This window comes from Hoeflea sp. CAU 1731, from assembly GCF_039888615.1.
In the GTDB taxonomy this organism is placed as follows: domain Bacteria; phylum Pseudomonadota; class Alphaproteobacteria; order Rhizobiales; family Rhizobiaceae; genus Flavimaribacter.
Genome location: NZ_JBDQQS010000003.1, coordinates 228,294 through 343,392 on the forward strand (window position 1 = coordinate 228,294; position 115,099 = coordinate 343,392).

The 115,099-nt window shown below is 59.4% G+C and carries 107 protein-coding genes and 1 other RNA gene (2 of these 108 only partly in view); 49 read left to right on the forward strand and 59 right to left on the reverse strand.

What is annotated here, in order from left to right; translation table 11 throughout:
* Positions 1-204, forward strand: the 3' portion of a protein-coding gene (gene sciP, locus AAFN47_RS07470; protein ID WP_220229729.1) for a CtrA inhibitor SciP. The gene continues 72 nt to the left of window position 1, outside the view; only the last 204 of its 276 coding nucleotides appear in the window; its start codon lies beyond the left edge, outside the window; its stop codon occupies positions 202-204.
* Here the strand turns inward: sciP and AAFN47_RS07475 are convergent.
* Positions 198-701 carry a paraquat-inducible protein A gene (locus tag AAFN47_RS07475; protein ID WP_499808698.1) on the reverse strand — a complete coding sequence of 168 codons (504 nt, stop codon included), beginning with the start codon at positions 699-701 and terminating at the stop codon, positions 198-200. The genes sciP and AAFN47_RS07475 overlap by 7 nt on opposite strands.
* 118 nt (positions 702-819) lie before the next feature.
* The gene (locus AAFN47_RS07480) at positions 820-1,173 is read right to left on the reverse strand and encodes a flagellar export protein FliJ (protein WP_499808578.1); all 354 of its coding nucleotides are present in this window, start codon (positions 1,171-1,173) and stop codon (positions 820-822) included.
* Between the two features lie 422 nt (positions 1,174-1,595).
* Here AAFN47_RS07480 and ctrA point away from each other — a divergent pair, with 422 nt between their 5' ends.
* Positions 1,596-2,297, forward strand: coding sequence for a response regulator transcription factor CtrA (ctrA, locus tag AAFN47_RS07485; protein WP_499808579.1), 702 nt, complete (start codon positions 1,596-1,598; stop codon positions 2,295-2,297).
* A 91-nt stretch (positions 2,298-2,388) separates the two neighbouring features.
* Here the strand turns inward: ctrA and chpT are convergent, their stop codons facing one another.
* Positions 2,389-3,024, reverse strand: coding sequence for a histidine phosphotransferase ChpT (gene chpT, locus AAFN47_RS07490; protein ID WP_499808580.1), 636 nt, complete (start codon positions 3,022-3,024; stop codon positions 2,389-2,391).
* A 165-nt stretch (positions 3,025-3,189) separates the two neighbouring features.
* On the opposite strand from chpT, the gene AAFN47_RS07495 reads away from it, so the two are divergent.
* Both AAFN47_RS07495 and AAFN47_RS07500 read left to right on the forward strand, forming a co-directional pair.
* Positions 3,190-3,789 carry a DUF1134 domain-containing protein gene (locus AAFN47_RS07495; protein WP_499808581.1) on the forward strand — a complete coding sequence of 200 codons (600 nt, stop codon included), beginning with the start codon at positions 3,190-3,192 and terminating at the stop codon, positions 3,787-3,789.
* 136 nt (positions 3,790-3,925) lie between these two features.
* A complete protein-coding gene (locus AAFN47_RS07500) occupies positions 3,926-5,473 on the forward strand; it encodes a coiled-coil domain-containing protein (RefSeq protein WP_499808582.1) in 1,548 nt (515 codons plus the stop codon).
* Positions 5,474-5,506: 33 nt separating this feature from the next.
* On the opposite strand, the gene AAFN47_RS07505 is transcribed toward AAFN47_RS07500, so the two are convergent.
* Together AAFN47_RS07505 and AAFN47_RS07510 are read right to left on the reverse strand one after the other, a co-directional pair.
* The gene (locus tag AAFN47_RS07505; RefSeq protein WP_499808583.1) at positions 5,507-6,334 is read right to left on the reverse strand and encodes a TrmH family RNA methyltransferase; all 828 of its coding nucleotides are present in this window, start codon (positions 6,332-6,334) and stop codon (positions 5,507-5,509) included.
* A complete protein-coding gene (locus tag AAFN47_RS07510; RefSeq protein ID WP_499808584.1) occupies positions 6,331-6,711 on the reverse strand; it encodes a hypothetical protein in 381 nt (126 codons plus the stop codon). The genes AAFN47_RS07505 and AAFN47_RS07510 overlap by 4 nt, the downstream gene beginning before the upstream one ends.
* Positions 6,712-6,740: 29 nt before the next feature.
* Between AAFN47_RS07510 and AAFN47_RS07515 the strand changes: the two genes are divergently transcribed.
* Together AAFN47_RS07515 and rpoH are read left to right on the forward strand one after the other, a co-directional pair.
* A complete protein-coding gene (locus AAFN47_RS07515) occupies positions 6,741-7,781 on the forward strand; it encodes an RluA family pseudouridine synthase (protein WP_499808585.1) in 1,041 nt (346 codons plus the stop codon).
* 160 nt (positions 7,782-7,941) lie between these two features.
* Positions 7,942-8,847, forward strand: a complete 906-nt coding sequence (gene rpoH, locus AAFN47_RS07520) for an RNA polymerase sigma factor RpoH (protein WP_220229738.1) — start codon at positions 7,942-7,944, stop codon at positions 8,845-8,847.
* A gap of 103 nt (positions 8,848-8,950) precedes the next feature.
* Here rpoH and AAFN47_RS07525 read toward each other — a convergent pair whose 3' ends face one another.
* The 4 genes from AAFN47_RS07525 to AAFN47_RS07540 all read right to left on the reverse strand — a co-directional run bounded on the left by AAFN47_RS07525 (position 8,951) and on the right by AAFN47_RS07540 (position 15,804).
* Positions 8,951-10,618, reverse strand: a complete 1,668-nt coding sequence (locus AAFN47_RS07525) for a hypothetical protein (RefSeq protein ID WP_499808586.1) — start codon at positions 10,616-10,618, stop codon at positions 8,951-8,953.
* Between the two features lie 49 nt (positions 10,619-10,667).
* Positions 10,668-11,966: an adenylosuccinate synthase gene (locus AAFN47_RS07530; protein ID WP_499808587.1), complete on the reverse strand. Its 1,299-nt coding sequence runs from the start codon at positions 11,964-11,966 to the stop codon at positions 10,668-10,670.
* A 174-nt stretch (positions 11,967-12,140) separates the two neighbouring features.
* Entirely contained in the window at positions 12,141-12,464 is a 324-nt protein-coding gene (locus AAFN47_RS07535) for a hypothetical protein (protein WP_499808588.1), read from the reverse strand.
* 337 nt (positions 12,465-12,801) lie between these two features.
* Positions 12,802-15,804 (reverse strand): CARDB domain-containing protein, encoded by a 3,003-nt coding sequence (locus AAFN47_RS07540; RefSeq protein WP_499808589.1) that lies wholly within the window; start codon positions 15,802-15,804, stop codon positions 12,802-12,804.
* A 371-nt stretch (positions 15,805-16,175) separates the two neighbouring features.
* Between AAFN47_RS07540 and AAFN47_RS07545 the strand changes: the two genes are divergently transcribed.
* Positions 16,176-17,072, forward strand: a complete 897-nt coding sequence (locus AAFN47_RS07545; protein ID WP_499808590.1) for a DMT family transporter — start codon at positions 16,176-16,178, stop codon at positions 17,070-17,072.
* Between the two features lie 17 nt (positions 17,073-17,089).
* Here AAFN47_RS07545 and serA read toward each other — a convergent pair whose 3' ends face one another.
* A complete protein-coding gene (gene serA / locus AAFN47_RS07550) occupies positions 17,090-18,685 on the reverse strand; it encodes a phosphoglycerate dehydrogenase (RefSeq protein ID WP_499808591.1) in 1,596 nt (531 codons plus the stop codon).
* A gap of 72 nt (positions 18,686-18,757) precedes the next feature.
* Positions 18,758-19,933: a phosphoserine transaminase gene (locus tag AAFN47_RS07555; RefSeq protein WP_499808592.1), complete on the reverse strand. Its 1,176-nt coding sequence runs from the start codon at positions 19,931-19,933 to the stop codon at positions 18,758-18,760.
* 249 nt (positions 19,934-20,182) lie between these two features.
* Between AAFN47_RS07555 and AAFN47_RS07560 the strand changes: the two genes are divergently transcribed.
* Both AAFN47_RS07560 and AAFN47_RS07565 read left to right on the forward strand, forming a co-directional pair.
* Positions 20,183-21,336, forward strand: a protein-coding gene (locus AAFN47_RS07560) for an IS3 family transposase (protein ID WP_499808593.1) whose coding sequence is annotated in 2 segments (ribosomal slippage) — positions 20,183-20,474 and positions 20,474-21,336 — 1,155 coding nt in all. Because the reading frame shifts where the segments join, the coding sequence is not laid out codon by codon here.
* Positions 21,337-21,435: 99 nt separating this feature from the next.
* Positions 21,436-21,699 carry a hypothetical protein gene (locus tag AAFN47_RS07565; protein WP_499808594.1) on the forward strand — a complete coding sequence of 88 codons (264 nt, stop codon included), beginning with the start codon at positions 21,436-21,438 and terminating at the stop codon, positions 21,697-21,699.
* A gap of 136 nt (positions 21,700-21,835) precedes the next feature.
* Here AAFN47_RS07565 and AAFN47_RS07570 read toward each other — a convergent pair whose 3' ends face one another.
* The 7 genes from AAFN47_RS07570 to AAFN47_RS07600 form a co-directional block, all read right to left on the reverse strand.
* Complete coding sequence (locus AAFN47_RS07570; RefSeq protein WP_499808595.1) at positions 21,836-23,062, reverse strand: HlyD family secretion protein; 1,227 nt, start codon at positions 23,060-23,062, stop codon at positions 21,836-21,838.
* 3 nt (positions 23,063-23,065) lie between these two features.
* A complete protein-coding gene (locus AAFN47_RS07575) occupies positions 23,066-23,497 on the reverse strand; it encodes a hypothetical protein (RefSeq protein WP_499808699.1) in 432 nt (143 codons plus the stop codon).
* 563 nt (positions 23,498-24,060) lie between these two features.
* Positions 24,061-25,011: a 3-hydroxyacyl-CoA dehydrogenase family protein gene (locus AAFN47_RS07580; protein ID WP_499808596.1), complete on the reverse strand. Its 951-nt coding sequence runs from the start codon at positions 25,009-25,011 to the stop codon at positions 24,061-24,063.
* A 50-nt stretch (positions 25,012-25,061) separates the two neighbouring features.
* Positions 25,062-26,963 (reverse strand): TRAP transporter permease, encoded by a 1,902-nt coding sequence (locus tag AAFN47_RS07585; protein WP_499808597.1) that lies wholly within the window; start codon positions 26,961-26,963, stop codon positions 25,062-25,064.
* Positions 26,964-27,075: 112 nt separating this feature from the next.
* Positions 27,076-28,101: a TAXI family TRAP transporter solute-binding subunit gene (locus AAFN47_RS07590; RefSeq protein WP_499808598.1), complete on the reverse strand. Its 1,026-nt coding sequence runs from the start codon at positions 28,099-28,101 to the stop codon at positions 27,076-27,078.
* Between the two features lie 82 nt (positions 28,102-28,183).
* Positions 28,184-28,600 carry a Zn-ribbon domain-containing OB-fold protein gene (locus AAFN47_RS07595; RefSeq protein WP_499808599.1) on the reverse strand — a complete coding sequence of 139 codons (417 nt, stop codon included), beginning with the start codon at positions 28,598-28,600 and terminating at the stop codon, positions 28,184-28,186.
* Positions 28,601-28,603: 3 nt separating this feature from the next.
* Positions 28,604-29,812: a thiolase family protein gene (locus AAFN47_RS07600; protein ID WP_499808600.1), complete on the reverse strand. Its 1,209-nt coding sequence runs from the start codon at positions 29,810-29,812 to the stop codon at positions 28,604-28,606.
* A 153-nt stretch (positions 29,813-29,965) separates the two neighbouring features.
* Between AAFN47_RS07600 and AAFN47_RS07605 the strand changes: the two genes are divergently transcribed.
* The 5 genes from AAFN47_RS07605 to AAFN47_RS07625 all read left to right on the forward strand — a co-directional run bounded on the left by AAFN47_RS07605 (position 29,966) and on the right by AAFN47_RS07625 (position 35,893).
* Complete coding sequence (locus AAFN47_RS07605; RefSeq protein ID WP_499808601.1) at positions 29,966-30,871, forward strand: LysR family transcriptional regulator; 906 nt, start codon at positions 29,966-29,968, stop codon at positions 30,869-30,871.
* Between the two features lie 114 nt (positions 30,872-30,985).
* Positions 30,986-31,777 carry an enoyl-CoA hydratase/isomerase family protein gene (locus AAFN47_RS07610; protein WP_499808602.1) on the forward strand — a complete coding sequence of 264 codons (792 nt, stop codon included), beginning with the start codon at positions 30,986-30,988 and terminating at the stop codon, positions 31,775-31,777.
* Between the two features lie 21 nt (positions 31,778-31,798).
* Positions 31,799-33,016 carry an acyl-CoA dehydrogenase gene (locus AAFN47_RS07615; protein WP_499808603.1) on the forward strand — a complete coding sequence of 406 codons (1,218 nt, stop codon included), beginning with the start codon at positions 31,799-31,801 and terminating at the stop codon, positions 33,014-33,016.
* 11 nt (positions 33,017-33,027) lie between these two features.
* The gene (locus AAFN47_RS07620; protein WP_499808604.1) at positions 33,028-35,175 is read left to right on the forward strand and encodes an acetate--CoA ligase family protein; all 2,148 of its coding nucleotides are present in this window, start codon (positions 33,028-33,030) and stop codon (positions 35,173-35,175) included.
* Positions 35,162-35,893 (forward strand): sulfite exporter TauE/SafE family protein, encoded by a 732-nt coding sequence (locus AAFN47_RS07625; RefSeq protein ID WP_499808605.1) that lies wholly within the window; start codon positions 35,162-35,164, stop codon positions 35,891-35,893. Before AAFN47_RS07620 ends, AAFN47_RS07625 begins: the two co-directional genes overlap by 14 nt.
* An 11-nt stretch (positions 35,894-35,904) precedes the next feature.
* Here AAFN47_RS07625 and AAFN47_RS07630 read toward each other — a convergent pair whose 3' ends face one another.
* A complete protein-coding gene (locus tag AAFN47_RS07630; RefSeq protein ID WP_499808606.1) occupies positions 35,905-37,305 on the reverse strand; it encodes a sulfatase family protein in 1,401 nt (466 codons plus the stop codon).
* Between the two features lie 166 nt (positions 37,306-37,471).
* Between AAFN47_RS07630 and AAFN47_RS07635 the strand changes: the two genes are divergently transcribed.
* Entirely contained in the window at positions 37,472-39,220 is a 1,749-nt protein-coding gene (locus AAFN47_RS07635) for a capsular polysaccharide synthesis protein (protein WP_499808607.1), read from the forward strand.
* A gap of 62 nt (positions 39,221-39,282) precedes the next feature.
* Entirely contained in the window at positions 39,283-41,304 is a 2,022-nt protein-coding gene (locus AAFN47_RS07640; protein ID WP_499808608.1) for a sulfotransferase family 2 domain-containing protein, read from the forward strand.
* Here the strand turns inward: AAFN47_RS07640 and AAFN47_RS07645 are convergent.
* The 13 genes from AAFN47_RS07645 to ybgC all read right to left on the reverse strand — a co-directional run bounded on the left by AAFN47_RS07645 (position 41,297) and on the right by ybgC (position 55,791).
* A complete protein-coding gene (locus tag AAFN47_RS07645) occupies positions 41,297-42,553 on the reverse strand; it encodes a M24 family metallopeptidase (RefSeq protein ID WP_499808609.1) in 1,257 nt (418 codons plus the stop codon). The genes AAFN47_RS07640 and AAFN47_RS07645 overlap by 8 nt on opposite strands.
* A gap of 191 nt (positions 42,554-42,744) precedes the next feature.
* Complete coding sequence (locus AAFN47_RS07650) at positions 42,745-43,599, reverse strand: outer membrane protein (protein WP_499808610.1); 855 nt, start codon at positions 43,597-43,599, stop codon at positions 42,745-42,747.
* Between the two features lie 197 nt (positions 43,600-43,796).
* Positions 43,797-44,654: an outer membrane protein gene (locus tag AAFN47_RS07655; RefSeq protein WP_499808611.1), complete on the reverse strand. Its 858-nt coding sequence runs from the start codon at positions 44,652-44,654 to the stop codon at positions 43,797-43,799.
* A gap of 270 nt (positions 44,655-44,924) precedes the next feature.
* Positions 44,925-46,277 carry a phosphoglucosamine mutase gene (glmM, locus tag AAFN47_RS07660; protein ID WP_499808612.1) on the reverse strand — a complete coding sequence of 451 codons (1,353 nt, stop codon included), beginning with the start codon at positions 46,275-46,277 and terminating at the stop codon, positions 44,925-44,927.
* A gap of 153 nt (positions 46,278-46,430) precedes the next feature.
* Positions 46,431-48,386 (reverse strand): ATP-dependent zinc metalloprotease FtsH, encoded by a 1,956-nt coding sequence (gene ftsH, locus AAFN47_RS07665; RefSeq protein ID WP_499808613.1) that lies wholly within the window; start codon positions 48,384-48,386, stop codon positions 46,431-46,433.
* Between the two features lie 150 nt (positions 48,387-48,536).
* Positions 48,537-49,856 (reverse strand): tRNA lysidine(34) synthetase TilS, encoded by a 1,320-nt coding sequence (gene tilS / locus AAFN47_RS07670; RefSeq protein WP_499808614.1) that lies wholly within the window; start codon positions 49,854-49,856, stop codon positions 48,537-48,539.
* A complete protein-coding gene (gene ybgF / locus AAFN47_RS07675; RefSeq protein ID WP_499808615.1) occupies positions 49,856-50,761 on the reverse strand; it encodes a tol-pal system protein YbgF in 906 nt (301 codons plus the stop codon). Before ybgF ends, tilS begins: the two co-directional genes overlap by 1 nt.
* A gap of 148 nt (positions 50,762-50,909) precedes the next feature.
* Positions 50,910-51,413, reverse strand: coding sequence for a peptidoglycan-associated lipoprotein Pal (gene pal / locus AAFN47_RS07680; RefSeq protein WP_499808616.1), 504 nt, complete (start codon positions 51,411-51,413; stop codon positions 50,910-50,912).
* A gap of 85 nt (positions 51,414-51,498) precedes the next feature.
* On the reverse strand, positions 51,499-52,758 hold the full coding sequence (gene tolB / locus AAFN47_RS07685) for a Tol-Pal system beta propeller repeat protein TolB (protein ID WP_499808700.1): 1,260 nt from the start codon (positions 52,756-52,758) through the stop codon (positions 51,499-51,501).
* Positions 52,759-52,853: 95 nt separating this feature from the next.
* On the reverse strand, positions 52,854-53,849 hold the full coding sequence (gene tolA, locus AAFN47_RS07690; protein WP_499808617.1) for a cell envelope integrity protein TolA: 996 nt from the start codon (positions 53,847-53,849) through the stop codon (positions 52,854-52,856).
* A 9-nt stretch (positions 53,850-53,858) separates the two neighbouring features.
* Positions 53,859-54,296: a protein TolR gene (tolR, locus tag AAFN47_RS07695; protein WP_499808701.1), complete on the reverse strand. Its 438-nt coding sequence runs from the start codon at positions 54,294-54,296 to the stop codon at positions 53,859-53,861.
* Positions 54,297-54,328: 32 nt separating this feature from the next.
* The gene (gene tolQ / locus AAFN47_RS07700; protein ID WP_499808618.1) at positions 54,329-55,045 is read right to left on the reverse strand and encodes a protein TolQ; all 717 of its coding nucleotides are present in this window, start codon (positions 55,043-55,045) and stop codon (positions 54,329-54,331) included.
* A gap of 266 nt (positions 55,046-55,311) precedes the next feature.
* Complete coding sequence (gene ybgC / locus AAFN47_RS07705) at positions 55,312-55,791, reverse strand: tol-pal system-associated acyl-CoA thioesterase (RefSeq protein ID WP_499808619.1); 480 nt, start codon at positions 55,789-55,791, stop codon at positions 55,312-55,314.
* Between the two features lie 236 nt (positions 55,792-56,027).
* On the opposite strand from ybgC, the gene AAFN47_RS07710 reads away from it, so the two are divergent.
* The 3 genes from AAFN47_RS07710 to AAFN47_RS07720 are packed head-to-tail and all read left to right on the forward strand — an operon-like array spanning position 56,028 to position 58,997.
* Entirely contained in the window at positions 56,028-57,248 is a 1,221-nt protein-coding gene (locus AAFN47_RS07710; protein ID WP_499808620.1) for an NAD-dependent epimerase/dehydratase family protein, read from the forward strand.
* 7 nt (positions 57,249-57,255) lie between these two features.
* Positions 57,256-58,107: a glycosyltransferase gene (locus AAFN47_RS07715; RefSeq protein WP_499808621.1), complete on the forward strand. Its 852-nt coding sequence runs from the start codon at positions 57,256-57,258 to the stop codon at positions 58,105-58,107.
* Positions 58,107-58,997, forward strand: coding sequence for an NAD-dependent epimerase/dehydratase family protein (locus tag AAFN47_RS07720; protein WP_499808622.1), 891 nt, complete (start codon positions 58,107-58,109; stop codon positions 58,995-58,997). The genes AAFN47_RS07715 and AAFN47_RS07720 overlap by 1 nt, the downstream gene beginning before the upstream one ends.
* 12 nt (positions 58,998-59,009) lie before the next feature.
* On the opposite strand, the gene ruvB is transcribed toward AAFN47_RS07720, so the two are convergent.
* From ruvB to AAFN47_RS07740, 4 genes are all read right to left on the reverse strand, one after another.
* The gene (gene ruvB, locus AAFN47_RS07725; RefSeq protein ID WP_499808623.1) at positions 59,010-60,056 is read right to left on the reverse strand and encodes a Holliday junction branch migration DNA helicase RuvB; all 1,047 of its coding nucleotides are present in this window, start codon (positions 60,054-60,056) and stop codon (positions 59,010-59,012) included.
* Positions 60,057-60,076: 20 nt separating this feature from the next.
* Positions 60,077-60,694: a Holliday junction branch migration protein RuvA gene (ruvA, locus tag AAFN47_RS07730; RefSeq protein ID WP_499808624.1), complete on the reverse strand. Its 618-nt coding sequence runs from the start codon at positions 60,692-60,694 to the stop codon at positions 60,077-60,079.
* A 13-nt stretch (positions 60,695-60,707) separates the two neighbouring features.
* Positions 60,708-61,226, reverse strand: coding sequence for a crossover junction endodeoxyribonuclease RuvC (ruvC, locus tag AAFN47_RS07735; RefSeq protein WP_499808625.1), 519 nt, complete (start codon positions 61,224-61,226; stop codon positions 60,708-60,710).
* Positions 61,227-61,367: 141 nt separating this feature from the next.
* Positions 61,368-62,117: a YebC/PmpR family DNA-binding transcriptional regulator gene (locus AAFN47_RS07740; RefSeq protein WP_499808626.1), complete on the reverse strand. Its 750-nt coding sequence runs from the start codon at positions 62,115-62,117 to the stop codon at positions 61,368-61,370.
* 209 nt (positions 62,118-62,326) lie between these two features.
* On the opposite strand from AAFN47_RS07740, the gene AAFN47_RS07745 reads away from it, so the two are divergent.
* The gene (locus AAFN47_RS07745) at positions 62,327-63,178 is read left to right on the forward strand and encodes an MBL fold metallo-hydrolase (RefSeq protein ID WP_499808627.1); all 852 of its coding nucleotides are present in this window, start codon (positions 62,327-62,329) and stop codon (positions 63,176-63,178) included.
* 13 nt (positions 63,179-63,191) lie between these two features.
* Here AAFN47_RS07745 and AAFN47_RS07750 read toward each other — a convergent pair whose 3' ends face one another.
* The 5 genes from AAFN47_RS07750 to AAFN47_RS07770 form a co-directional block, all read right to left on the reverse strand.
* Complete coding sequence (locus AAFN47_RS07750) at positions 63,192-64,013, reverse strand: TIGR00282 family metallophosphoesterase (protein WP_499808628.1); 822 nt, start codon at positions 64,011-64,013, stop codon at positions 63,192-63,194.
* Between the two features lie 15 nt (positions 64,014-64,028).
* Entirely contained in the window at positions 64,029-64,613 is a 585-nt protein-coding gene (locus AAFN47_RS07755; protein ID WP_499808629.1) for a 5-formyltetrahydrofolate cyclo-ligase, read from the reverse strand.
* A 36-nt stretch (positions 64,614-64,649) separates the two neighbouring features.
* A non-coding RNA gene (gene ssrS, locus AAFN47_RS07760) (6S RNA) lies at positions 64,650-64,808 on the reverse strand.
* A gap of 67 nt (positions 64,809-64,875) precedes the next feature.
* Positions 64,876-65,235 carry a cell division protein ZapA gene (locus AAFN47_RS07765; RefSeq protein WP_499808630.1) on the reverse strand — a complete coding sequence of 120 codons (360 nt, stop codon included), beginning with the start codon at positions 65,233-65,235 and terminating at the stop codon, positions 64,876-64,878.
* 5 nt (positions 65,236-65,240) lie between these two features.
* Positions 65,241-65,513 carry a DUF4164 domain-containing protein gene (locus AAFN47_RS07770; RefSeq protein WP_499808631.1) on the reverse strand — a complete coding sequence of 91 codons (273 nt, stop codon included), beginning with the start codon at positions 65,511-65,513 and terminating at the stop codon, positions 65,241-65,243.
* 405 nt (positions 65,514-65,918) lie between these two features.
* On the opposite strand from AAFN47_RS07770, the gene tkt reads away from it, so the two are divergent.
* The 5 genes from tkt (at position 65,919) to AAFN47_RS07795 (ending at position 72,274) form a co-directional block, all read left to right on the forward strand.
* A complete protein-coding gene (gene tkt / locus AAFN47_RS07775; RefSeq protein WP_499808632.1) occupies positions 65,919-67,922 on the forward strand; it encodes a transketolase in 2,004 nt (667 codons plus the stop codon).
* A 56-nt stretch (positions 67,923-67,978) separates the two neighbouring features.
* Positions 67,979-68,980: a type I glyceraldehyde-3-phosphate dehydrogenase gene (gene gap, locus AAFN47_RS07780; RefSeq protein ID WP_499808633.1), complete on the forward strand. Its 1,002-nt coding sequence runs from the start codon at positions 67,979-67,981 to the stop codon at positions 68,978-68,980.
* A 22-nt stretch (positions 68,981-69,002) separates the two neighbouring features.
* Complete coding sequence (locus AAFN47_RS07785; protein ID WP_499808634.1) at positions 69,003-70,199, forward strand: phosphoglycerate kinase; 1,197 nt, start codon at positions 69,003-69,005, stop codon at positions 70,197-70,199.
* Positions 70,200-70,390: 191 nt separating this feature from the next.
* Complete coding sequence (locus AAFN47_RS07790) at positions 70,391-71,416, forward strand: class I fructose-bisphosphate aldolase (protein ID WP_499808635.1); 1,026 nt, start codon at positions 70,391-70,393, stop codon at positions 71,414-71,416.
* A 102-nt stretch (positions 71,417-71,518) separates the two neighbouring features.
* Positions 71,519-72,274: an SGNH/GDSL hydrolase family protein gene (locus AAFN47_RS07795; protein WP_499808636.1), complete on the forward strand. Its 756-nt coding sequence runs from the start codon at positions 71,519-71,521 to the stop codon at positions 72,272-72,274.
* Here AAFN47_RS07795 and AAFN47_RS07800 read toward each other — a convergent pair.
* Together AAFN47_RS07800 and AAFN47_RS07805 are read right to left on the reverse strand one after the other, a co-directional pair.
* Positions 72,262-72,420, reverse strand: coding sequence for a hypothetical protein (locus AAFN47_RS07800; RefSeq protein ID WP_220229817.1), 159 nt, complete (start codon positions 72,418-72,420; stop codon positions 72,262-72,264). The two genes, AAFN47_RS07795 and AAFN47_RS07800, sit on opposite strands and share 13 nt — an antisense overlap.
* A 6-nt stretch (positions 72,421-72,426) precedes the next feature.
* Positions 72,427-73,410: an NAD(P)H-quinone oxidoreductase gene (locus AAFN47_RS07805; protein WP_499808637.1), complete on the reverse strand. Its 984-nt coding sequence runs from the start codon at positions 73,408-73,410 to the stop codon at positions 72,427-72,429.
* Positions 73,411-73,525: 115 nt separating this feature from the next.
* Here AAFN47_RS07805 and AAFN47_RS07810 point away from each other — a divergent pair, with 115 nt between their 5' ends.
* The gene (locus AAFN47_RS07810) at positions 73,526-73,714 is read left to right on the forward strand and encodes a DUF1192 domain-containing protein (RefSeq protein ID WP_499808638.1); all 189 of its coding nucleotides are present in this window, start codon (positions 73,526-73,528) and stop codon (positions 73,712-73,714) included.
* Between the two features lie 391 nt (positions 73,715-74,105).
* Complete coding sequence (gene rcdA, locus AAFN47_RS07815; protein WP_499808639.1) at positions 74,106-74,630, forward strand: protease adaptor protein RcdA; 525 nt, start codon at positions 74,106-74,108, stop codon at positions 74,628-74,630.
* 73 nt (positions 74,631-74,703) lie between these two features.
* Here rcdA and rpmE read toward each other — a convergent pair whose 3' ends face one another.
* The gene (rpmE, locus tag AAFN47_RS07820; RefSeq protein ID WP_220229821.1) at positions 74,704-74,925 is read right to left on the reverse strand and encodes a 50S ribosomal protein L31; all 222 of its coding nucleotides are present in this window, start codon (positions 74,923-74,925) and stop codon (positions 74,704-74,706) included.
* A gap of 211 nt (positions 74,926-75,136) precedes the next feature.
* On the opposite strand from rpmE, the gene AAFN47_RS07825 reads away from it, so the two are divergent.
* Positions 75,137-76,942 carry an ABC transporter transmembrane domain-containing protein gene (locus AAFN47_RS07825; protein ID WP_499808702.1) on the forward strand — a complete coding sequence of 602 codons (1,806 nt, stop codon included), beginning with the start codon at positions 75,137-75,139 and terminating at the stop codon, positions 76,940-76,942.
* A gap of 352 nt (positions 76,943-77,294) precedes the next feature.
* Here the strand turns inward: AAFN47_RS07825 and AAFN47_RS07830 are convergent, their stop codons facing one another.
* From AAFN47_RS07830 to AAFN47_RS07860, 7 genes are all read right to left on the reverse strand, one after another.
* Complete coding sequence (locus AAFN47_RS07830) at positions 77,295-78,941, reverse strand: FAD-binding dehydrogenase (RefSeq protein WP_499808640.1); 1,647 nt, start codon at positions 78,939-78,941, stop codon at positions 77,295-77,297.
* A gap of 49 nt (positions 78,942-78,990) precedes the next feature.
* A complete protein-coding gene (locus AAFN47_RS07835; protein WP_499808641.1) occupies positions 78,991-80,022 on the reverse strand; it encodes a peptidoglycan -binding protein in 1,032 nt (343 codons plus the stop codon).
* A gap of 3 nt (positions 80,023-80,025) precedes the next feature.
* Positions 80,026-81,072, reverse strand: a complete 1,047-nt coding sequence (locus AAFN47_RS07840; protein ID WP_499808642.1) for a flagellar motor protein MotA — start codon at positions 81,070-81,072, stop codon at positions 80,026-80,028.
* A gap of 228 nt (positions 81,073-81,300) precedes the next feature.
* Positions 81,301-82,095 (reverse strand): inositol monophosphatase family protein, encoded by a 795-nt coding sequence (locus tag AAFN47_RS07845; RefSeq protein ID WP_499808643.1) that lies wholly within the window; start codon positions 82,093-82,095, stop codon positions 81,301-81,303.
* 194 nt (positions 82,096-82,289) lie between these two features.
* A complete protein-coding gene (efp, locus tag AAFN47_RS07850) occupies positions 82,290-82,853 on the reverse strand; it encodes an elongation factor P (protein ID WP_499808644.1) in 564 nt (187 codons plus the stop codon).
* Positions 82,854-82,939: 86 nt separating this feature from the next.
* Positions 82,940-83,950: a tetratricopeptide repeat protein gene (locus AAFN47_RS07855; RefSeq protein ID WP_499808645.1), complete on the reverse strand. Its 1,011-nt coding sequence runs from the start codon at positions 83,948-83,950 to the stop codon at positions 82,940-82,942.
* A 22-nt stretch (positions 83,951-83,972) separates the two neighbouring features.
* Complete coding sequence (locus tag AAFN47_RS07860) at positions 83,973-84,617, reverse strand: thiamine phosphate synthase (RefSeq protein ID WP_499808646.1); 645 nt, start codon at positions 84,615-84,617, stop codon at positions 83,973-83,975.
* A 210-nt stretch (positions 84,618-84,827) separates the two neighbouring features.
* Between AAFN47_RS07860 and AAFN47_RS07865 the strand changes: the two genes are divergently transcribed.
* Both AAFN47_RS07865 and AAFN47_RS07870 read left to right on the forward strand, forming a co-directional pair.
* A complete protein-coding gene (locus AAFN47_RS07865; RefSeq protein WP_499808647.1) occupies positions 84,828-85,601 on the forward strand; it encodes a sulfite exporter TauE/SafE family protein in 774 nt (257 codons plus the stop codon).
* Between the two features lie 28 nt (positions 85,602-85,629).
* Positions 85,630-87,273 carry an acyl-CoA synthetase gene (locus AAFN47_RS07870; RefSeq protein WP_499808648.1) on the forward strand — a complete coding sequence of 548 codons (1,644 nt, stop codon included), beginning with the start codon at positions 85,630-85,632 and terminating at the stop codon, positions 87,271-87,273.
* Between the two features lie 75 nt (positions 87,274-87,348).
* On the opposite strand, the gene AAFN47_RS07875 is transcribed toward AAFN47_RS07870, so the two are convergent.
* Positions 87,349-87,525 (reverse strand): YdcH family protein, encoded by a 177-nt coding sequence (locus tag AAFN47_RS07875; RefSeq protein WP_220229832.1) that lies wholly within the window; start codon positions 87,523-87,525, stop codon positions 87,349-87,351.
* Between the two features lie 257 nt (positions 87,526-87,782).
* Between AAFN47_RS07875 and AAFN47_RS07880 the strand changes: the two genes are divergently transcribed.
* The 3 genes from AAFN47_RS07880 to AAFN47_RS07890 are packed head-to-tail and all read left to right on the forward strand — an operon-like array spanning position 87,783 to position 89,610.
* On the forward strand, positions 87,783-87,986 hold the full coding sequence (locus tag AAFN47_RS07880) for a YdcH family protein (RefSeq protein WP_499808649.1): 204 nt from the start codon (positions 87,783-87,785) through the stop codon (positions 87,984-87,986).
* A gap of 42 nt (positions 87,987-88,028) precedes the next feature.
* A complete protein-coding gene (gene purE, locus AAFN47_RS07885) occupies positions 88,029-88,526 on the forward strand; it encodes a 5-(carboxyamino)imidazole ribonucleotide mutase (protein ID WP_499808650.1) in 498 nt (165 codons plus the stop codon).
* Positions 88,527-88,530: 4 nt separating this feature from the next.
* Complete coding sequence (locus AAFN47_RS07890) at positions 88,531-89,610, forward strand: 5-(carboxyamino)imidazole ribonucleotide synthase (protein WP_499808651.1); 1,080 nt, start codon at positions 88,531-88,533, stop codon at positions 89,608-89,610.
* 6 nt (positions 89,611-89,616) lie between these two features.
* Here the strand turns inward: AAFN47_RS07890 and AAFN47_RS07895 are convergent, their stop codons facing one another.
* Together AAFN47_RS07895 and AAFN47_RS07900 are read right to left on the reverse strand one after the other, a co-directional pair.
* Positions 89,617-90,378, reverse strand: a complete 762-nt coding sequence (locus AAFN47_RS07895; protein ID WP_499808652.1) for an SDR family oxidoreductase — start codon at positions 90,376-90,378, stop codon at positions 89,617-89,619.
* A gap of 82 nt (positions 90,379-90,460) precedes the next feature.
* A complete protein-coding gene (locus AAFN47_RS07900; protein WP_499808653.1) occupies positions 90,461-91,627 on the reverse strand; it encodes a cytochrome P450 in 1,167 nt (388 codons plus the stop codon).
* Between the two features lie 219 nt (positions 91,628-91,846).
* Between AAFN47_RS07900 and ykgO the strand changes: the two genes are divergently transcribed.
* The 3 genes from ykgO (at position 91,847) to AAFN47_RS07915 (ending at position 93,803) form a co-directional block, all read left to right on the forward strand.
* On the forward strand, positions 91,847-91,972 hold the full coding sequence (gene ykgO, locus AAFN47_RS07905; RefSeq protein ID WP_499808654.1) for a type B 50S ribosomal protein L36: 126 nt from the start codon (positions 91,847-91,849) through the stop codon (positions 91,970-91,972).
* Positions 91,973-92,044: 72 nt separating this feature from the next.
* Positions 92,045-92,701, forward strand: coding sequence for a hypothetical protein (locus tag AAFN47_RS07910; protein ID WP_499808655.1), 657 nt, complete (start codon positions 92,045-92,047; stop codon positions 92,699-92,701).
* Between the two features lie 34 nt (positions 92,702-92,735).
* Positions 92,736-93,803, forward strand: a complete 1,068-nt coding sequence (locus tag AAFN47_RS07915; protein WP_499808656.1) for an alpha/beta fold hydrolase — start codon at positions 92,736-92,738, stop codon at positions 93,801-93,803.
* On the opposite strand, the gene pyk is transcribed toward AAFN47_RS07915, so the two are convergent.
* Both pyk and AAFN47_RS07925 read right to left on the reverse strand, forming a co-directional pair.
* Entirely contained in the window at positions 93,770-95,209 is a 1,440-nt protein-coding gene (gene pyk, locus AAFN47_RS07920) for a pyruvate kinase (protein WP_499808657.1), read from the reverse strand. The two genes, AAFN47_RS07915 and pyk, sit on opposite strands and share 34 nt — an antisense overlap.
* Entirely contained in the window at positions 95,209-95,667 is a 459-nt protein-coding gene (locus AAFN47_RS07925) for a DUF1036 domain-containing protein (protein WP_499808658.1), read from the reverse strand. The genes pyk and AAFN47_RS07925 overlap by 1 nt, the downstream gene beginning before the upstream one ends.
* Before the next feature lie 175 nt (positions 95,668-95,842).
* Between AAFN47_RS07925 and AAFN47_RS07930 the strand changes: the two genes are divergently transcribed.
* Entirely contained in the window at positions 95,843-96,145 is a 303-nt protein-coding gene (locus AAFN47_RS07930; RefSeq protein ID WP_499808659.1) for a DUF1244 domain-containing protein, read from the forward strand.
* Positions 96,146-96,251: 106 nt separating this feature from the next.
* Entirely contained in the window at positions 96,252-96,515 is a 264-nt protein-coding gene (locus tag AAFN47_RS07935) for a DUF2312 domain-containing protein (RefSeq protein WP_499808660.1), read from the forward strand.
* 30 nt (positions 96,516-96,545) lie between these two features.
* On the opposite strand, the gene AAFN47_RS07940 is transcribed toward AAFN47_RS07935, so the two are convergent.
* Entirely contained in the window at positions 96,546-98,228 is a 1,683-nt protein-coding gene (locus tag AAFN47_RS07940; protein ID WP_499808661.1) for a peptidoglycan L,D-endopeptidase MepK, read from the reverse strand.
* A gap of 476 nt (positions 98,229-98,704) precedes the next feature.
* On the opposite strand from AAFN47_RS07940, the gene AAFN47_RS07945 reads away from it, so the two are divergent.
* From AAFN47_RS07945 to AAFN47_RS07985, 9 genes are all read left to right on the forward strand, one after another.
* Entirely contained in the window at positions 98,705-100,537 is a 1,833-nt protein-coding gene (locus AAFN47_RS07945; protein ID WP_499808662.1) for a M3 family oligoendopeptidase, read from the forward strand.
* 88 nt (positions 100,538-100,625) lie between these two features.
* The gene (locus AAFN47_RS07950; RefSeq protein WP_499808663.1) at positions 100,626-102,071 is read left to right on the forward strand and encodes a homospermidine synthase; all 1,446 of its coding nucleotides are present in this window, start codon (positions 100,626-100,628) and stop codon (positions 102,069-102,071) included.
* A 101-nt stretch (positions 102,072-102,172) separates the two neighbouring features.
* Complete coding sequence (omp10, locus tag AAFN47_RS07955) at positions 102,173-102,535, forward strand: outer membrane lipoprotein Omp10 (RefSeq protein WP_499808664.1); 363 nt, start codon at positions 102,173-102,175, stop codon at positions 102,533-102,535.
* 87 nt (positions 102,536-102,622) lie between these two features.
* The gene (locus AAFN47_RS07960; RefSeq protein ID WP_499808665.1) at positions 102,623-103,876 is read left to right on the forward strand and encodes a phenylacetate--CoA ligase family protein; all 1,254 of its coding nucleotides are present in this window, start codon (positions 102,623-102,625) and stop codon (positions 103,874-103,876) included.
* 176 nt (positions 103,877-104,052) lie between these two features.
* Positions 104,053-105,987, forward strand: a complete 1,935-nt coding sequence (locus AAFN47_RS07965) for a 5'-nucleotidase C-terminal domain-containing protein (RefSeq protein WP_499808666.1) — start codon at positions 104,053-104,055, stop codon at positions 105,985-105,987.
* Between the two features lie 154 nt (positions 105,988-106,141).
* Positions 106,142-107,227: a ferrochelatase gene (gene hemH, locus AAFN47_RS07970; RefSeq protein ID WP_499808667.1), complete on the forward strand. Its 1,086-nt coding sequence runs from the start codon at positions 106,142-106,144 to the stop codon at positions 107,225-107,227.
* A gap of 159 nt (positions 107,228-107,386) precedes the next feature.
* Complete coding sequence (locus AAFN47_RS07975; RefSeq protein ID WP_499808703.1) at positions 107,387-108,364, forward strand: SPFH domain-containing protein; 978 nt, start codon at positions 107,387-107,389, stop codon at positions 108,362-108,364.
* A gap of 2 nt (positions 108,365-108,366) precedes the next feature.
* Positions 108,367-108,846, forward strand: a complete 480-nt coding sequence (locus AAFN47_RS07980; RefSeq protein WP_499808668.1) for an NfeD family protein — start codon at positions 108,367-108,369, stop codon at positions 108,844-108,846.
* A gap of 78 nt (positions 108,847-108,924) precedes the next feature.
* Positions 108,925-110,433 (forward strand): outer membrane beta-barrel protein, encoded by a 1,509-nt coding sequence (locus AAFN47_RS07985; RefSeq protein WP_499808669.1) that lies wholly within the window; start codon positions 108,925-108,927, stop codon positions 110,431-110,433.
* 10 nt (positions 110,434-110,443) lie between these two features.
* Here the strand turns inward: AAFN47_RS07985 and galU are convergent, their stop codons facing one another.
* A complete protein-coding gene (gene galU / locus AAFN47_RS07990) occupies positions 110,444-111,331 on the reverse strand; it encodes a UTP--glucose-1-phosphate uridylyltransferase GalU (protein ID WP_499808670.1) in 888 nt (295 codons plus the stop codon).
* 214 nt (positions 111,332-111,545) lie between these two features.
* Here galU and AAFN47_RS07995 point away from each other — a divergent pair, with 214 nt between their 5' ends.
* Entirely contained in the window at positions 111,546-112,763 is a 1,218-nt protein-coding gene (locus AAFN47_RS07995; protein ID WP_499808704.1) for a lytic murein transglycosylase, read from the forward strand.
* Between the two features lie 51 nt (positions 112,764-112,814).
* Entirely contained in the window at positions 112,815-114,008 is a 1,194-nt protein-coding gene (locus tag AAFN47_RS08000) for an SGNH/GDSL hydrolase family protein (RefSeq protein WP_499808671.1), read from the forward strand.
* A 3-nt stretch (positions 114,009-114,011) separates the two neighbouring features.
* On the opposite strand, the gene AAFN47_RS08005 is transcribed toward AAFN47_RS08000, so the two are convergent.
* Positions 114,012-115,099 carry the 3' portion of a glutamate synthase subunit beta gene (locus tag AAFN47_RS08005; RefSeq protein ID WP_499808672.1) on the reverse strand. The gene runs 367 nt beyond the window's last position, so only the last 1,088 of its 1,455 coding nucleotides appear in the window; its start codon lies beyond the right edge, outside the window; the stop codon is at positions 114,012-114,014.

Here is a 115,099-nt window from a genome sequence, read left to right on the forward strand (position 1 = left end):
CTTCCACCGCCCTCGACCCGTCGATGGGTCATTCGCCGCAAGGCGGAAGTGGTGGCCGCAGTTCGCGGCGGCCTGCTCAGTCTCGAGGAAGCCTGCGAACGCTATACGCTAACAGTTGAAGAATTTTTGTCCTGGCAGGCGTCGATCGACGCGCATGGCCTGGCCGGACTGCGCACCACGCGCATTCAGCAATACCGTCACTGACGATTTAGAGGCCGCCCGGCCTCCTGCGGGGATGCGCGATCGGCTTGCGACGCCCGCAGCAGGGCGTGGCACATCGTAACCGTCAGCGTCGACGCGGCGTAAAACCACAATCCGGGTTGGGTCAGAGCGCTCGCAACGCCGCTTGATTTCGCGGCGACGATCACCAGCGCCACCAGCAGAACGTCCATCATCGACCATTTCGACATCAGGGGCACCAGGCTGTAGAGAAGGCCTCGCCTGCCCGAGCCCGCGCCGCCCAGGGCCTCCGCCGCCACGGCCATCAGCTTGATCACCGGAAAAACGATCGAAAACGCCGCGACGAGGCCGGCCAGCAGAACATCTCCGCCGCTCCACAGCGAAGCGACGATCGCGACCAGCGACGGCGTTTCGGTAAAGAAGTAGAGTTTTTCGAACCGGACGAGCGGCAGGGTCAATCCGAGAGCCAGAAAAAACGGCCCCGCGATCAACAATATGGAAACGGGAATTCTGTAACGCACGCCTGTTGCCGCCTTCGGGATTGCCCGTTGCGGCACGAGCGCCGCGGCTGCAAACAAGCATGGATCGGGCTGGAAGACCAGCCCGCTTTGCTTTGCCTAGGCTGTTGGCCGGGTTTGGCTACACCGCCTTGTTGCGACCGGCGCCGACGCGCTGGTCAAGCGCAGCGGCTTTCTCGAATTCGGCCTCGGCTTCTTCCACCGCCAGTTCCGCGGCGTCCTGCTGGACCTGCAATTCGCGAATGGACCCTTTGAGATTGTCTGCGCGCTGACGGGCGGCTTTCGCGAAGGTCGGGTAGGCGAAATGAGAGGGATCCGAGATACCCGCTTTCTTCTCTTCCGCTGCAATCTGATATTCCAGCTCGGCGGCCATTTTATCGAACTCCGACATCATGAGCTGGATCTGACCGAGTTGCCGACGCTTGTCATTAACCTGAAACTCCTTCAGGCGAAGAAGGCTCTCACTCGATTTCATACGCAATACTCCCCTGCACGCGAGACCCAGGAACTCTACCCCGAAAAACGCACTAAAAAATTAACGGATCACCCCCGAAACTGGCGTCACGTCCGTTCACAAGGCCAATTTGGTAACCTTTCGTTTACGGACATCGTTAATCATAGGTCACATCGCTTAAGGCGGGGTAAATGCTGTACGTGATTCTTTCCGTGCAAATTACGAATCCGCCGAATCAGTTAGAAGTGATTCTTAATGTATCACTTCAGAGTCAGTGATTTGTGTTTTCGTTAGGAATCAACATCTTAGGACGCAATGTTGACAAATCAATCTGCGGTTGCCATACAAAATTAGACTTTGTTAACCATTTGGTGACATGGTGATGGGGCCGGTTCTTCGGCTTTCGGGGACGCGGTTGTCGGCGGCGGTACAAGGGGAAAACGATGCGGGTACTACTCATTGAAGACGATAGCGCTACCGCTCAGAGTATCGAACTGATGCTCAAATCGGAAAGCTTCAACGTCTACACCACCGATCTCGGTGAAGAAGGCGTCGATCTCGGCAAACTGTATGATTACGACATCATCATGCTGGATCTGAACCTGCCGGACATGTCAGGTTATGAAGTATTGCGCACGTTACGCTTGTCGAAGGTCAAAACCCCGATCCTGATTCTGTCCGGCATGGCCGGCATCGAGGACAAGGTGCGCGGGCTGGGCTTCGGCGCCGACGACTACATGACGAAACCCTTTCACAAGGACGAACTGGTCGCCCGCATTCACGCCATCGTTCGTCGCTCCAAGGGACACGCCCAGTCAGTCATCACCACTGGCGACCTGCTGGTCAACCTGGACGCCAAGACGGTTGAGGTCAGCGGGCAGCGCGTGCACCTCACCGGCAAGGAATATCAGATGCTGGAGCTGCTTTCCCTGAGAAAGGGCACGACGTTGACCAAGGAAATGTTCCTTAACCACCTCTATGGCGGCATGGATGAGCCTGAACTCAAGATCATTGACGTGTTCATCTGTAAACTGCGCAAGAAGCTCGCCACTGCGGCGGAAGGGCGCAATTACATCGAGACCGTTTGGGGACGCGGTTACGTGCTTCGCGAACCGGACGAAGACGAGATTCTCGAAAGCGCCTGACCATCCGTTAATCGGCTCATAAAAACAGCAACGCCTCCGCATAGCGGAGGCGTTTTGCATTCGGGCCTGAAGCTAACAAGCCTCTGATTTTTCAGGTAACTTTGAAGACAATCTCTTCGGGTCCGGCTACGGTTTCGATATGCATGCCACATTCCTCGGCAAGCAATACCGTGTAATAGAGCTGGATGCTGTGGGCGTCGACCGCCTCTTCGTTGCGGCCGTTGCACAACTCGATGAATTTCGCCGACAGTCGCACCATCTTGCCACGCGCCGTCAGTGAAAAGCGCGGTTCCGTCTCGAGGTCCTCGAGCACGATATCGATCGTGCCGCCGCGCGGAATGGCGCCGTAGGCGACCAGAAAGAGATTGAGCAGCAGCTTGACCTTGTTCTTGGGAACGATCGCGCGCGCGCCCGTCCACGTCACCTCGGTTTTCGAATCGGCGCGCGCGAAATCGACGGCGGCCTTTTCAGCCTCTCCCGTGTCAATCGACGCGCCGACGGACCCGGAAGCGCCGAAGGCGAGCCTGGCGAATTTCAACCGGACCGACGCGTTGTGAGCGCTGGACCGGATCAGATCCATCGCATCATCATCGGCGCCGCCTTCGTCGAGCAATTCCAGCCCGTTGCTAATCGCCCCGACCGGCGAGATGATATCGTGACACACGCGACTGCACAGCAACGCGGCCAGATCTGGACCAGACAAATTAAGACTTGGATTTATCGACATACTTCGCCCCTAAGAATTGCTGACGCCTCTGCCGACATGCAGATATTGCAGCTCCGTTGCGGGTCGCCATAATGACAACACATTTGGTAAACGGATAATTAATATCAATGCGCCATTATCTCCGCGATTCGCAAGGTGTCGAGAAGGTTTCGTCGGAGATTCACAATGAGAATGACCCTTCAACTGTTTTCGAAGGCGGTAATTCAGGTAATTGGCGCTGTTTTTCTTCTCCTGGCTGCATCATGGCCAGCTTCCGCGCAGCAATATCAGCAACAGACTTCCCCCGGCTACACGGTCGAGGAAGTGCAGCGGGCCGGAGAGCAGTTCTTCGGCAGTGCGACGGACGGCCTTGCCCGTGTCGTCGAGCGCGCATTTGAGCGGTATGGCCTGCCAAACGGATATATTCTCGGTCAGGAAGGCTCCGGCGCATTTTTTGGCGGCCTGACCTATGGAGAGGGCCAGCTCTACACGAAGAACGCCGGCGAACACACGATGTTCTGGCAGGGTCCTTCCGTCGGGTTTGATTGGGGCGGACAGGGCAGCCAGGTCATGATGCTGGTCTACGATCTCAATTCGGTCAACGACATCTATGGTCGGTTCGCCGGAGCAAGCGGCCAGGCCTACGCTGTGGCCGGCGCTGGAATGACCGTCCTCCAGGGCGGCAGGGTCATCGTCGTGCCCATCAGGACGGGGCTTGGCGTGCGCGTCGGTCTCAACCTGGGATATCTGAAGATGACCGGCGAACCGACTTGGAACCCCTTCTGAGCAAGGATTTGCCGGCGATTTCGCCGCTTGACGATCGTCGCCCGCACTTGCGTGCAAACCCACGACAGGCTACGAATTCGCCGCGCCGGCGTCTGATGGCCGGCCATGGCGCGGCCATGCTTCCTGGACGAACGGCGTGATTGAATTTCTGCTCATATTCGGATTCGGTTTTCTGGTCGCGGTCCTGCTGACCATTCTGGTCGCGCCCGCCATATACGGACGCATCGTGAAACTCACCGAAGACCGCATGAAGGCCACTGTGCCGCTGAATATCGCGGAGGTCAGAGGCAAGGCGGACCTTGCCCGCGCCGCCTATGCAAGCGAGAACGCCAAGCTTGCGAGCGATCTTGACAGGCAAGTCGAGATCTCGACCCGGGCCCGCATCAAGGCGGACCGGCTTCAGGCAGACCTGGCGCAACTGGCTGGCGGAAAGCAGGAAGCCGAGCAGAACATTCAGACATTGTCCAATGAGGCGGATCGGTTGCGCCTGGAAATCCACGCCAAACAGGAAGCGATCAACACGCTCGGGCGGGACCTTCAGGAACTCGACCGGATCCGCAGAACCGGCGAACGCGAAATAGCGCAGATGCGCAACGACCTGATCGCCGCCTCGACAGAGATCGAAAACCTGCGGATCGATCTTGCCACTTCGGCCACCGAAACCGTTAATCTCAACGCCGAGATCGCGACGGAACGGGACCGCCGGCATCGAACGGAAAAAGAACTCGATTCTCTGAATGACATGCTGAAGGAAATCGAGGCAAAACTCGGCAAGGAGCAGGACGAACACAACGAAGCCCGCATCAATCTGAGCGCGGCCCTGTCTTCTCTCTACAATAGCGAGGAAGAGGTAAGGCAGGCGGAAAAGGAATCGGCGAAAAAATCCGAAGACCTTGGCGAAGCGCGCCGGCAGCATGAATCAAACCTCCAGCAATTGCTGGAATACGAAGCTGAAGTCGGGCGATTGACGGAACGCTACGAAGGCTCGCAATCAACGCTGCAGGCGACGAAGGCCAGCCTCCAGGAATTGCGCGAGACGGTGAGCCAGCTTCAAGAAGAGCGCGATGCGCAGCAAAGGGAGCTGGAAGCCGGCCACAGGATGATCGCCACGCTTGAAGAGGCGCTGGCCGCCGAGGAAGCGCGCTCCGGCAAACTCGCACGGCGCGTTACGCAAATGGCTGATGAAGTCGAGACGAGCAACACGACAACGTCCGACGCGCCCGCTGCGAACGCCTTGACTGCGGACGCCGCCGCTTCGAATTTGTCAACCGAGCCAGAGCAGTCTGCAGACGAAGGGCGAAACGCCGCCTTCGGCGTCATCGGGCGAGCACAGAACTTCCTGACGAAGGCCGTAAAACCGGGAGCGATGGACAACCCGATGGTCGCCAACAGCAATGCAAGATCGGAAGCCGCCGAATATGCCGAACTCCAGCAGCAACAGGCGGCGCTGGCGGACAAACTGAAATCAGCCGACGCAGGCGCGGATGAAGACGCGTTGCGGGAAGAAATGGCGGGAATCGCAGCGCGGGTGGTCGCCCTTGCGGGACGTCGCGAGGAAGAAGGCTCCGCCATCCTGGCGTTGCTTGCCGACGAGATGAAGAAAGGGCCGGAAGCCGCCGATGGCCCGAAACGCACGAGCCTTGCCGATCGCGCGCGCGCCGAACTCAAAAATCAACAGGTCTGAACTGTCTGCCAACGGCTGATTCCAAGGGCCACATCAGCCGACGCGATCGCCATGCCCCGACAGACAGAACATTGCAATCGCCGCCGCCGTCGCGACGTTGAGGCTGTCGAACTCTGAAGACTGCGGAATTCTGACCGATCCTATGCTCTCCATCAGGGATTTCGGAAGCCCCTCGCCTTCCGTGCCGACCAGCAACGCCTTGCGACCCTTCGGTTCAATATCCATTATCGAGACCTTGCCGCCAGGCGAGAGCGCGAGAATGTCGAACCCTGATTTGTCCAACACATCAATAATTTCCCCAATATCGCCGCCTCGGACATAGGGCACAGTCAACGCGGCCCCGACCGAAACCCGGATCGATTTGCGATACAGTGGATCGCAGCACTGCCCGTCGAGGCAAACCAAATCGGCCGAGAAGGCGGCCGCATTGCGAAATAGGCTCCCGAGATTGTCGTGGTTGGAAATGGCGTTGCAGGCGAGCACAAGAGCGTCTTCAGGCAGGTTCGCGACAGCTTTTCGAAAGTCCGGCGCCGCATGCGCGCGGCCAACTGCAAGCACGCCTCGGTGCATGGGAAAGCCGGCGATGCTGTCCATCACGTCGGCATTGCACACCATCACCGGAATTTCAGCGGCGAATTCTGAAAGCACGTCCGCCATGCCGGCGACCCGGTTTTCAAGCAGCAGAATTTTCTGCGCGGTGAAATGACTGGACCGGGCGAGCATGCGCAAGACTACCCGGCCCTCGGCAATGAACAGTCCCTGCCGGCCGACAAGGTCGCGTTCCCTTATGTCTCGAAATTCGGCGACGCGATCATCTCCGGCGTCGGTGATCGGGATCAACGGCTGCCGGATCGTAATCATTTCAGGTCGATGACCGCGACGATCCGCGCATGACCGATATCGTAGAGCAGTACCTGGCTCGCTCCGTCCGCCGACTGGCCGTAAAAAAGCAACAAACCGCCATTCATGCTCACCTGGGTCACGTCGAAACCGTCCGGCAGATCCGCTTCCACTTCCAGACGACCTTCCGCAGGAAATTGCAGATCGCTGGCGGCGGTCACCATCACGTCCCGGTCGTTCGACATTATCTTGTAGACAACACCGGCCAGAACCGCCATCAACCCGATAAACATGATGCCAATGGAAATACCGAGCAGCCGGACCATTTTCCGGCGCACCTTCTCCATCTCGGGATCAAGTGGTTTTTCGTCCTGTTCGTCCGGATGGGTTTCCGACATAATGGCCTCGTTTGTATGCGGCAGCGTGAATGAAAGAACCCTTTACCCAAGCCGGCGCCCGGATGAAAGTGCTGACAGCGGATGAAAACGCCGCCGGACGCATCGACGCGTGGATTGCGGCGAGCGTTGACGGCGATTTGTCGCGCAGCCGAATCAAGGCGCTGATCCTGGAAGGCGCAGTCACCATCGGCGGCGCGGCGGTGACAGAGGCGAAGCATCGCATAAAGCCTGGCGACATCGTCGAGATAAACCTGCCGGAACCGGAAGACGCCAACCCGGCGCCGCAAGACATTCCCATCGATGTCCTTCATGAGGACGACGATATTATTGTCGTTTCAAAGCCCGCCGGTCTTGTCGTTCATCCCGGCGCCGGAAACGCGTCGGGAACGCTCGTCAATGCGCTCATTCATCATTGCGGCCGGTCTCTGTCGGGTATCGGAGGCGTACGCCGTCCAGGCATCGTGCACCGTCTCGACAAGAATACGAGCGGCGTCATGGTTGTGGCCAAGAACGATGCGGCGCATCGTCACCTGTCGGAGCAATTCGCCGATCACGGTCGCAGCGGCGCGCTCCAACGCGCCTACCTGGCTTATGTCTGGGGAACGCCTGCGCCTTGGAAAGGCGTTGTCGATGCGCCGCTCGGACGCGCTGCAAGCGACCGGACCAAACGCGAGGTCAAACGCACGTTGTCGGCCGACAGCCGTCACGCAGTCACGCATTACAGCGTTGTCGAACGTTTCGGCGACAATTCGGACGCGATCGCCTCCCTTGTCGAGTGCCGGCTTGAAACCGGGCGAACCCACCAGATCCGTGTCCACATGGCCCATATCGGCCATCCGGTGATCGGCGACAGCGAGTACGGATCGGCCTATCTCACGAAAGCCAACCTGCTGCCTGCGGAAACGGCAGCCATTGTGCGCGGGCTCGGCCGCCAAGCTCTCCACGCCTATCTCCTGGAATTCGAGCACCCGAAAACAGGCAAGCTGATGCATTTCAAGGCGCCGCTGCCGCCTGACCTGCAGAAACTCGGTGATTCTTTGCAGGCTGCGGGCCGTATTGACGCCTCATAATTGATTCAAACTAAACCGGCAGACAGTTCCGCCTTTTTACAAAAGCTTGATATCAACCCGGCGAATAACTATCTGCTTATTTTCGGACAACCGGCATTTTTGCGGTTGAACCGGCTCGCCGATTGTCGGGAGCCAGATAAAATCAAGAGAGGGGTGCTTGATGGCCCAGAATACCTTGCCTTCCATTTCATCCGCCGAAGGCGGACTTAACAGATACCTGGAAGAAATTCGACGTTTCCCGATGCTCGAGCCGCAAGAGGAGTACATGCTTGCAAAACGGTATCACGAGCACGAGGACACCGACGCCGCACACAAGCTGGTGACCAGCCATTTGCGCCTCGTCGCCAAGATCGCCATGGGGTACCGCGGATACGGTCTGCCGATCGGCGAAGTCATTTCCGAAGGAAATGTAGGCCTGATGCAGGCGGTGAAGAAATTCGATCCCGAGCGCGGATTTCGCCTGGCGACCTACGCCATGTGGTGGATCAAGGCCTCGATCCAGGAATATATTCTGCGATCCTGGTCGCTTGTCAAAATGGGCACGACCGCCAATCAAAAACGCCTCTTCTTCAATCTGCGCAAGCTGAAGGGAAAAATTCAGGCGCTTGACGAAGGCGACTTGAAACCTGAACAGGTGGCCCAGATCGCCAACACGCTGAATGTCTCCGAGGACGAAGTCGTCTCCATGAATCGTCGTCTGTCCGGCGACGCCTCGCTCAACGCTCCGATCAAGGCGTCGGAAGGCGAATCAGGCCAGTGGCAGGACTGGCTGGTCGATGAAAGCGATGATCAGGAAGCAATGCTGATCCGGCAGGACGAACTGGAAGATCGGCGCGGTATGCTGGCGTCGGCGATGGACGTGCTCAACGAGCGCGAACAGCGCATCTTCAAGGCCAGGCGCCTGTCGGAGACGCCGATGACGCTTGAGGAACTGTCATCCGAATTCGGCATCAGCCGCGAGCGCGTGCGCCAGATCGAGGTCAGGGCTTTCGAGAAAGTTCAGAGCGCCGTCAAGAAGGCCGCCCTGGATCGCGCCAAAAGCCTGCAAACAGTCGATAACGGGTAACGCCAACAGCGCTTGACTGACGAGAACGACGCGGCTTACGCCGTGTCGTGCTGCATTTGTATGAAGAGAGAGCGCTGGAGCCGGCGCTTCTGAATTCACTCCGCTACTGCGAGGCGCCCGCTGAAGCCCGGGCTTTCCAGGCGCGGACGACCTGATCGAAGACCTGGGCGCCGGTCGCCCCTTTTTCGAGGGCCATGACGGCGCGTTGACCGTTTCCATAGGCGATCGGTATGTCGATCCAGTTGCGCTCCTCAAGCAGCCTCACATTCAACTCGGCCGCCTCAACATAGTCGTTCAGCGCTATCATGAAGAAGCTGTCCGTAATCTTGGCCGGCACCGAGATCAGTGTGTCGCCTCTGTCCTGTTCGTTCTGTTTCATAGCGGGACTCTGCACCTGTGCGATGCCGCTGCCGTTGAAACTTTCGGTAAGGGCAAACACGATTTCGATCAGGTGACTTGCCGGCAGTGACTGGTCAGCATTGCGCTTGATCGTGATGAGCGCGTTGAGCCCCTTCGACGGAACGCTGACCTCGGCCTGGATGGCCGGCTCCGGCGGCAAGGCGTCGCCTGGTGACTCGCGCACCACGGACCAGACGACGGTTCCTTCCTCGCCGGTCGTTCCCTGTTGACCCGGAATTTCCTCGTAGAGGAACATCTTCTGGCTTACGCCAGGAGCATCCGCGCCAGATTGCGTCGACGCGGCGGGCTGCTGGTTTGCCGACGCAGCAGACGCCGCCTGGTAGTCCGTCAGCGCGGCCATCGACTTGCCTTCTTCGGTCAAATTGGCGGAGGCTGTGCGCGCCGGGCCTTCATCGACCTCGCGACCATCCGGCAAAAGCCGCTGTGTGTACTTGTCGGAATCGGCGGCGTTGTCGATCTCGGCTCTGCGGGTTTCCGGCGGAACATCCTCAGCCCTGCGTTCAACCGCCTGTTCTGGTTGGTTTTCCTGGTCGCCGTCATCGACGACGCCGTCTCCGCCGAGAGCCATGATGGTCTGGCCGATGTCAAAGATTGGGGCCCGATAGATATAGGCAGCCACGCCGATCGCAATCAGGATGATCAGTATCAGGACTGCCGATATCCAGGAACCGCCGCGGCTCGACCCGGTCTTGCGCGATTTCCCCGCAGAGCGCTGATCTTCGTCGTTCCAGACCGGTTCATCCTCAGCCCAATCGTCGAAGCCGTCGCTCCGGGCGCCGCGGTGCGGCGGGGGCGGCATGGGCTCATCCATACGGTCGTCATAGTCGTCATCTGCGTAGCCGCCCGTTTCGTAGCCGTCCTCATAATCATCTTCATAGTCGTCGGCATAGGACTCTTCCTGCCCGTAGTCCGGCTCTTCATAGACCGGCTGACGTCTCTGCTGGCGGGGCTGCTGAGGCGGCAGAGGCGGTGGGGCTCTTCTCTGCTGCGGAGGCGGCGGGGCCGGTTGCTGCGGCGGGGCAGGTTGCTGCGGCGGCGGGGCGGATTGACGCTCCACGTCGTAGTCTTCCAGACCCTCCATGTCTTCCGCTCGGGCGCCCACGATATCGGCGAGCAATTCGTCCTCGAGACTCGGCGCCTCCAGGTTGTGCTGATCCTCGATATCCCTGATCGCGTCTTCCAGTTTCGCCAGTTGTTTCTGCTTCACGGCGTCGGAAAGCGGAGGATTGATATTGTCGAGCTGTCGCGAAATGGCTGCCCGGGCACGGTCATAGACTTTCGCGCGCAAATCCGGCGTGTTGTCGTTCAGCCCGTCAACGGCTTTTTCTATTACTGAGTGAAAATCCACCATACGAATGTGCTCTTTTGATACGCGACGCTAATGCCAATCGGGATTCAGCTTAATCTTCAAAAGGATCAGTAACAAGGATAGTATCCTCCCGTTCCGGACTTGTTGACAATAGCGCAACTGGCGCCCCGATCAATTCTTCAATATGGCGAACGTATTTTACCGCCTGCGCCGGAAGATCATTCCAGCTTCTCGCTCCGACCGTGGATTCCTTCCACCCTTCGAGCGTTTCATAAACGGGCACGACGCGCTCCTGCTGGCTTTGGCTGGCCGGCAGAAATTCCATGTCCTGATCGTCGAGCCGGTAGCCAACACATATTTTCAATTCGTCCATCCCGTCGAGTACGTCAAGCTTCGTGAGCGCGATGCCTGTGATGCCGTTATTCGCGACGGCCTGACGCACGAGCACTGCGTCAAACCAGCCGCAACGCCGCTTGCGGCCCGTCACCGTCCCGAATTCGTGGCCGCGTTCGCCAAGAAACTGACCGACCTCGTTATCCTGCTCGGTCGGGAACGGCCCTTCGCCCACCCTTGTTGTATAGGCCTTGGTGATGCCCAGAATATAACCGAGCGAGCCCGGTCCCATTCCTGATCCTGCGGCCGCCTGGCCAGCGACCGTATTGGATGACGTGACGAAGGGATAGGTGCCGTGGTCGATATCGAGCAGCGTGCCTTGCGCGCCCTCGAAGAGAATCCGTTTTCCTGCGCGACGCCGCTCGTCCAGCAGCCGCCAAACGGTCTCGCGAAAAGGCAGGACGCGATCAGCGACCGACTGCAGTTCCTCCATGATTGCGGAATGCTGGATTTCCGGCTTGTCCAGACCCCTGCGCAGGGCGTTGTGGTGCGTCAGGATGCGGTCTACTTTGGAAGGAAGCGTCTCCATATTGGCGAGGTCCATGACGCGAACCGCCCTGCGACCGACCTTGTCCTCGTAAGCAGGCCCGATGCCGCGACGGGTCGTGCCGATCTTCGATCCGGAATTGCTGGCCGCATCCTCGCGCAGCGCGTCAAGTTCGCGGTGCAATGACAGAATCAGCGTCGCATTGTCGGCGATTCGCAGATTGTCCGGGGTAATCGTCACGCCCTGGGTCGCCAGCCGATCGATTTCAGCGACGAGCGCATGCGGATCGATGACGACGCCGTTTCCGATGACCGACAATTTGCCTTCCCGCACCACGCCTGAAGGAAGCAGGGAGAGCTTATAGCTTGTTCCGTCGATGACCAGCGTATGGCCGGCGTTGTGCCCCCCCTGGAACCGCACGATGACATCAGCGCGCTCCGAAAGCCAATCGACGATTTTTCCCTTACCCTCGTCTCCCCACTGCGAGCCGATCACGACGACGTTGGTCATACAGTCCCCTTAACTACGATACATCCAAATACAGTCCGACGCGGACCAAACCCGCGTTTCTATAACGCAATGTATGTACAAACGAAATGATTTGACGGAATTGCGCAGTCTAATATGCGTCCCGTAGGCAATATTTGCTGGAGCGGATGCTTCCGATGCTCAAATTCAAAGCGCTCAGCGCGCCGCGGAGGTCGCTTGCGTGCGTTGGCCCTGAGCCGTCGATTGCAGGCTGCGCAAAAAGCGGCGAATATCGGAAGGCGTGGCGCCACGTTCGAATGCGTCGAGCGAGGTCTGCGTCCACCCGCTCGCGGGGCGCAATTCGGCGGACAATCTCCTATGTTCCTGTCGCTCTTGGGGTTGCAAAGGCAGTTTCGCGGCCTCGTTCATGAGAAGCGCCAGATCGTGGACGAGCCGCATGCCTCTGAAGGCCTCCATCATCGGTTTGAGCAGCGACCGGTCGTCCTTCCAGGAACGGCCCTGGAATATGTCCTGCGTCACCCTCTGGCCCGCCCCGAGACAAGAATAATGCATACATCCGCGAAATCCGCGCTGCTCGCGTTGATCATGGATTGTGCATCCGTGGGAGGGGTCGAGATGTTCGCAAGGAACGCCGGAAGGTTTGTCGATGGCGAACATGTCCGATTTGTCGAAGGCAAGGGAAACGCAGCACAGGGCCGCGCACCGCGAACAGTCATCACGTAGATCCGGCTCAACCGATCTGGCGTTTATTTCCGTCAACAAAAGATATCGACCCGGCGCTTTGATCGGCGTGTTCTACCAAACGCCCGGTCAGCCGACAATGGCAAACGAACGACCGCCGTCTGCCTCACCCTTGTCATCCAGGCAGGGGCAGGCATTGCCCTTCAAGAACGTTGTTGCTTTCGTTGGTCTCATCGATCGATTTCGGATCGTCCGCCATAACATTGAATGTACAGGCCGCGGGACAGTGCTCCGGAATCGGAAACCCGATCTCCGTCGTTTCACCGCTCGCAAGCGCGGGGGTATCAACATCCGGGACGGCAAGCGCGCCGAATTGGGCGGAGGTGATCGAGGCGGGCGCCGCCCCTGGTCCGAGATTCCGCACAAAGACCCTTATCTCCTTCGGCCTGTTGCCCTCACCCGGCCCCGGCGGAACACAGGCGTATTTGAGCGGCGTAAGATCCGGCTTCTCACGCGACGGCGGCTCCTTTTCAACAGGTTTGCGAATGCGCTCCCGAATCTGCTCGACATGCATGCTGGTCTGCGCCGTCGTGACCGAATACAGTCCAGACACGTCGAGCGATCTTGGCGCCTGCACCACCACGAATCCTTCGGTGAACGGGACGGGATTTCCGGCAATGTCCGACGCTTTACTCAAAATCTCGGTACAATCCGTTTTCAAGGCCTCGTCATATGCGAGTTCGTCAATGGCCAGCGGAAAGACGTTGCCCGGCTTCTGCGCCGCCGGCGGATAGGTCAAGGCCACTTTCTTGAACAGATGCGCCTGTTCGTCGTTCGGATTATGGATATTGACCGTGGTCGCATAAATACCGCGCGTCAGAGGCGCGGGCTGCAGGCTCGTCTGTTCGCCGCAGGCGAACTTCGCCGCATATTCGTATTTGACGCACAAGGCCCGCGCGTCGACGACCGTCTCGTTATTGTCCTCGTCCAGCTCCTTGCCGGTGATGCTTTCAACGACAGCCCTGTTGTTTACGGTCAGGAACTGTGCGCCATCGCAATCCAGATCTGCTCTCAGGCGCAGGCCGAGTTTGAAACTCACGCTTTTTCCAGCCTCCAGCATGACAGGATCGCAGGAAACGTCCTGATTTCCAGACAGCCCACATCCACCCGGAACGTCGATTAGCACCGCCTCTTCGGGAAAGCTGTCCGTCAGAACGAATTCGGCTCGGTTCGGGCCATTATTGGTGACGGTGATGTCGTAGTCGAGGCTCTGGCCGGCGACCACGAAGTCCGAAACCACCTGCTTTTCGACCTGAAAATCGGTCGCGAGCGTTTGCTCGTATATTTCGAGTATCTCGTCGCCATCGTCCACCTCGATTGCCTGCGCCAGATTGCTGACAGGACCGGTTTCCGAATCGTCGAAGTCCAGTTGGCTCAGCACGATCGCATCCCAGTCGTTGAAGCCGGAAAGTTCCTCCAAATCACCGTCGTTGTTGATATCGGAATCGACCCCGGACTCACCCGTATTGCCGTCCCCGTCCCAGTCAATGGCCAGATCGATACGCGAATCGACCCATTGTCCGGCGGTCTGGTCGAAATAGGTTATGTGATTTGCCTGGTCGCTCGGATCGGTTCGTTTGCCTTCATCCAGATCGTCTTCATCGAGAATACCGTCGGGCTGCGGGATCGGAGCCGAAACGCGACCGCCCGGTACGCGTGGCGGCGAATAGTCCAGGATACGGCAATCTTTCACGCCGTCGCCGTCGAGATCGCTTGCCGTTAGCGGATTCTCCTGCTTGATCCCGAAAGTGTAGGCATAGTTCATGATGCTGACGAAATTCGGCTTCCTGTTCGGTTCGCCCGGAGCGCCCCCATGACGCAAGCCAAGCGCGTGGCCGAGTTCGTGCATGAGCGTCGCCGATCCCGTCCCTGAGGGAAGCAAGCCGTTTTGCGGGGCCTGGCAGCCGACGGTCTCCGGCGCCAAAAGAATCAGGACATCATTGCCGCCGAGTTCCGCTTCTCCGAGAAGCGATCCCTTGCGCGGCGCGCTCATCACGTAACGAAAGATCTGACGGCGTTCTTCATCGAAATTGTCATTGCGGGTTTCATAGAACTCCACTTCGCCATCGCCATCCTGATCCGTGCCGAGATCCGTAATGTTCGCGACAGGGACCTGATTGCCTCTCCCGAGATTACCGCCCCCGGCAGCCAGATCGGAAAAGGCGATGTCTCCGACCAGACAATCCGTATCGCCCGCGTCGGCAAAGCCGTCGGACCCGTTGTCTAATCCATCGTTGCAGCTACCGTTGGAAAAGCCATCCTCCGCCGCGGAAGGATCGATCAGATTGCCCGCGTCGACATGGACCTCTATCCCGTCAGCATTGTCTGGATTGACGATGCCGCCCGCATCCTTGGGCGCGAGCGCAAAAGCATTCTTGAGCGCCTGAATCATGCCACGGGTTGGTTCGGCGCCCGGCATCCAGTCAATTTCCAGAAACAGATCCTTGTGGTTGGGATTGGCGCCCATCGCCACGAGGTCGACGTCGACGCCGTTGGAAGGATCGCAGTCGGCGTCTACCCCTTGTGTCTCCCAGAGGTCGTAGAGACCATCGCCATCGGAATCGTCAAGATCCGTGGAAAGCACCACGCCCGCCAGTTCGACCCTGCGGCTTCCAGTGCGGAAATCGGAATCGCCCTGCAGGCCGTTCGCGACCGCCCGCGCCCGTATGAACGCCGCATATTCGACCCCGGCGGTCAGGTTTACATCCATTTCAGTGGGAGCGAAGGGGATGGCGTTTACTGGCTGGATGGTCGAGGTGAAGGGCGCGCCGTTTTCGCTGTGATCCACTGCGACGACGCTCGCCAGTTCGACATCGTTCGTCAGGTCGCGAAGCTTGGCTTCCACCCGGATCGATCCGGCATTGATATTGCCAAATCCATGAAGTTCGCCAACCGCCAGAATACCGTTGAATGACGCATGAACGGGTCCGCTGATCGTAGGCGTAAAACGAAATCCAAGCTCCGCTGCCGAACTGTTCTCTGAGCCGGCGGCGCCGCCTTCCGCGCTCAACCGCGCTGTGTTCGCCGCCGCTTCGACGGAGGCGTTCTGCCCCCCGCTGCTGGTAAAATCGATTGTTGTGAGCGTGAGTTCTTCGCCGCAAAAAGACTCTGCACGCACTCCTCCGGCCAGACCGAGCCCTATAAGTAATGACGTAATAAGTGGCGCAGAAACCGAAACAAAACCGTTGAAATTCATATCTAAATCCCTCAAATTTCGCTTATCCACCTTTCAATGCATATTCCCCGCATTCAAAATGAGTTTATTAATTGACAACAATGAGTCCTATTCTGATCTCTATATAAAAATACTTTCAAATAATGTTAAAGTAGGGAAATTATCTCGTGATATACTATTTGTAATATTTATAATATGTATTCAGATGAGAACCGCGGCGATCTGAGGTTCGCGGTGAACTCCATTTACACACCCGCCAAAATCCCCTACCCCGGCATTCCGCCGAAGAACCGGTCCAACACGAGAGTTCGCCAATGCGCCTGCGCGCCTATGTCCTGCTGGTAGCAACCACCATGATGTGGGCGGGCAATACGATTGTGGGAAAATTGGCGGTCGGTCATATCAGCCCCGCCGTATTGACGCATCTGCGATGGACCATCGCCATCGTCATCCTGTTTCCAATCGCCTGGCCTCATCTGAAGAAAGAGTGGCCGATCATTCGCAACCGCCTGCCCTATCTGTTCGCTCTGGGAACGCTGGGCTTCACGATCTTCAACAACCTGTTTTATATCGCGTTCAAATATACGAGCGCGCTCAACGTGGCGATCGAGCAGGCTTCGATGCCGGTGTTCATATTCATTCTGAGTTTTCTGATTTTCGGCAGCCGCCCGACGCGTTTCCAGGTCATAGGGTTCGCGATCACGATCACGGGCGTCGCCACCGTTGCAAGCCATGGACAGCTCTCACGCCTGGCGGACCTCGACGTCGGCCTTGGCGACGGGCTGATACTGCTCGCCGTTGTCAGCTACGGCGCGTTCACTCTCGCATTGCGCTGGAAACCCAACCTGCACTGGGCGAGCCTGATGCTGACACTGTCCGTGTCTGCGTTCATCGGGTGCATTCCGGTAACACTGTGGGAATATTCAGCCGGCGAAGCAATGCTCCCGGACAAGCAAGGTCTAGTGGTTCTGATTTACGCCGCCCTGTTTCCGTCGATTCTCGCCCAGATATTCTATATCCGTGGAAACGAGCTGATCGGCGCCGGTCGCGCCGGCGCCTTCATCAATCTGGTGCCGCTGTTCGCGACCGGACTGGCGGTCGCCATCCTGGGCGAGCAACTCATGCTCTATCACATCGCCGGCATTGTTCTGGTGCTCGGCGGGATAACGCTCGCCGAGCAAGGTCATGATACGGCCCAGAAATCCGGCTGAACCACCTTTAGACCCGTCTACGCGACGTCGAAGATGAGCGGCTTGGCCGACAGGATTTCCTTGTGAGCGCACACCGAGTCGAGCACTTTCTCGCTCACAGGGTCATCCACGTAGAGCAGCGCGATTGCATCGCCGCCCGGCCGGTTCCGTCCAAGAGAGAAGTTCGCGATATTCACGCCGGCGTTGGCGAATTCCGTGCCCAGAATGCCGATAATGCCCGGGGCGTCAGCATTGGTCGTATAGACCATATTGGCGCCGACCTCGGCGTCCAGATTGATGCCCTTGATCTGGATGAATCGCGGCTTGCCGTCGGAGAAGCAGGTGCCTGCGACCGACCGCGTGTTCGCAGCCGTCTTGACCGTCAGCTTGATATAGCCGTCAAACACGCCGGACTTGTCGCGCCGCGCTTCCGAGAGAATGATTCCGCGCTCCTTCACCATGATCGGCGCAGAGACCATGTTGACGTCTGCGACCTGCGGGCGGATCAGTCCCGCCAGAACAGCGCTGGTGAGCGCCTTCGTGTTCATATTGGCCGTGCTGCCGTCATAGAGGATTTCGACCTCCTTGATGGCGCTCTCGGTCACCTGACCGACAAAGGCGCCGAGCACTTCCGCGAGCTTGACGAAAGGCTTCAGCCTTGGCGCCTCTTCCGCGGAAATCGACGGCATGTTGATCGCGTTTGCAACGGCGCCTTTCAGCAGGTAGTCGGACATCTGCTCGGCGACCTGCAGGGCGACATTCTCCTGCGCCTCGTTGGTCGAGGCGCCCAGATGCGGCGTGCACACCACATTGGGCAAGCCGAACAGCAGGCTCTCGACAGCGGGCTCAACCTCGAAGACGTCGAAACCGGCGCCCGCCACCTTACCGGAGCGAATGGCGGCGGCCAGATCGGCTTCAACAACGAGACCGCCGCGCGCGCAGTTGATGATGCGGACGCCGTCTTTCATCGAGGCGATGGCTTCGGCGTCAATGATCGATCTGGTCTTGTCGGTCAGCGGAACGTGCAGCGTGATGAAATCGGCGCGCTTGAAGAGCTCCTCGAGTTCGACCTTTTCAACGCCGAGCTCTTCCGCCCGCTCCGCGGAGAGGAACGGATCGAAGGCGACCACGTGCATTTTCAGGCCGATGGCGCGGCTGGCGACGACCGAACCGATGTTTCCGCAGCCGATGAGCCCGAGCGTCTTACCGGTGATTTCGACGCCCATGAATTTCGACTTTTCCCATTTGCCGGCCTGGGTGGAGGCGTCAGCGGCGGGAATTTGCCGGGCGACGGCGAACAGCAGGGCGATGGCGTGCTCGGCGGTGGTGATCGAGTTGCCGAACGGCGTGTTCATGACAATGACGCCACGACGCGAGGCCGCCGGAATATCGACATTGTCCACCCCGATGCCGGCGCGCCCCACAACCTTCAGCTTGTCCGCCGCCTCGATCAGCTTCTGAGTGACCTTGGTGGCGGAGCGGATGGCGAGACCATCATACTGGCCGATGATTTCCTGAAGCTTTTCCTTGTCCTTGCCGACGTCCGGCAGAAAATCGACTTCTACGCCCCGATCCCTGAAGATCTGGACGGCGGTTTCGGACAGTTTGTCCGATACGAGAACGCGTGGCGCCATGAAGGCCTCCTTTGAAACGCAATTTCGAATGAGGAATGGAGAGGGGTCGCGTGCAAGCGACCCCTGATTTCGTCAGGCGGCCGCCTTCAGCGAACCGAGCTGTTGATGAAAGGCCCAGTCAAGCCAGGGCATCAGCGCTTCCAGATCGGATGTTTCGACCGTCGCGCCGGCCCAGATGCGCAGGCCAGCCGGAGCATCGCGATAGGCGCCGATGTCCCTGGCGACGCCTTCCTTGTCGAGATGCGCGACAATGCCCTTGGCGAATGTCGCCTGCTCGTCTGCAGGAAGGGACGCCACAGCCGGATGCACGATCTTGAGACACACGGATGTGTTGGAGCGGGTCGCCGGATCGGTCGCCAGATTGGCGATCCAGCCGGTCTTTTCCACGAAGTTGTCGATGGCGGCGAAATTGGCGTCGGCGCGCGCCAGCAAGGCCGAAAGACCACCGATCCGCTTCGCCCAATTCAGCGCGTCAAGATAGTCCTCGACGCACAGCATCGACGGCGTGTTGATGGTCGCGCCCTCGAAAATGTCGGCGATCAGCTTACCGCCCTTCGTCAGGCGGAAGATCTTCGGAAGCGGCCAGGCCGGCGTATAGCTTTCAAGCCGCTCAACGGCGCGCGGACTGAGGATCAGCATGCCGTGTCCGCCTTCGCTGCCCAGCGCCTTTTGCCAGGAGAAGGTGACGACATCGAGTTTTTCGAACGGCAACGCCTGCGCGAATGCGGCGGAGGTCGCGTCGCAGATCGTCAGACCTTCGCGATTGTCCGGAATGAAATCGCCATTCGGCGCGCGAACGCCGGACGTCGTTCCGTTCCAGGTGAAGACGACGTCGCGATCAAATTCGATTTTCGAAAGATCGGGCAATTCGCCGTAATCGGCTTCCAGCTTTTTCACGTCGTCGAGTTTGAGCTGTTTGACGACGTCGGTGACCCAACCGGAACCGAAGGATTCCCAGGCGACCATGTGAACGCCGCGGGCGCCGAGCAGCGACCAAAGCGCCATTTCGACGGCGCCGGTGTCGGAGGCCGGCACGATGCCGACGAGATAATCGTCGGGAACGCCGAGCACCTCGCGGGTAAGGTCGATCGCCTGTTTGAGCTTAGCTTTACCAGCCTTGCCGCGATGCGAAACGCCGAGAGCGGCGTCGCTCAGGGCTTCCGGGGACCAGCCCGGTCGCTTGGCGCAGGGGCCGGATGAAAAACGGGGATTAACCGGACGCACGTCCGGCTTGGAGATACCTGTCATGTCTCTATCCTTCCAGATAGTCAGCCTCTCGTTGGGGAGAGGTGTCCCGTCTGGCGAGATAGCGAAAGTCCCGAAAAAGCGCAAGAAAAATAATTCAGTACGTGCAGCTTCGTGCAGCGACTTGCAGACCGAAGCGGGAACTGTGTCAGTAAACTGGCACAAATCTGACTGAGCTACTCCCCGGAAATCGGACACTGACGTAGGCTACGATTTGTTGTCTGCTGGTCTTCGACGAGAAGGAGATCAGAGATGTCGAAACGCAAGCAGCATTCGCCGGAGTTCAAGGCGAAGGTCGCCCTGGAAGCTGTAAAGGGCGAGGAGACGGTATCGGAACTGGCCAGTCGGTTCGGAGTTCACCCGACGATGATCCATCAGTGGAAGCGAGCGCTGCTGGAAGGCGCCTCGGGTGTGTTCGAGCGTGGTGGCCGGCGGAGGCCGGAGATCGACGAAGATCAGGTCAAGGAACTCCACGCCAAGATCGGGGAATTGGCCATCGCCAACGATTTTTTGTCACGAAAGCTCAAGCCTTGGGGCGTGAAGTGAGACGCGGCATGATTGAACCGGGCCATCCCGGATTGTCGGTCGGCAAGCAGTGCACGCTGCTGTCGATCTCCCGGTCGTCGTTCTACTACACGCCCAAGGGCGAGACCGAGATGAATCTCATCCTGATGCGCCGGATCGACGAGCAGTTCCTGGAGACACCGTTCTTCGGCGTCCGCCAGATGACGTGGCATCTGAAGAACGAGGGCCATCGGGTGAACGAGAAACGCATTCGCCGGCTGATGCGGCTTACGGGGCTGATGCCGATCTACCAGAAGCCCAACACACCAAGACCGGCGAAGGGGCACAAGATCTGGCCGTATCTACTGAAGGGGCTGCGCGTAGACCGACCGAACCAGGTCTGGGCTGCGGACATCACATACCTGCCGATGCGTCGCGGGTTCCTCTATTTGGTCGCGATCATCGACTGGTTCACCCGCAAGGTTCTGGCCTGGCGCATCTCCAACACGCTGGAAGCCGACTTCTGCGTCGAAGCGTTAAACGAGGCGGTCCACAAGTTCGGCAGCCCGGAGATCATGAACACCGATCAAGGCAGCCAGTTCACGTCGTTTGCATGGACGGACCGGCTGCGGCAAATGGGAGTGCGCATCTCCATGGACGGCAAGGGGCGGTTCCTCGACAACATCTTCGTCGAGCGGCTGTGGCGCACGCTCAAATACGAGTGCGTCTACCTGCACGCCTGGGAGACAGGATCACAGGCCCGGGCCGGTATCCGCAAGTGGATGGACTTCAATAATCGGAGACGCCCACACACCGCCCTTGGCGGCAAGCCGCCTGCCGTGGTCTACTGGCAGGCAATCCGCAAAAACCAACCCGATCAGCAGATGCAGAGAGTAGCTTAATTTACGCTGAAAACTGTCCAACGATCGGGGAGTAGCTCACTTCCGAAACAGCTTAGCGGATTTAGATTTCGATTTCTATTTGAGAGCTTGGGTATTCTGATGACAAATGAGGAAGCTGTAAAGTTTCACTTGGGTCAGATTTTCAAGAAATTTCCGAACGATTCTGCTGTCGCGGCGAGTCTGTACTATTCCCGCGAGTCCTTCCGCAGCCTCTGCGAAGACTACAGCCTGGCGCTGATAACCCTCTCCAGCATGGAGAAGTCTTCGGCCAAGTCCGCACGAATTTCTGAATATCAATCGATCATTTCGGATCTGGAAGCGGAGATCAGGATCTACCTGGCCAGATGCTCCGACGGCGGCTGATTTCCGCCGGCCGAATTGCTGGTTTTCTGAACTGGGGCTCGTTAGCCGCGTGCGGCAATACCCCGCAGGAATCTTGCATCCGCCTCATTGAATGCAATGAAGGCCGACGATCAGGCGCTACGATCGCAGCGCTCGGTCAGTGGCCACTGAACACGAGCAGCTTGAAGGGCAGCAGCAAGGCCTGGATACGCAGGATGACGGCGTGAATGAGCCCGACGGCGTCCACCATATGCAGACCAAGCCATGTGAAAAAGCCGAGATCCTCATTCTGCAGCCTGTCGTGATTGTTCGTGTAGGCGTTCACGATGCAGGAACTGCCGGGTGGTATACTGTCGAGACTGCCTTCATAGACTGGCTCGAGAAAAGCCAGAAGCGAACCGGGCTCGCGCAATTGCTGCGTATCGATCAGCACGTCGCTCGGACGCACCTGACCGGCGGCGATATAGTCCTGGATGTCGGCGACCTTCAAAGGAATGATCGAGAGCGGTCTTGAGACGCATACCGCCTCGGCGATCATTCCCAGCTTGATTTCCTGCGCGGAAATCTGTCCGAAACCGGCCTGAATCATGCCACGGCCAGCTTCGATCGGAATGATGATGCCCGCAGGCCTCAAAATCGGACTGACGAAGTCGCCCGGCCGCAGGATGAACTGCTCGACCGTCCCGTCTATTCCCGCCCGGACAACCGTTTTGGATAGGGCGACTTCAGCTTCTTCCAATCTCGCTTCGGCGCTGGCCTTTTGGGCGGGAAGCTGGGTTGAGATCTTCGTCTCCAACGATTTCAGGTTCGCCTGCGCCGCATCTACTCCGGCTTGGCGCGCGTCAACCGCATTCTGCAGCCTTTCAACCTCGCGCTGGGAGACAACGTCTTTTTTGACCAGTTCAGCCCTGACATTGTACTCATCGAGAGCCTGCTGATACGCGCTTTGGGCTTCCGCAACCTTGGCCTTGCTGGCTTCCAGGTCGACAATGGCGACATCGGTTGCGGCGTCGATCTCGGTGATGCTCTTCCTGGCGGTTTCGACAGCTGCGCGTTGCTCCGAATCATCAAGTCTGAAAATTTCTTGTCCCGCCTTGAGAACCTCACCGTTCTTGACGAACACTTCCGAAACGCGACCGCCGCCTTCAGGAAGGATTGTCACCGTCCGATACATCGACGCGGCAAATTTGGTCGATGGGTGATAGTAGAACACGACAGTCACAAGACTGATCGTGAGCAGGAGGCAACTGACAATGCCCCAGCGCAACTCGTACCACATCGTATAGATGGTTATTTCTTGTCCGATCCGTTTTCCCTGCCCATAGCGACGGTACAGATAGTCCGGCAGAATGGTGATCATCGAGCAAATCAGTAACTCAAGCATCGATCATGCATCCTTTTCTGCTTCGCGATTTGTTGGCTCGGCCAGATCCCTGCTGTCGCCGGCCCCGGCTTCCAGAGCGGCGTCGCTATCGGGCCAGCCTCGGCCAGAGAGTTTGCGCAGCGAATCGGAGATCGAGTTCAGTGGCGTCGTGAAGTCTGGAACAGTGACCATCGCAAGCAGCAGACCCGCAATCCAGAAAAGATGGTTGTGCGTAAACAGCGAGATGAGCGCAAGAACAGCAACGATCTCCAGCTGAAGCTTGTTGGTTTTGTGCGACATCCGTTCTGGCAGCGCGTGCAACTGGAAATACAGGTTGCCGACCATCAGCACGATGGCGACCAGAAAAATCGCCGTGATCACCAACAGAACATCGGTGTGACCTGGTTGTGTAATGAATATCGGGAAGTGTTCCGCTGCGTGATCTGTATCTTCCATTTGCCTCATTAATCCCAAGTCGGTTCCAAGGGCGCCGATCCCGTTGGTTCCATGCACAAATAGAACTGGCGCTCAGGGATCGTGGTTTACAGAATAACTCATCCGCCATCAAACCAAATTACCACAACAGCCGGCCAGAGTTCTGAGTGGTTCCTGTAGTTAAACGCCAATATTTGAATTCGAATTATGGCCTCCAGTCTGTTTTCGAAAACTGCGAGATGTACTGCCTGCGCATTTCATTTTCGTACGATTCCCTTGTCAACCGGGACATTGACAACAATTCAGGCCAATCTCCCCACCTGGTGTGTACAATGAAAACAAATCATGCGGGCGCGCTGTCTTTCGAAACTACCATGTATTCTGAGGGCAATACTTCCCCGAGGAAATGTCGACTGTAGATAACCGTAACATACATATCCCTGCTGGGGTTTTCCTTTTCCGGACGGCTATCCTGTCTCTAACATTTGACACAGCCCGAAAAATCAAAACATGCAAGCAATTGGAAAGAAAGGAAATTAATGTGACGATTTGACGTCCACGGTCGAGGCAGTTGCTAGAACATCTTAATGCGAAGCCGCCTGATCGATACGGTTGAGCAGGTCCAGGCTCTGTATCAGAGCCGCACGAAATTCGTTGCGGACGCGCTCGGCCTCTTCCGGCGTCCACTGCCAGAAACCGTGGAGCGCCTTCAGGCCGGTGTGACCCTGTTTTACCTTTGCCTCCAAGCTTGGACCAGGCTCGATGTTGTTCGCCAGAACAGGGTAGATGCTTCTTGCAGCAGCCATCTGCGTGTCGAGGCCGGACAATTCCTTCTGCATCAACGGCCCCGCGGCGAGAAAGCGCATGCCGAAGCTATACCGAACCGCCGCGTCGACATCTTCCGGAGAGGCCAGACCTTCGTCGATGACGGCAAAGACCTCGCGCATCATGGCGTGCTGGATTCGATTGGCCAGAAATCCCGGCGTATCGCGGCGCACGAGCACCGGCGCCCGACCGGCGGCGCACAGCATCGACATGGCGCGGTCCGCCACGGCCGGATCGGTGTTCAGACCACAGACGACCTCTACCAATGGTACAAGATGTGCAGGCAGAAAGAAGTGCATGCCGATTGCGTTATGATCCAGCGACAGTCCCTCGACGATGGCGCTGATTGGAATCGCTGATGCGTTCGACGCGACAATCGTTTCACTTGCCACGCGTCCCGCAATCTCCGAGAAAATGGCGCGCTTCGTCGCCAGATCTTCCGGAATCGCCTCCACGACAAGGTCGGCGTTCCTCCAGTCCGGCCGATGCATATCGGAACGGATCGTTACTCGCGAAGCTTCGAATGGACGTCCGGTCTCGGCGACGCTGACTGCAATTCCTTCCCAAGCCGCCTCAGACTTTGACGAATCGCGCAGCACAATCTCCACTCTCGAACCGCTGGCCAGGAACATGGCTGCAATATCGCGTCCCATTGCGCCTGCGCCGACAACGATGACGTGCCTCGCAATCGCCGGATTGTTGTCAGCCATGGGCGGAGCCTTTCATCAACATGCGCTAATCTGGTCGCCGAGCGAGGTTGCTATCCGTTCTGCAATTGCGGGTTCAGGGAATCGCCGTTCGCCTTTGTTGTGCGAATCTGCATGTAGAGCGTTGCGGCAAAGGCTGCGATTCCGAGCGCGAGCATGGGATATTCGATGGGCAGTTCATCGACATGCCTAAATGCGGAATATCCCAGAAGACACACAGCGGCGAGCGTGGCCAGCAATCTTTCCTTTGCCGTGAAAACCGTCAAGCCGCATCCATAAATCGCTGCGGTGAGCGCCGTCATGCCGAGCGGCACTGCAATTATCGTCCCGATCCCCCAGACCCAGTTCACCGGATTGAAGGTGAGAAGCGGATTGAAAATGATCAGAAACGGTATGATGAAGCCGGATATGGCAAGCTTGGCGGCGGAAAGCGAGGTTTTGAAATAAGGCGCACCGGCCAGGCCGGCTCCCGCAAGCGCGGCAAGCGCCACCGGCGGCGTCAGCGAGGAAATGACCGCGAAGTAGAATGAAAAGAAGTGGGCGGCGATCGGGTCTACCCCCATCTTGATGACCGACGGAATCACCACGATCGCAACCAGCGTGTAGGCGGCGCTTGTCGGCACCCCGCAGCCCAGGATGATCGAGACAACCATCGTCAGCAACAGACCGATCAGCAGATTTCCGGCGCTGAGCAACTCGACGAGACTTGCGATCTTGTTGCCGAGCCCGGTGGTAATGAGTGTCTGTGCTATGAGCCCCACGAGCGCCAGAGAGATACCGATCTGGGCGCCTACCAACGCGCCGCCGGCGATGCTCCTCGCCAGGTGACCGATTTTCGGGCGGGTTTGCGGATCGACATAGGACAGCGCCACGGCGAGGATGATCGCCCAGAACGCAGCGTTGGCCGGACTGTATTGCATGATCAGCATGGTGATCAGCACCGCCAGCGGCAGTGCAAAAAGCGGCAGGCGACGTAACAGGACCGGAAAGTTGATCCGTTCGAGCGGTGGGCGGATATCGAAGCGCACGGCCAGAAACTGCACGCCCAGCATCACGCCCCAGAAGTACAGGATGGCGGGCAGAATGCCTGCTAGCATCACCGTGTCGTAGGACACGCCGAGGAACGACGCCATCAGAAAAGCCGCTGCGCCCATTACCGGCGGCATGAGCTGGCCGCCCGTGGAAGCGGTCGCTTCAATCGCGCCGGCATGTTCCGGCTTGTATCCGACCTGCTTCATGTAGGGAATTGTGAAGGCGCCGGTGACCGCAACATTCGCAACGGCCGCGCCGGAAATCATCCCGATGAACCCGCTGGAAACTACGGCTGTCTGACCCGGTCCGCCGCGGAAAGCCTTGCCGGCAATCTTGCCGGCCTCAAGAAAGAAATCATTGACCCTGATGATGCCGAGCAGCGCACCGAACACGACGAACAGGAATACCTGGTTGGCTGAAATACCGAGAAAGGTTCCGAATATCCCTGACAGTCCGATGCTGAGATAGGACACCACATAGTCGAAATTGAACGGCCGGTGGTGAAGGTGGCCGGTAAGATAATGACCCCACAGAAAATAGCCGACGAATATCGCCGCAACGATCGGCAGGGTCCAGCCCCATGCGGCGCGCGTCGCGATCACGACGAGCCCGATTAGGACGACGCCCACAACGACGTCGATCGGATCCGGGTAACCGAAGACCTCTTCCAGATGAATGATGTTAAAAAGCACATATCCGGTCGCGGCCACGCCAAGCACGGCGAACACCAGATTGTATATGATGCCGAAAACGCCCGCAGCCTGGCGCGCCTGGTTCAGAAACAGCAATGCGAAGATGAAGCCGAGATGCACAGCCTGATGCTCGTAGGAGCCGAGAAACAGGTATTGGGTCGAAACCATCTGGTAGCCGAACATCAAAAGTCCGATCAAAACGATGGCGCCGTCCAGCAATCTGGTCTGCATGGCGTCGATGCTCCGGTAGCGCGGGCGGACCGCAAAGAGACGTCTTTTCCTGCCAAAAAGGGGAGACATCACAATGATTTGCAGATGTCCCCCCTGAAACCGCTGTTTCCGATCAATCGATCAGACCGGCCTCGCGATAGGCCTTCAAGGCTCCGGGATGAATGTCCTCGATATCCCAGCCATAGATCATGCCTTCGGGCGACATCAGCTTTCCGGTGGCCTGATAGTCGCCGAATTGCTCGATGTTCTCGAGGATCAACTTGGTGACCTTGTAGGCGACCTCATCCGAAAACTCCGGCGCGACCATCCAAGCGACGCTGTCGGCAAACCCGTCCATGGGCTTGGAGATGCTCGGGTCGATACCGGCCGGAATCGTGACATTGGCCATGCTGATTCCGGCTTCGCGAGCTTTCGTAACGTTATCTGCGCCCCATGCGAGATGGTTCGGCTTGCGGCCCGACGCCAGAAATTCGATTGTTTGCGGGCTCAGCATCATCCGGTCGCTGACCGGATCAATATAGCCGCCGACAATCGCGGCGTCGGCCGTTCCGTCGAGAAGCGCCGCAACTGATTCCTTGGTTCCGACATACTGGATGTCAACGTCGCCATCCTTGAAACCGTGACCGTTTTGGAGAATAGCCACAGGCTGTATCGCCCAGTTGATCTGCGCGCGACGCCCGACAGCCACTTTCTTGCCCTTCAGGTCGTCAAGCGTCTTGATGTCCTCGTCGAGACTCGCAAGCCAGCTTGAGTTCAGATTGTAGTTCGCGATGAGTTTGAGGCCCTCATACTGCTTGTCAAACGGTTCCGCGCCGGCCTTCGCCAGACCCTGAACGCCGCCGCCGGAACCAACGATCATGTTCGTCTTCAGGTCGGGTTCCTTGTCGAGTTTCTTGATGTTGAAAACGAAGCCCGGGCTTTCCGTGTGGGTGATGCGCACACCCGTGTCGTTCTTCTTCGAGATTTCCTCAAGGGCCGATCCCATGACATAGGAACCGGTGCCGAACGGCGCGCTGATCAGGCTGATTTCAATGGTTTCGTCCTGCGCCTTTGAGACGCCAGTCCCCAACGACAGGGCTGTCAACGCGATAACGCCGGCGGCGAGCCCGCGCTTGGTCGATTTTGCTGCAATCTTCATAATCGTTATCCTCCCAGAATTCGAACTATTTCAACTGCCCGGATGGCACAATGCCTGCGGCGTCCGGACTGGCGCCGAACACTTACACAGGCCTGAATTTCGGAATTCCGGCTTCCTTGCCTATCAGTTCGAAATAGGCCTTTACCCTCATTCCGACATGGATGTCCTGTTCGGCGACGTCCGTCAGCTGCGCATACATCCGCGCGCCGCCGTCGATATCGATGAGGCACATGATAACCGGCAATTCCTCTTGCCAGCCCTGGTAGTTCATCGCAACCGAATGCGAAATCGTATAGGAATAGACCGCGCCTTCCTGCTTCATCTCGGTCCAGACCAGGTCGCGGTCGCCGCATTCGATGCACCACGGCTTCGGATGAAAATTCACCGTTCCGCAGCTTGAACACTTCTGCATGACCAACCGCCCTTCCCTCGCTGCGCTCCAGAACGGGCGCGTCAGTTCGGGAATTTCGGGCAGCGGCTTGCTTGGCAATGCGTTCATGGTTCAGGCCTCCGATCCGAGAATGATTGAGATGCAGCTGCGGCCCGGACGTCCGTACGGGATGCCGCCGAAGCCGCACACCGCCCCGATGGAGGCATCCTTGACCTGCCGGTCTCCGGCCTCTCCACGCAGTTGCGCCACACCCTCGACGAGGGGCATGAACCCGCCATTCGCGCCACCGGGCTGACCGCCTGAAAGCTGCCCGCCGTCAGTCGACAACGGAAAATCTCCGTCGAAACGCAGATCGCGCTCCTCGATGAACTTTCCGCCTTCTCCCTTCTTGCAGAAACCCCAGTCCTCGATCGTCATCATCGAGATGAACGGGTAGTCGTCATAGGGCTGGAGAAAGTCGATGTCGTCGTGTTCGACGCCCGCCATTTCCATGGCGCGCGGCGCGGATTGGGAAAATCCGGTGACCGTCACATCGGGAAAGACACGCGATCCGCAATAGAAGTTGTTCGTCTCTCCGCATCCAAGCATGTAGACGGGCCTGTCGGTGATGGTTTTCGCCGACTCGGCGGATGTTACGATATAGGCCAGTCCGCCGTTCACGATCGGAACGCAATCGAAAAGCCGGATCGGGTCCGACAGCATCCGCGAATCGAGATAGTCGTCCAGCGTAAAGGGCTTGCGATAGATGGCGCCCGGGTGGAGGGAAGCGTGATACCGGTTCGTAACCGCCACCTTGCCCAGCTGCTCGGGCGATACGTCGTGCTCATGCATGTACCTCCGCAGCACCAGCGCGAACTGGGCTGTCGCGCCCATGACGCCGAATGGCCCCTGGAAGTCCCAGTAGACGCCGCGCGTTCTCTCAGGCGAGAGCGGCAGGCCCGGTGCGATGGAAGGCAGGCTCAACGGCGTGTCCGCGCCAACGATCAGCGCCCGGTCGATTATTCCGGCCTCGATCAGCGCCGCTGCGCGAATAAGCATCGATGTCGCGGAACAGCCGCCCTGGTCGCCGCGTATCAGCGCGTTGGGACTGATGCCCAGATTTTCCGCGGTGGCCGCCGACCAGTTCACCGTGTGCGCCACTTCGGCATGAGAAACGCCAAGCCCCTGGCCGTCGAAATCGGACTTCGACATGCCCGCGCTCTCGAGCGCAATCTCCGCCGCCCAGGCGATGTACTCATCCACCGTCAGCACAGGCTCGCCGGGCTTCAGCCGGCTGTAAGGCGTCCTGCCATAGCCGACAATGGCGACATTTCCTCGCATCGAGTCTCCTCCCTCGAAGGGCGCCGCATTAGACGCCCGGTATCGTGTCGATGTGAGAATGTGCGGGGTTACTGTATTTGTCTACTTTCTATAGGGAATAGACTTTATTGACGATCTGAATATTATTTTCGCTTGGTGACGAGGGAGGAATCAATGAATCTCAGGTCAATCGATCTGAACCTGCTTCTGGTGTTCGATGCGGTGTATTCGGAGCGAAGTATCTCCAGGGCGGCGCTACGCCTCAATCTTTCCCAGCCCGCCGTCTCGAACGCGCTGGCGCGATTGCGTCACGCCATAGACGATCCGCTTTTCAAGCGCGAAGGAAGCGGCATGGCGCCGACCGCGCGCGCCAAGGCGCTGCGAGATCCTATCCGCAAGTCCCTGGAATTGCTGGAGCGTGGCCTGCGCAGCGACGAGGAATTCGACTATTCGAAATCGAACCGCGAATTCGTCATCGCCGTGGAAGACTACGGCGAAACCATCCTGATACCGCGTTTCATCGACTGGCTGACGGAGGCGGCGCCCGGCATCCACATCCAGATCCGGCCCGAGCCAAGCGCATCGCTGACCCGCGAACTCCGCGAAGGAACAGTTGATCTTGCGCTCGACTACTTCGCCCTGCAAGGCGAGGGCTTCGTCAGCAAATGCGTATTGACGGAAGATCTTGTCACACTCGCGCGCATTGATCATCCGCTGCTCGGCGAACAGCTCTCTCTGGACACCTATCTCAACCTGCAGCACGTCGTCATAACGCCGCGCCGTAAATCCCGGCCGATGATCGATCTCGCTCTGGACAAGCGTGGCCTGAAGAGAAAGATCGCCCTGACAGTGCCGCACTTCCTGTCGATGCCCGCAGTCGTGCAGCGCTCCAACCTGCTGGCGACTTTGCCGCGCAGAATGGCGTTCACCTATTCGGACCATTTTCGCCTGAAATCCTATACCGTGCCCATTCGAACGCCTGAATTTCCGGTCTTTTTGATTTGGCATGAGGCCCTGGACGAGGATCCAAGCCACCGGTGGCTGCGCAATCACCTCGTTGCTCTTTGCGCCAACCTCTGAATGGTTGAGGCCCCTTATATTCAGATCCTGAATATTCATTCTCATCAAAATAAATTGGACTGAATACGGCAGTTCTTTTTAGGAAGTTGGTCCCTAATCAGGAAATCAATACGCATGTCCAACTATCAGACGATCACGTTTCGCCAGGAAGGCGCCAAAGCCTGTCTGACCTTCAATCGGCCAGAGGTGCTGAACGCGCTGAACAATCAGTTGGTCGCGGAATCGCTGGACGCCGTTCGCAATCTTTCCTCCGAAACCAGGGTCCTGATCCTGCGAGGCGCAGGCAAAGCTTTCGCGGCCGGGGCCGATCTCGAAGAGATGCAGCGGCGAACGCCGTGGAACGAAATCGATTTCGGCGCGCGGCGAGAATTGGCGCGCAGGCTCGAGACCATGCCTTTTCCAACGATCGCGGCGATCAACGGCTACGCGCTCGGGGGCGGTCTGGAACTGGCGCTCGCATGCCATATGCGGATCGCCAGCGCGACGGCGAAAGTGGGACTGCCGGAAACAAGGATAGGCATTCTGCCCGCCAACGGCGGCACCGCCCGCCTGACACGCCTTGTCGGCCGAGGCCGCGCCATGCGCATGATCCTGCTCGCCGAGCACATCGACGCAACCGAGGCGGAACGCCTGGGAATCGTAGACTGGGTGGTCGAGCCGAAAGATTTCGATTCAGAAGTCGAGGCAGTCGCCGACAAGCTCTCGAAGCTGGCGAGCGTGTCGGCGCGCGCAATCATTGACACAGTCTCGCGCAGCGCCGACATGACGATCGACCACGCGATAGACTACGAACATAGATGGTTCCAGATCTGCCTCGGCTCGGCCGACAAGCAGGAAGGCGTAAAGGCATTCCTTGAAAAGCGGACGCCGCAATTCGGCGCGGAGGCCGGCAAACACAGTTTCTGATTGAGGGCGGGAGGAGATAACATGACCAATCCGGAACCGGCGACCGACGTCCTTGATCGGGCGCGGATGAAGGGCGCGCAATTTTCGTGGGACGATCCGTTCCTGGTCGAGCACCTGCTGACGCCGGAAGAAATCATGATCCGGGATTCCGCGCGCGACTACGCGCAGGAACGGCTGATGCCGCGCATTCTCGACGCAAACCGGCACGAAACCTTCGATGTCGAGATCATGCAGGAATTCGCCAAACTTGGATTTCTGGGCGCGACTATCGACGGATTCGGTTGCGCCGGGATAAGCTACGTCGCCTACGGTCTCATCGCCCGCGAATTCGAGCGGGTCGACACCTGTTTCCGCTCCGCCCTCGGCGTGCAGAGCACGCTCAGCATGCTGCCAATTTATCTCTACGGGTCTCAGAGCCAGCGCGAGACCTACCTGCCGCCGATGGCGCGGGCAGAGAAACTGGGTTGTTTCGGCCTTACCGAGCCCGATCACGGTTCAGACCCGGGCGGCATGAAAACACGCGCACGCAAGGTCGACGGGGGCTATCGCCTGACAGGCAACAAGACATGGATTACTCATGCGCCGATCGCCGATATGATGATCGTTTGGGCGAAGGACGACGAAGGAACCGTTCGCGGTTTTATCCTTGAAAGAGGCATGGAAGGACTCGCGACCAGCAAGATCGAAGGCAAATTTTCCGTGCGCGCGTCTCCGACGGGGCAGATCCACATGGACAATGTCTTCGTTCCAGATGAAAACCGGTTGCCCGGCGCACGAGGCGTGGGAGCGCCCTTCGGATGCCTGAACAACGCCCGCTTCGGCATCTGCTGGGGAGCGATCGGAGCCGCCGAATTCTGCTGGCACGCCTCCCGCCAGTATGCGATGGATCGCAAGCAGTTCGGCAAGCCGCTTGCGGCCAACCAGCTCATCCAGAAGAAGCTTGCAGACATGCAGACCGAGATCACGCTTGCCCTCGTCTCCTGCATTCACCTGAGCCGCCTGCGAGACGAAGGCAAGGCCAGCCCGGAAATGGTTTCGCTGCTCAAGCGCAACAACGCGGGAAAGGCGCTTGAGATCGCGCGTCTCGCCCGCGACATTCACGGCGGGAACGGCATCTCTGACGAGTATCACGTAATCCGGCATATGATGAACATGGAAACCGTTAACACGCTGGAAGGCACGCACGACATCCATGCGCTCGTTCTCGGACGCGCCCAGACCGAAATTTCAGCATTTTGAGATCACGACAAATGACCTATGCGAACCCTGACCGAACCGAAGTCATAAACCGGCTGATCAATCCGAAATCCATCGCTGTCATCGGCGCCTCCGAGAATTTTGGCAAGGTGAACGGGCGTCCGCTGAAACATCTCATCGAGAAGGGATACGCCGGCCGCATCATGCCGGTGAATCCCAAATATGAGGAAATCGCCGGCCTGACCTGCTATCCGAGCGTGAACGCCCTGCCGGAGGTCGCGGATCTCGCGATCATCGCCTTGCCCGCAGCGCAGGTATGCGACTGCGTGCGCCAGCTCGGCGGGAATGGCATTCGCGCCGCCGTGATTTTCAGTTCCGGTTTCGGAGAAATGGGAGAGGCGGGAAAGGCGCTCGAGAAAGAACTCGCGGAGACGGCAGAGGCCGCTCGGGTCATTCTGCTTGGTCCCAATTGCCTTGGGTTCGTCAACGCGTTCGAGAATGTCTACGCGACCTTCAGTCAATATGCCGACGGCCAAACAGGGGCAGGACCGATCGCCTTCGTCACCCAGTCTGGCGCGTTCGGCACCGCAATCGCAGCGTTGATTCGACAGCGCGGCCTCGGTCTCGGATACTTTCTCAACACAGGAAACCAGGCCGATCTCGATTTCGCCGAACTGATGATGGCGCTCGTGGAAGATCCGCGCATCAAGGTGGCCGCCGGCTACCTTGAAGGATTGAGCGATGGAGAGTCGCTCATCAAGCTGGCGCGAAAATGCCGCGATCTCGGCAAGCCGCTCATCCTGACCAAGGTGGGTCGGTTGGAATCCGGCGCGCGCGCCGCCGCTTCTCATACCGGAGCGCTGGCTGTTTCCGACGCGATCTTCGACGCTGTCGTGAGGCAATACGGCGTGATGCGGGCCCGGAACGAAGAACAGATGCTCGACATGATGGAGGCGTTCTGCCAGCCGCGGCGTGCTTCGGGCAACGGCCTCGGCATTGCGACACAGTCCGGAGGGGCCGGCGTCATGATGGCGGATCGCGCCGAGGAAGTCGGGCTCGCAGTACCCGATCTCGGCGTGAACACACAGGCCAGGCTTGGCGAGGTGATGCCGGCTTTCGGCGCGGCCGGAAACCCGGTCGACGTGACCGGCCAGTTCGTCGCGCGACCGGAGCTGCTGACAGAATCCGTTGTCGCGCTTCTGGATGACCCCGCCATCGACGTCGCCATCGTCTGGCTACAGTTGATGACGGCCCATGTCGACGCGTTGCTTGACATCTTCAGGGAAATACAAGAACGCACGCAGAAGTCATTCCTGGTGTGCTGGGTCGCAGCGCCCGAGGCAGCCATCAAGGGGCTGCGTGCAATGGAGATTCCCGTTTATCCTGCTGGCGAACGCGCGGTCGAAGCCGCAGCTGCCCTCTCGCGTTATGGAATGCTCAAGCCGCCGGGCGACGATCTCGCCGTCAGCGCATTCAGCGCCGCTCCTGAAGGTTCGACCGGTTCGGGCATGCAGCCCAGCGTCGAGGCTTCGAACTGGCTGCGCGAAGCCGGAGTGCCCATGGCAAGGGCTGCGCTGGCGGATAGCGAGGACAGCGCCGTCTCACTGTGGCGAGCCAATGGCGGTCCTGTGGCGCTGAAAATCGAATCGCCCGACATTCTGCACAAAACCGAGGTCGACGGCGTCATTCTCAACGTCAACAACGAGGACGCTGTCCGGTCGGGGTTTCGGATGCTTGTCGAGCGTATGCGCCATCATATGCCCGAGGCAAGCCTGTCTGGCGTGCTCGTTCAGGAAATGTCAGGCGGCCACGTCGAACTGGTGGTCGGCGTTCAGCGAGACCCGGTCTTTGGCATGATCGTCATGGTCGGATTCGGCGGCATTCTGGTTGAGGTGCTCAAGGACGTCACGTTTCGCAGGGCCCCCTTCGATCCGGATGAGGCTAAAGCCATGCTGGACGAGTTGAGGATGAGCGCGATCCTTGACGGAGTACGCGGCAAGCCAGCGGTCGACCGCGAAGCGATCGCCGCCTTGCTCTCTCGGCTGTCGCATTGGGCAAGCTGCATGGAGCCTCGTCTTTCCGAGCTGGATCTCAATCCGGTCCTAGTCGGCGAAGACGGACCGAGCGTCGTCGACTGCGTCATGATTTTCGATGATCGCCACGCGTCAAAGCCGGACGCCAGGATAGATGAACCTGCCTGACGGGCTGCTTTGGGCCGCGCCGATTCTTGTCCTCGCTTACGCGATCTACGGACTGACCGGATTTGGCTCCACAATAACCGGTCTGCCCCTGCTGCTGTTCTTCCAGCCGATAACAGTCGCTTCGCCGGTCATGCAGCTTTTCGACATAGTTGCTGGCCTGCTCGTCGGTGTACGCAGCCGAAAGTCGGCGGCGCTTGGCGAACTTGCACGATTGTTGCCGTTTTCAGCAATCGGGATTGCTGCGGGATTGGTCGTTTTCAGCTATGCGCCGGAATATCTCCTGCGGCTTACACTCGGCGTGTTCCTTGTCATCTATTCCGCATGGTGCTTCTTCAATCGCGGATCAGCGCCAATCGTATCAAACCGCTGGGCAATCGTGGCCGGGCTGAGCGGAGGTGTGTTCACGGCCCTGTTTGGCACAGGAGGCCCCATCTACTCCATTTATCTGTCCCGACGCCTTGCTGATCTGGCCGCCTTTCGGGCCTCGATCAGCATCTTCGTGATGACGGTCGGCCTTTGCCGTTTTTCGTGGTTCGTTTTCGAGGGCTATTACTTCCGCGGCGCAATGCTGACGCTTCTTGCTTGTCTTTTCCCGTGCATGCTTTTCGGGCTGTTTATCGGGAACGCATTACGAGGCAGAGTGTCAGCGCAGACAGTCTTGCACGTTGTCTGGACGATGCTGCTTGTCGCAGGCCTCGGACTTGTTATTCGGCAGTGAGGTTCTCCCCATCATCTGTTGACCAGGCCGGGATAGGGAATCGGGACAAAATCGTTTTGCGTTTCCATCCATACGGAAAGGTCGGTCAAGAGCCTGTTTCGTGTGTTTCGGTGGCTTTCGAGTTCGAAAAGATTGTGCAGTTCGCCCGGGTCCTCCGCCAGGTCGAACAGTTCGAACATCGGTCGTCCTCCGCCGTAGTAGACACCGAATTCATTCCTTAGGCGCTTGACGCCGATCTCTTCGATCAGCGCCTTTTCTTCTTTCCATGGAATATCGGTCTGCCCATAGGGATAGCGGGGAATGGCGTTGTAGATGAGTTTGTAACGACCGGAGATGATCGCTCTTCCAAGATCAAAAGCAATGGCGTTGTTGCCCGCCAGGCCAGTTCCGTGAGAGCCCCGCACTGCGAAAACAGCGCGGTCCAGGGGCATCGCACCCGCGCCGTTCACCAGACTGAAGCCTTCAAGGCCATCAGGCGCGGGCGTGCCCGCGAGACCGAGGATTGTCGGCATGAGATCGACACCGGAAACCAGCGCATCGTGCACGTCGCCGCCGCCCTCGCCGCCCGGCAGGCGGACAATCAATGGAACGTGTATTCCCTTTTCATAAAGCGTGCCCTTGCCCCGGTATACGGCGGCGCCGTTGTCGCCCATGAATATGATGGCGGTGTTATCCAGGAGTTCCGAATCGCCAAATACATCCATAATTCGGCCAATAGTCGCATCCAGTCGATTGACCTCTCCGTAGTAGCTTGCGAGCGAACGGCGGGCGATTACGGAATCTGGAACTCCGGGCGGTAAGGAGATCGTATCAGGATCCGGTTCGAATTGCGTAGCCGTCGATGGCCTGTGAGGATCGGAAAAACCGATCTGCAAGAAGAATGGCCGGCCCACGGGACGCGCGGCGAGAAATTCCGAAACAAGGTCGGCTGAAGCCTCCGGTCGAACCGACAGATAATCCAGCCGGCGCGAGAACGTATCGCCAAGTGGACCGAGGCGGCCGTCATCTTTCACCCGCGTGCCGTTGAGATGATGCCCGCGTCCGACCATGCCGACGAAATAGTTTCTTCTTTTGAGGATGTCGAAAACAGTCGCCGTTTCTTCGGCAAGCGCTGCGGAAAAGCGCACGACGCCTGTCGAGAGCGGCCAAAGGCCGGTCACAATCGACGCCCGTGACTGGACGCATTGCGGCGCGGTTACGTAGGCCCTCGTGAACAGATGCCCCTGGCGCGCAAGTGCGTCCAGAGAGGGAGTATCGAGATCCGGGTTTCCGTAGATCGCAAGATCCGGAAAACTTTGATCGTCAGACAACATCAATACAATATTGACGCGGGAGGTCTGCGCATCGGCGAGCCCGGCGGACAACAGCACGGCGCATATTCCGACAATGAAGCCAGGCAAAAAACAACGCATGAAATTTCACTCCGGCAAAAGCAGCAACAACGCTCAAAGGTTGCGAAAGTAAAATCAATATGCAACAGAAAGTCGCATTAAGCGAGGGGTCGTCTTCGGTGAATTGAAAACCCGATGCGCCATGACCTTGGAAGACGACAGCAGACCTGATTTTTCCGCGTGGCCAATGGCCGGATCACATATTTGGCAAGCAATAATTTTTCATTCAAATCGATTACCAGCACAGCCGATGAACTGCAGAACTATCTGGACCTATTGGGAAAACAAGACCGGCAAGCATACGCCCGGATACATAAATCTTTGCCACGAAACCGTTCGCAAAACCAATCCGGATTGTCTTTTCGTGGTGCTTTCTCCGGAAAACCTGCGCCATTATCTGCCGCCGCTGTCCGTTGCGATCGACAATCTTATTCCGAAGAAGGCCATCGAACCTTCGCTCGCGCTGAAAGCCGACATTATACGCGTGCAGATACTCAAAGCACATGGCGGAATATGGATCGACTCCGATTGCATTGCCCTCGGACGGCTCGGTCATCTCTTCGAGATCCTCGAACGAAAGGGATTTTTCGCAATCGATAAGAGCGGCCCCAATGGCGTTTTCTATGCAAACAACCTCATTGGCTCGGCGCCCGGCGGAAACATCATCAGCGCATATGCCGACGAGCAAGTCGGGCTGGTGACGGAAAAACAGAGATTCGGCGCGACGTATGACTGGACTGAGCTCGGTTCAACAATGCTCACCCGCGTTGTTCAGGACCACCTTGCGACGGACTTCGAACCGCTGGACGAAGCGCTCTACCACCCGCTCGGTTTCCAAGATCACGAGAAGTTTCTGCTCATCGACTACAACGGATCGACACGCCCCGAACTCGATGCATGCCACACCGTGATGCTCTACAACAACCTGTTCCCGGACAGCCTGAAAGGCATGACCGAGCAACAGTTGCTGGCGTCGCCGACGATGCTCGGTTCGATACTACGCAGCGTCATTACGGACAGGCCAAAGGACAACTGCCCATCGACGCGGACCAGTTCGAGAAAACCGGTCGGATATCGCGACATTGCATTGATTTTCTCCACGCTGCGGAGACCGGAGTCCTCCCAGCTTTTCGTGGCGTCCGTTCGAAGATATTTGCCGCCCGAGATCACGATCCACATTGCGGTCCAGGGCGATGACCTGACCGATTATCAGGCGCTGCAGAATTCGCCCGGCATGCATCTTTATCCCGTGCCGGAGGATTACGGGCTCTCTGCGTCGCGAAACCTTCTGCTCGACAACACCGACGAACCCGTCATTTTTCTCTGTGACGACGACTTTCTCGTGACGCCGCGCACGCGGCTGGATGTGGCGCTGGCGATCTGGAACGATCATCCGGAAATCAAAATCCTCGGCGGCATGTTCGAGAATTTCAACTATTCCGAAGATGGTGAACTGACAAACCGTCGTTACACGAGCTTCGACCACAAAATCGTTGATCACAAACTCCTGCCGGACACGAAGATTTTCATCCCCCAACAGTATCTGGCGAAAGAACACCACTATGTCGATGAGACCCACTATTTCTACTACACCGACACGGTGAACAATTTCGCACTGATGGATCGCGCCTTTCTCGACGAGACAGGCCTGCGTTGGGACGATGACCTGAAAATTTCAGGAGAACACGAGGATTTCTATCTTGCCCTGCACCGCGGGAATGCCGCGTCGCAGAACGCAGTCGCATTTACAAATGCGCTCTTCGTCGAACACCACCGCCATACGAACCCGGCTTACAAATCGAAGCGAGAAAGGAAGCAGTTTCATATCAGAAGCATGGAGAAATCCTCCAGCAAAACCTGGGTGTTTTTGGGCAAACGAATCGAAAGCGTCGAATCCGGAAATTTCAGGGAACACAAACATCCACGAAACAAGTAATTTGAGACATGATTTATACGGAAGCTGTAAGAAATTTGCTGAACAGGAATTTCTGGGAGGGGTTGGTTACAAATGACATTCTGTGGTCCGAAAGATATCCATATCTCTACGGCGCATGTTCGAAAAACGCCTGCTCGTCGATAAAATACAATCTGGCGCTGATTGAAAACGATCAGGAGCATTTTGACGGAAGCCCCCACAACCGCAGGGCAACCGGACTGAGGGGACTGTTCCAGACGAACGAGCAAAAGCTGGCCACATTGCTGCAATCGCCAGAGGTGTTTCGCTTCAATTTCTGCCGGGATCCCTACGCCCGTCTTGTGTCGGCTTATGAAAACCGGATCTTGTCTCTGGGTCTTGAGAGCTACGATCTGGTTGATGCCGCGACGAAAGAATTCAAAATGAACCGGACCGCAATTCTGGCGCACAAGACAGGCAGGCATTCATCGTCGGTGGACCTCGATGAAGCAATCGAATTTGGAGATTTCATCCGTTTCATTTGCGATCAGGACTATTTCGAAATGGATCGTCACTGGTATCCCCAGGCACGGTCCATGCATATCGATGTTATCGACTACCACTTCACGGGCAGACTCGAGAGTTTCGATCAGGACTGGCGGATCGTCCATGAAACGATTACAGGCGGGACGGAAGCCGAGCCTGCAACGCGACTGAACTCCACCCGCAAGCGAGCGGAGGCGCATGATCAGATTCCGCAGGATCTGCGACGCCTGATCGCCAAAAAATACGAAGAGGATTTCGACGCGTTTCAATATCCTACGGGATTGCGCGCCACGACCACGATACCAAAGACCAACATCAAACAAGCGACGCCTACCAAAGCCTCGAACATGCGCGCCGCGCTTCCGAGAGTTCTGTTTGTGATAGATGCGAGAGACGATGCTTTTCGTCTCCGCCCGACCCTGGCCAGCATCGAAAGGCTGACGTCAGCGCCTTGCTCGGTTGCGGCAATCGTTTCAAGCAATTATTCCGGCTTTGCGCACTACCTGACAGGCCAAGTTGACGAAGTCGCACAAGCTGATTCCCTCGAGCCGCTGAACCGCCTGGGAACGCTCTTCAAGGAAGCGGACGCGGATCGAGACATCGTTGTGTTTCTCAGAGCGGGCGAAGAAGTCCCGGACCGCTTCGCCTTTCACGAAGCCTGCCATCTGCTCGCACAGCGCCCCGAAACGAAAGTAGTCGCCGGACTGAATGCCATCATCTGCTATGATGAGTGGGGTAAACCCCAAAGCCGAAAGTGGAACAACACGGCAAGCTATTTTGTCTCGAGGCCGGATGAACCCGGCGAAATCCTGATACCGACCGATTTTCTGGATCCACCGAAATATGGCGTCGAGAACTGGCATCAGATCTGTGAGGCGTTCTGGGGGCCGTTTGTCTGTTCCCTGCGGACATTCCGCGAGATGAGTGAAGCAGGCGGAGAGTATTGTTCGATGGCAGGCTTATGCCTCGCCATGGCGCGCAAATGGAGCTTCTGCGCTAACGGCGCTGTAGCGTTCTATCCGAAATTCATCGCAATCGAGAAAGTGCACGGCGCCCGCAATGCGATCAACCGGGGCTTCCCGGCTGAAGATATCAGGCGCTATTTTGCAGAGTACGACAAAGGCTCGCTAGACATATTGGGACTGGAAAGCTGGATGGAGGATACTTCAGGCAAACTTTCGACACGCGAATTTCAATTCATGGACGTCGATAACCAGGGCATGCATGACAAGTCGCGCGAACAAACGCTCTCCCATGCCTTTGATTCCGAATTCGGTTCGAGAACGCCGCACTGGAACGCATTGAGATCGAAACCGAACGACGCGTCCGTCGCACCACCTGCAAACGGCTCTGGTCTTGACGGCCAGGCGTCACGGAATGCGAACAGGTCCCGCAGGAAGTCGGAGATACAGCCGCAAACAATTGATGATGTGCGCGACAAATACGGCATTCTGATCAATGCGGACGGATTTGAAATCATCTCAACGCGGCGGCTGATGAGAAATGCCGCGTTGGATTTCATTCGAAGACCGTTTCTAAAGAAACCGCCGCCGAATAATTCGGGGCCGAACATTAATTAAGCAGGCTGTCCTCGAAAGGAAAGCGCGATAGCAACTCAACGCCGGTGTCTGTGATCAGAACCTGCTGTTCAAGTTTGACGCCTTCGCAACCGCCCTCCTCGCCGATATAGCTTTCCACGCAAAGCGTCATGCCCGGTTCGATCACCCCGTCGTAACCGGCGTCAGGAAAATCACCGCTGTGATAGAGATAGGGATACTCGCCGGTCATCCCGCAGCCGTGGGCGGAGAGATAGTAGCGGTTGGCGTGGTAGCGCTCGGGAATATCCCATGCCTGGTCGGCGTACTCGCGAAATGACAGACCCGGCTTCAGAACGCCCATATTGTATTTCACCTGTTCGTAAGCGACCTGGTAGAGCGTCTTTTGCATTTGCGTCGGTTCGCACGGACCGGAATGAAAGGTGCGAGAAAAATCAGAGTAATATCCGTGGCAACCCACGACATCCGTATCGAGCGCGATCAGTTCGTTTTCGCCGATGATCCGGTGAGCGGCCTCCTGAAACCACGGATTTGTCCGCTGGCCGGAGTTCAGGAGACGGGTTTCGCAATAGTCTCCGTTTTGCATGATGACCGACTTGTGCAGGACGGACCAGAGTTCATTTTCAGTCAGGCCGGGACGTATGGCGTCGCGCATCTTTTCAACGGCGACTTCGGTCGCGCGAAGCGATGCGTTGACGCATTTCATCTCCTCGGATGATTTGATCGCGCGAGCCATTTCAACGGGCTGCTGAGCGTCCACGATAACCAGTCCATGGCTTTCAAGAGCGATGGCGGATCCAGCGTTCAACCGCTCGAGCCCGACCGTTGCGGCAGGCCCTGCCAGCTCCGTTATGAGGCTCGCCATTTCAGCCGCCCAGCGGTGCTGGCGCGCCGCTATCTCCGGGCCGGCGGCGACAAAACTTGCGGTAATCGCCGGGCGCACTTCGTCGATTGTTTCGAACCCGTCGGCCAGATGCATGCAACCCGTAAACTCAAACAATATCGATCGATTCGCCGTCAGCAGCAGATAGCGGGACGGCGCATTGCGCATCGAAAAGACCTGCATGTTGCGGGTCCCGGTCGCATAGCGGATGTTTATTGGATCGGACAGGATAACGGCGTCGACGCCGTAGGCAACCATCTGTTCGCGAACGCGGCGCTGGCGATAGGCGCGAACTACCTTCAGATCGATGCCTTCGCTTTCCGGCGCCCTGTCCAGAAGCGCAATGCCAGACAAATCGCTACGATCAGCGTGCCAGTCGAAATTCGCCACCTTTAACTCCAATACGATCAGCCATGCAAATTGCCGAAACGCAATCTAGCAGATGACCGCCAAAGGAGAAGTTTGATGATGCGACCGCATTTGTCGCAAATCCCGCCGCAAGCCTCATCACTTCGATCGAACGCAAGGCGCAATGCATCATTGCATCGTAAAGTCAGCATTGCACTTTTTGATTGATTATTCTACCAGAGCGAATAGCGAAGGGAGAACCTGATTTCCTGGCTGGTGAAGCCGTCATCCGAGCTTTGCGTTCCGCTCGCTCCGGCGCCGACAGCGGTCGAATCATAGCCGTACTTGCCGCCGGAAGCGATGTCCGTGAAGCGATAGCCCAAATCAGCTTTCAGATTGCGGGTGATGTCGTAGGCAATGCCGGCCATGAGGGAATAAGTGAATCTCCAGGAACCCAATCCCTCATGAAACTGTGTCCCGAACGTCGCCCCTGCGCAGTCTGCAATGCCGTTGATGCAGGTGTCTTTTGAAATATAGTTGTCGTAGTTCACATACGTCATGCCAACGCCCGCGCCGAAATAGGGCGTAAAACCGGCATAGGTTCCGAGATCGACGTAGCCATTGACCATGCCGCCGCGCGCCGTGAAGTCTGATTCGCCAGAGCGCGAGCACCCGGTGCCGTCCGGTCCGCCAGGCAGTGCGAGACATGGATAGGCAGAAACGCCGGTTCCCGAAAAATCACCGCCAAAGGCGTTGAACATGGCTTCTGCGCGAAACCAGTCGGTAAACTGGTAACCGGCTCCAAGGCCATAGGTGAAATCCGAATTGAACTCGGACGAGCTGTAAGGTTGATCGTAATATTCGAGCGTAAATGGATCGAAGACCCGGTAGGACGAAGCCGATCCATTGAATGATACATTGTACCCGACATCGCCGCGCAGATACCATCCGCTGCCAATCTCGACCGGTACGGTGTTCTGGAGTTCCGGAGCATAGAGAATATCGTCCAGGTCTGCTGCGCCCGCAGGCGCAGAAGCGCAAAGGATGAGCGTCAGGACAAGCGCCGGTTTTGTTCTGTGAAACATCATGAACGATACCCCCTTGTATCGGCGGAATGATTAACTGCTTTGCCGACATCCTATCCGCGCACTGGTTAAGTTGCGGTTAAGCATGTTTGTTAAGGACGTTTCTTTACCGGTCATTATCCATAGGCAGCCAGGCGCAAAAAAAACGCCGCCTGCATGGCAGGCGGCGCTTGTTAAATCGCTGGATCGTTGCTGCAGAATTACTTGTAGACGATCGGCTCGTAGGGAACATAGGGTTCCGGAGAACAGTCGCGACCCGGATAGAACCTCAAACCGGCGACAGCCGAGTGGATGTCGATGCCGCGGTCGTAGCCTGGACCGCCGCCAGCCGCGTATCCGAACATCTCGCCGCCATTGATATGCTGGTAGCGATAGGAGACGTCGCCCACGAGATCGCAGCGGAAGCGGTAGGAAAGACCCGCCGACAACTGATAGGTGAATCTCCAGTTTTTCTGTCCTTCATGCGAAAACGACGGATCGCAGTTCCACGGATTTCCTGTCTCGCAGCTCTGGTTGTTGAGGTTTCCGTAAGACACGTAGCTTCCGCCAATGCCACCGCCTATGAACGGTATGATGGCCGCTGACCCTTCACTCCAGAAGTCGAAATCCACGTAGGCGCTGGCCATGAGCGAGTAGGCGCTCCAACTCGCAGTGTCGGTTGAAACGCAGTCGAGCGCCACGCCGCACGATCCGCTCGTCGATCCGTTGAAATCGGCGCTTGCGTTATAGGAGAGGCTGAGCTCGGTCCGAAGAAACCGGTTGATCTGGTAGCCCGCGGCGCCCTCGATCAGCCAGGTATCGGAAAGGTCGTGTTTGTCGAATGTGCCGCTCGCTCCGGGCGCGCCGTACAATGTGTAGTCTATGCCGTCCATGATCGGCCAGGAATACCCGGCGCCGACACGGAGATAGAACCCTTCCCAGATCACATCCGTCGATCCGCGAATTTCCGCGTCATAAAGGGGAGCCGGTTCGACAGGCAAATCTTCGATAGTATCGGCGGCCCAGGATGGCCCGGCAATCAGAGCGACGCTCGCTGCAAGACCCAAATATTTAATCATAACATAAACTCCGACCGTACAAATGCGGACCCGTGTCTGCTCGCAATAGATCCTGCGTGTCCAGAGTATCGGAGCAAAAGGTTAAAACGTCGTTAGCTATAACGATTCACCTTGTTCCATAAAAAAATATCTCAAAAACAACTGCTTAAATGACTGCAAGCTTAGTTGCGACTGATACCGCAAGTTGGGCGCGCGGACGCCGTGCATGTCGCCGGAAGCCCGCGGCGTCAGGTCAGTTACCGGGAATTCGAAATGTTGAAAGAACCGAAACTAGGCGACGGCCCTGACGCCGGCGATCGTATCGATGAGTTCGTCGACGACCTTCTCGACGAGCATGCGATCATCGCCTTCAGCCATGACCCTGATCAGGGGTTCGGTTCCGGACGGGCGAATGACCAGACGGCCCGACTTGCCAAGGGTGTCGGTGGCTGAGTCGATGGCCGATTTCACATGGGCGTCTTCAAGCGGTTTGCCGGACGTGACGCGCACATTCTTCAATATTTGCGGAACCGGATCGAAACGGTGGCAAATCTCGCTGACAGGCCTGTCCATGCGCTGGACGCAGGCGAGGATCTGCAAGGCCGCGACCAGGCCGTCCCCGGTCGTGGCGTAGTCAGAGAGAACGATGTGGCCCGACTGCTCGCCGCCGACATTGAACCCGCCGCCGCGCATACGTTCCACGACATAGCGATCGCCGACCTTGGTTCGTTCCAGGGTCATGTCGCGGTCTTCCAGAAAACGTTCAAGACCAAGATTCGACATGACGGTCGCCACGATGCCGCCGCCTGTGAGGCGCTTGTCCCGCGACCATGATTCAGCAATGACGGCCATGAGTTGATCGCCGTCGACAACCGATCCTTTCTCGTCCACGATCAGAACACGATCGGCGTCGCCATCAAGTGCGATGCCGATATCGGCCCTCACTTCATGCACCTTGCGCGCCAGCGCGACCGGATGGGTCGAACCACATTCATGATTGATGTTGATGCCGTTTGGCTCATTGCCGATAGTTATAACTTCGGCGCCCAATTCCCACAGAACGGCGGGCGCGACCTTGTAGGCGGCGCCGTTGGCGCAATCCACCACCACCCGCAATCCACTCAGCGACACATTCTTCGGCATTGTCCGCTTGGCGAACTCGATATAGCGGTCGTGAACACCGTCGATGCGCTTGGCGCGTCCAATGTTTTTCGAAATGGTCAACTGGCTTGAAATATCGGCGTCGATGAGCCGCTCGATCCGCATCTCAAGCTCGTCAGAAAGCTTGTAACCATCCGGCCCGAACAATTTGATCCCGTTGTCCTCATACGGATTGTGGGACGCCGAGATCATCACGCCGATATCGGCGCGCAGGGACCGCGTCAGCATGGATACGGCGGGAGTCGGAATGGGACCGAGGAGGAAGACATCCATGCCCGATGCGGTAAAGCCCGCAACCATGGCGTTTTCCAGCATATATCCGGAAAGTCGCGTATCCTTGCCTATGACGACGCGGTGACGATGGTCGCCACGGCGGAAAACCGCGCCAGCAGCGAGCCCGACCCGCATCGCCGTGTCCGGCGTCATATTGCCGGAATTGGATTTTCCGCGGATACCGTCCGTTCCAAAATACTGGCGCGCCATTGAATCCCCCGACTGCAGAAGCTTATACCGACCGCCGCGTTATTGCACATAACGCGGAAATACGGCCTTCATAATCTGTTACAGTCCGTTTCAGACGGATGGCCGTAAATTGGCTATTACCTTATCGCCCAAGAATTGACGGTCCGTTACCCGCTAGGGCGTTTGCGGCTCCATGCCTGCGTCCGGCTCGTCATCCGACTTCTTGCTGCCCTCGGCCTTGCCCTCTTCCTGGCTTTTCGCACCGGTCTTGGGAACGGTGGAGCCGCGAGACGGAGGCGTATCGTCACCGAGATCGCGCGACGGTTTTTCACCGCGAAGCAGCGCCTTGATCTCGTCGCCGGAAAGCGTCTCGTACTCGAGCAGACCTTCCGCAAGCGTCTTGAAATCCTCATTCTTGTCAGTGAGGATTTGTCGCGCCGCGCTGTAGGCCTCATCGATCAGACGATGGATTTCCCTGTCGATTTTCTGCGCTGTCGCTTCGGAAACGTTCTTCTGCTGCGCAACCGAATGGCCAAGGAACACTTCCTGCTGGTTCTCGCCATAGGCCACCTGTCCGAGTTCGTCGGAAAATCCCCATTGCGTGACCATCGCCCTGGCAAGCTTGGTGGCCTGCTCGATATCGGATGAAGCGCCAGAGGTGATGTTGTCTTTCCCGAAGGTGATTTCTTCGGCGACGCGACCGCCCATCATGATCGCCAGACGGGAGATCATGTACTTGTAACTCATCGAATAGCGATCGCCTTCCGGTAGTTGCATGACCATGCCGAGGGCGCGGCCACGTGGAATGATCGTCGCCTTATGCACCGGATCGGCGCTTTCCACATTGAGCGCGACCATGGCGTGTCCGGCCTCGTGATAGGCAGTGAGCTTCTTCTCTTCCTGGGTCATCGCGCTGGAGCGTCGCTCGGCGCCCATCATGACCTTGTCCTTGGCGTCTTCGAATTCGAGCATGGTCACAAGCCGCTTGTTGCGGCGCGCCGCCATCAGCGCCGCTTCGTTAACCAGGTTCATCAGATCGGCGCCGGAGAAGCCGGGCGTGCCGCGGGCGATCACCTTCAGATCGACGTTCGGCGCCAGCGGCACATTTCGCACATGGACCTTGAGGATACGCTCGCGTCCAATGATGTCCGGATTCGGCACCACGACCTGACGGTCGAAACGGCCGGGCCGCAACAGCGCCGGGTCGAGCACGTCGGGACGGTTTGTCGCGGCGATCAGAATGACGCCTTCATTGGCCTCGAAGCCGTCCATCTCGACCAACAACTGGTTGAGCGTTTGCTCACGCTCGTCATTGCCGCCGCCGAGACCCGCGCCGCGGTGTCTGCCGACAGCGTCGATTTCGTCGATGAAAATGATGCAGGGCGCGTTTTTCTTGGCCTGTTCGAACATGTCGCGGACACGGCTCGCGCCGACGCCGACAAACATTTCCACGAAATCGGAGCCCGAAATGGTGAAGAACGGAACGGCCGCCTCACCGGCCACCGAACGGGCAAGAAGGGTTTTACCGGTTCCGGGCGGTCCGACGAGCAGGACGCCACGGGGAATGCGGCCGCCAAGCCGCTGAAACTTCTGCGGATCGCGCAGGAATTCGACGATCTCCTCGAGATCTTCCTTGGCTTCGTCGACCCCGGCCACGTCATCAAAAGTCACCCGTCCATGGGATTCGGTCAGTAGCTTGGCTTTCGATTTGCCAAAGCCCATCGCGCCTCTGGATCCGCCCTGCATCTGACGCATGAAGAAAATCCAGACGCCGAGGATGAGCAGTATGGGCAGCCACGAAAGGAGCAGTCCGATGAAACTGTTGGATCCGTCGTTTTCAGGCGCTGCGCTTATGCTGACGCCCCTATCTTCAAGGCGCTGCACCAGACCGGCGTCTCCAGGAGAATAGGTTCTGAACGAGCGATTGCCTTCGGCGTATTTGCCGGAAATCGTTTCGCCAACGATCTTCACACTCCGGATGCGGCCATTATCGACATCCTGAAGGAATTCCGAATAGCTTATCTCGTCGGAGGTGCCGCGCGCGCCCGGGCTATTGAACATATTGAACAGCGCTATGAGCAGCAGCGCTATGATCGCCCAGAGGGCAAAATTTCTGAAGTTAGGATTCATTCGGTTCCCCGGAACACCGGCAAGCCCGCTGCTTCCGGGCGCCTTGACGAAAATTACGTGCCTCTAACATAGGTTTCTCTTGACCCCTTGCCAAGTCCATGATCGGGCCAAGTGAGGCGACAGGTTAATAATATCCGGCAGTTTCCGACCTCAATGACGCAAGGGCGGCGCGGGATAATTCGGCGCGCCGAAGAGTTTCGCGCATGATCTGGCGATTATCATGTCGAATTCAGGCAAAAACAGGTCGAACGGAGCGAGTATGCGCATGAATTCGACCGAAGGACTTTCTACAGAAGATGCTGCTGCGGAACGACAGGTTGGCAACGTCCGATGCGCCCGCGCAAGCAGCCCCTTTGGCGCCTCTTTGTACGCCGGCTCCAATCCTGTTTCTGCTTCCACATCACCCATTGGATACAGGATCGCGGTTTGGTCTGACGATGAATTCGCCACTTCGTATCGCCCGTCCCAAATCAGGCTTTCGCCCGGTTCAAGCCGGACCGTCGGCAAATTGCGGTTTTCCCTGTAGATGAAAAATAGATCCCCGTGCTTCTCTATGACGCATCTTCCAGCCGTCATGCGCCCCTTTGCGTTCGACTTGGCGAATTGGGCGACGCGATCCATCAGTTCCGCCCCCGGCAGATGCTGACGCCCGCCCATGATCGAGAGAAGAAACGCCAGAGCCTGCAGCCACGCGCGCTGTTCCCGCGGCGAAATTTGCATGCGCGCGAGCGCCGGGTGATGCGCAGAAACGGAGGTCTCGAATACAGAGGCGGTCTCAAGCGCGTCTGTTACTCTCTCCGATGCGTTCTTCTCGATATCCACCAGATCGTCTTCGAAATCCTGCATGTCCTGTCGAATGCGCACGCGTTCGAAACGCCTGTCCTCGTTGCTTGGGTCATCGATCCAGCGCTTGCCGCTATTTTCCAGATAACGCCGCAGATCAGTCCGGCGCACGCCGAGCAGCGGGCGTAGAATCCAGAAGTCACGCCGATAGAGAACGTTTTGGGCCATGCCGGACAGACCGCGGCCTGGATTTCTCATTCCGCGCATTCGCACGGTTTCAACCTGATCGTCGGCGTTATGGGCGGTCGCAACGCAATTGACGCCGCGCGCCATTGCGGTCTCGCGAACAAGCCGGTACCGCGCAAGCCTGGCCTCGTTCTGCAGGCCGGTCGCCGGTTTCAGGCCTTTCCACGTCGCAATGGCATGGTCGACATCGAGTTCGGCGCACCAGGCCGCGACCTGTCGGGCTTCCGTGTCCGAACCGGCGCGCAGGCCGTGATCGACGGTAATTGCCAGCAAATAGGCAATTTCGCCTCGATTGCGGGCCTCGACGAGAAGATTGAGAAGAGCGATGGAATCACCGCCGCCTGACACGGCGATTGCAAGCGGCCGATCCGGGCCCAGTCGATTGACAAAGATGCGTACGACTTCCTCGGGAGACATGGTCAGGTCTCCGGAGTGGAACATCAGCAGCTCATTGCGCCCTGCTCTATCGCCACCTTCTTTTTCAGGGCTTCCGAAGCCTTGGGATAGCGCAGCAGGACCTCCCGATAAGTCGCGCAGGCCGTGTCCCGGTTATTGAGAGCGGCAAGCGACATGCCGAGTTTCAGCAGCATTTCCGGCGCCTTGGCGGATTGAGGAAACTGCTTGTGCGCGGTCAACAGGGTTCGCGCCGCGACATTGTACTGCCCCTGCGCATATTGCGACTCGCCCAGCCAGAAATAGGCGTCCGAGATCTTTGGAGAATCCGGATATTCCTGGATAAAGCGCTGAAAATCCTGCTCCGCAAGCGCATAGTCGCCGGAAAGGACATTGCCATAGGCGGCGTTCCAAAGCTGCTCCCTGCCGGTTTCAGGCAACGCTGCTGTCTGGGTCTGATCGGTGTTTGTCGGCGCGTCGAGTTCACCGCCCTGCAGGGTGTCCTGATCGAATGTCAGTTCGCCCAGCGTTCCTTCAACGCGTTCCTGATCGGACGAGTCTGTCACGCTGTCTATCACAGCAACATCCGTGTCGTCCTGGCGCGCAGGCGCGGCGTCTCCACGGCGGCCGCCGCCTTCGAGTTCCTGGAAGCGGTATTCATTGTCCTCCTGCATCCGGCGCATTTGCTCCTGCATTTCCAGAAGCTGGAAACTCAACTCTTCAATGCGGCCGTTCAGCGCTCTGATCTGTTCTTCAAGCTGACCGACGCGAAAAGACATGTCGCCCGCCTGGGCCAGGATGACGGGAGCGGCCGCGCGACGTCCCTCGCCGGAAACGCTGTCCTGCGGCGCCTGAAACAAGGATCCGTAATTCGTCATCGGACTGGCGGAAAAAGATTGCGCCGGAATCAACGCCAGGAACAACGCTGTTGCGGCGGCGATTCGAATATTCATGCCCATTTTTCCTTTCAAAATTCACCCCCAGGAAACGGCTGACCGACCGGAATGACCGGTCGGCCCTTACTGTGTCTTCGACGGCCCCGTCGTCAAGACTAACCCGCCTGAGTGACCGGTGAAAGCCTTGAAAATGAAGCGACGCCTGTCAGGAGCCCGCGCCACCGACAACCGTAACTGCGCGGCGGTTCTGCGACCAGCAGGAAATATCGTCGCAGACGGCCACCGGCCGCTCCTTGCCGTAGGATATCGTCTTAATCCTGGAAGCCGCCACGCCGCGCGAAGCGAGATAGTTGCGGGTCGCCGCCGCGCGCCGGGCGCCGAGCGCCAGGTTGTATTCACGCGTGCCGCGTTCGTCGGCATGACCTTCTATGGTCACGCTCACATTCGGGTATTTCTGCAGCCATTGGGCCTGCTTGTTGAGCGTCGCCGCCGCATCCGGCCGGATGGACGATGAGTCGGTGTTGAAGAAAATCCGGTCGCCCACATTCAGCGTGAAATCCTGGCGCGAACCCGGCGCGGCGTTGCCGCCCAGTCCCAGTTCGCCCGGATTGTTGGGCATCGATCTCTTGGACGAACATCCGGCGAGCGCGAGCGTTACCGCCAACGCCAGCACGACCGGATTCCGCGCGATCCTTGTCAGGGTTGTCATAGTCTGTCTCCTCGAATTGACGACTTTTGTTCGTGATAGTGTCCGGGCATTGCCTTGTGGCGACTTTTGTTAATGTCTTCCCTGTTCATTCCAGCAATGGCGACCAGGCCGGATCGGAACCGAAATTCGGCGTATCGATCCTCTGTTCATTGTAGCCTGTCAGATCAATGGAATAGAGTTGCGGTCCGCCGGCGCCCGCCGGCTGCCTGAAGAACATGATGACCCGGCCATTCGGCGCCCAGGTCGGTCCTTCATTGTGAAATCCGGTGGTCAGAATGCGTTCGCCCGATCCGTCCGGTCGCATGACACCGATGGAGAACTTGCCGCCAGACTGCTTGGTGAAGGCGATAAGGTCTCCGCGCGGCGACCAGACCGGGGTCGAATAGGACCCGTCCCCGAAGGAAATCCGTTTTTGATCGCTGCCGTCGGCGTTCATGACATAGAGCTGCTGACGTCCGCCGCGATCGGATTCAAAGACAATCTGCCGTCCGTCCGGAGAATAGGAGGGCGAGGTGTCGATGGCGGTCGTATTGGTGAGCCTGGTGGTTGATCGGGAGCGGAGATCCATCGTGTAGATGTTGGCGTTGCCGCCCTGCTCCAGACTCATGATCACTTTCTGGCCGTCGGGAGAAAACCGCGGCGAGAAGGTCATGCCAGGGAAATTGCCGACCAGTTCGCGCTGACCTGTCTCCAGTTGCAGCAGATAGACGCGCGGCTCGCCGTTGGCGAAAGACATATAGGTCACTTCCTGACGGTTGGGCGAGAAGCGCGGCGTCAGAACAAGGTCGTCGCCCTGGGTCAGAAACCTCAGATTGGCGCCATCCTGATCCATGATGGCCAGTTGCTTGCGGCGATCGTTGCGCGGCCCGGTTTCCGAAACGAACACGACGCGCGTGTCGAAATAGCCGCGCTCGCCCGTCAGCCGCTGGTAGATCGCATCGGCGATGATATGCGCGACGCGACGCCAGTTCTCGGGCTGGGTAAAGAATTGCTGACCGATCAACTGCTGCGCGGCGAATGTGTCCCACAGGCGGAATTCTGTTTTCAGGCGCCCGTCCGCTTCGCGGGTTACGCGCCCGACGACGATCGCCTGGGCGTTGATTACCCTCCAGTCCTCAAAACGTGGCGCGACGTCCGGATTGGTGATCTTCTGGATAAAGGCCTTCGGATCGATTGGCGCAAACAGGCCTGACCGACGCAGATCGGCTGCTATGACCTCGGAAATCTGCCGTCCGATATCGTCATCCGAGATGAACTCGGTCACCGCGAGCGGCAGCGGTTCGACATTGCCCTTGTTGATGTCGATCTCGACCAGTGCCTTGGCCGGCATCAGGGCGACGAGCATGATCGCCAAGGCGCACAGAACGATCGCCGAACCATTCCCCGCTCTTTGTTTCTTTCTGCTCAAGCTTTTGTAAAACATCGGTTTCCGTTACTTTTCTAGAACATTTGACTGGGGTCGAAATTCAAAACGACATTCGACCAGACCCCGTATTTCTCGATCGGCAGTTCGTAGGGTTCGCAACGCAGAACTGCCCGTCGCACGCTGTCGGAAAGCGTTCGGCGCGCCGTGTCGGTTCCGCCGCGCGCATCAACCTGCGGCTGACCGTCGATATATCCCGACTGGTTCAGGTTCATCTTCACCTGGATCCGCACATCTTCCGCCCCCGACATTCCGGCAACGAGTTGCCAGCAGCTTTCCACCTTGCGCCTCAGGGCGTCAATCTCGCTGATCGAAAGCGTTTGCGCGACCTGTTGGGTGTCCGAACCGAGGCTGGCCTGCTTGCGGCTGCGCGCGGCGCCCCCGCCGGCGGTGTCCTGCCGGTTCAGCAACGCCTCGATCTGATCGGCGTTGAAATCACTCTCCTGTCGGGCGGCGACCTCGGTGCGCTTGGGCGGCTCCGGCCGCGCCTTCGGCGTTGGTATCCTCTCAGGCAGAGCGGCTTCTTCCGGTTTTGGCTGCTCGATCGGCTCATCGACGGGATCTGGAGAAACTTCCTGAGGTTTTTCCGGCAGCGATGCGATTTCGGTCGCCGCCTGTGGCTTCGGCGTTTCCGTCGGCTCTACTTTGACTTTGGGCTCGGGAACAGGCGCCGGTTCGCTGGCCGGCGCAGAGGCGGTCTCAATCGCCTTCTCGACCGTAAGGTCGGCCTGTTTTTCGGTATCCGCCGATTTCAGGTCCACGGTGTTGTTTCCAATGGTCTGGGCGTCCTCGACCGGCTCCGGGCGCACCGTGGGCAAGGGCGCAGCGATCTCGCGCTCCGGTTCCTCTTTCACGCCCTGCTGGACCTGGGTGATCGACGATACGGGAATGATATCGACCGGAAGCGCCTCGACATCAGCCACGTCATGCGACTTTGGAGGCGCCAGGACGATCAGGCCCCAACCGAGAAGGACGGCGTGCAATATCGTGGATATGGTGAGGCCAATCTTCATTGACTGGGTTCACCCCTCCTGCTCCTGGAGCGTAACGAGGCCAAGATTGCGATATCCGGCGGACGAGATGCGCGCCATGACCTTCATCACCGTTCCGTAGTCGGCATTACGGTCACCGCGCACATAGATGCGCTCCTGATAGCCGGTCGTCGCAATCGCCTGGAGTTTGGCGACGATCTCGTCGAATGGCACCTCGGTTTCCTGAAGGAAAATCTGGCCCTGATCGTTCACGGAAATGGTGATCGGCTGGGTCTCGGAATTGAGCGCGCTCGCGTCGGTCTCCGGCAAATCGATGGGAACGCCGACCGTCAGGAGCGGCGCCGCGACCATGAAGATGATCAAAAGAACAAGCATGACGTCAACAAACGGCGTGACGTTGATCTCCGCCATCGGCGCCATGCGCCGGCCGCGACGTCCTGAAGGCCGGCCTCGCTTGGCGCCCATCATGCTTCCCGTGGCGATAGCCATGGTTGAAACTCCTACTCCGCCGCCTGGCGGGACTGCATGCGTTCGTCGATCTGACGAGACAGGATGCCCGAAAACTCGTCTGCGAAACCTTCCATGCGCGCCGTCAGCTTGCCCGCATCCGCGGAAAACTTGTTGTAGGCGATGACCGCGGGGATGGCCGCAAGGAGACCGATGGCGGTGGCCAGCAGCGCCTCGGCGATGCCGGGAGCTACAACAGCGAGGTTCGTCGATTTAGAGCCAGCGATCGCCTGGAAGGACGTCATGATTCCGACGACCGTTCCGAACAGGCCGATGAACGGCGCTGAAGCGCCGATCGACGCGAGCGAACCGAGCCGGGCCTCAAGGCCCTCCGTTTCCCTGGCGAGCGCGACATCCATCGCCTTGTCGATACGCATCTGCAAGCCCATCGGAGTGCGAGCGCCGCGCTCGAAAGATTTTTTCCACTCCCGCATCGCCGAGACGAAAATCGTGCCCATGCCGGTCGTCGTGCGATCCTGCAAGGACTGATAAAGCTCTTCCAGAGACTGCCCCGACCAGAACACCTGCTCGAAACGGTCATACTGGCGACGCGTGCGCCCATAACTAAAAGATTTGTCGACAATGATCGCCCACGTCCAGATCGATGCGACGATCAATCCGAGAATGACAATCTTGACGACAATGCCCGCCTGCATGAACAGCGACCACAGAGTGATGTCACCTGTAGCAGCCAATCCTACCTGTTCCATTCAACTTACCTTCGAATCCGAGCGTCCGGACAATGCGCGCACCTTAAAAACCGGCGTCAAATCGCGCATATCCACGCAATATTCGGCAGATTGAAAAATCCGATATGTCCACTCACCCGCCAATTTGTGTCGCGACAAACTTTGGTCAAAGGAAGGCGCGACCGATCGCGCCATCCTCCGCCCGATCATTAAGACATATTTATGGTTAATGACAGGTTATGACAATAAAACCGGGCATTCGCGGCATTTTATCGCCGATTGCAACTTCAGACTGAGAATAGCGCGGAAAGGCCGTCCGGCAGCCGTCTGACCCGACCTTCTCCGTTGACCACAGCCACGGTGACGGCGGCTGTAAGGAGCAGCCTGTCCCCGATCCCAATCTCCTGTTCGAGTTCCAGCCGGGCCCCGGTGACCCTGCGCGTGCGGGTTCGGATTTCGACAATATCGTCCATCCGGGCAGCGGCGAGGAAATCGATCAACATGCGCCGTACGACAAAGGCGGCGCTGCCTTCCTCGTCTCCCATGCGCATATCGCCCTGGGTAATTCCGAGGCAGCGCAGATAGTCGGTCCGACCCCGCTCCAGGAAATGCAGGTAGCGGGCATGATAGACCACGCCTGAAAAATCGGTGTCTTCGTAATAGACACGCTGCATCAACCGGTGACCGTCTTCGGTGATCGTTCCCGCAAGCGTGAGAGACAACGCAACCTCCTTCTGCAAGCGCCTTTGCGCGACCCGACGGACCATATTTCCGATGGAAGAGCAATGGCAAGTGCTTGATGCGACCGCCGAATTGTGGAAAGAGCCATTGCAATCCTGACACATTCCGGCGCTAACGCTTTTCGGAATCGGGGGATTTGCCGCGCGAACCGGACGGCGCAGGCCGCAGCGGTTCCGGATGTGGACCGATACCGGAAAGCTGACGGCGTGTCGTCGCCTTTCGGACCATGCATCGCACAGATGCGCAAACGGAGATGAATTGGATGAAAATTGCTGTTCTCGGTGGCGACGGATTCGTCGGCTGGCCCACATCGCTGCACCTGTCGCAACTTGGACACGACGTCCATATCATCGACAATCTGAGCCGGCGTTGGATCGATACGGAACTGGGCGTGCAGTCGCTGACGCCGATGGACTCCATTCAGGAACGGACCCGCATATGGCATGAGGAAACTGGCCGCCGCATCCATTTCCACCTGATCGACATTGCGCGGGATTACGATGTGCTGAAGAACTGGCTGACGGAAAACCAGCCAGACGCCATCGTTCACTTCGCCGAACAGCGCGCCGCGCCCTATTCGATGAAATCCGACCGGCACAAGAACTACACCGTCAACAATAATGTCAACGCGACGCATAATTTGCTGAACGCGCTTGTCGAAACCGACACGGACGCGCATCTCGTGCATCTCGGCACCATGGGCGTCTACGGCTATTCGACCGTCGGGGCCGCCATTCCCGAAGGCTATCTGCCGGTTGGCATCGAGACGATGGACGGCGTCACCGCAACCCAGGAAATCCTGTATCCCGCCAATCCGGGATCCATCTATCACATGACAAAGTGTCTGGATCAGTTGCTCTTCCAGTTCTATGCGAAGAATGATGGGCTGAGAATTACCGACCTGCACCAGGGCATCGTCTGGGGCACGCACACCGACCAGACGCGGCGCCACCCGCAGCTCATCAACCGGTTCGACTATGATGGCGACTACGGAACGGTGCTGAACCGCTTCCTGATCCAGGCCGCCATCGGCTATCCGCTGACAGTACACGGCACTGGTGGTCAGACGCGCGCCTTCATCCATATCCAGGATTCCGTGCGCTGCGTCGAACTGGCGCTGAAGAGCGCGCCCGGGCGTGGCGACAAGGTCAAGATCTTCAACCAGATGACGGAAACGCACCGTGTGCGCGACCTCGCCGAAATCGTCGCGCGAATCGCCGACGCGAAGATCGCCTACCTCCCCAATCCGCGCAAGGAAGCGGCCGAGAACGATCTGGTTGTCAAGAACGATCAGTTCCTTCAGCTTGGTCTCAATCCGATCACCCTGGAAGAAGGTCTGCTGGAAGAAGTCGTCGATGTCGCGAAGAAATTCGCTTACCGCGTCGATCGTAGCCGTATTCCGGCCGCCTCCGCGTGGACGAAGGACATCAAGCCCACGCTCAACACCGATCCGGAAGGCAAAGCCCTGAAATCGGCTTCCTGACGCAGGCATGACTGAAAATAGCCTTCGCGAGGACGCGCCGGCGGCACATCGCTTCGCCTACGTGACGCTCGTCACCAACGCCGACTACGCCGGCGGCGCGCTCGCCCTCGTCAGATCGATACGACTGACGGGACCCCAGGCCGACATCGTCGTGCTGCATACCGGAGGCGTCTCGGCTGACGATCTGGCGCCAATTTCCGCGCTTGGCGCGCGTCTTGTCGCGGCGGATCTCCTGCCCACGTCCGATGCGTTCAATGATCGGCATGCGCGCGCGAAACTGCACGCCAATTCGCCGTTCACCAAAGGGCGCAAGCCCGGTTTCCACACGCCGCTCGACAATTTCGTCAAGCTGAGGCTGTGGCAAATGACGCAATACGAGCGCTGCGTCTTCATTGACGCCGACGCGCTGGTCCTGCGCAACATCGACAGGCTGTTCGCCTATCCGGAATTCTCGGCGGCGCCGAACGTCTATGAGACGGTCGCCGATTTTCACCGGCTGAATTCCGGCGTCTTCGTGGCGCGACCGTCTGACGACACCTTCGCAGACATGATGCAGAAGCTCGATTCGCCCGACGCCTTCTGGCGGCGCACGGACCAGACCTTCCTCCAGGACTATTTCGGTGAATGGCACGGACTGCCGGTCTTCTACAACATGCTTCAATATGTCTGGTTCAACCTGCCTGAACTCTGGGACTGGAAATCGATTGGCGTCTTGCATTACCAGTACGAAAAGCCTTGGGAAAAGGACAATCCGAAGGCTGAACACCTGGCGCCTCTGATCGAACTCTGGAAGGCTTATTATTCCGGAGAGAATATTCCCGACATCGCCAACCTCGCCAACCCAACCGGACAGGACTGATGCGAATCCTTGTAACGGGAGGAAGCGGTCTCGTCGGGCGTTTTATCGTTCGCCGACTTGCCGCCGACGGCCACGATGTCACAATCGCCGGTCGGCGCGAGCCCGATCCGACCCTGTTTTCCAGCGCAGTCAACTTCCACCTTTTCGATCTCGATCCGGACGCCGATTACACATCTGTCATGGAGGGGTTCGATTGCCTCGTCCATGCGGCCTTCTCGCATGTGCCTGGCCGTTACCGCGGCGGTGAAGGCGACGATGTTGAGGGCTTCAGGGCGCGCAATCTCGATGCGACCGTAAAATTGTTCGAGACAGCGGCAGAGAGCGGCGTGAAGCGCGGCGTCTTTCTCTCGACCCGGGCCGTCTATGGCAAGCATCCGAAGGGCGTGAAGCTGTTCGAGACCACATCGTGTAATCCGGATACCGAGTACGGCGCCGTCAAGCGGGCCAGTGAGATACATCTTCAGACGCTTTCGCGAAGTTCACCGCTTTCCGTCGCCAGTCTTCGTATTACCGGCGTCTATGGCCAATCCCCGACCGACACAACGCACAAATGGGAAGATCTCTTCGCGGACTATCTGGCCGGAGAACCGATCGGCGCGCGCTGCGGAACCGAGGTGCACGGAGTCGATGTGGCCAGCGCCGTCGCACTTTTGCTCGAAAAACCGGTCGAGGCAGTATCGGGTGAAATCTTCAACGTGTCCGATATTCTGGTTGATCGCCATGACCTGCTCGACATGGTCAGGCTCCAAACCGGATGCTCGCACGCCTTGCCGGGGCGGTCGGATAGCCTGCCGAACATTATGGATACGGATAAACTGCGTGGCCTCGGCTGGCGTCCGGGTGGTTTGCCTCTTCTGAAGAAATCCGTGGCCGGCATGCTGACGCGCTGAGCGCGCGGGTTCTTATCGTTCCGGATCTTCCTGGAAGAGGCTGATCTGCTGCTGGGCCAGATCGCGCGGGACGTCGAGACCAAGATGCCGCCAGGCGTTGGCGGTCAGGATGCGCCCGCGCGGCGTGCGCTGAATTAGCCCCTGCTGGATCAGATAGGGCTCGATGATGTCCTCGATCGCGTCGCGCGGTTCCGACAGGCCAGCGGCAATGGTTTCTATCCCCACTGGCCCGCCTCCGAAATTGCCAGCGATCATCCCGAGATACCGGATATCGAGCTGGTCGAGGCCTTTCTGGTCGACCGCAAGGCGGGTCAAGGCTTCGTCGGCGATCTGTTTTGTCACGGATTCGGCCTTGGCGACTTCCGCAAAGTCACGCACGCGCCGCAGCAGGCGGCCTGCGATGCGCGGCGTGCCGCGTGCCCGACGGGCGATCTCGAGCGCGCCGTCATCGGTTATCGGTAACCCCATCATGCGCGAGCCGCGTTTGACGATATGTTCGAGCTCCGCGATAGTGTAGAAATTCAGACGCACCGGAATTCCGAACCGGTCTCGCAAAGGCGTCGTGAGAAGACCGAGCCGCGTGGTGGCGGCGACGAGCGTGAAACGGGCCAGTTCGATCTTGACGGACCGCGCGGCCGGCCCCTCGCCGATGATCAAATCGAGCTGGAAATCCTCCATCGCCGGGTAAAGAATCTCCTCCACCGCCGGATTCAATCTGTGGATCTCGTCGATAAAAAGCACGTCGCGGTCTTCGAGGTTCGTCAGAAGCGCTGCAAGGTCCCCCGCCTTGGCGATAACCGGCCCGGAAGTGGATCTGAAATTGACGCCCAGCTCCCGCGCCATGATCTGGGCGAGCGTCGTCTTGCCGAGCCCCGGAGGACCCACGAAAAGTACGTGATCGAGCGCTTCCTCGCGGCCTCTCGCCGCCTCTATGAACACCTTGAGGTTGGAACGGGCGTCCGCCTGACCGACGAAATCGTCAAGCGTCTGCGGCCGCAGCGATGTTTCCACGTCTTCGCCGCGACGCTCTCCGGACACGATCCTGTTCGGCTCACTCATGGTTCAGTCCAATTGTCCCGTCACTGCGCCAACTCCCGCAGGCCAAGCCTGATGAGAGCGGCCGAATCCGTATTCTCGCCGGCGTGCTTGAGCGCCGCCGCGACGGCCGAGGCCGCCTGGTCTCTCGAATAGCCGAGATTTGCAAGCGCTGAAACCGCATCGCTGACCGGACCGCTCGCCACGCCGTCGCCGATCTGCTGTTTCAGGCCGATCGCCATGCCGGCGTCGCCCGCAAAGGCCGGCGCCTTGTTCTTCAGTTCGGTGACGATGCGTTGCGCCACCTTGGGTCCGATGCCTGGCGCCCGGGCCACCATCGCCTTGTCTTGCAGCGCGACCGCATTGGCCAGATCCGGCGCCGACAGGGTGGATAGAACGGCAAGCGCAACCTTGGCGCCGACCCCCTGCACGCTTTGCAGCAGCCGGAACCATTCCCGCTCGATCGCCGAGGCGAAACCGTAAAGCTTGAGCTGGTCCTCGCGCACGAATGTCTCGATCTGCAGCGTCACCGCTTCGCCGACGGAACCGAGCCCGGCCAGCGTTTGCGCCGAACAGAAGACGACATAACACACGCCGTGTACATCGATGAGAACGTGATCCTCCCCGATTTCCTCGATTGTTCCCTTGAGCTTTCCGATCATTCGTCTTCTTTCATCAGCCGGCGGCAATCCGCATCTGTAAATCCGCGCTTTTCCTGTTGTGGGCGTGACAAATGGCGATGGCGAGCGCGTCGGCGGCGTCGTCGGTGTCGAACTCCGCGCGCGGCATCAAAACCCGCACCATCATGTGGATTTGCTTCTTGTCGCCATGTCCGACGCCGATCACGGATTTCTTGACCGCATTCGGGGCATATTCGGAGACTTTGAGCCCCGCAAGCCCGGGCACCAGCAGGGCCACGCCCCGCGCCTGTCCGAGCTTGAGGGTGGCGGACGCATCCTTGTTGACGAAAGTCGCCTCCACCGCCGCTTCATCGGGACGATAAGCATGAAGTATCTCCGTCAGCCCCTCGTGCAACTGGCACAGCCGCGACGCCAGATCCAGGCTGCCGTCGGAACGCACCGTGCCGGAAGCCACAAACCGCAACCCGTTGCCCAGACTCTCGACAACGCCCCAGCCGGTGCGTCTCAAGCCGGGATCGATTCCGATGATTCGACAGGTGTCTTGGTGCGCCATGACCTCTCTTCAAGCCCGTTCGTTATTGTCAGCTATGGCATACAGATGCGAACAAAACAAAAACATTTCGTAAATACTAACAATAAAACCCGGATCAGCGCACCGACCCGGGTTCAAAACAGCACTGCGAACAATGGAAATTCAGGCAGTCGCGAGTTTCGACATCACATCGTCGGAAATGTCGAAATTGGCGTAGACGTTCTGTACGTCGTCATCGTCTTCGAGCGCGTCGATGAGCTTCAACAACGTTCCCGCCTTGTCCTCGTCGACTGCTGTTTCGGTTTGCGGCTTCCAGACGGGTTTGACCGATTCAGCTTCGCCAAGCGTCTCCTCCAGAGCCGTCGACACGTCACCGATATCCTCGAAAGCGCAACTTATAACGTGTCCGTCAGGGCCGGACTGCACATCGTCAGCGCCCGCCTCGATCGCCGCTTCCATGATGGCGTCCTCGTCGCCCGCCTCCGGCTTGTAGATGATTTCGCCCACGCGATCAAACATGAAGGCGACCGATCCGGTCTCGCCAAGCGTTCCGCCGTTCTTGGTAAAGCAGGCGCGCACGTTGGAGGCCGAGCGATTGCGATTGTCGGTCAGCACCTCGACGATGACGGCGATGCCGCCCGGGCCGTAGCCCTCGTAGCGGATTTCCTCGTAGTCTTCGCTGTCGCCGCCGGCGCCTTTGTTGATGGCGCGCTGGATATTGTCCTTGGGCATCGACTGGCCCTTGGCGTTCTGCACCGCCAGGCGGAGCCGCGGATTACCCTCGATGTCCCCCCCGCCCATCTTGGCGGCGACGGTGATTTCCTTTGAAAGTTTGGAGAACAGCTTCGAGCGCTGGGCGTCCTGACGTCCCTTGCGGTGCATTATGTTCTTGAATTTCGAATGGCCTGCCATGGCGCTCCGTCCAAAGTCTTATTGTGAAATTTGCCGCCTTATAGGCAAAGACGCAGATGTCGTCCAGAAGGACCCGCTGTCGCGCGTCACATTCCTTCGAGGCGCGCGCCGCCAGCATGCTTTGATCAAAAGAGAGTCGCTGCCTATGGACTGCGGCGCATACTTACCTATTCTTCTTCATACGGGATCGATCAGACGGGGCAGGGACCATGACGAACTTCATGCGGAACTCAGGCCAGGCGCTGGCCGTCATTGCGATTTTTCTCTTCACGAGCGGGATGAGCACACAACCGCTGCAGATCCAGAGCAGCGTCGACGAAGCGCCGCGGGCGGTCTCAATCTGCCAGGCGATCGCCGGCCGGCAAACCCGCCCACAGGCGCAGCCGGTCAATGGCGAGCCGGTGGAAAGAAATCATGTGCGTTTTACCTATGTAACGCACTCCACCTATTTCGTTGAGACCGCCGGAGGCGTCACCATCGCAACCGACTACAACGGCTATATCGGCTTTCGCGATCCCCCGTCCGTCGTGACGATGAACAAGGCGCATTCCAGCCACTGGACCGCCAGCCCCGATCCCGCCATCGACTATGTGCTGACCGGATGGAACCCCGAGGGCGACGGGCCGATCAAACACAGTCTGGTGGTGGGCGACGCCTATGTCCGCAATGTCACAACCGATATCAGATCGGTCTTTTCGGGCTTCGAGAAGGACGGCAACTCGATCTTCATCTTCGAAGTCGCAGGTCTCTGCATCGGCCACCTCGGTCACCTGCACCATGAACTTGACGACAGCCATATTGCGGCAATCGGTCGGCTCGACGTGGTTATGGTGCCCGTCGACGGCGGCCTGACCATCGGTCATGAAAGCATGAGTGAAATCGTCAAGCGGCTCAGGGCTTCGGTCATTCTGCCGATGCACCGTCGCGGATCATCCATCGGCTCGTTTCTGAACCTGTTCGGCGCGGATTTCGCCCACGAATTCCGCAACTCCGACAATCTGACGCTCAGTCTGCGCACACTGCCGGACCAGCCAACGATCATCGTGCTTAACGGGGTATGACGTCGGCGCAGACTTAGTCGAAAACCGGGAGCGCTTCCTGAAGCCGCGCTCCGATGCGCAACGGCGAAATCTTTTCGGCAAGGCCCGTGCGGTCCGAGATCTCGACCGCCACGCCGCACACCGTCACCGGGCCGTCAGCAACCTCGAACCGGCCCTTCGGGATTTTGTTGACGAAGCGCTGCAGCGGTTCTTCCTTGTCCATCCCAATCGATGAATCATAGTCCCCGCACATGCCCACATCGCTCATATAGGCCGTGCCGCCATTGAGAATCTGGTAATCCGCCGTCGGAATATGCGTATGGGTGCCGACGACAAGGCTCGCGCGGCCGTCCACGAAGTGACCAAAGCACTGCTTCTCGCTTGTCGCCTCGGCATGGAAATCGAACACCACCGCGTCCGCCTGTTCTCCGAGCGGACAGGCCGCGAGTTCGTCTTCGGCGGCCTGGAAAGGATCATCGAGATCCGGATGCATGAAAACCCGGCCCATGATGTTGGAAACCAGCACCCGCGCGCCGTTTTTTGCCAAATAGAGGCCGGAGCCGCGACCCGGCGTTCCTGACGGAAAATTGGCTGGCCGCAGAAAACGATCATGACTGTCACAGAAGATGAGGGCTTCGCGCTGATCCCAGACATGGTTGCCTGTGGTCACCACATCTGCGCCGGCCTCGATCGTCCTTAAATAGATTTCTTCGGTGATGCCGAATCCGCCGGCGGCGTTTTCGCCGTTCACGACGACAAAATCAAAGCTGTATTCCTCGATCAGCGTCGGCAATTTTTTCCAGACGGCGTTACGTCCGTTGCGGCCGACCATATCCCCCAGAAAAAGCAAACGCATTCAACAACACCTGTATCAGTCTTGGACGGAAAAACGGCGCATGCCGCTTTCCGTTAATATGGCCGGCAGCGGAATATCATGATCCTCCGCGGGAACGGTTTCGACCTCCTGGACGTCCAGCGCGACGCCGATCAGCCGTGGCATCTTACCCCTGTCGCGTAGTCTGGCAATGGCTCTGTCATAGTGTCCCGCGCCATAGCCTATACGGTGTCCGGTCAAATCGAACGCGGCCAGCGGCGCCAGAATCAGATCCGGATCTAGAACTTCCGCTTCTTCTCCAGGGCCCGCCGTGCCGAAACCGGTGTCAACCATCGGCGCGCCGCGCACAAGTCCGCGGAAGCGGATGGTCGTGCGGTCGATCACGACCGGCAGGCACAGACGCGCGCCCTTCTCCATCAACCGGAACATCAGGGGACGAACATCGACTTCCGAGCGGATCGGCCAGAAACCGGACACGATCTCGCCGGGGCGGATGTCAATCGAACCCGCGCCGATTTCAGCAATTGCGAGGCTGGCTTCGATCCGCGCTTCGGGATCCATTGCGTCGCGCGACAACAAAGCCGAATTGCGAATCTCGGCCTTGGATGGTGAACGCGTCATGGAGAAGATCCGGGGCAGGCGGTGGAGAAGACGACGAGACGATCCACGACGACCGATGGACGATTTACGATCCCGGGAACCTACAAAGTAGGTGGGCGCCGTGTGAAAAAACCCACGGGTCTAAACAGGGACAGCTCCCTTAGGATCGATTAAGGCCCCGGGGATTGTGTGTCCTGTCGGGAAGCGCAGATCGCAATCCGAATATAGTCCTTGCAAATGCCAAATGGAAGCGTCCGAACGACCGAATTTTATCGCAGTCGCATCAGGCCTGCTCGAGCTTTATGGCGATGCGCTCGACCTGCTCTGTGACGTCGTCGACCGCAGCGACCAGCGCGGATTCAGCCTTGTCCGCCTGGGTGAGCGCCGCGTCACGCGTTTTTTTCAGACTGCCCATCTCGTTTTCCAGACCGTCTAGCTTGCGTTGGGCCTCCGAAAGCTCGTCCATGACCAGAATGCCGGCCATGACCGTCAGCCGAAGATCGCCGATTTCACCGAACTGACCCTTCAGATGACTGACGTAACGGTCGAACCGATTCGCCAGTTCGCTCAGATGGTCTTCCTGGCCGGCTTCGCAGGCCATTCTGTAGGCCTTGCCGTCGATATTTACAGTCACTTCAGCCATGAGTCCTACCGATCGATAACGGCGCGAATGGTTTCCATCGCCGCGACAAGGCGACGCGACACCTCGCGATTTGCTTCCTGAAGCCGAGTCGCGCGATCCTCGGAATGATCGAGTTCCTGGGCCAGCCGCGATCGGTCCGCGTTGAGGCGCTGGACTTCCTCATCCGCGTCAGCCGCGTCGCGGCTTTTTTCGACATGCCCATCCACTGCGTTCTCAAGACGCGTAAGGACCTTGGTCAGTTCATCGAGAGCTGTTTTTGCTGTTTTCGCGCCCGGCATAACACGTTGCCCTGTGCTGGCAAGCACCCGAATCACCATGTTATCGGGCACTTACCGTATTGAGATTAAGCAATGTCGCAAGCAACCGTCAACGTTCTTGCAACGCTGGTGCACATGATTTTGATTTGAACCCTGACGTGAAGACAGTTCGCGACTTTTTCACAGCGCGGCGCTTTTTGCAGGATTCAGTCCTTCGCGGCGCGTGCGCCAACCCCGCGCCGCAAGGGTTTCAGCGACGTGGATTATGTGGTCGGCCTTTGTTGACTCCTTGTTTGCACCTGCTATGTGTCACCTGCTTTACGGGCTGTGGGGGTTCAGAATTTCGACCACGCAAAACAGCGAATTCTGATCGCCGACCGTTCCGATCCCGAGCCTTCCTGAAACGACTGTAAAAGCCGAGTTGTCATGATCCCACGCGAAAAACACGACCGGATGGCCAATGCGATCCGTTTTCTGTCGATGGACGCCGTCGAAAAGGCAAAGTCCGGTCACCCCGGGCTGCCGATGGGCGCAGCCGACATAGCCACGGTCCTGTTTACGCGTTTCATGAAATTTGATCCGAAAGTGCCCAATTGGCCGGATCGCGACCGGTTCGTCCTGTCCGCCGGACACGGTTCGATGCTTCTCTACTCGTTGCTTTATTTGCTCGGATACGAAGACATCAACCTGGAGGAAATCAAGAATTTCCGTCAGCTTGGATCGAATACGGCGGGTCATCCTGAATATGGCCATGCCGCCGGCATCGAAACGACCACTGGTCCGCTTGGCCAGGGTCTGGCGAACGCCGTGGGCATGGCGATTGCAGAGCGCAAGCTCAACGACGAATTCGGCGACGATCTGGTCGACCACCACACCTATGTGCTCGCCGGCGACGGTTGCCTTATGGAAGGCATCAGCCACGAGGCGATTTCACTTGCGGGCCACCTCAAGCTCAACAAGCTGATCGTCTTCTGGGACGACAACGGCATTTCGATCGATGGCCCCGTCAGCCTTACCGACTCCACCGATCAGATCGCCCGCTTCGAGGCAGCCAGATGGAACACCATTTCCGTTGACGGTCACGATACAGAAGCAATAGCCGACGCGATCGAAAGCGCGCACAACTCGGACAAACCGACGATGATCGCCTGCAAGACAGTCATTGGTTTCGGCGCGCCGACCAAGGCCGGCACGGCGAAGGCGCATGGATCGCCGCTCGGCGATAAGGAAATTGCGGAAACGCGGAAAGCGCTCGGCTGGTCGGAAGCGCCCTTCGAGATACCTTCCGATATTGTCGACATGTGGCGGCTCGCAGGGTTGCGCTCCACCAAGGAGCGCAAGGCCTGGCAAGAGCGGCTCGCCGAATCGACTTCCGAGGCCCGGACGATTTTTGAGCGCCGCATGAACGGCGGTCTGCCCGGCGGCTTCGAGTCCGCCATCGACGCGTACAAGAAAAAGCTCGCCCGCGAACAACCGGCCATGGCGACCCGCAAATCGTCCGAAGCAGCGCTCGGCGTGATCAACGCGGCTATTCCGGAAACAATTGGCGGATCCGCGGACCTGACCGGGTCCAACAACACAAAGACCGAGATTATGGGCGTCATCACGCCTGATGATTTCTCCGGCCGCTATCTGCACTATGGCGTGCGCGAACACGGCATGGCCGCAGCCATGAACGGCATCAGCCTGCATGGCGGCCTTATACCCTATAGCGGCGGTTTCCTCATCTTCTCGGACTATTGCCGCCCCTCGATCAGGCTCGCCGCGCTGATGGGCATCCGAGTCATACACGTCCTGACGCACGATTCCATCGGATTGGGAGAAGACGGACCGACCCACCAGCCGGTCGAACACATGGCGTCGCTGCGCGCCATTCCCAACCTTCTGACCTTCCGTCCCGCCGATGCGACGGAAGTGCTGGAATGCTGGCAACTGGCGCTGGAATCGGAGCATCGCCCGTCGGCGCTTGCGCTGACGCGGCAGGATCTTCCGTCCATTCGTCCGGAGTATGAAGAAGAAAACATGTGCGCCTTCGGCGCCTATGATCTCGCGCCGTCAAGCGATGCCGACATCACGATCTTCGCCTCCGGATCAGAGGTCGAGATCGCGCTGGATGTGCGCACAAAACTTGAGGCGGCTGGCCATGTAGCCCGTGTCGTTTCCGTCCCGAGCTTCGAGCTGTTTGAAGAACAGTCGGAAGAATACAAGGAAGCCATCATCGGCGATTCGCCTATCAAGGTGGCGATCGAAGCCGGAATCCGGCAGGGCTGGGATCGTTTTATCGGAAATGACGGCCTGTTCGTCGGCATGCACGGTTTTGGCGCATCGGCGCCTTACAAGGACCTGTACAGTCATTTCGGAATCACCGCCCAGGACGCGTTCGAAATCATCCTGTCGACGCTGGAAAGCCTGGCTGGCCAGGAAGACTGAATAAAAAGTTGTCAACACCCCTTGAGTGACAAGGGCATATTTCGGGAGACCCATTGATGACCGTCAAAGTCGCAATCAACGGATTTGGCCGCATCGGCCGCAACGTGCTGCGCGCCATTATCGAATCGGGCCGGACTGATATCGAGGTGATCGCGATCAACGACCTCGGACCGGTTGAAACGAACGCGCACCTGCTGAGATATGACAGCGTTCACGGCCGCTTTCCGGCGGAAGTGACGGTTGACGGGGAAACCATCGATGTCGGCAAGGGTCCGATCAAAGTGACCGCGATCCGCGACCCCAAGGAATTGCCTTGGGGCGATGTGGACGTCGCCCTTGAATGCACCGGCATCTTCACCTCGCGGGAAAAAGCGGCGCTGCATCTTGAAAACGGATCAAGCCGCGTTCTCGTTTCGGCTCCGGCCTCCGGCGCCGACAAGACCATCGTCTATGGCGTCAACACCGATGCGCTGACAGCCGACGACCTCGTCGTTTCGAATGCATCCTGCACAACGAACTGCCTCGCGCCGGTCGCCTACACGCTGAACAAGGCCATCGGCATCGACAAGGGGTTCATGACGACCATCCATTCCTACACGGGCGACCAGCCGACGCTCGACACGATGCACAAGGATCTGTATCGCGCGCGCGCCGCAGCCATGTCGATGATCCCGACATCGACCGGCGCGGCAAAGGCCGTCGGCCTCGTCCTGCCGGAACTCAATGGCAAGCTCGACGGCGTCGCCATCCGCGTTCCGACGCCGAATGTGTCTGTTGTCGATTTCAATTTCATCGCCTCCCGCGAAACCAGCGTGGAGGAAGTCAACGACGCCATCCGGACCGCCGCCAACGGCGAACTCAAAGGCATCCTCGCCTTCACGGATGAATCGCTCGTTTCGATCGACATGAACCACAATCCGCATTCGTCGATTTTCCACATGGACCAGACCAAGGTGATGGATGGCACATTCGTGCGCATCCTGTCCTGGTACGACAATGAGTGGGGCTTCTCGAACCGCATGTCGGATACAGCCGTTGCCATGGGCAAGCTCATCTGAACTTCGCAGGAAGAGCAGTGACATGACCATATTCAAGACTCTTGACGATCTGAAAGATATCGCCGGCAAACGGGTTCTCGTCCGCGTGGACCTGAATGTGCCGGTCAAGGACGGGAGGGTGACGGACACGACGCGCATCGAACGCGTGGCGCCGACCATCCTTGAATTGGCGTCGAAGAACGCCAAGGTCATCCTGCTTGCGCATTTCGGACGCCCCAAGGGCAAACCCGAGACGACGATGTCGCTCGGTCCGATCGCCGACAAGGTGGAAGAGGTGCTCGACCAGCGGGTGCACTTCACGCCCGACTGCATCGGCGAGCCCGTGGCCGAGGCAATGTCGCACATGAACAATGGCGACGTATTGCTACTGGAAAACGTGCGCTTCTACGCCGGCGAGGAAGCCAACGACCCGGAATTCGCAAAGGCGCTGGCTGCAGAAGGCGACATCTACGTCAACGACGCATTTTCGGCGGCGCATCGCGCGCACGCCTCGACGGAAGGGCTGGCGCATCTGCTCCCCGCCTATGCCGGACGGACGATGCAGGCCGAACTCGAAGCACTGGAGCAGGGCCTGGGCGACCCCGACCGCCCCGTCGTCGCCATCGTCGGTGGCGCCAAGGTCTCCACCAAGATCGACCTGCTGATGAACCTCGTGCACAAGGTCGACGCGCTTGTCATCGGCGGCGGCATGGCGAACACCTTCCTGGCGGCGCGGGGCACTGACGTCGGGAAATCGCTGTGCGAACATGAGCTGGCGGACACCGCCAAGCAGATCATGATCGAGGCTGCCGGCACCGGTTGCGCGATCGTGCTGCCGGTGGACGCCGTCGTTGCGCGCGAGTTCAAGGCGCATGCCGAGACGCAACAGGTCAAGGTCGACGCGATCCCGGCCGATTCGATGATCCTGGACGTCGGCCCGGATTCGGTCGCCGCGATCATCGAATGGATCGGCAAGGCGAAAACCCTCGTATGGAATGGCCCGCTCGGAGCATTCGAAATTCCGCCTTTCGATACGGCGACGGTGACGGTCGCCAAATTCGCCGGCGGACAAACGGAACAGGGTCTGCTGATCTCGGTAGCCGGCGGCGGCGATACGGTCGCGGCGCTCAACATGGCGGATGTCGCCGATAACTTCACCTATGTCTCGACCGCGGGCGGCGCCTTTCTGGAGTGGATGGAAGGCAAACCGCTGCCGGGCGTCGAAGCGCTGATGGACTGACCGCCCGAGGCGTCGCCATTGTCCACCACCGCACACCTGGCCTCCATTTCAAACGATTAATAGTTTTTTTAATCGTTTCAGGCTTTTAACCGCCATTTACAAGCCAGACATTTCTGCTATCGGCATCCCCCGACACTATTGATGCGCTGACTCACGCGGGTCGGCGACGCAGGGCAAGGGAGAAAAAGCCGATGACCGAACGTCTGGAAGATATTGCCGCCGCCATGGTCGCGCCGGGCAAGGGCATACTCGCAGCGGACGAGTCCAGCGGAACGATCAAGAAGCGTTTCGACACGATCGGCGTGGAATCCAGCGAGAACAACCGCCGCGACTATCGTGAAATGCTGTTCCGCGCCGACGACGCCATGCAGAATTGCATCTCCGGCGTCATCCTGTTCGACGAGACGATCCGGCAGAGGGCCGTCGACGGCACGCCGCTCGTCGAGCTCATCAGCGCTGCGGGCGCCGTTCCCGGAATCAAGGTCGACGCCGGCGCCAAACCGCTCGCCGGTTTCGACGGCGAGACCGTGACGGAAGGCCTGGACGGCCTGCGCGACAGGCTGAACGAATATTACGGACTGGGCGCACGCTTCGCCAAGTGGCGCGGCGTGATCTCGATCTCCGACGACCTGCCGACCGGCTATGCGGTTGAGGCCAACGCCCACGCGCTGGCGCGCTATGCGGCCCTTTGCCAGGAAGCCGGCATCGTTCCGATCGTCGAACCGGAAGTGCTGATGGACGGCGAGCCGGGCGATCATTCGATCGACCGCTGCTACGAGGTGACGGAAGCGGTGCTGCGCAGCGTTTTCAACGCGCTTTATGACGCCGATGTACTGCTCGAGGGCATGGTGCTGAAGCCCAACATGGTCATCGACGGCAAGGCCAAGCGGACCGCAAGCGTGGAAGAAGTCGCCGAAAAAACACTGCACTGTCTGAAATCGACCGTCCCTGCGGCCGTTCCGGGCATTGCTTTCCTGTCCGGCGGACAATCCGACGAAGAAGCGACAGCGCATCTTTCGGCAATGAACGCCAAGGGCGACCTGCCCTGGGCGCTGACATTCTCCTATGGCCGCGCGCTGCAAGCCGCAGCGCTCAAGGCCTGGTCCGGCAAGACGGAGAACGTCGCCGCCGCACAAAGGGCCTTCAGCCACCGCGCACGGATGAACGGGCTCGCCGCAGTGGGCGACTGGAAGGCCGAACTGGAAAAAGCCGCCTGACACAAAAAGACGCGACAGGCAGGCGCACAAGCGCCGGCCCGCGCCTTGACAGCTCCGGCTTCGGACGGTGATATCCGGTGAAACCCGCCGGACCATTCACTCATGCTGAACACCCGAACGAAACTCTTCTACAGCCTCGCAAGCTGGATGCTGATGCCAGTCGCGCTCTATTATGGCCTCAAGGTCAGGGCGCGCACGCCGCGCCAGGCGCCGCCGTCCGGTCCGCAAAGCGGCGTCGCAGGCGTAGCGGGCAAAGAGGCCTACCGCCTCCTCGTCATCGGCGATTCTTCGGCCTGCGGCGTAGGCGTGGAAGATGTCGGGGATTCGCTTGCGCCCCAGATCGCCGGTTTCATCAACAGCAAATCGAACGCTTCGGCGTCCTGGCGCATATCCGGATCGAATTCCGCCACGAGCGGTCAGATCCGCGACCATGTCACGCCCAATCTCGAGCGCAAGCCCTACACCCATATCGTGCTGTCTCTCGGCACCAACGACATGAAGAACTTCCATACCGTCAGTCGCTTCAAGAAGGCGTTTGGCGGGCTGCTTTATGCGCTTCACGCAAAGTGGCCAGACGCGACCCTCATCTGGTCGCCGCTGATCGACATGAAGACCGTTCCCGGTTTTCCAGGCCCCCTCGCCGCGATCCTGCAAATGCGCCGGGAACTCATCAACGATATGGGAATGAAGCTTTGCAACGAGCGCTACGCTACGGTCGCGCCGCTTCTCGAATCGTCCAATCCACTCGGTTATTCCATGGACGGATTTCACGCCAGCGCGGCCGGTTACGGTTACTGGGCGGAACTGCTAGCCGACACGATCCTTGCGCTTCCCGAGCCCGCCGGTCACTCCACCTGAAGCACGATCGCCAGGCTCATCACCACAAAGGCGATGACGGCGATCTTCCAGAAGTCTCCACGCTTCTTCAGGCCCGGCAGGCCGAGCGGCTTGATGATATGGGCCGCCATCGCCAGCAGCAGGAACAGGGCGAGTATCTTGGTCACGAGCGCCTAACCGTCCAGGTCGAGCACGATCTTGCCGATGTGCTGCCCTTCCTCCATGCGGGCATGGGCGGCGGAAGCGCGTTCGAATGGAAAGATCGTGTCCATGACCGGCGCGACCTGGCGTTTTTCCAGCAGCGGCCAGACCTTTTCCTGCAGTTCCCTCGCAATCTGCGCCTTGAACTCGATGCTGCGCGGCCTGAGCGTCGAGCCGGTGTGCACCAGCCGCTTGACCATGAGCTTGAAAAAATTGACCTCCGCCTTCGGTCCGCCAAGGAAAGCGATCTGTACGATGCGCCCTTCTTCGGCAGCAGCGTCGAAGTTCCGTTCGATATAGTTGCCGCCGACCATGTCGAGGATCAGATTGGCGCCTACGCCATTCGTGGCGTCCTTGACGGCTGCGACGAAATCCTCGTCGCGATAGTTGATCGCGCGATCGGCGCCGAGATCGAGACAGGCCTTGCATTTTTCTTCCGTGCCCGCCGTGGCGAGCACCGTCGCGCCGAAGGCCTTGGCGAGCTGAATGGCCGTCGTTCCGATGCCCGACGTTCCGCCGTGGACCAGAAACACCTCGCCTTCCCGAAGACCGCCGCGCTGAAACACATTGTGCCAGACGGTGAAATAGGTTTCGGGTATGGCGCCCGCCTCATTGAAGCTGAAGCCTGCCGGCGCCGGCAGCGCATTACTGGCGTGAACCGTGCAGAACTCCGCATAGCCGCCGCCCGGAACCAGTCCGCATACGGCGTCGCCGACCTTGAACCCTTCTGCGCCGGGTCCGAGCGCCTCGACCACGCCGGCGATTTCAAGTCCCGGCACATCGGACGCGCCTGGCGGTGGCGCGTAACCGCCCATGCGCTGCAGGCAATCCGGGCGATTGACGCCCGCCGCCTTGACGCGGACGAGCAGTTCCCCTTCCCGCGGCTCCGGCGCATCCCTCGTCGCTACTTCCAGCACTTCCGGACCGCCCGGCTCCCGGATTTCTATCACCCGCATCGCTTCACCTCGGTTGCTCTCGTTGAACTCACCCGTCTTATGCCATTATCATGGCCAGTCCGCCATGCCGGCGGACAAACCTCTTTTGCCTTGACGCCGTCGAAGGAGAACCGGGATGTCGATATTTGACGAAGAGCCTCAGAAGAAGCCCACCTTCCATGAAGTCGGAAGCGACCTGTCGATGCTGTCAGTGGATGAACTTGAGCATCGAATCAATTTGCTGAAGGCCGAGATCGAGCGTCTGGAGAAGGAGAAAGATTCGAAGCAAAGCAGCCGGGATGCGGCCAACTCCATCTTCAAATGAACCCTTTAGAGCGGAAACAACAAAAAACTTTTAATAAATTCCCAACCGTTAACCGGTCATTAAGCTTTACAGGTGTTTACTGGTTGCATCCAGAGCTTCTGGATTTCGGACCGAGTGACAAGTGGTCATTCTGTTTGATGCCTCCCTGTTAAACTTCTGAGAGCCGCCTTGCGGCTCTTTTTTTTGTGTCTTCGGGTAGTAGGCATTTAGCGAAAGCCGTTAACCTTTCTTTAATTATGTTCTTGCCCAAAAGCGTCTCTATCTGCATTTTGGCTCACAAACCATGTGCACAACCGATTGAGCCTACTTTGATGTCACGTCGGAGGCAATTATAACAATGATGCCGCGGAGATTGGGACAACGCCGGCGCAATCTATACTGAATGAAATAAATGGCTGAATCCAAAGAAAACACGATACGAATTGCCGATCGTTTTACCTCTTCGGCATCCTTCAGTCTTCTGTATTCCGAAGGCATGCAGCTGGTGGAAGAAACCGCCGCATATCTCGACGGTCCGGGACGACAAGAATCCAAGGCGCTGCCGCGTCTTGCTTCGGTCCTCTACGCCGCCGAGTCCATGCGCCTGACCACGCGCCTTATGCAGCTCGCCTCATGGCTTCTGCTGCAAAGAGCCGTCAACACCGGAGAAATGACCCGGGAGCAGGTCATTGCGGAAAAGTCCAAGGTGCGTCTCGACAGCTTTGCCTGCGACCCCTCGGCGCCGGGCTGGACGGAATTACCGCTCGAGTTCCGCGTGCTCGTCGAACGATCGCTTCGCGTCCAGTCGCGCGTCGCCCTGCTCGACAGCGAGATCTACCATCGCGACGAACAGAAGGCGGCGCCCGTCAATCCGGATCGCGAAAACGCCGTCAAGGCCCAGCAGACATTGTTGAGCACAGCGTTCGGGACCGGCTGATCCGGTTATCTTCCAAGAAAAAACCCGCCTGGCGGCGGGTTTCGATAATCCTGCAAGTCCAGTCGAACGTCGCTTAGAGGCCGAGGCCTTCAAAACGTTTCTTGAACTTGGAGACGCGTCCGCCGCGATCGAGCAGCTGCTGCTGGCCGCCGGTCCAGGCCGGGTGCGCTTTGGAGTCGATGTCGAGCGTCATGGTGTCGCCTTCGGAACCCCAGGTCGACCGGGTCATGTATTCCGTTCCGTCGGTCATGACGACCTTGATCATGTGATAATCGGGATGGATATCAGCCTTCATTGCAATGTCCTGCCAGTTCGGGATCGGTCGGAGCCGGAACCATCCGCCTTGCGTCGGTTCGGGGTGCGGCAATCCGGCCCATTTAACAAACAAAGCCGCATACCGGGACGGTCACGGCTTTCCAATTCGATGGCGAGCCTATACATGATGGCCCGGAACGTGACAAGTGGCCGGACGCAATTTTGCAACCGGCGTCAGCACAGGGAATGAAATGGTCGAAAACGGCAAGCGGAAAAAAGGCGGCCGGTCCTCGCTGCGTCCTTTGACCTATCTCTATCCGTATCTGCTGAACTATCGCGGCCTCGTCGTTTCGGCGCTGGTTTCGCTGGTTCTTGCGGCCGTCGCGACGCTCGCCCTGCCGCTGGCCGTTCGCCGCATGATCGACAAGGGCTTTTCCGGATCGAACGCCGGCTTCATCGACAATTACTTCTCGATGCTGCTCGTGATCGCCGCGCTGCTCGCGCTCGCCAGCGCGCTCAGGTACTTTTTCGTGATCACCATTGGCGAACGCGTCGTGGCGGATCTGCGCCGGGACGTATTCGCCCATGTTACCCGACTTTCAGCCTCGTTTTTCGATCTCAACCAGTCCGGCGAAATCATTTCGCGGCTGAGCGCCGACACGACGCAGATCAAATCCGCCGTCGGCGCAACGGCCTCGCTGGCCCTGCGCAATACAATTCTTTGCCTCGGCGCGACGATCATGATGGTGGTGACCAGCCCGAAGCTCTCCGGTCTCGTGCTGCTTGCGATCCCGCTGATCGTGCTGCCACTGGTCGGCTTCGGCCGCTCTGTCCGCCGGCGCTCCCGCGAAGCCCAGGACACGCTCGCCGAGGCCACCGCCTTCGCCAGCGAAGCGGTTGGAGCGACGCGCACATTGCAGTCTTTCAACAGCGAGCCGATGGCGATCCGGCGCTACGCCGGAGCCGTCGACAGCGCCTTTCTGGCGGCCCGCGCCGCCACGCGTTCGCGGGCCTTTTTGACCGGCGTCGCCATCCTGATGGTCTTCGCCAGCGTCATCGGCATCCTGTGGTATGGCGCGCAGAATGTGCTCGAAGGCACGATGTCGGCCGGAACGCTCGGCCAGTTCCTGCTTTACTCCGTGGTGGCGGCGACCAGCCTTGGCACGCTGTCGGAAATCTGGGGCGAGCTCTCGCAGGCCGCCGGCGCAGCCGAGCGGCTGACCGAACTGCTGGAGGAAAAACCGGCCATCGAGGCGCCGGAAAACCCGGTCGCAATGCCCGAGCCGCCGCTCGGGTCGATCGAATTCGAACAGGTGCGTTTCACCTATCCCGCCCGCCCCGGACACCCGATCCTGGACCGGCTCTCCTTCTCCGTGAAGCCGGGCGAGACGGTGGCGATCGTCGGCCCCTCAGGCGCCGGCAAGAGCACGCTCTTCGCGCTCATCAACCGGTTCTACGATCCCGACGGCGGGACCGTGCGCGTCGACGGCGTGGACGTGCGCGACGTCGATCCGTCGGATCTGCGGGCGCGGCTTTCCAGCGTGCCGCAGGACGTGACGATCTTCGCCGGCACCGTGCGCGAGAACATCGCCTTCGGGCGACCCGATGCATCGGAAGACGACATCGTCGCCGCCGCAAAAGCGGCCCTGGTGGACGATTTCATCCGCAATCTCGAATCCGGCTACGACACGATGGTCGGCGAGCGCGGCGTCACGCTTTCGGGCGGCCAGCGCCAGCGCGTCGCCATTGCCCGCGCCATACTGAAGGACGCCCCGATCCTGCTTCTGGACGAGGCGACCTCCGCGCTGGACGCGGAAAGCGAGACCCTGGTTCAGAAGGCCCTGACCTCGCTGATGCAGGATCGCACGACGCTCGTCATCGCCCACCGGCTGGCGACCATCCTGAAGGCCGACAGGATCCTGGTTATCGACGGCGGCGAGATTGTCGAGGAAGGCGCGCACAGCGCGCTCGTGCGGGAAAACGGCATCTATGCGCGTCTCGCCCGGCTTCAATTCGATCACAACAGTGAAGCGCTGAGCGTCGCCGCGGGGGAATGACACCCGAAAGCGTGGCGCTATTCGCCTTAATCCCATAATTTACATTATATTTTCAATAACTTAAGTATTCCAGGATTATATCTGGCTTTGTTTCGGGATTTTGGTTGTTGCGAAACCGGATCTGGCTTTGTTTCGGGAATTCGGCTTTTCCGGAATTGTATCTGGGTTCGTTTCGGGAATCGGCCTTTTCAACTTCGATTTTGGCTTTGTTTCGGGAATCTGCGTTTTTCAGGTCAATGCATATAAAGCTGGACGTCAACCGACGCGCCTCTTTCGCTGCCCCGACTATACCACAAAACGCTCCGAAAATCTTCTCCAATGTTCTCTTTTTGTTTCTAAGTCGCGTGGACTGCTATCCCTTCGCCGCGGCCCGGCCGGCGATCCTTCCGGAAAAGAGGCAGCCGCCGAGGAAGGTGCCTTCCAGGGCGTTGTAGCCATGAACGCCGCCTCCGCCGAAACCGGCGACTTCGCCCGCAGCATAAAGACCGGGAATCGGTTCACCACCGCTGTCCAGCACCCGTGACGACAGGTCGGTGTGGATGCCGCCGAGAGTCTTTCGAGTTAGAATATGCAGCCGGACTGCGATCAGGGGACCGTGTTTCGAATCGAGTATGCGGTGCGGCTTGGCGGTGCGGATCAGCTTGTCGCCGAGATAGTTTCGCGCGACGCGGATGGCCGCGACCTGGAGGTCCTTGGTATAGACGTTGTCGATTTCGCGATCGCGCATCTCGATCTGAGCCTTCAGCCGGCCGTGATCTATCAGGGCGTCGCCGGTCAATGCGTTCATGCCCTCGACGAGGGATTCGAGCGTGTCGCGAACGACAAAATCCTCGCCCTTTTCCTTGAAAGCCTCAACGGGCGGCGGCGCGCCCTTCTTGACCCGCTGCAGCACCTGGCGAACGCTTTTGCCTGTCAGGTCGGGATTCTGCTCGGATCCCGAAAGCGCAAATTCCTTTTCAATGATCGACTGGTTGAGAACGAACCAGCTGTAGCCGCGACCGCTGCGCATAATGTGGCGAAGGGTCGACAGCGTGTCGAACCCCGGCAGGCACGGGACAGGCATGCGATTGCCTTCAGCATCGAACCAGAGCGACGACGGTCCGGGCAGGACGCGGATGCCATGAGCCGGCCAGATCGGCGCCCAGTTCTTCACGCCCTCCGTATAGTGCCACATCCGATCGGAATTGATGATCGCGGCGCCCGCCGCCTCGCTGATTGCGAGCATGCGCCCGTCGACATGCGCCGGCACGCCGGAAATCATCTCCGCAGGCGGCTCGCCGAGGCGATCCCTCGGCCAATTGCGACGAACGAGTTCATGATTGCCGCCGATGCCGCCCGAGGTGACGATCACCGCCTCCGCCGAAAACGAGAAATCTCCGGTCTCGACGCGGCTGGATTCTTCGGCGCGCGGCTTTGCGCAGGCCTCGAGCAGCTTGCCGCGAACGCCGGTGACGGCGCCGTTGGTCACGATCAGCTCGTCGACGCGATGCCGGAAACACAGTGTGACCAGCCCCTTGTCGACGCCTTCGCGCACGCGCCGCTCAAAAGGTTCGATCAGTCCGGGACCGGTGCCCCAGGTAATGTGGAAACGCGGCACGGAATTGCCGTGACCGTCAGCGAGGCCGCCGCCACGCTCGGCCCAGCCAACCACGGGAAACCAGCGCACGCCCTGTTGATGCAGCCAGGACCGCTTTTCGCCCGCCGCGAAATCGACATAGGCCTCAGCCCATTTGCGTGGCCAGTGGTCGTCGTCCCGGTCGAACTGCGCAGAGCCTTGCCAGTCCTGCCAGGCGAGGTCGCGGCTGTCGCGGATGCCGAGGCGGCGTTGTTCAGGGGAGTTGACGAAAAACAGCCCTCCGAACGACCAGAAGGCCTGGCCGCCAAAATTGTTCTCGTTTTCCTGATCGACGATGACGACGGACTTGCCGGCGTCGACGAGTTCAGTCGCGGCGACGAGACCCGCAAGTCCGGCGCCGACGATAATTGCGTCGCAGTCCATGTATCCTCCCATGTCGCGGCCGGTCTCCCGCCGGCGGCGATCCGTTCTTTTATCGCTCCGTCAGTTTCAGCTCGATGCGGCGGTTGGTGGCGCGGGCCTCACGCGAATCGCCCTCCTCGATGGGCTGGAATTCGCCGAAGCCTGCCGCGACCAGCCGCTCGGCCGGAACGCCCTGTTCGATCAGGAACTTGACCACCGATGTGGCGCGCGCCGAGGAAAGCTCCCAGTTGTCGGCGTAGCGGCCGGCTCCAGACAGCGGCACGTTATCCGTATGGCCGTCGACGCGCAGAACCCAGTTGATGTCGGACGGGATTTCGCGGGACAGGTCGCGCAACGCCTGGGCCAGCTTGGCCATCTCGACCTCGCCGGCCTCGTTGAGGTCCGCGCCGCCGGACGGAAACAGCACTTCCGACTGGAAAACGAAGCGGTCGCCGACAATGCGGATGTTTTCCCGATCCGACAGGATCTCGCGCAATCGTCCGAAGAAATCCGAGCGGTAGCGGTTCAGTTCCTGCACGCGCTGGGCCAGCGCCACATTCAGGCGGCGGCCGAGATCGGCGATCTTGACCTGGCTCTCCCGGTCCTTTTCCTCCGACACTTCCAGCGCGTCTTCGAGCGCCGCGATCTGGCGGCGCAGAGCCGAAATCTGCTGGTTGAGAAGCTCTACCTGGGCCAGCGCACGCTGACTGACCTGGCGCTCCTCGTCCAGCGTATCCTCCAGCGCGCCGATCCGCTGCTGGGCCAGATCCGAAGCGCCCGATCCGCGGTCGAGTATTTGTTGCAGCCGCGAGCGCTCGTCCTCGGCCGCAGACAGCGACGCCTGCAGGTTCGCCAGCGAATCCTCCAGGTCCTGGTTGCTCGACCGTTCGAGCGCCAAGAGTTGCGTCAGTTCGTTGATCTGGCTGTTCAGGCGATTAAGAACTTCGTCGCGGCCGCTGATTTCACGGCTTAAGAGAAACTGCGCAAGCACGAAGACCGAGAGCAGGAACATGATGGCGAGAAGCAGCGTCGACAGGGCGTCGACGAAACCCGGCCAGTAGTCGACGCTCCTGTATCCTCTCCTGCTTTTGGCGAGCGCCATCGGCTACCGATCTCCCCTGCCGCCGCCGAGCCGCTCTATCTTTTCGCTGAGCCTTTCCAGCGTGGCGCGCAGCGCCTTCGATTCGGCCTGCTGAGCCTCGATCCAGTCGCGCAGCATCTGCTGTTCGCTGCGCATGTTCTTGACGAGGCCCTGAATGCCCTCGGCAAGATTGGCCATCGCGGCGGTGGAGCGCTGGTTGATGCCGCCGCCGGACTGCGCCATGTGCTGCACCGTCTCGGACAGACGGCGAATATCTTCGGCGTTGTCGGCTCCGCCTGCGGATTCGTGCACGACGTCGAAATCCGGATCGGTGACCGTCGACAACCAGTTTTCCAGCTCGGTGTAGAACCGGTTCTGGGCGCGGCCGGCCTGAAGGTCGAGAAAGCCGAGAACAAGAGAGCCGGCGAGACCGAAAAGCGACGAGGAAAACGCCGTTCCCATGCCGTCAAGCGGCGAGGAAAGCCCGTCCTTCAGGGCCGCCAGCACGTCATTCGTGTCGCCGGTTCCAGGATCCAGCGACTGGATAACCGTGTTGATCGAGCCGATCGTCTGTAGCAGGCCCCAGAAGGTGCCGAGCAGGCCGAGAAAGACCAGAAGCCCGATGAGATAGCGTGACGTATCGCGCGATTCGTCAAGGCGCGTGGCGATCGAATCCAGAATGGAGCGCAACGACGACGTCGTCAGGGACATCGATTCCTTGCGGGTGAGAAATGCGCGCATCGGCGCCAGCAGCGTCGGCTCGCGAACATTGCGCACGCGGTCTGCGCCCTGCACAAAGGAATTTACCCAGCGTACTTCCGGCCGCAATCGCAGCACCTGGTTGAAGACCAGGAAAACGCCAATCGCGAGAACGAAAAGGATGAGCCCGTTGAGACCGGGATTGGCGAAAAACGCCTCCGATATCTGCCGATACAGTATAGCGGCCAGAAATCCCGATATTATGAGGAAGATCAGCTGGCTCCAGAAAAAGACGAGCGGGCTGGACAGCCGGCTCGGCTGAAGACCATCCTGATCCGATAAGCCCCATCCCGATAGTCTCAGTTTTGCCATATGCAAGAAACCCCAGATTCTACATCAGCCGGCCATTCCTTCAGCCAACCGGTCTGCCGGATTCATGCCCGCGTCCCGTTCGGGTGAGCACAATAGTACACAGGAATCATTGCCTCCCCTCCGGCACGGAAGAGAGATAAACAAAAACAAGGACAAAATAAAAGACTTGTTGGGCAACAACGAGACAGAAAAGGAGCGTAACCGCAGAATAACGCCGATATGTGTTCGTCAGACGGCCGGCCGCTTGAGCGCCTGCATCAGTTCTCGCTGGATCCGCTCGTTGCCGGTCACGACGGAGCCGGTCTCGAAGATCCTGTTTCCGCCGGAGTGGTCGGAAACGAAACCGCCTGCTTCGCGGATGAGGATAATTCCGGCGGCGATGTCCCAGGGGCTGAGGCCCTCTTCCCAGAAACCGTCATAGCGGCCGGCTGCGACATAGGCGAGATCAAGGGCGGCGGAGCCGCTGCGGCGAATGCCCGCCACTTCGCCCATCACATTGCGCAGTTCGATTAGAAACTGGCCGTGTTTGCCGCGACCGAGATGCGGGACGCCGGTGCCGATGACGCAATCGGTGAGGGTCTTTCTCGCCGCCACCCGCATGCGCCGGTCGTTGACGAACGCGCCGCCGCCGCGTTCCGCGATGAAGAGTTCGTCCGTGACCGGGTTGTAGACAACGCCGGCGACCATCTCGCCCTGCCGTTCAAGCCCGATCGAGACCGCAAAATGCGGGATACCGTGCAGAAAGTTGGTGGTGCCGTCCAGCGGGTCGACGATCCAGCGATGCTGCCCGTCCGTGCCCTTTTCCTCTTCGCTTTCCTCGCCGAGGAAGCCGTAGGTCGGCCGGGCTTTCAGCAATTCCCTGCGGATCACGTCCTCGGCTTTTTTGTCGGCCTGGCTGACATAGTCGCTTGGACCTTTCAGCGAGACCTGCAGGTTCTGAACTTCGCCGAAATCGCGCGAAAGGGACCGGCCCGCCTTGAAGGCGGCCTGAACCATGACGTTGAGAAGGGCTGAACGGGCCATTGATAGCGTCTTTTCCTGGCGGTTGACCGGCCTAGTGGAGCAAATTCGACATTTGAGTCCCGCAAGTCGCGAATTCATTTTCAAATGTCAAATTAAAAGCTCCACTAGAATTATAATCCAGCTAGTGGTCCTGAAGATTGCGACATTTGCTGCGGAACAAGTCGCATCGGGATGCAAATGTCGGAATCGGACCACTAGTCTGCGCGGCGGATGTAGCTGATCTCGTTGGTGTCGACAAGGATGGTTTCGCCCGCCTCGATGAAAGGCGGAACCATGACGCGGATGCCGTTTTCCATGACCGCCGGCTTGTAGGACGACGCAGCCGTCTGGCCTTTCACCACCGGATCGGCCTCGACGATCTTCAGCGTGACCTGGTCGGGAAGCGAGACGCCGATCGGCTTTTCTTCATAGAGCTCGACCGTCACCATCATGCCGTCCTGCAGGAAGTTCGAGCGATCGCCAACGAAATCATGCTGCAGTTCAAGCTGTTCGTAGCTTTCGGTGTCCATGAAAACCAACATGTCTCCCTGCTCGTAGAGATACTGGAATTCCTTCTGTTCGAGGCGCACCTTCTCGACCGTTTCCGATGCGCGGAAACGTTCGTTCAATTTGGTGCCGTCGATCAGATTCTTCAGTTCGACCTGGTTGAACGCGCCGCCCTTGCCGGGCTTGACCGCATTGGTCTTGACCGCGGCCCAGAGGCCGCCATTGTGCTCGATGACGTTCCCGGGACGAATTTCGTTTCCGTTGATTTTCATTGCTGTGGTCCGGTTGTTGAGAAATCCGCGCTTCCAGACCACAAAAGCAGCCGAGTTTCAAGCCCGAACGCCTGTCCGGAGCCGGCTTAGAAGCGAGACCGGAAATTGTTGGCGGCTTCGATGCCGGCTTTCTGCTCTTCGGCGGTCAGGCCTTGAAAGAAATCTTCAAGCGACGCGTCCTCCAGTCCCGCGCGACGCGACAGGATATACCATTTCGCGGCCTCGATTGGATCAGGGCGCGTGCCGATCGCGTTGATATAGAGATGCGCGATCCTGTTCTGCGCCATGACGTTTCCGGAATTCGCCGCCCGACGCATCCAGCCGAAACCGGCGTCAAAGTTGGGATCGCCGCCGATCCCGTCGATCAGCCACACGGCGATGTCGAGCTGGGCGGTGTCGTAGCCCGACCGCGCGGCGCGTATCATCCATTTCCGCGCCTTGTCCAGATCCGGCTCCGTGTTGCCGATACCGTAGGCTCGGATTTGCGCCAGCGCGAATTGCGCGTCGGCGATGCCCGCCTCCGCCGAGGCAAGCATATAGGGCAGCGCCGCCTTAACGCCTTCAGCTCCCGGCTGGTCGGTGATCAGCAATTGTCCGTAGTTGAACTGCGCCGAAGAATTTCCGGCGTCGGCCGCCTTTTTCATCAGTTCGCGGGCACGATCCCGGTCCTTTTCGACCTGCGTTCCCTCAAGCAACATGAGTGCGTATTTCAATTGCGCAGTCGGGTCACCGCTTTTGGCCGCCGCGGAATACCAAAACGCCGCCTCGTCGGGATCTTTCGGAACGCCAAGGCCCTCCGAATAGATTTCCGCGACCAGCGTCTGGGCGGCCGGATCTCCGAGCTTGGCGCGCGGCAGCGCGAATTCCAGCGCCGTCAGATAATATCCGCGCTGAAAGGCGCCATAGGCGATATCGGCGCCTTCCATCGGGGTTTCGGGCGCATCCTCTGCTGTATCCGCCTCGACCGCTGACTCGTCCGGAATATAGTCGTCCTGCGGCAACGCCGGATGGTCGTTATCCGCGAATGGCGACGGCGCGGCGGGTTGGGCGTGCGCGGCGACGACGCACTGCAGCCCCAGCGCCAGCAATATGAGCATGATCCTTTTCATCGCCGGGCACTCAATCGTCAAACCGTGGCGCTTTTTCGTCAAGCAACGCATTTACAGCAGCAACGATCTGCGCCGATTGCGCGGGCTCGGCGAACACGGCGGATCCGAGCGCAACGAAGTCCGCGCCGTGCTCCGCGACGGTCAAAGCGCTTTCGGGATCGAGCCCGCCCATGACGAGACTGGGAATCTGCACAATTTCCGACCACCATTCGGCGAGCGCAAGGTTCTTCGAATGCGGCTCCGGCTTGATATCGCCTCTGAGCTTTCCGAAAAACACATAGTCGGGCTGGGCTTCTCCGGCGTCCAGCGCGGCGTGACGTGTCTGCGGATTGCCGCCGCCGACGATGAGCTGCGGCGCATGTTTTTCCACGGACTCGCGCAAGGCGGTCGCCGGGCCGTCAATATGCAGCCCGTCAGCCTTGACGCGCATGGCGATCCGCTCTTCGCCGCACACCAGCGCCGCGACGCCCCTTTCCTGGATCACCGGAACCGCCCTGGCGGCGAGATTCTGGAAATCCACTTCATTGAGATCGCCCTGCGGAAGAACAACGGTCGCGACGTCGCCGCCGCGCAGCGCGTCGCCGAGCAAGCTGGCGAGCGCGTCCGGATCAGCGATCGGCGGCGCAATGAGGACGAGACGGCAACGGCTGGTCATGATCTTTCGGCTCCGGGCCTGGCGTTGTGCGTGGCGCGATTGGCGCCGGCGCATTCAAATCGCCGGGCGCCTTGTGGTTTTCTGCAATGAAATTCGCTATCAAGCACGCTGTTCGCTTTTGCCGCTTCAAATTCAATCCACGGTTCGAGCATGAAATTCGAAACGGGACTATCCTGGTTCCCGATAGACCACCTTTTGTGAAGGATCAACATGCCGACCGATCTTGCATTCTATGCGGCAGCCATCCCGGCCGTGATCCTGGTCGGCCTGTCGAAGGGCGGTTTCGGCGGCGCCTTCGCGCTCATGGGCGTACCGATTCTCGCCCTGGTTGTTTCACCGGTCAAGGCGGCGGCGATCATGCTGCCCATCCTCATCGTCATGGACATTGCAAGCCTGTGGGCCTGGCGACATTTCAACGACATGAGGACTTTGAAAGATCTGGTGCCCGGATCTCTGGTCGGCCTGACGATAGGCTGGCTCACCGCGGCCTGGCTCGACGATGCGCTGATCCAGCTTCTGCTTGGATGCGTCGCGGTCATATTCGTCGGCCGGATGGTCTATCAGCAGTTCTTCGCCTCCATGGAGGTGCGCGGCAAACCGGCGCCGCATAGTCCGGTCAAGGGAACGATCTGGGGAACGGTCGCCGGCTTCACGAGCTTCGTGTCGCACGCGGGCGGTCCGCCCTTTCAGATTTACACGGTGCCGCTGAAGCTCGACCCGAAGCTGTTTGCCGGCACCAGCGCCCGGTTTTTCGCGCTGATGAACTTTCTCAAGCTCGGACCCTATTTCGCGCTCGGCCAGTTCGACACATCGAACCTTGCGACAAGCGCGGTGCTTTTGCCGCTCGCGCCTATTGCGACCCTTGCCGGCGCCTGGATCGTGAAACGGATGAGCCCGAAGGTCTTTTATCCATTCATGTATGTTCTGATCGTATTGACCGGACTAAAGCTTGTTGCCGACGGGCTGCTTGCTGTAATGCAATAGCTTCAATTGCAGGCCAACCGGAGGAACCATGTCGGCAAATCCCTTTGAAACCGATCTCGATCGCAACGCCGCCAATTATCAGCCGCTGACGCCGCTGGCGCATCTGGCGCGCGCGGCTTACGTCTATCCGGACCATACGGCGATCATCCACGGCGACATTCGCATGGATTACCGGACCTTCTACAGCCGATCCCGGCAGCTTGCCTCGAGCCTCGCCTCCCGCGGCATTGGCAAGGGCGACACGGTTTCCGTTATGTTGTCAAACACGCCGGCGATGCTCGAAGCCCATCACGGCGTGCCGATGACCGGCGCGGTGCTGCATTCTTTCAATACGCGGCTCGACGCCGCCGTCATCGCATTCCAGCTTGACCACGCGGAGACGAAGATCCTGATCGTCGACCGGGAGTTTTCCGCCGTCATGGCCGAAGCGCTGGCGATCGCCGACGTCGATCCGCTCGTCATCGACTATGACGACCCTGAATTTGGCGTCGACACGCCGTTTTCGAAAGGCGACAGGATCGGGACAAAAGACTATGAGGCGTTTCTGACGGCCGGCGATCCGGACTATGCGTGGTCAGTGCCGGACGACGAATGGGATTCGATCTCGCTGAACTACACCTCCGGCACGACGGGCAATCCGAAGGGCGTCGTCTATCACCACCGCGGCGCGTCGCTGATGGGCTACTCCAACGTGGTGGCCGCCGGAATGGGCCGCTTTCCGGTTTATCTGTGGACGCTGCCGATGTTCCACTGCAATGGCTGGTGCTTTCCCTGGACGCTGGGCGTTGTCGCGGGAACTCATGTCTGCCTGCGCTGGGTGCGCGCAAAGGCGATGTATGACGCGATCGCCGATCATGGCGTCACCCATCTGTGCGGGGCGCCGATCGTGATGTCGACGCTGCTCAATGCGCCGGAAGACGACAAGCGCGACTTCAACCAGACCGTTTCCTTCAACACGGCCGCCGCGCCGCCGCCCGAAAGGGTTCTCGAACAGATGGCGGACGCCGGGTTCGAGGTCGTCCACCTCTATGGCCTCACGGAGACCTACGGCCCGGCCGTGGTCAATGAATGGCAAAGCGAGTGGGACAAGCTGGACAAGCCGGTTCGAACCGGGCTGAAGGCAAGACAGGGCGTGCGCTACAATGCGTTGGAAGATCTCGTCGTTCTCGACCCGGACACCATGGAGCCGGTTCCGGGTGACGGCGAGACCATCGGCGAAGTCATGTTCCGCGGCAATATCGTCATGAAGGGGTATTTGAAGAACCCGAAGGCGAGCGCCGAAGCCTTCGCGGGCGGCTGGTTTCATTCCGGCGATCTGGGCGTGATGCATCCAGATGGCTACATCCAGCTCAAGGACCGGTCCAAGGACATCATCATTTCCGGAGGCGAAAACATCTCGTCAATCGAGGTCGAGGACGCCCTCTACAAGCACGCCGCCGTCCAGGCCGCCGCCGTGGTCGCCAAGCCGGATGACAAATGGGGTGAGACGCCCTGCGCGTTCATAGAGCTGAAACCCGGACAGACGGCAGACGCGGAGGAACTGATCGGCCACTGCCGCAGTTTGCTCGCGCATTTCAAATGCCCGCGCTACGTCGTTTTCCAGGAAATCCCGAAAACGTCGACCGGCAAGATTCAGAAATTCGTTCTGAGGGAAGCCGCAAAAGCCCTGTGAGACACGGCCGACGCGACGGCCGTGCTGGAAATGCCTGAAATGATTGGGATATCAGGCGCTTTGCGGCGAAAAACCCTAATGCGTTATCGAGCCGCGAATCCGCTCGATTTCGTCTTTCAACCGTAGTTTTCGTCGTTTTATGTCGGAAATCTCTGCATCGTCAGCCGAGGGCTGATTGAGTGCTGAATGGAGTTCTTCTTCCAGAGCGAAGTGTTTTTTCTCAAGCGTCTCAAGACGAGCTTCGATAGCCATTGAACGACTCCTTTCCAGTAACGTTTCCCCGCAACCGCAATTGCGGGATTTAGGGGCAGGCTCCATCACCAGCCACGCACATTGTGCCACTAAAATGTGGAGATTGTCGAAGCCTTATTTCAAGACCGTGGATAACTTTCTTTTTTGAATATTTTGCGTTCGCGAACAAAATGGTACAGCACTTCTGCGTTATCGGAGCCGGGAATCAGACAGGCGCGAATTGTCCGAAACGGCAGTGAAATCTCGGGGTAGTTGACATGGCGGATCAGGAACAGGCGGAATTGCGGCTCAGGGCTGCAAAGCTGCGTCAGGAACACGAGGATTTCGACGCCGCCATCACCGCCATGCTCGCCTATGGCTGCAACGCCCTGCGCATTCAGCGCATGAAAAAGAAAAAACTGGCGCTGAAGGACCTCATTTCCGAGATCGAGGACCAGATCCTGCCGGACATCATCGCCTGACGGCGCGGCCTCGCCACAAAGACCCAAGGAGTTCTCCGGATCATGTCAGACACGCCCGCACCCGTCGCCATCATCATGGGCAGCCAGTCGGACTGGTCGACCATGCGCCACGCGGCGGAGACGCTCGATGAACTGGGCGTCGCCCATGAAGCGCTGATCATTTCCGCGCACCGCACCACGCAGCGTCTCTACGACTTTGCGACAGGCGCGAGAAAGGCCGGATTCAAGGTCATTATCGCCGGCGCCGGCGGCGCGGCGCATCTTCCGGGCATGACGGCCGCGATGACGACGCTGCCAGTCTTCGGCGTCCCGGTCGAATCCAAGGCTTTGTCGGGTCAGGACAGTCTTCTGTCGATTGTCCAGATGCCCGGCGGCATCCCGGTTGGAACGCTGGCGATCGGCCGAGCCGGCGCAATCAACGCCGCGCTGCTTGCGGCCGCCGTGCTCGCCCTGTCGGACGAGGCGCTGGCCACCCGTCTGGACACGTGGAGAGAGGAACTGACCGCCTCGATTCCCCTGCGGCCAGTGGATTCGGAGTAGCGTGGTGACATATCCCGACACCGCATTGCCGCCCGGCGCCGCCATCGGCGTTATCGGCGGCGGCCAGCTCGGCCGCATGCTTGCAATTGCGGCCGCAAAACTCGGATACCGGACCTGCATCCTCGAGCCGCAGGAAGACTGCCCCGCCGCGCAAGTCGCCAATATGCAGATCGTCGCGCCATACGACGACGAAGCCGCGCTGGAACGCCTGAGCGCGGCGTGCGACGTGGTGACCTATGAGTTCGAGAACGTCCCGGTCGGCGCCGCCCACACGCTCGCCGGAAGGCTCGGCGTCTATCCGCCGCCGCGGGCCCTGGAGATCGCGCAGGACCGCCTTGTCGAGAAGACCTTCCTGAACGAATGCGGCATTGACACCGCGCATTTCATCGCCGTCGACAGCCAGGCCGAGCTGGACTCGGCGCTCCGGCAGACTGACGGGCTCGGCGTCTTGAAGACGCGCCGGCTCGGCTATGACGGCAAGGGACAGATCGTCTTCAAGGGCGTCGACGGAGAGCATCCGGACGCCTTTCGCAAGCTGGGCTCGACGCCGCTGATCCTGGAAAGCTTCGTCGCTTTCGACCGGGAAATCTCGATCGTCGCCGCGCGCGGCGCCGACGGCTCCACCGCCATGTACGATCCGGCCGAAAACCGCCACGAGGGCGGCATTTTGAGACAGTCCACGGCGCCGGCCCCGATCTCGCCGGAAACGGCGGAGGCGGCGCGTGAAGCCGCGGCCCGGATTCTCGACAGCCTGGACTATGTCGGCGTCATCGGCGTCGAATTCTTCGTCCTTCCCGACGGGCGCCTGCTCGCCAACGAGATTGCGCCGCGGGTGCACAATTCCGGTCACTGGACGGAAGCCGCCTGCGCCGTTTCCCAGTTCGAGCAGCATATTCGCGCCGTGTGCGGACTGCCGCTTGGCGATTGCGCCCGGCACTCCGACTGCGTCATGGAAAATCTGATCGGCGACGATGTCGAACGCAGTTTTGGCATACTCGAACAGGCTGGGGCGGCGCTCCATCTCTATGGAAAGAAGGATGCCCGCCCCGGACGCAAGATGGGTCACGTCACCTGGTTGAAGTGATCAGCGTCAGACCTTGTTGATCGAATTGCCTCCGTCGACGACCATGGCCGATCCGGTCATGAAGCTCGATCGGTCGGAGGCAAGGAAGAGCGCGGCTTCGGCGATTTCGCGCGCGTCCGCGATCCGCTTCAGCGCATGAATGCTGTTGAGGAAGGCCAGGCGCTCCGGCTCTTCGTCGATATTGCCCGCCATTTCCGTCCGCGTGCCGCCCGGAAGCAGGGCGTTTGCGCGAACGCCTTGTGCGCCATGTTCCGTCGCCAAAACCTGCACGAGCCCGATGAGGCCCGCCTTGCTGGCCGCGTAGGCGCCCATGCCCGGGAACGCCGCCGAATAGCCGACGAAACTGGACGTGAAGATGAGTGATCCGCCGCCGGACTTCAGCATCGCCGGAATCTGGTGTTTGGCCGCGTGGAAGGCGCTGGTGAGGTTCGTCGCAAGCGTCCGGCTCCAGTTTTCTTCCGTCATATCGGGAACGGCGACGGCCTCGCCCATCATCCCGGCGTTGTTGAAGCCGCAATCAAGGCGACCGAAGCGATCAAGCGCGGTTGCGACCAGTTCCTCCGCATAGCCGGCGTCGCACACATCACCCGCCACGGCGACCGCCTGGCCGCCCTTGCCGACGATTTCGTCGGCGACCCGTTCCAGCGTCTCGCGGCGACGCGCGCCGAGCACGAGCTTCGCCCCCTCTTCGGCGAACAGCCGCGCAGCCGCCTCTCCTATGCCGCTGCTCGCACCTGTGACGATGACGACCTTATTGTGTAATTGCATGAGATGATCTCCTTTGATTTTTCGATGGAGATCTCCTGCATTAGGGCGGGGAATGCCGATATCCGCTTCTTGCGAAGGAATTCTAATCCCACACACAGGGGACGGAAAGCGGTCCGCGGAACGCCCAGCCCCCGAAGCGCACATCCCCGCCCTCGGCAAGCCGAAGGCCCGGCAGGCTGTCGAAAAGCTTCGGCAGGGCGACCTCCGCAATCAGACAGCGCGAGGCCCAGGCTCCGGCGCAGAAATGCGGGCCAGCGCCGAAAGAAAGCGACTTGGCCGTGTTGCGCGTCACGTCGAACCGGTCCGGATCGTCGAATATGCGTTCATCCCTGTTGCCCGAGCCGAACATCAGAAACACCCGGTCCTCCGGCTCGAAGACGACGCCGTCCAGCTCGTAGCGTTGCGCCACCCGCCGCGGAGACATGCCGATGGGCGATATCCAGCGGGCGTATTCTTCGAAGGCCTGCAGCCAGGTCGCCTCGCCCGACCGGATCCGCGCCAGGTCCCGTTCATGGGTGAGCAAGGCCCAGGCGACGCCCGCAATGGCGTCCCTCGGCTCGTTCTGTCCGCCGGAAATGGCAAGCTTGATATTCGCCCTGACCTGTGATTCCGGGAGGCCGGCCTGCAACTGGACCGACAGCAGGGAATGATCGGGATTGGCGGCTGCTTCCTCCATCCGCTCATCGATATGGTCGTCGATGGAGCGGGTGCAATCGTGACAGTTCGCCTCGATCGCCGGGTCGCCGCCATAGTTGGCGCAGCCGTCGATCATCCCCTGGCTCACCCGGTTCATTTCCGCGAAATGCATGTTGGTGAGACCGGTGATCGCCTTCAGCGCTTCGGCCGAAACCGGCATGGCGAACGCCTCCACAAGATCGCATCGCCGCTCTGGCTTCATTTCCTCGAGAATACGGTCAGTCGCCGCCTCGAACGCCGCCTTCCACACGGTTGCTACGGTTTTCGGCGAGACGGACGGAAAGATCGCCCGGCGCTCCGCCATGTGCGCATCGCCGTCCTTGCGCATCATGTTTTCGCCCATCAGCCGCGACATCAGGCCGTCGGGCTGAACGGAAGAAAAGACGTCGATCTTCTTCTCGTTGACGAAAATGTCGTCGCGCCGCGTGATCAGCGTCGCCCCGAGTTGCTCCACATAGGCGACCGGCTTTTCCCGGCGCATGACCTTCATATCCGGATAGGGGTCAGTCCAGAAGGAACCCGGATCGATATCATAGTGTGGTGCATTCGACATGGAACAACCTCCCCAAACGCTCAAGCGACGCAAAACTGCGCCATCTATGCGTTCCGGGCCTCCGGGACGCAAGTCTGCGTGAGCGCGCGGTTGACAGAACGGAAGCTTGGCGCTAAACGCTGCCCAACACTTCGAGCGCGTCGCAAGGCGCGCTTTTGATTGTTTATAGGCCAGACGACCGTATTACCGGTTTCGGCCAATGACCATGGATCCGGAACAATGAAAATCAAGAACTCTCTCAAGTCGTTGAAGGCGCGGCACCGTGAAAACCGCCTGGTTCGTCGCAAGGGCCGCGTTTACGTCATCAACAAGCAGAATCCGCGTTTCAAGGCGCGCCAGGGCTAATACCGGGCGATCGGTTGACGATCACCAAAATTTGGCTTTGACCTTTTGCGCATGCGGCATAGATTTATCCGCATGCCATTTACGCGTTTGCCGATCACTCTCTCTTTTCTGACAGCGTTTGTCTCGCTCGCCGGATTTGCGGCGTCTGACGCCCTTGCCCAGAGCAATGACCTTCAGAGGCAAAAACAGTCGACCGAAGAACCGGCGATCAGCCCGGAGGAACTTCCTCCGGCAATAGGCCGCACGAAGGCGGATCGCCTCGATTCCTATTTCGCAGATCTGAAACGCGAAAGCGACCCTGCGGCGGCCAGGCGAATCGCCGACCGCATATGGGCGGCCTGGCGCGATTCCGGCAGCGCGACCGCCGATCAGCTCATGGAATGGGCCGACGACGCGATCGAGGATCAGCGCCTGTTCACGGCCCTCGACCTGCTTGACCAGGTCACCGTCCTGATGCCGGATTACGCGGAAGGCTGGAACCGGCGCGCGACGCTGCACTACCTCATGAGCAATCACGCGAAATCGATGTCCGACATCAACCGGGTGCTGGAACTCGAACCGCGCCACTTCGGCGCGCTGATGGGCATGGGCGCGATCCTGCAGACAGCGGGCCACGACGAAGCCGCGCTGCACGCCTACATGAAGGTGCTTGAAGTCTACCCGGCGATGCGGAATGCTCAGGAAAAGGTCGGCGATATTTCCGACGAGCTGACCGGCGAAGAAACCTGAACACGATCTATCAATGCCGCGACTGTAATATCCAATGGCGCTGTTCTGGACATCCATTCTAGTCATATCAGGTCTCTACGGCTTTACCCTGATCCTCACGCGCAGCGTTGAACGTCGCTTTCCGGCGCACGGCGATCTGACGGATGTGGGCGGCTATCGCTTGCACGCTTTGCATATCGAGCGGCCGGAGAGCGCCGATCTGCCGGCGATCGTGTTCATCCACGGCGCGAGCGGCAATCTGCGCGATCAGTCTGGCGCTTTCCTTTCCGCCATGGAGGGCCGGGCCGAGATGCTGTTCGTCGACCGCCCCGGCCATGGCTGGTCGGAGCGCGGCGGATCGCGCAACGCCTATCCGGACGCGCAGGCGCGGGCGATCGCCAGCCTGATGGATCGAAAGGGCATCGAGGACGCCATCGTCGTCGGCCATTCCTTCGGCGGCGTCATCGCGGCCGCCATGGCCCTTGAAAGACCGGAACGGGTGCGCGGTCTACTGCTGCTTGCCTCGCCCACTCATCCCTGGCAGGGCGGCGTCGATTTCTACTACCGACTCGTCACCATACCGGTGATCGGCCGGCTCTTTTGCGAGTTGCTCGTCATGCCGCTCGGCCTCGTATTGGCCGGACCCGCCGTCAAGCGCGTCTTCGCCCCGGACCTGTGCGCGGACGATTATGAGGAAAAGACGGCGATCCCACTGGTGCTCAGACCGCGCCAGTTCCTGGCGAACGCCCGTGACGTCGTCGAACTGTTCGACCATATCGTCGTCACCGCGCCGAAATACCGCGCGATAAAGGCGCCCGCAGTGATCCTGTCCGGGCTAGAGGACACGGTCGTCTCGCCGCTGCAGCACTCGGTCGCGCTCGCCGAGGAAATGGACAATGCGGAACTCGTGTTGCTGGAAGGCGTAGGCCACAAACCGGACTATGTCGCAACGGGGCTGTGCACGGCTGCGCTCGAAAAACTGTCCGGCGCGCCGGTCGACCTGGAAGCGCTCAAACACGCCTTTGAACGTCACCGCGCTACGACCATGCAGGGCAAGGCCGCGGACAATGCAACGGACCAGACTTCGACTCAGATGCCGGACATGCCGTCGGAACCGATATAGGCGATCCGCAGCATATTCGTGGCGCCAGGAGTGCCAAGCGGCACGCCGGCGGAAATGATCACCCGATCTCCCGGATTTCCGAAGCCTTCGTTGAAGGCGATCCGGCAGGCCCTGTCGACCATGTCGTCGAGATCAGTCGCATCCTCGGTCACCACGCAATGCAGCCCCCAAACGACCGACAGCCGGCGCGCGGTCTCGATAACCGGCGAGAGCGCGATGATCGGCACCTGCGGCCGCTCGCGCGAGGCCCGCATGCCGGTGGTGCCCGACGAGGTGTAACAGACCATGACGGCCAGGTTCAGCGTCTCCGCGATCTGGCGCCCCGCCAGCGAAATCGCATCGGCGCCGGTCGCCTGCGGCTCAGAGCGCTGGGCATAGATAATACCCGGAAAGTTCGGGTCCTTTTCCACCTGGCGGGCGATCGCCCCCATCATGGAGACCGCCTCGACCGGATAATCTCCCGCCGCGGATTCCGCTGACAGCATGACAGCGTCTGCGCCCTCGAAAACCGCCGTCGCGACGTCCGAAACCTCGGCGCGCGTCGGCACCGGCGCGGTAATCATCGACTCCAGCATCTGGGTCGCCACCACAACGGGCTTGCCGGCTCGCCGGCAGGCGCGAATAAGCTGTTTCTGTATGCCCGGTACAGCCTCGATCGGAAGTTCAACGCCAAGATCGCCGCGGGCGACCATAAGCGCATCGGAAAGCTCGATGATTTCATCGATCTGCTCGAGAGCCTGCGGCTTTTCGATCTTCGCCATCAGACCGACCTTGCCGCGGGCGATCTTGCGGACCGCCGCCAAATCGTCGGGTCTCTGGATGAAGGACAGTGCGACCCAGTCGACGTTTCTGGTCGCCAGAACGGCCTCGAGGTCCTTGTGATCCTTTTCCGTCAGCGCGCCGACGGGCAGCGTGCTGTCCGGCAGGCTGACGCCCTTGCGATCCGATATCTTCGTTCCCGACACGACAGTGCAGGTCATGGATTTGCCGTCGCATGCGTCCGCCTTCAATTGCAGGCGTCCGTCGTCGATCAACAGTCGATGTCCGGGCTTCACAGCTGCGAAGATTTCCGGATGCGGCAGGAAAACGCGCGAGGCGTCTCCGGGCGTGTCCTTGTTGTCCAGCGTGAAGGTCTGGCCCGGCTCGAGTTCGACGGCGCCGTCAGCGAAACGGCCAACGCGCAGCTTGGGTCCCTGAAGGTCGGCGAGAATGCCGATGGGACGTCCACATCGCTTTTCGACCGCGCGTATCCGGTCGACCAGATTGCGCAAAGTCGCATGATCCGAATGGCTCATGTTTATGCGAAACAGATCGGCGCCAGCTTCATGCAGTTTTTCGATTGTTTCCTCATCCGAGGAGGACGGCCCGAGCGTTGCAAGTATCTTTACTCTGCGAAGTCGCTTCATCAATTCTGGCCTTCGCCATTGTCTCCGGAATCTGTCAATTGCACCATCCAGTTGGATTGCTGACCCGTGTCGTATTCCTTGAAGCCCATGCGCATGTATCCGCGCGTGAAGCAGTCGTGCACGCCAACGATATCGAAGGCGTCTTCGGCGACGCACATATCAATGTCGCCCGCCCACCGACCGCCGCTTTCGGAATCTTCCGCGTAGAGATAATAATAACGTGACGAAAGCGAACCTTCTATGATGGTTTCGCAACTTGTCGCCGCAATTTGCCACCAGCCCTCGGATTTCCAGCCATCAGCCGTCCGGTATCCGATCGCGACGCCGACCAGTTTCTGCGTCCCGTTGCATACCCGGAAATCAGCACGCGCGTCGTTGCTCCATGCGGCCATTAAAACAATCACTGCCGAAGCAAGCGCCAAACGCCCATGCTTCACTATAAAGCCAGCCACTGACATCCCCGTTACGAACCCTCTATTGGATATGTGCCGCATCGACGGCCCGAATGTCAACGCGTGACCGAATCAAACCGGCCGCGCATATTTCAAATCAACGGCCTGGCCGGTTTACCGGCCGACCTTGCGGCACTATCTTCCAGGTCAAGGAAACCCCTCAAACTGCAGGAGGCTCGTCATGACGGAACTGACCGAAGAACAGCGCATCAAATTGGAAGCCGCGGCTTTCCGGACACTCGTGAACCATCTTCGCGAACGCGCCGACGTGCAAAACATAGACTTGATGAATCTGGCCGGATTTTGTCGAAATTGCCTGTCCAACTGGTATCAGGACGCGGCTCGGGACGCCGGTATAGACCTGAGCAAGGAAGCGTCGCGGGAAATCGTCTACGGCATGCCCTACGACGAATGGAAAGCCAAACACCAGACGGAGGCGACGGGGGAACAGAAGGCGGCCTTCGCCTCCCGCCACGAACATTGACGCCCGCGTCTTCCCATAGAACACGGGACAGGCGCGAAAACGCACTTGACGGAATTCTCCGTAGCGTGCACCTGACACCACTCACATTTTGTACAGGAGTCGCCCAATGTCCGAAGCTCACGGTGTCGCGCGTGATCATCTTCGCTCTTTCGTCGAGCGGATCGAACGGCTTGAGGAAGAAAAGAAGACGATCGCCGACGATATCAAGGAAGTCTACGGCGAAGCCAAGGCGACGGGATTCGACACCAAGGTTCTTCGCCGCGTCGTCTCGATACGCAAGCAGGACCAGGATGAGAGAATGGAACAGGAAGCCGTTCTCGACACCTATCTGGCCGCGCTTGGCATGATCAGCGCGCCTCCCGAAGAATAAAAGCAGCCAAAATCGGTTTTGGCGCCGCCGTCAATTGGTGACGCTGAAACGGGCGACCGTCAGGAAGTTGACCGCGCTTCCGGAGAAGCTTTCCGCGCTGGCGATCGTATTTTCCGTAGAAAAGCCTGTCAGATGAACAGTGTGCGGCGCTTCGCGGAGATGGGCCGACACCAGTTGCGGCGCAACGATTGCGTTGCCCTGCGTTTCGACCCGTTCCGACGTGATGCTGCGTTTCGACGCGAGTCCGGCGGTCAGGACCGGAGACGTGTTAACCACATATTTCGGCGAGGCGTCGCCAGACGCCCGCGCGCGGCGACCACTCTTGCCGCCCGTCGATTGACGAGCGCTCGCTGCGATCGCCGCCGCCATAACATTTCGTTCGCTTTCGGACTGCGCCGCGGACGGCGGAGCCAGTGCGATCTCCGCTCCGGCCTGAGGCTGTCCGCCGGACGTGTCGAGCGCGCCCCGGATCGGGCTTTCAGGAAGCGGTATCTCGAAGCCTGCCCGCACAGGACGCGGCGTCGGAACGCCGGCCACCGAGGCGACCTCGACCGTTTGCCTGTCAGGCCGCGTCGTCGGCATTGGCACATAAGCCAGCGCCGGCGAGCCGGAATCCTCGATCTGCACCGGCATCGGAAGCCCGTTTTCGGAGGCTCTGATTATCCGGTCTACATCCGCCGAAGCCGCGCTTCGCGCAGGCGTCAGGCTGGCCACCTTGATGGCGTCGGTGCCGTTGACGCCGGCGTCATCGGGCCGCATGGCCGCGAGCGCCTCGGCTTGCGCGCCAACCGGGACCGGAACCAGCGGGACGCCGCCATTGTCGCCATTGGCCGCTCCGGCGTCGGCGAGCGCCAGTTGAACGCCGCTGGATGAAAGCGCGGGTCGCGAGCGCGGAACCGGAACATAGGCGAGTTCAATCTCTTCGTCGTCGTCCTCGGGTTCCGCCTGCGCCACCTGCGACGCAGAGGACCGCTTCTGGCGCGCAGGCGCCTTGTCCTCATCGTCGCCGCGATTAAACAGACCGGCCAGCAGACCGCCGCCGCCGCCACTGCTGCTTCTGGCGCCGCCTCCGGCGACCTGGATACTACTCGACGTCACGCGTTTCTTGTAGTCGGCGAGCGCCTGGTCGTACCCTGGTAGCGGCTTGCCGTCGGACGGCAAATGCAGCGTCTTGCCCTGAGGAAACACCTGTACGAGTTCCTTGCGGCTCATGCGCGGCCAGGCGCGCACGCTGCCGGTGTCCAGATGCAGGAAGGGGGAGCCCGATCGCGGATAGTAGCCTACGCCGCCGACCTGGAACTTCATGCCGAGTTCGCGCAATTTTTTTAGCGGCACGTCCGGAATGAAAAAGTCCATCGCCTTGCCAAGTGTGTGCTGGCTCTTCTTGGCGACGCCCGAAGAGCGTTTGCGCAGCATGGCGTTGGTCTGCGGCGAACGATAGGCGGAGACGACGTGGATTTCGGCTTTCGAGCCACTGGCCTGATAGACTTCCCAGATCAGGTCGAACAGCCGCGGATCCATCTTTGTCGGCTCATTGCGGCGCCAGTCGCGCAGGAACCGGTTGAGTTCGTTCAGACCACTCTGGATGTAGCGGCCATTCTTCTTGTAGGTGATGGAAGCATGTTCTTTGGTGTGCAGAAAATAGAGCTTGAGCGTACGGGTTTCGGCCGCCGCGGCGCTTGTGAGAACGCCAAACAGGAGTGCGGCTGTCACCGCGGCCGCGATCGCCCTGCAGACTTTCACTCCGTAATTTATGGTCGCGCCCCTAAGCAATCTTCTTCAGATCCCCGCATCCCCGCTTTCGGTCCAGACTGGCTGATTTCCGAAAAAATTCGTCACAACAAAACCCGATACATATTACCCGAGCCGGCCTAGGATCGTATCCGCCCTGCACTCGAAATGCGTTCACAGCATGGCAAACAGGTCACACTCGGTTTCAACTGACATTTATAGTGAACAAACAACTAACAAGTCGTGAATTATACCGGTACTATCTGCTCGATTCGAGTTTGGCCGGGTGAAACCAGCTAATTCAGCTATGGATTTATGTCAATTTTGTCGAATTCGCAATTCGGCGTCCGTGGAAAACCCGAGTCGAGCCGTTCATGTAAGCTGCACTACCGCAACCGGGGGCGAATTTGAGACAAATGAGTGCAACCAGCATACGGACTGTGGCGGAACATCGGAACATGGTGGCCGACGGAGCGCCGGCCTCGCACGAGGCCGGTAGTCTCGGACCCTTGCCGGAGTGGGACCTCTCCGATCTCTATACCGGGCTCGACTCTGACGCCCTGCGCAGCGACATGGAGGCCGCCTCCCGCCGTTCTTCCGCTTTCGAGGAAAAATGGAAGGGCAAACTCAAGGCCGCCGCCGCCGAAACCGGCGACAAGGGCCTCGGACAGGCGATCGTCGAATATGAAAAGATCGAGGAACTGCTGGGACGCATCATTTCCTTTGCGAGTCTTTTCTATTTTTCCAACACGACCGATCCGGCGCGCGCCAAGTTTTTCGGCGACACGCAGGCGAAGATCACCGACATAAGCAGCAGGCTTCTGTTCTTTTCACTCGAGATCAACCGGATCGACGACGCCGACATCGATGCGGCGATCGCCAACGACGAGCGAACCGCGCACTATCGTCCTTGGCTCGTCGATCTCAGGATGGACAAGCCATTTCAGCTCGATGACCGCACGGAACAGCTCTTCCACGAGAAATCCATAACCGGCCACGCAGCCTGGAACCGGCTCTTCGACGAAACGATGGCCGACCTGCGGTTCACGGTCGATGGCGAAACGCGCGCCCTCGAGCCGACGCTGAACCTGCTGCAGTCGCCGCAGGGCGAGACGCGTCGAAAGGCTGCTGAAGCCCTGTCCGCCACCTTCGCCGAAAACATCCGCACCTTCACGCTGATCACCAATACGCTGGCCAAGGACAAGGAGATTTCCGACCGCTGGAGAGGTTTCGAAGACATCGCGGACGGCCGGCACCTCGCCAATCGCGTCGAGCGCGAGGTGGTGGATGCGCTCAGCTCATCGGTCGTCGCCGCCTATCCGCGCCTGTCGCATCGCTATTACGCGATGAAAGCGCGCTGGCTCGGCATGGATGTGATGGATTTCTGGGACCGCAATGCGCCATTGCCGGAATCGCCGCAAACGCTGATCGAATGGGACGAGGCGCGCGGCACCATTCTCGATGCCTACGGACGTTTCGACCCGCAGATGGCGACGATCGCCGAGCGTTTTTTCGACCGGAACTGGATCGACGCGCCGGTGCGCGAGGGCAAGGCTCCCGGCGCATTCGCGCACCCGACCGTGCCGTCTGTTCACCCCTATGTGCTGCTGAATTATCTCGGCAAGCCGCGCGACGTGATGACGCTCGCCCACGAACTCGGACACGGCGTTCACCAGGTGCTGGCCGCCCAGCAAGGAGCGCTCATGGCGCAGACGCCGCTGACGCTGGCGGAGACGGCTTCGGTGTTTGGGGAAATGCTCACGTTCCGCGCCCTTCTGGACCGAACGACCTCGCCGCGGGAACGCAAGGCCATGCTGGCGCAGAAGGTGGAGGACATGATCAACACCGTCGTCCGCCAGATCGCCTTCTACCAGTTCGAGCGAAAGGTGCATCTGGAGCGCCGCGAAGGCGAACTCACATCGGACCAGATCGGAGAATTATGGCTGTCGGTGCAGGCTGAAAGCCTAGGGCCAGCGATCCGCATAACGCCGCAATACAGCACATTCTGGGCCTATATTCCGCATTTCATCCATTCGCCCTTCTACGTATACGCCTATGCGTTCGGCGACTGTCTGGTCAATTCTCTCTACGCGGTCTACCAGAACGCCGAATCCGGCTTCCAGGAAAAGTATATGGAGATGCTGAAGGCCGGCGGCTCCAAGCATCATTCCGAGCTGCTGGCGCCGTTCGGGCTGGACGCAAGCGATCCTGCCTTCTGGGACCGGGGCCTTTCCATGATCGAAGGGCTCATCGACGAGCTCGAGGAACTCGACCGCTCGCTCTCCGCCTGACGATCCGTCGGCATTGACGCAACTCTCTGCTTCCATGCGGCGTTGAATCGTGGTTAAGCAACCGCCAGGCAAACCAGGAAGGAAACTGATGTCAGAGGTCGATTATCCCGTTTACGCAGAGATCACAGGTCCGATCGTCATGATCGGCTTCGGATCCATCGGACGCGGAACGCTGCCGCTCATCGAACGCCATTTCAAATTCGAGAAGAGCCGCATGGTCGTTGTCGACCCCAGCGACGCCGACGCCGGCTTACTGGCCAAGAAAGGTATTCGCTTCGTGCAGGAAGCAGTGACCCGCGACAATTATCGCGATCTGCTCGGACCGCTGCTGACCGAAGGCGAAGGACAGGGCTTCTGCGTCAACCTTTCCGTCGACACCTCGTCGCTCGATCTCATGAAATTCTGCCGCGAGATCGACGTGCCCTATATCGACACCGTGGTTGAACCCTGGCTCGGCTTCTATTTCGACAATACGCTCGGCAACGCGGCCCGCACCAACTATGCGCTTCGCGAAACGGTGCGGAACGAAAAGACGGCGAACCCGGGCGGCGCGACAGCCGTCTCCTGCTGCGGCGCCAATCCCGGCATGGTGTCGTGGTTCGTCAAGCAGGCGCTGGTCAATCTGGCGAACGATCTCGGGATCGCATTCGAGGAACCTGCGCCTGAAGACCGCGAAGGCTGGGCCGCCCTGATGCAAAAAGTCGGTGTAAAGGGCGTCCACATCGCCGAACGCGACACGCAGCGCGCCAAACACCCCAAGCCTCTCGACGTTTTCTGGAACACCTGGTCCGCCGAAGGTTTCATTTCAGAAGGACTGCAGCCCGCCGAACTCGGCTGGGGGAGCCACGAAAAGTGGAAACCGGACAACGCGAAAGAACAGGAAACCGGCTGCAAGGCGGCGATCTATCTCGAGCAGCCGGGCGCCAATACGCGGGTGCGCACTTGGTGCCCGACACCGGGCGCGCAGTACGGCTTTCTCGTAACCCACAACGAGTCCGTCTCGATCGCCGATTTCTTCACGCTGCGGGACGACAGCGGAAACGTCGTCTTCCGGCCGACCTGTCACTACGCCTATCATCCGGCCAACGACGCCGTTCTTTCGCTGCACGAAATGTTCGGCAATGGCGGCAAGCAGCAGCCCAAGCTGCATGTCCTCGACGAAAACGAGATCGAGGACGGGATCGACGAACTGGGCGTGCTTCTCTACGGGCACGAACGCAACGCCTACTGGTTCGGGTCACGCCTTTCAGTGGAAGAAACGCGCGAACTCGCCCCCTACCAGAACGCCACCGGCCTGCAGGTCACGTCCGCGGTGCTCGCCGGCATGGTCTGGGCACTGGAAAATCCGGGCTCGGGCATCGTCGAAGCCGACGAGATGGATTACCGACGCTGCCTCGAAGTGCAATTGCCCTATCTCGGACCCGTGGAAGGCCACTACACCAACTGGACGCCTCTGACCGATCGCCCCGGACTTTTTCCGGAAGATATCGACGAAAGCGATCCCTGGCAGTTCAGGAACGTCCTGGTTCATTAAAGAGCGATGAACCTTTTGACCGGCCGGACGTTGCCGTTCACGGGTGTCTGGTGGTATTGATAGGCGAGGCGTCGAACGTGAGATCCAGAGCGGAGGCACCCATGCGGCATTGGTCGAGGACACTGACACTTCTTTTCATGACGGCGGCTCTCGCCGCCTGCCAATCGAATTTCGGAGGCGGGCCACGCAATGATCCGAACTCCATCGAGGGACAATGGTTCGATCCGAACGGGATCCTTTCCACGTTCTCCGACGGCCAGTTCGAAACCCGGACGACCGATACGAACACCCTGCTGGCGACAGGCAAATACACCTATACGGGTCCGCGCGTCGTCCAGATCGACCTCCGTTCCCTGGTGCGCAACACCAGTTCCAAGGTGAACTGCTCCCTCGCTTCGCCATCAAGGCTCAATTGCACGTCGAGCACGGGCAGCCAGTTCACGCTGACCCGTCGGACAGCCTGAGGAACACCTGCTCGCCGAAGCGCTGTACAGACGGTGTGAGACCGGCTACCGATACGACATGAGAGACGAAACGGGAGGAGCCTCGTCTTGACCGCCTATTTTGACGCGCTGGAAACGCGCGAGCCTGCAGTCCGTGAAAAGGACCTGTTCGAAAAACTGCCGTCTTTCCTGGCCCGCGCCATGACGCAGGCGGAAGGTTTGAAGAGGTGGCTAGGGGACATAGATCCACAATTGATCGACACTCGATCGGCGTTGGCTTCTCTTCCGGTTTTGAGAAAACAGGACCTCATGTCCGCGCAGGCCGATAAGCCGCCTTTCGGCGGCTTCGCGGTCGCCGACGCGCTGCGGGGCAACCGGGTGTTCATGTCGCCCGGCCCGGTCTGGGAGCCGCAGGGCTTCGACGCCGATCCGTGGCAGGCGGCCCGCGCGCTGTTCGCCGCCGGTTTTCGCGCCGGCGACATCGTCCACAATGCATTTTCCTATCACATGACTCCGGGCGCGTTCATACTCGACGAGGGCGCCCGCGCTATGGGATGTCTGGTGTTTCCCGCCGGCGTCGGCAACACTGACTCCCAGGTCGAGGCGGCCGCCAAATTGCGCCCGACGGCCTATACGGGAACGCCGGACTTTCTGAAGATCATGCTGGACAGGGCGGTGGAAAGCGGACTTGACCTGTCTTCCATCACTCACGCCATGGTCTCCGGCGGCGCGCTCTTTCCATCCCTGCGCGACGAATATTACCTGCGCGGCATCAAGACGCTGCAGTGCTACGCAACGGCCGATATCGGCGTGATCGCCTATGAAAGCGCGGCCGGGGACGGCGCGCCTTATCCAGGCATGATCCTGAACGAAAACCTCATTCTAGAGATCGTGCGGCCGGGCAGCAGCGAGCCTGTGGCCGACGGCGAGGTTGGAGAAGTCGTCGTCACCTGCCTCAACGAAGCCTATCCGCTGATCCGGTTCGCCACAGGCGACCTCTCGGCTGTCGTCGAAGGCCCCTCGCCCTGCGGAAGAACGAACACGCGCATTGCCGGCTGGATGGGACGCGCCGACCAGCGCACCAAGATCAAGGGCATGTTTGTCGATCCGAAACAGGTCGACGCCGTCATGAAGCGGCATCCCGAAATCGCCAGGGCGCGACTGATCGTGCGCCGCACCGACAATCAGGACAGCATGTCGCTGCATGTGGAAGCGGGAAGCGGTGCGGACCTGGACGCGGCGTCGATTTCCGCGACCTTGTCGGACGTCACCCGGCTCAAGGGCGACGTGGTCAGCGTCGCGGCCGGAAGCCTTCCCAATGACGGCAAGGTCATCGCAGACGAGCGCAATTACGAAAACTGAGTTTCGCCGCAGACAGGCTTGAGTTTCCGCGAAATCGGTAAGAGAATACGGCCGCGACGCGGTTGTCATGCAAATGCAAATTGCGTGTGACAGTAACGGTGCGAAGCACTCAGGCGGTAATGCGTGACGCTCGTGTCCGTCCGCCCTCCAAGGAAGACCTTAACAGGGAGATATCAATGAACAGGACCATGTTACGCGCGCTGCTTTCGGCCGCCGCTCTGGGGCTTGCCTCAGGCAGCGCCTGGGCTGACTACGAACTCAACGTGCTACATTTCAACGACCTGCACAGTCGCATCGAACCAATTAACAAATACGATTCGACCTGTTCCCCGGAAGACGATGCGGAAGGCAAATGCTTTGGCGGCGCAGCGCGCCTGAAAACAGCCATCGACGAACGCAAACAGGCCCTCGACAACGTGCTGGTTCTGAACGCCGGAGACAATTTCCAGGGTTCGCTCTTCTACACGACCTACAAGGGCGACGCCGAGGCTGAATTCCTGGACATGATGGATCAGGACGCCATGGTTCTCGGCAACCACGAATTCGACGACGGCGACCAGGTGCTGGCTGATTTCGTCGCCAAAACCGATTTCCCGATTATCTACGGAAACACGCTGATCGGCGCCAACAGCCCGCTCGCCGGCACGCGGATGGTTGAATATGTGATCAAGGACGTCGGCGGCGAGAAGGTCGGCATCATCGGCGTGGTGGCCGAAGACACCGACGTCACGTCCTCGCCGAGCGACGCTGTCCTGTTCATGGAGCCGGTTCTCTACCTCATGGAAGCCGTCGACAAGGTCAAGGAAGCCGGCGCCACCAAGGTCATCGCGCTGACCCATGTCGGTCTGCCGGTCGACAGGAAGATTGCCGCCGAAGTTGACGGCATCGACCTCATCGTGGGCGGGCATTCGCACACATTGCTATCGAATACGGATGAAAAGGCGGCCGGCCCCTACCCTGTGATGGTGAAAAACGAGACGTCCGGCAAGGACGTTCCGATCGTCCAGGGCTACGCCTACAGCAAGTATCTTGGCGAGATCAAACTGGTGTTCGACGACGACGGCAACATCAAAAGCGTCTCCGGAGACCCGATCCTTCTCGACGCCAGCTTCAAGCCGAATGAAGCAATGCAGAAACGCATCGCGGAACTGGCTGCTCCCATCGAGGACATGAAAAAGGAAGTTATCGGAGACACATCCGCCACAATCAACGGTGAACGCACTACCTGCCGTTCCCAGGAATGCGAGATGGGCAATCTCGTCTCTGACGCCATGCTTGACCGGGTCAAGAGCCAGGGCATCCAGATCGCCATTCAGAACGGCGGCGGTTTGCGCGCCTCGATCGATCAGGGCGAGGTCACCATGGGCGAAGTCCTCACCGTGCTTCCGTTCCAGAACACCCTGTCGACTTTCCAGCTCAAGGGCTCAGACGTCAAGACCGCCCTTGAAAACGGCGTCAGCCAGTTTGAAGAAGGCGCTGGCCGCTTCCCGCAGGTCGCCGGGCTGAAATACAGCTTCGACCCGTCCAAGCCTGCCGGCGAGCGGATTTCCGACGTCATGGTGGAAGGCAGCGACGGCAGCTATGCGGCCATCGTGGACGACACGACCTATGGCGTGGTTTCCAACAACTTCATGCGCGGAGGCGGCGACGGCTACAGCGTCTTCGCAACAGCCGGCATGAACGCCTACGACTACGGCCCGGGCCTTGAGCAGGTCGTGGTTGACTATCTCGGCGAAAACAATCCCTACAAGCCGTATGTCGACGGGCGCATCACGGAAGTCTCCGCTGCCATGGAGCCGAAGACTGACGAGTCCATGAAAGACGAGATGAAGTCCGACGCCGCGACGATGGAAAAGGACTCCGAGGCCGCCTCGGAAACTGTCATGGAAAAGACAGAGGAAATGGCCAAGGAAGGCATGGAGAAGGTCGAGGAAGCCGTCGAATCCGCGACCACCCATGTGATTTCAGCCGGCGACAGCCTCTGGGCCCTGGCTGAAAAATACTTTGGCGACGGCAAGCAATGGAAGTCCATCGCCGACGCCAATCCGGGTCAGAATCCGAATAAGCTGGAAGTCGGAAGCCAACTGACGATCCCAGCCAAATCGAACTGACCGACAAACAAGCGTTCTTGATGAAGCGGCCCGGGATTTCCCGGGTCGCTTTTTTTGAATCCTGCGGCATTTTCCGTGAATGCTTGAAATTGCGGCGGCGGCCCATATTTTGGCCGAGTCAGCACATCAGAATCATTTTAGACAGCGAAATCCCATGAACCCGACCGAAACGACCGCCACGCGCCATCTCCCGCAAGAGCATCCCGCTGTGGCTTACGGCAAGGTCGGCGTGCTTCTAGTCAATCTCGGCACTCCGGACGGAACAGACTATACGTCGATGCGCCGGTATCTGCGTGAATTCCTGACCGACAAGCGCGTCATCGAATGGCCGCGCGCCTACTGGTATCCGATCCTGTTCGGCATCGTCCTCAACACCCGTCCGGGAAAGGTCGGCAAGGCCTACGAGATGATCTGGAACAAGGACAAGGACGAAAGCTATCTGAGGACCTACACCCGTAGCCAGTCGGACCTGCTTGGCAAGATGCTGGCGGCCGAAGACGGGGTCGTCGTCGACTGGGCCATGCGCTACGGAACTCCATCGATCGAGGAACGCATCAACGCCCTCAAGGAGGCCGGATGCGAACGGATCCTGCTGTTTCCGCTCTATCCGCAATATGCGGCGAGCACCACGGCGACGGTCAACGACAAGGCTTTCGAAGCCCTGATGAAGATGCGGTGGCAGCCGGCGCTACGCGTTTCGCCGCCCTACCACGATGATCCGGTCTATATCGAAGCGCTGGGCAAATCGATCATCAGCCATCTCGCTACGCTCGACTGGGAGCCCGAAGTGGTTCTGGCCTCGTTCCACGGAATACCGAAATCCTATCTCGAAAAGGGCGATCCCTATCACTGCCATTGTCAGAAAACGACGCGCCTGCTGCGCGAATTTCTCGGCTGGCCGGAAGACCGGCTGAAGATCACCTTCCAGTCCCGCTTCGGGCCGGAAGAATGGCTTCAACCCTACACGGACAAGACGGTTGAAACGCTGGCCAAGCAAGGAGTCCGCAATATCGCGGTGCTCAATCCGGGCTTCGTGTCCGACTGCCTTGAGACGCTCGAGGAGATCGCGGAACAGGCGATGGAGAGCTTTCACGAAAATGGCGGTGAAAACTTCACCCATATTCCGTGCCTCAATGACAGTGAGGATGGAATAAAGGTCCTGGAAACGGTGGTTCGTCGTGAATTGCAGGGCTGGATCCAAAACAGCGCCAGGGATGGGAAAATCGAAGTAACCGATTGATATTATTCAACTGAAAATATCGGCAAACATCATATTGTAACCATCCGTTGCATTACCCATCTTTAAGGTATGTCGGTTAAACACATTTCGTGACCATCAGTCGTCGCTTAGGCCTCCATCGGCCCGCGCGCAACCGAGGATTTTGACATGCTACCACCCCTGAGCGGCTTTGATATCGCCGTAATCGTCTTTCTCGTTCTCGTGCTTCTGGTTCTCTACGCAAGCGTCAAGACGGTCTCTCAGGGCTATAATTTCACCGTGGAGCGCTTTGGCCGATATACCCGCACGCTTACGCCGGGCCTCAACCTGATTGTGCCGTTCATCGACAGGATCGGCGCACGGATGAACATGATGGAGCAGGTCCTCGACGTTCCCACCCAGGAAGTCATCACCCGCGACAACGCCAGCGTCGGCGCGGACGCCGTCGCCTTTTACCAGGTGCTCAACGCCCCGCAGGCCGCCTATCAGGTCCGGGAGCTTGAATACGCCATCCTGAACCTGACGATGACCAATATCCGCTCGGTCATGGGATCGATGGATCTGGACGAATTGCTGTCCAACCGCGACGCCATCAACGAGCGGCTGCTGACGGTCGTCGACGAGGCCGCAAGCCCCTGGGGCATCAAGATCACGCGCGTTGAAATCAAGGACATCAATCCGCCGACCGACCTCGTCGACGCCATGGGCCGGCAAATGAAGGCGGAACGTGAAAAGCGCGCCGAGGTTCTGGAAGCCGAAGGCGCGCGCAACGCGCAGATTCTGCGCGCGGAAGGCGCCAAGCAGGCCGCCATCCTCCAGGCCGAAGGCACGCGCGAGGCGGCGTTCCGCGAGGCCGAAGCACGCGAGCGGCTTGCCGAAGCGGAGGCCGCCGCCACACGCTCCGTCTCCGAAGCGATCGCACAGGGCGACGTCCAGGCGATCAACTACTTCGTCGCGCAGAAATACACCGAGGCGCTGGCCTCGATCGGCACGGCCAACAACCAGAAGATCGTCCTCATGCCGATGGAAGCATCGTCGCTTATCGGCTCCCTGGGCGGCATCGGCGCGATCGCAAAGGAAGTATTCGCCGACGGGCCTGGCGGGCAGGCCGCATCGGCGCGTCGTTCCGTTCCCTCCACCGGCCAGCGGACGGACTGACGATGTTCGATTGGATCGCAACGCAACTCGGCCCCTGGACATGGTGGGTGATCGGCCTTCTTCTTCTGGCGATGGAAGTCGTCATTCCCGGGATTTTCCTGATGTGGTTCGGCATCGCGGCCATCATCGTTGGCAGCCTGTCGCTGATGCTGTGGACCGAATCCTACTGGATCTGGCAGATGCAGGTGATCCTATTCGCGGTTCTCGCCGTGATATCCGCGCTGATCGGGCGGCGCATGATCGGGGGGCAGGACGACGTATCCGACGAGCCGCTGCTCAACCAGCGCGGCGCGAGCCTGATCGGCCGAACCGCAACACTGAAGGCGCCCATAAACGAGGGGCGCGGCCGTATTCATCTCGACGACACGACCTGGGTTGTCAATGGTCCGGATCTGCCCGTCGGAAGTCGCGTCCGCATCGTTGCAAGCACCGGAAGCACACTCAAGGTCGAGCCTGTGAGCGAGATCTCCGCGCCTGCCTGAAACGTCTTTCCGTAAGGAAGCCTTAACCACAAAGCTTTACGGTTTGGGAAGATTTGTTCCCCTTGTTTCAGGCCGTAAATGGTTGCCACATCGCGCGTTTTCTGGATCGGGAGGCTGGCGGCCCTGCCGCCGGCCGTGGCGTTTTGCGTCCTTGTCACCGCATACCCTGCGTCAGCGCAGCAGGCCGACGACACAGACCAGCTTCTCAGGGGAGTGATCGAGTATGACGGCCGCTCCGGCGCGCAACGCCGACGGGCCGAGCGGATAGCCGTGGATGAAGAAGAACAGGCGAACGAAGAGCAGGAGCAGGCGGACGGCAGAGCCGGCGACACGGCAGCCGGGCTTGACGACACCACAACCGGAGCCGTCGAAGCGGTTCAGAGAACCGGACCTGTGCAATGGTTCGGCCGAAACAATCCGACCCAGCCGACCGTTGACATCGTCGTCCGCCAGCCGGACCCCGATCCCTACGCCGCAGTCGGTATGCGGATTGGAACCTTCATTCTGCGGCCAACGCTCACACAACAACTGGGTCATGAATCCGTTCTCGATGGAGATGCGCAGACTGCGCGCACTTTGAGCAGGACAACGCTAGCCGCAGAACTGGCGTCCGACTGGTCTCGCCACCAGTTCAAGCTTTCCGCCGAGCAGGTGATCGACATCACCCTTTCCGGCGACGGCCCCGAAGACCCAAGCACGTCCGTGGACGCCGAGTTGCGGCTGGACATTTCATCGACGACGACCGCCAATCTGTTCTTCGGTTATGATTTCAGACGCGAGGATCAGACAGACGCCAATTCGGTCGAGAACGCGATCGCGCAATCGGACATCCACTCCTTCGAGGGCCGCGCAGGACTGGAACACTCCTTCGGCGCCTGGTCCGGCCGCGCTGCCTTCACCGCGATACGATCGACTTATGGAGACGTCGAACTCGAAGACGGAGAGGAACTTTCGCAATCCGAACGCGACAACAACAGCTACCGGATGGTGCTGCGCGCAGGCGCTGACAACGGCGCCGTCTTGCGGCCCTTTGCGGAGGTCGAGGGAACCCTCATCGACTACGACGAAACTGAGGACGAGAACGGCTACCGCCGTTCATCCAACGGCTTTGCGCTCAGAGCCGGCGCGGTCTTCGATCGCGGCGAGAAATGGAACGGAGAACTTTCGGCCGGTTACATCCAGCGCAACTACGATGATCCGAGGCTGGAGCCGATCGGCGCTTTCGCAATCGGCGGCTTCGCCAACTGGTCCCCGGAACGCGACACGGTCGTCAGGCTGGGACTGAACACAAGCATTGAGGATTCAACGACGGCCGACGTGTCCGGGTCCGTCTACTATTCCGCCTCGGCCGGCATCACCCGCAAGGTGCGCGAGAACTTCATAACACGGATGAGCGGACAGTTGGGATGGCGGCGCTACTATGGCGACCTGCCTGACGAAACCGTCATCGTGGCGGGAGCCGGCTTCACCTGGTGGCTGAACCGAAATGTCGGCATCGACGGGGAGGTCAGTTACGAAAAGACCCTGTCCGAAGACACCGACAATGACGACATCTATGTCGGTCTCGGCATGAAATTCCAGCGCTGACGCACCCGCGCTACAGCTCGGCGATCATCCGCCGTATGTCGCCCTCGACCTTGTGGCGAATGTCTTCACGCAGCAGCGCAAAGGAGACGTTGGCCCTTATGAAGCCTTCCTTGGAGCCGCAGTCGAAGGTGCTGCCCTGGAACTTGTAGCCGGCGAACTGCTGATCTTTCGCGAGATTGAGCATGGCGTCGGTCAGCTGGATTTCATTGCCTGCGCCCCGCTCCTGTCTCTCAAGGATGGAAAATATTTCCGGCTGCAGGATGTATCGGCCGTTGATGAACCAATTTGACGGCGCAGTGCCCGGCGTCGGCTTCTCTACCATGGATGTGATACGGAACCCTTCGTCCGATATCTCATCGCCGATGCCGACGATTCCGTAGCGATGGGTCTCCTCTTCCGGCACTTCCTCGACGGAGACGACATTGCCGCCGACCTTTTCATAAAGCTCGATCATACCGGTCAGGCAGCCCTTCTTGTCCTGCATGACCATGTCGGGAAGAAGCAGCGCGAATGGTTCGTCGCCGACAAGTTCCCGTGCGCACCAGACCGCGTGACCCAGCCCGAGCGGCTCCTGCTGGCGGGTGAAGCTGGTCTGGCCCGCCTGCGGCTGCAGATCCTGAAGATGACCCAGTTCGTCCAGCTTTCCGCGGTCGCGGAGCGTGTTGTAGAGTTCGATCTGGATATCGAAATGGTCTTCGATAACCGCCTTGTTGCGGCCGGTCACGAAAATGAAATGCTCGATGCCGGCGGCGCGCGCCTCGTCGACCACATACTGGATGACCGGCTTGTCAACGACTGTCAGCATCTCTTTCGGGATCGCCTTGGTCGCCGGAAGAAAGCGCGTTCCGAGCCCCGCCACGGGGAAAACCGCTTTCCTCACCTTTTTCTGTTCAGCCATGTCGCCACCTTTCATACAAACTCTATCCGACCATTTTAATAAATCACCGACGCGACGATTCAACCGTTAATCCACACCGCCGCCGGGCGCATGGTTAAGAATTTATTGATCCGTGATACATATTGTAGGGGGTCAATGCGCGGAAGAGCGCCATGATTACGCCTTCCGGACGCACTATGGAACGAGGAAAGTTCAAGCGGAATTCACCATGTCGATGACGATTCGGAAACGGACAATCCCCCAACTCGCCCTGATCCTGTGCGCGATCGTCCTGCTGCTTGCGCCCGACATCGCCAGGGCGGACGCCGGTTTTCAGCGCTGGATACGGGACTTCTATCCCGTGGCGGCGAAATCCGGAATCAGCAAGAAGACATATGACCGGGCCTTTGCCGGCGTTACGACGCCGGACCCGGAAGTCCTCCGCAAAGCCCGTTATCAGCCGGAATTCAAGCAGGACGCCTGGAGCTACATCGATTCGCGCGTTCATGATGAAAGCGTTCGTAACGGGCAGGCCTTCGCCCGTAAATACAACCGGACGCTCTCGCAGATTGAAAGGCGCTACGGGGTTGACCGGTCCGTGCTGATGGCCATCTGGTCGATGGAGTCGAGTTACGGCAACGTCTTCAATTACCCCGAACGGCTGCATTACGTACCCCGAGCTCTCGCCACGCTGGCCTACGCCGATCCGAAACGCGCCAAATTCGCCCGGAGCCAATTGATCGCCGCCTTGAAGATCCTGCAATCCGGCGACATCCGGCGCGAGCAGCTGTCCGGCTCATGGGCCGGCGCAATGGGCCACACCCAGTTCATTCCGACGAGCTACCAGGCCTTTGCGGTAGATTTTGACGGCGACGGCCGGCGCGACATTTGGAACTCCGTACCGGACGCCCTGGCGACGGCGGCAAACCTTTTGAAGAAAAACGGCTGGCGAACTGGACTGACCTGGGGATACGAGGTCAAAGCGCCGCGCGGCGCAAGCAAGTATGAAGGCACCCAGCGCACGTTGTCGCAATGGGCGAAGCTCGGCTTCAAGCGACCCGACGGCAGACCCTTTCCCCGTCCTGGCGAGAACGCCGTGCTGAAAATGCCGGCCGGAACCAGTGGTCCCGCCTTTCTCATGATCCGGAACTTCTTCATCATCAAGACCTACAATAATTCGGATTCCTATGCGCTCGGCGTCGGGCTGCTCGCCGACCGCATTGCAGGTTATGACGGCCTGAAGCAGCACTGGCAGCCGCCAAAAGGCGCGCTGTCGATGGACGAGAGGCGAGAGATTCAGGTTCATCTGAAGAAGCTCGGCTATTATGACGGCGAGATCGACGGCAATATCGGATCCGGCTCCCAGCAGGCCATCAAGGACTATCAGTCCAGGCTGGGCTTGACCGCAGACGGTGTTCCATCGCAGAATCTGCTGAAGACGCTGCGACGCTGAACCGAAAAGTAAACAAAGGGTCCGGGAAGCAGTTCCCGTGGAGTATGACCCATGCGCATGTTCCTTACGAGATCATTGTTGTGCCTGATCGTCGCCATTGCGCCGTTGTCGGCGGCGATCGTCGTCGTCCCATCGCAGCCCGCGCAGGCGCAGGAAGAGACAAAGCGGCGCACGGTCATTGATTTCCTTTTTGGTCCACGTAGGCTTCTCAAGCGCAAGACCAGCCGTCAGCCCGCCTACGAACAGCCGAGGCGGGTCCGGCCGCAGCAGCGCAGCGTCCGACGCTCTACATCCCGCGGAACAGCCGCGCCAGCCGTGGAAACCGTCGAGAAACTGGATAATGCGCGCAAGATCCTCGTGGTCGGGGATTTCATGGCGAAGGGCCTCTACGACGGACTGAAGGTCGCTTTCGCGCAATCACCGGGCGTTCGCGTTCTGGAGGAGACCAGCGGGTCCTCCGGCCTGGTGCGGGACGACTATTTTGACTGGCCGGAAAATCTGCCCGGCTTTCTCGAGGAACATCAGCCGACGATCGTCATCGTCATGATCGGATCGAACGACCGCCAGGAATTGCGGCTTCCGGAAGGACGGCTCGCGGTGCGCTCGGAAAGCTGGGTCAACGAATATTCAAAACGCATTGGCGAAATCTCGCAAATCATCCGCGACCGCAATCTGCCCCTGATCTGGGTCGGGTCTCCCTCATACAAATCGTCGTCGATGTCCGCTGATATGGCGGCTATCAATGACATGACGCGGACGGTCGTCGCCGAGACGGGCGGCGAATTCGTTGATATCTGGGAGGGATTCGTCAACGAGAACGGCCAGTTCGTTTTCACCGGGTCTGACATCAAGGGCCAGCAGGTCCGGCTGCGGACTTCGGACGGCATCCGCATGACCCGGGCCGGTCGTCGCAAGCTCGCCTTCTATACCGAAAAACCGTTGCGAAAACTTCTCGGCAGCGCCGCGGGTGAGGATGTTGAGCGGCTCCAGGGCGACAATTTCCCCGAATTGCTGCTGTCCGGCCTGCATACGGACCAGATCATACGCACCCCACCGATTGCGCTGATCGATCCGATGCTGGACGGTGGATCGACGCTTCTGGGCAGCGCCGACGACCTCGCAGCCGAACACGAAACCCCGACCGTGCGCGAAGAACTGGTCCTGAAGGGCCTGCCCGCAGCTGCGCCCGCCGGACGCGCCGACGATTTCCGATGGTCGGAGAGCGACGACAAGGCCCGACAATAAGTCCTACAGCGGCAGGCTGGTTTCACCCATCAGCTTGAGGTCGATGGCGCGCGCGGCCTGTCGCCCCTCGCGGATCGCCCAAACGACAAGCGACTGACCGCGGCGGATGTCGCCCGCAGTCCAAAGTCCCTCGACGGAGGTTTCATAAGTGATGTCGTCCGCAGTGACGAAGGTCGAACTCCGACGGTCGACGCCGATATCCAGACGGTCGCCAAGGTCAGCGATCACACCGGAATCGAATGGCCCGCGAAAGCCGATGGCGATGAACGCCAGATCAGCCTTGATGATGAATTCGGTGTCGGCGACCGGCTGGCGCTTTTCGTCCACCTGGCAGCACTTCACACCGGTCAGGACGCCGTCTTCGCCGACGAACGCGATCGTGCCGACCTGGAACTCGCGAACCGCGCCTTCCGCCTGTGACGAGGAGGTGCGCATCTTGGTCGCCCAATAGGGCCACACGGCCATCTTGTCTTCCTTCGCAGGCGGCTGCGGACGGATATCGAGCTGTGTGACCTTGACCGCGCCCTGGCGGAAGGCCGTGCCGACGCAGTCGGACGCCGTATCGCCGCCGCCGACGACCACGACATGCTTGGCGCCGGCAAGGATCGGCGCCGACGGCCAGCCGACGGAATCGATGTTTTCCCGCGCCACGCGCTTGTTCTGCTGGACGAGATAGGGCATCGCATCGTGAACGCCCTGCAGGTCGCCGCCAGGAATGCCGGCGTCGCGCGGCTTTTCCGAACCGCCGCAGTAAAGCGTCGCATCGTATTTTTCGAGCAGTTCGTCGACCTTCACGTCGACGCCGACATTGACGTCGCAATGAAAGGTCACGCCCTCGCCTTCCATCTGCTCGGCGCGCCGGTCGATGAAATGCTTTTCCATCTTGAAGTCCGGAATGCCGTAGCGCATCAGACCGCCGGGTCTGCTTTCCCGCTCGTAGACATGAACGTCGTGACCGGCGCGCGCCAGTTGCTGCGCGGCGGCCATTCCAGCCGGACCGGAGCCGATGACGGCGACGCTCTTGCCGGTCTTTCGTTCGGCCGGACGCGGAACGACATAACCCATTTCATAGGCCTTGTCAGCCAGCGCCT

Coding starts and splice junctions, on each gene's coding strand:
- AAFN47_RS07480 (WP_499808578.1), bottom strand. CDS start 1,173: ATGAAATCGAGTGAGAGCCTTCTTCGCCTGAAGGAGTTTCAGGTTAAT.
- ctrA (WP_499808579.1), top strand. CDS start 1,596: ATGCGGGTACTACTCATTGAAGACGATAGCGCTACCGCTCAGAGTATC.
- chpT (WP_499808580.1), bottom strand. CDS start 3,024: ATGTCGATAAATCCAAGTCTTAATTTGTCTGGTCCAGATCTGGCCGCG.
- AAFN47_RS07495 (WP_499808581.1), top strand. CDS start 3,190: ATGAGAATGACCCTTCAACTGTTTTCGAAGGCGGTAATTCAGGTAATT.
- AAFN47_RS07505 (WP_499808583.1), bottom strand. CDS start 6,334: ATGATTACGATCCGGCAGCCGTTGATCCCGATCACCGACGCCGGAGAT.
- AAFN47_RS07510 (WP_499808584.1), bottom strand. CDS start 6,711: ATGTCGGAAACCCATCCGGACGAACAGGACGAAAAACCACTTGATCCC.
- AAFN47_RS07515 (WP_499808585.1), top strand. CDS start 6,741: ATGAAAGAACCCTTTACCCAAGCCGGCGCCCGGATGAAAGTGCTGACA.
- rpoH (WP_220229738.1), top strand. CDS start 7,942: ATGGCCCAGAATACCTTGCCTTCCATTTCATCCGCCGAAGGCGGACTT.
- AAFN47_RS07525 (WP_499808586.1), bottom strand. CDS start 10,618: ATGGTGGATTTTCACTCAGTAATAGAAAAAGCCGTTGACGGGCTGAAC.
- AAFN47_RS07530 (WP_499808587.1), bottom strand. CDS start 11,966: ATGACCAACGTCGTCGTGATCGGCTCGCAGTGGGGAGACGAGGGTAAG.
- AAFN47_RS07545 (WP_499808590.1), top strand. CDS start 16,176: ATGCGCCTGCGCGCCTATGTCCTGCTGGTAGCAACCACCATGATGTGG.
- serA (WP_499808591.1), bottom strand. CDS start 18,685: ATGGCGCCACGCGTTCTCGTATCGGACAAACTGTCCGAAACCGCCGTC.
- AAFN47_RS07555 (WP_499808592.1), bottom strand. CDS start 19,933: ATGACAGGTATCTCCAAGCCGGACGTGCGTCCGGTTAATCCCCGTTTT.
- AAFN47_RS07565 (WP_499808594.1), top strand. CDS start 21,436: ATGACAAATGAGGAAGCTGTAAAGTTTCACTTGGGTCAGATTTTCAAG.
- AAFN47_RS07570 (WP_499808595.1), bottom strand. CDS start 23,062: ATGCTTGAGTTACTGATTTGCTCGATGATCACCATTCTGCCGGACTAT.
- AAFN47_RS07575 (WP_499808699.1), bottom strand. CDS start 23,497: ATGGAAGATACAGATCACGCAGCGGAACACTTCCCGATATTCATTACA.
- AAFN47_RS07580 (WP_499808596.1), bottom strand. CDS start 25,011: ATGGCTGACAACAATCCGGCGATTGCGAGGCACGTCATCGTTGTCGGC.
- AAFN47_RS07585 (WP_499808597.1), bottom strand. CDS start 26,963: ATGCAGACCAGATTGCTGGACGGCGCCATCGTTTTGATCGGACTTTTG.
- AAFN47_RS07590 (WP_499808598.1), bottom strand. CDS start 28,101: ATGAAGATTGCAGCAAAATCGACCAAGCGCGGGCTCGCCGCCGGCGTT.
- AAFN47_RS07595 (WP_499808599.1), bottom strand. CDS start 28,600: ATGAACGCATTGCCAAGCAAGCCGCTGCCCGAAATTCCCGAACTGACG.
- AAFN47_RS07600 (WP_499808600.1), bottom strand. CDS start 29,812: ATGCGAGGAAATGTCGCCATTGTCGGCTATGGCAGGACGCCTTACAGC.
- AAFN47_RS07605 (WP_499808601.1), top strand. CDS start 29,966: ATGAATCTCAGGTCAATCGATCTGAACCTGCTTCTGGTGTTCGATGCG.
- AAFN47_RS07610 (WP_499808602.1), top strand. CDS start 30,986: ATGTCCAACTATCAGACGATCACGTTTCGCCAGGAAGGCGCCAAAGCC.
- AAFN47_RS07615 (WP_499808603.1), top strand. CDS start 31,799: ATGACCAATCCGGAACCGGCGACCGACGTCCTTGATCGGGCGCGGATG.
- AAFN47_RS07620 (WP_499808604.1), top strand. CDS start 33,028: ATGACCTATGCGAACCCTGACCGAACCGAAGTCATAAACCGGCTGATC.
- AAFN47_RS07625 (WP_499808605.1), top strand. CDS start 35,162: ATGAACCTGCCTGACGGGCTGCTTTGGGCCGCGCCGATTCTTGTCCTC.
- AAFN47_RS07630 (WP_499808606.1), bottom strand. CDS start 37,305: ATGCGTTGTTTTTTGCCTGGCTTCATTGTCGGAATATGCGCCGTGCTG.
- AAFN47_RS07635 (WP_499808607.1), top strand. CDS start 37,472: ATGGCCGGATCACATATTTGGCAAGCAATAATTTTTCATTCAAATCGA.
- AAFN47_RS07650 (WP_499808610.1), bottom strand. CDS start 43,599: ATGATGTTTCACAGAACAAAACCGGCGCTTGTCCTGACGCTCATCCTT.
- AAFN47_RS07655 (WP_499808611.1), bottom strand. CDS start 44,654: ATGATTAAATATTTGGGTCTTGCAGCGAGCGTCGCTCTGATTGCCGGG.
- glmM (WP_499808612.1), bottom strand. CDS start 46,277: ATGGCGCGCCAGTATTTTGGAACGGACGGTATCCGCGGAAAATCCAAT.
- ftsH (WP_499808613.1), bottom strand. CDS start 48,386: ATGAATCCTAACTTCAGAAATTTTGCCCTCTGGGCGATCATAGCGCTG.
- tilS (WP_499808614.1), bottom strand. CDS start 49,856: ATGTTCCACTCCGGAGACCTGACCATGTCTCCCGAGGAAGTCGTACGC.
- ybgF (WP_499808615.1), bottom strand. CDS start 50,761: ATGAATATTCGAATCGCCGCCGCAACAGCGTTGTTCCTGGCGTTGATT.
- pal (WP_499808616.1), bottom strand. CDS start 51,413: ATGACAACCCTGACAAGGATCGCGCGGAATCCGGTCGTGCTGGCGTTG.
- tolB (WP_499808700.1), bottom strand. CDS start 52,758: ATGCTCGTCGCCCTGATGCCGGCCAAGGCACTGGTCGAGATCGACATC.
- tolA (WP_499808617.1), bottom strand. CDS start 53,849: ATGAAGATTGGCCTCACCATATCCACGATATTGCACGCCGTCCTTCTC.
- tolR (WP_499808701.1), bottom strand. CDS start 54,296: ATGATGGGCGCCAAGCGAGGCCGGCCTTCAGGACGTCGCGGCCGGCGC.
- tolQ (WP_499808618.1), bottom strand. CDS start 55,045: ATGGAACAGGTAGGATTGGCTGCTACAGGTGACATCACTCTGTGGTCG.
- ybgC (WP_499808619.1), bottom strand. CDS start 55,791: ATGGTCCGTCGGGTCGCGCAAAGGCGCTTGCAGAAGGAGGTTGCGTTG.
- AAFN47_RS07710 (WP_499808620.1), top strand. CDS start 56,028: ATGAAAATTGCTGTTCTCGGTGGCGACGGATTCGTCGGCTGGCCCACA.
- AAFN47_RS07715 (WP_499808621.1), top strand. CDS start 57,256: ATGACTGAAAATAGCCTTCGCGAGGACGCGCCGGCGGCACATCGCTTC.
- AAFN47_RS07720 (WP_499808622.1), top strand. CDS start 58,107: ATGCGAATCCTTGTAACGGGAGGAAGCGGTCTCGTCGGGCGTTTTATC.
- ruvB (WP_499808623.1), bottom strand. CDS start 60,056: ATGAGTGAGCCGAACAGGATCGTGTCCGGAGAGCGTCGCGGCGAAGAC.
- ruvA (WP_499808624.1), bottom strand. CDS start 60,694: ATGATCGGAAAGCTCAAGGGAACAATCGAGGAAATCGGGGAGGATCAC.
- ruvC (WP_499808625.1), bottom strand. CDS start 61,226: ATGGCGCACCAAGACACCTGTCGAATCATCGGAATCGATCCCGGCTTG.
- AAFN47_RS07740 (WP_499808626.1), bottom strand. CDS start 62,117: ATGGCAGGCCATTCGAAATTCAAGAACATAATGCACCGCAAGGGACGT.
- AAFN47_RS07745 (WP_499808627.1), top strand. CDS start 62,327: ATGACGAACTTCATGCGGAACTCAGGCCAGGCGCTGGCCGTCATTGCG.
- AAFN47_RS07750 (WP_499808628.1), bottom strand. CDS start 64,013: ATGCGTTTGCTTTTTCTGGGGGATATGGTCGGCCGCAACGGACGTAAC.
- AAFN47_RS07755 (WP_499808629.1), bottom strand. CDS start 64,613: ATGACGCGTTCACCATCCAAGGCCGAGATTCGCAATTCGGCTTTGTTG.
- AAFN47_RS07765 (WP_499808630.1), bottom strand. CDS start 65,235: ATGGCTGAAGTGACTGTAAATATCGACGGCAAGGCCTACAGAATGGCC.
- AAFN47_RS07770 (WP_499808631.1), bottom strand. CDS start 65,513: ATGCCGGGCGCGAAAACAGCAAAAACAGCTCTCGATGAACTGACCAAG.
- tkt (WP_499808632.1), top strand. CDS start 65,919: ATGATCCCACGCGAAAAACACGACCGGATGGCCAATGCGATCCGTTTT.
- gap (WP_499808633.1), top strand. CDS start 67,979: ATGACCGTCAAAGTCGCAATCAACGGATTTGGCCGCATCGGCCGCAAC.
- AAFN47_RS07785 (WP_499808634.1), top strand. CDS start 69,003: ATGACCATATTCAAGACTCTTGACGATCTGAAAGATATCGCCGGCAAA.
- AAFN47_RS07790 (WP_499808635.1), top strand. CDS start 70,391: ATGACCGAACGTCTGGAAGATATTGCCGCCGCCATGGTCGCGCCGGGC.
- AAFN47_RS07795 (WP_499808636.1), top strand. CDS start 71,519: ATGCTGAACACCCGAACGAAACTCTTCTACAGCCTCGCAAGCTGGATG.
- AAFN47_RS07805 (WP_499808637.1), bottom strand. CDS start 73,410: ATGCGGGTGATAGAAATCCGGGAGCCGGGCGGTCCGGAAGTGCTGGAA.
- AAFN47_RS07810 (WP_499808638.1), top strand. CDS start 73,526: ATGTCGATATTTGACGAAGAGCCTCAGAAGAAGCCCACCTTCCATGAA.
- rcdA (WP_499808639.1), top strand. CDS start 74,106: ATGGCTGAATCCAAAGAAAACACGATACGAATTGCCGATCGTTTTACC.
- rpmE (WP_220229821.1), bottom strand. CDS start 74,925: ATGAAGGCTGATATCCATCCCGATTATCACATGATCAAGGTCGTCATG.
- AAFN47_RS07825 (WP_499808702.1), top strand. CDS start 75,137: ATGGTCGAAAACGGCAAGCGGAAAAAAGGCGGCCGGTCCTCGCTGCGT.
- AAFN47_RS07830 (WP_499808640.1), bottom strand. CDS start 78,941: ATGGACTGCGACGCAATTATCGTCGGCGCCGGACTTGCGGGTCTCGTC.
- AAFN47_RS07835 (WP_499808641.1), bottom strand. CDS start 80,022: ATGGCGCTCGCCAAAAGCAGGAGAGGATACAGGAGCGTCGACTACTGG.
- AAFN47_RS07840 (WP_499808642.1), bottom strand. CDS start 81,072: ATGGCAAAACTGAGACTATCGGGATGGGGCTTATCGGATCAGGATGGT.
- AAFN47_RS07845 (WP_499808643.1), bottom strand. CDS start 82,095: ATGGCCCGTTCAGCCCTTCTCAACGTCATGGTTCAGGCCGCCTTCAAG.
- efp (WP_499808644.1), bottom strand. CDS start 82,853: ATGAAAATCAACGGAAACGAAATTCGTCCCGGGAACGTCATCGAGCAC.
- AAFN47_RS07855 (WP_499808645.1), bottom strand. CDS start 83,950: ATGCTCATATTGCTGGCGCTGGGGCTGCAGTGCGTCGTCGCCGCGCAC.
- AAFN47_RS07860 (WP_499808646.1), bottom strand. CDS start 84,617: ATGACCAGCCGTTGCCGTCTCGTCCTCATTGCGCCGCCGATCGCTGAT.
- AAFN47_RS07865 (WP_499808647.1), top strand. CDS start 84,828: ATGCCGACCGATCTTGCATTCTATGCGGCAGCCATCCCGGCCGTGATC.
- AAFN47_RS07870 (WP_499808648.1), top strand. CDS start 85,630: ATGTCGGCAAATCCCTTTGAAACCGATCTCGATCGCAACGCCGCCAAT.
- AAFN47_RS07875 (WP_220229832.1), bottom strand. CDS start 87,525: ATGGCTATCGAAGCTCGTCTTGAGACGCTTGAGAAAAAACACTTCGCT.
- AAFN47_RS07880 (WP_499808649.1), top strand. CDS start 87,783: ATGGCGGATCAGGAACAGGCGGAATTGCGGCTCAGGGCTGCAAAGCTG.
- purE (WP_499808650.1), top strand. CDS start 88,029: ATGTCAGACACGCCCGCACCCGTCGCCATCATCATGGGCAGCCAGTCG.
- AAFN47_RS07895 (WP_499808652.1), bottom strand. CDS start 90,378: ATGCAATTACACAATAAGGTCGTCATCGTCACAGGTGCGAGCAGCGGC.
- AAFN47_RS07900 (WP_499808653.1), bottom strand. CDS start 91,627: ATGTCGAATGCACCACACTATGATATCGATCCGGGTTCCTTCTGGACT.
- ykgO (WP_499808654.1), top strand. CDS start 91,847: ATGAAAATCAAGAACTCTCTCAAGTCGTTGAAGGCGCGGCACCGTGAA.
- AAFN47_RS07910 (WP_499808655.1), top strand. CDS start 92,045: ATGCCATTTACGCGTTTGCCGATCACTCTCTCTTTTCTGACAGCGTTT.
- AAFN47_RS07915 (WP_499808656.1), top strand. CDS start 92,736: ATGGCGCTGTTCTGGACATCCATTCTAGTCATATCAGGTCTCTACGGC.
- pyk (WP_499808657.1), bottom strand. CDS start 95,209: ATGAAGCGACTTCGCAGAGTAAAGATACTTGCAACGCTCGGGCCGTCC.
- AAFN47_RS07925 (WP_499808658.1), bottom strand. CDS start 95,667: ATGTCAGTGGCTGGCTTTATAGTGAAGCATGGGCGTTTGGCGCTTGCT.
- AAFN47_RS07930 (WP_499808659.1), top strand. CDS start 95,843: ATGACGGAACTGACCGAAGAACAGCGCATCAAATTGGAAGCCGCGGCT.
- AAFN47_RS07935 (WP_499808660.1), top strand. CDS start 96,252: ATGTCCGAAGCTCACGGTGTCGCGCGTGATCATCTTCGCTCTTTCGTC.
- AAFN47_RS07945 (WP_499808662.1), top strand. CDS start 98,705: ATGGTGGCCGACGGAGCGCCGGCCTCGCACGAGGCCGGTAGTCTCGGA.
- AAFN47_RS07950 (WP_499808663.1), top strand. CDS start 100,626: ATGTCAGAGGTCGATTATCCCGTTTACGCAGAGATCACAGGTCCGATC.
- omp10 (WP_499808664.1), top strand. CDS start 102,173: ATGCGGCATTGGTCGAGGACACTGACACTTCTTTTCATGACGGCGGCT.
- AAFN47_RS07965 (WP_499808666.1), top strand. CDS start 104,053: ATGAACAGGACCATGTTACGCGCGCTGCTTTCGGCCGCCGCTCTGGGG.
- hemH (WP_499808667.1), top strand. CDS start 106,142: ATGAACCCGACCGAAACGACCGCCACGCGCCATCTCCCGCAAGAGCAT.
- AAFN47_RS07980 (WP_499808668.1), top strand. CDS start 108,367: ATGTTCGATTGGATCGCAACGCAACTCGGCCCCTGGACATGGTGGGTG.
- AAFN47_RS07985 (WP_499808669.1), top strand. CDS start 108,925: ATGGTTGCCACATCGCGCGTTTTCTGGATCGGGAGGCTGGCGGCCCTG.
- galU (WP_499808670.1), bottom strand. CDS start 111,331: ATGGCTGAACAGAAAAAGGTGAGGAAAGCGGTTTTCCCCGTGGCGGGG.
- AAFN47_RS07995 (WP_499808704.1), top strand. CDS start 111,546: ATGACGATTCGGAAACGGACAATCCCCCAACTCGCCCTGATCCTGTGC.
- AAFN47_RS08000 (WP_499808671.1), top strand. CDS start 112,815: ATGCGCATGTTCCTTACGAGATCATTGTTGTGCCTGATCGTCGCCATT.